This is a genomic window from Bartonella rattimassiliensis 15908, from assembly GCF_000278215.1.
Classification (GTDB): Bacteria; Pseudomonadota; Alphaproteobacteria; order Rhizobiales; family Rhizobiaceae; genus Bartonella; species Bartonella rattimassiliensis.
The window spans coordinates 1-115,343 of sequence record NZ_JH725069.1 but is presented as its reverse complement, the minus strand read 5'-3'; the positions used below and the strand labels follow the sequence as shown (position 1 = coordinate 115,343).

Annotated in this window: 100 protein-coding genes, 3 tRNA genes, 2 other RNA genes and 5 pseudogenes (1 of these 110 running past the window's edge); 85 read left to right on the top strand and 25 right to left on the bottom strand. The window is 37.9% G+C overall.

The annotated features are described in order from the left end of the window. Positions 1–351 carry the final stretch of a DUF475 domain-containing protein gene (locus tag MCY_RS07900; protein ID WP_007347847.1) on the top strand. 699 nt of this gene lie to the left of the window's left edge, so 351 of the gene's 1,050 nt are visible here — the last part of the coding sequence; its start codon lies off the left edge, out of view; the stop codon is at positions 349–351. A gap of 971 nt (positions 352–1,322) precedes the next feature. Here the strand turns inward: MCY_RS07900 and pncA are convergent. Together pncA and MCY_RS07890 are read right to left on the bottom strand one after the other, a co-directional pair. Continuing rightward, positions 1,323–1,931, bottom strand: coding sequence for a bifunctional nicotinamidase/pyrazinamidase (gene pncA, locus MCY_RS07895; RefSeq protein ID WP_007347846.1), 609 nt, complete (start codon positions 1,929–1,931; stop codon positions 1,323–1,325). Between the two features lie 46 nt (positions 1,932–1,977). Next, complete coding sequence (locus MCY_RS07890; protein ID WP_007347845.1) at positions 1,978–2,514, bottom strand: hypothetical protein; 537 nt, start codon at positions 2,512–2,514, stop codon at positions 1,978–1,980. A 162-nt stretch (positions 2,515–2,676) separates the two neighbouring features. Between MCY_RS07890 and ettA the strand changes: the two genes are divergently transcribed. The 24 genes from ettA to ligA all read left to right on the top strand — a co-directional run bounded on the left by ettA (position 2,677) and on the right by ligA (position 35,530). Continuing rightward, on the top strand, positions 2,677–4,326 hold the full coding sequence (gene ettA / locus MCY_RS07885; RefSeq protein WP_007347844.1) for an energy-dependent translational throttle protein EttA: 1,650 nt from the start codon (positions 2,677–2,679) through the stop codon (positions 4,324–4,326). 610 nt (positions 4,327–4,936) lie between these two features. Beyond that, positions 4,937–5,875 (top strand): ArsR family transcriptional regulator, encoded by a 939-nt coding sequence (locus MCY_RS07880; protein ID WP_007347843.1) that lies wholly within the window; start codon positions 4,937–4,939, stop codon positions 5,873–5,875. Positions 5,876–8,300: 2,425 nt separating this feature from the next. Beyond that, positions 8,301–8,678: a hypothetical protein gene (locus tag MCY_RS07870; RefSeq protein WP_019224430.1), complete on the top strand. Its 378-nt coding sequence runs from the start codon at positions 8,301–8,303 to the stop codon at positions 8,676–8,678. A gap of 1,000 nt (positions 8,679–9,678) precedes the next feature. Continuing rightward, a complete protein-coding gene (locus tag MCY_RS07865) occupies positions 9,679–10,188 on the top strand; it encodes a lytic transglycosylase domain-containing protein (RefSeq protein WP_007347840.1) in 510 nt (169 codons plus the stop codon). Between the two features lie 83 nt (positions 10,189–10,271). After that, positions 10,272–10,662, top strand: an RNA gene (rnpB, locus tag MCY_RS08890) — RNase P RNA component class A. Between the two features lie 264 nt (positions 10,663–10,926). Continuing rightward, positions 10,927–11,925, top strand: a complete 999-nt coding sequence (gene rsmH / locus MCY_RS07860) for a 16S rRNA (cytosine(1402)-N(4))-methyltransferase RsmH (protein WP_007347839.1) — start codon at positions 10,927–10,929, stop codon at positions 11,923–11,925. After that, positions 11,922–12,326 carry a cell division protein FtsL gene (gene ftsL, locus MCY_RS07855; protein WP_007347838.1) on the top strand — a complete coding sequence of 135 codons (405 nt, stop codon included), beginning with the start codon at positions 11,922–11,924 and terminating at the stop codon, positions 12,324–12,326. The genes rsmH and ftsL overlap by 4 nt, the downstream gene beginning before the upstream one ends. Then, complete coding sequence (locus MCY_RS07850) at positions 12,326–14,071, top strand: peptidoglycan D,D-transpeptidase FtsI family protein (protein ID WP_007347837.1); 1,746 nt, start codon at positions 12,326–12,328, stop codon at positions 14,069–14,071. The genes ftsL and MCY_RS07850 overlap by 1 nt, the downstream gene beginning before the upstream one ends. Positions 14,072–14,095: 24 nt before the next feature. Further along, positions 14,096–15,547, top strand: a complete 1,452-nt coding sequence (locus tag MCY_RS07845; protein WP_007347836.1) for a UDP-N-acetylmuramoyl-L-alanyl-D-glutamate--2,6-diaminopimelate ligase — start codon at positions 14,096–14,098, stop codon at positions 15,545–15,547. Next, positions 15,544–16,965 carry a UDP-N-acetylmuramoyl-tripeptide--D-alanyl-D-alanine ligase gene (locus MCY_RS07840; protein ID WP_007347835.1) on the top strand — a complete coding sequence of 474 codons (1,422 nt, stop codon included), beginning with the start codon at positions 15,544–15,546 and terminating at the stop codon, positions 16,963–16,965. Before MCY_RS07845 ends, MCY_RS07840 begins: the two co-directional genes overlap by 4 nt. Positions 16,966–16,986: 21 nt before the next feature. Beyond that, positions 16,987–18,057: a phospho-N-acetylmuramoyl-pentapeptide-transferase gene (mraY, locus tag MCY_RS07835; protein ID WP_007347834.1), complete on the top strand. Its 1,071-nt coding sequence runs from the start codon at positions 16,987–16,989 to the stop codon at positions 18,055–18,057. A gap of 4 nt (positions 18,058–18,061) precedes the next feature. Next, entirely contained in the window at positions 18,062–19,456 is a 1,395-nt protein-coding gene (gene murD / locus MCY_RS07830; RefSeq protein ID WP_019224429.1) for a UDP-N-acetylmuramoyl-L-alanine--D-glutamate ligase, read from the top strand. A 143-nt stretch (positions 19,457–19,599) separates the two neighbouring features. Next, positions 19,600–20,754 (top strand): FtsW/RodA/SpoVE family cell cycle protein, encoded by a 1,155-nt coding sequence (locus tag MCY_RS07825; RefSeq protein ID WP_007347832.1) that lies wholly within the window; start codon positions 19,600–19,602, stop codon positions 20,752–20,754. Continuing rightward, positions 20,747–21,883, top strand: coding sequence for an undecaprenyldiphospho-muramoylpentapeptide beta-N-acetylglucosaminyltransferase (gene murG / locus MCY_RS07820; protein WP_007347831.1), 1,137 nt, complete (start codon positions 20,747–20,749; stop codon positions 21,881–21,883). The genes MCY_RS07825 and murG overlap by 8 nt, the downstream gene beginning before the upstream one ends. Then, entirely contained in the window at positions 21,867–23,294 is a 1,428-nt protein-coding gene (murC, locus tag MCY_RS07815; protein WP_007347830.1) for a UDP-N-acetylmuramate--L-alanine ligase, read from the top strand. The genes murG and murC overlap by 17 nt, the downstream gene beginning before the upstream one ends. Further along, entirely contained in the window at positions 23,272–24,249 is a 978-nt protein-coding gene (gene murB / locus MCY_RS07810; RefSeq protein ID WP_007347829.1) for a UDP-N-acetylmuramate dehydrogenase, read from the top strand. Before murC ends, murB begins: the two co-directional genes overlap by 23 nt. 239 nt (positions 24,250–24,488) lie before the next feature. Further along, on the top strand, positions 24,489–25,409 hold the full coding sequence (locus MCY_RS07805) for a D-alanine--D-alanine ligase (protein ID WP_007347828.1): 921 nt from the start codon (positions 24,489–24,491) through the stop codon (positions 25,407–25,409). Then, on the top strand, positions 25,397–26,308 hold the full coding sequence (locus MCY_RS07800; RefSeq protein ID WP_007347827.1) for a cell division protein FtsQ/DivIB: 912 nt from the start codon (positions 25,397–25,399) through the stop codon (positions 26,306–26,308). The genes MCY_RS07805 and MCY_RS07800 overlap by 13 nt, the downstream gene beginning before the upstream one ends. Continuing rightward, the gene (gene ftsA / locus MCY_RS07795; protein WP_007347826.1) at positions 26,305–27,606 is read left to right on the top strand and encodes a cell division protein FtsA; all 1,302 of its coding nucleotides are present in this window, start codon (positions 26,305–26,307) and stop codon (positions 27,604–27,606) included. The genes MCY_RS07800 and ftsA overlap by 4 nt, the downstream gene beginning before the upstream one ends. Before the next feature lie 64 nt (positions 27,607–27,670). Continuing rightward, positions 27,671–29,443 (top strand): cell division protein FtsZ, encoded by a 1,773-nt coding sequence (gene ftsZ, locus MCY_RS07790; RefSeq protein ID WP_007347825.1) that lies wholly within the window; start codon positions 27,671–27,673, stop codon positions 29,441–29,443. Between the two features lie 211 nt (positions 29,444–29,654). Beyond that, on the top strand, positions 29,655–30,539 hold the full coding sequence (gene lpxC, locus MCY_RS07785; RefSeq protein WP_007347824.1) for a UDP-3-O-acyl-N-acetylglucosamine deacetylase: 885 nt from the start codon (positions 29,655–29,657) through the stop codon (positions 30,537–30,539). A 162-nt stretch (positions 30,540–30,701) separates the two neighbouring features. Then, complete coding sequence (locus tag MCY_RS07780) at positions 30,702–31,595, top strand: outer membrane protein assembly factor BamD (RefSeq protein ID WP_007347823.1); 894 nt, start codon at positions 30,702–30,704, stop codon at positions 31,593–31,595. A gap of 6 nt (positions 31,596–31,601) precedes the next feature. Beyond that, positions 31,602–33,263 carry a DNA repair protein RecN gene (gene recN, locus MCY_RS07775; RefSeq protein ID WP_007347822.1) on the top strand — a complete coding sequence of 554 codons (1,662 nt, stop codon included), beginning with the start codon at positions 31,602–31,604 and terminating at the stop codon, positions 33,261–33,263. A gap of 107 nt (positions 33,264–33,370) precedes the next feature. After that, positions 33,371–35,530: an NAD-dependent DNA ligase LigA gene (ligA, locus tag MCY_RS07770; RefSeq protein WP_007347821.1), complete on the top strand. Its 2,160-nt coding sequence runs from the start codon at positions 33,371–33,373 to the stop codon at positions 35,528–35,530. Positions 35,531–35,813: 283 nt separating this feature from the next. Here the strand turns inward: ligA and MCY_RS07765 are convergent, their stop codons facing one another. The 4 genes from MCY_RS07765 to MCY_RS07750 all read right to left on the bottom strand — a co-directional run bounded on the left by MCY_RS07765 (position 35,814) and on the right by MCY_RS07750 (position 40,571). Further along, entirely contained in the window at positions 35,814–36,503 is a 690-nt protein-coding gene (locus tag MCY_RS07765; RefSeq protein WP_007347820.1) for a hypothetical protein, read from the bottom strand. Between the two features lie 745 nt (positions 36,504–37,248). Next, positions 37,249–39,075 carry an aminopeptidase P family protein gene (locus tag MCY_RS07760; protein ID WP_007347818.1) on the bottom strand — a complete coding sequence of 609 codons (1,827 nt, stop codon included), beginning with the start codon at positions 39,073–39,075 and terminating at the stop codon, positions 37,249–37,251. An 18-nt stretch (positions 39,076–39,093) separates the two neighbouring features. Continuing rightward, positions 39,094–39,963 (bottom strand): 50S ribosomal protein L11 methyltransferase, encoded by an 870-nt coding sequence (locus MCY_RS07755; RefSeq protein ID WP_007347817.1) that lies wholly within the window; start codon positions 39,961–39,963, stop codon positions 39,094–39,096. A 26-nt stretch (positions 39,964–39,989) separates the two neighbouring features. After that, the gene (locus tag MCY_RS07750; RefSeq protein WP_007347816.1) at positions 39,990–40,571 is read right to left on the bottom strand and encodes an SCO family protein; all 582 of its coding nucleotides are present in this window, start codon (positions 40,569–40,571) and stop codon (positions 39,990–39,992) included. 539 nt (positions 40,572–41,110) lie between these two features. Between MCY_RS07750 and MCY_RS10105 the strand changes: the two genes are divergently transcribed. Further along, entirely contained in the window at positions 41,111–41,329 is a 219-nt protein-coding gene (locus MCY_RS10105) for an LbetaH domain-containing protein (RefSeq protein ID WP_007347815.1), read from the top strand. Positions 41,330–41,391: 62 nt separating this feature from the next. Here the strand turns inward: MCY_RS10105 and MCY_RS07740 are convergent, their stop codons facing one another. The 5 genes from MCY_RS07740 to ssrA form a co-directional block, all read right to left on the bottom strand. Further along, positions 41,392–43,728, bottom strand: coding sequence for an ATP-dependent helicase (locus MCY_RS07740; protein ID WP_007347814.1), 2,337 nt, complete (start codon positions 43,726–43,728; stop codon positions 41,392–41,394). 112 nt (positions 43,729–43,840) lie between these two features. Then, positions 43,841–44,092 carry a ribbon-helix-helix domain-containing protein gene (locus MCY_RS07735; RefSeq protein ID WP_007347813.1) on the bottom strand — a complete coding sequence of 84 codons (252 nt, stop codon included), beginning with the start codon at positions 44,090–44,092 and terminating at the stop codon, positions 43,841–43,843. Between the two features lie 10 nt (positions 44,093–44,102). After that, positions 44,103–44,285 (bottom strand): DUF4169 family protein, encoded by a 183-nt coding sequence (locus MCY_RS07730; RefSeq protein WP_007347812.1) that lies wholly within the window; start codon positions 44,283–44,285, stop codon positions 44,103–44,105. A gap of 8 nt (positions 44,286–44,293) precedes the next feature. Then, on the bottom strand, positions 44,294–44,839 hold the full coding sequence (locus tag MCY_RS07725) for an SspB family protein (protein ID WP_007347811.1): 546 nt from the start codon (positions 44,837–44,839) through the stop codon (positions 44,294–44,296). 180 nt (positions 44,840–45,019) lie between these two features. Then, positions 45,020–45,376, bottom strand: a transfer-messenger RNA (tmRNA) gene (ssrA, locus tag MCY_RS09215). A 96-nt stretch (positions 45,377–45,472) separates the two neighbouring features. On the opposite strand from ssrA, the gene MCY_RS07720 reads away from it, so the two are divergent. Beyond that, positions 45,473–45,778 carry a DUF2853 family protein gene (locus tag MCY_RS07720; RefSeq protein ID WP_007347810.1) on the top strand — a complete coding sequence of 102 codons (306 nt, stop codon included), beginning with the start codon at positions 45,473–45,475 and terminating at the stop codon, positions 45,776–45,778. Between the two features lie 86 nt (positions 45,779–45,864). Here the strand turns inward: MCY_RS07720 and MCY_RS09505 are convergent. Then, positions 45,865–47,011 (bottom strand): annotated as a pseudogene (locus MCY_RS09505) (MFS transporter); the annotation flags it as partial. Between the two features lie 679 nt (positions 47,012–47,690). Then, complete coding sequence (locus MCY_RS07710; protein WP_007347808.1) at positions 47,691–48,998, bottom strand: MFS family transporter; 1,308 nt, start codon at positions 48,996–48,998, stop codon at positions 47,691–47,693. 218 nt (positions 48,999–49,216) lie between these two features. Between MCY_RS07710 and MCY_RS07705 the strand changes: the two genes are divergently transcribed. The 9 genes from MCY_RS07705 to MCY_RS07665 all read left to right on the top strand — a co-directional run bounded on the left by MCY_RS07705 (position 49,217) and on the right by MCY_RS07665 (position 62,605). After that, positions 49,217–50,011 carry a thymidylate synthase gene (locus MCY_RS07705; protein WP_019224421.1) on the top strand — a complete coding sequence of 265 codons (795 nt, stop codon included), beginning with the start codon at positions 49,217–49,219 and terminating at the stop codon, positions 50,009–50,011. Continuing rightward, entirely contained in the window at positions 50,008–50,517 is a 510-nt protein-coding gene (locus tag MCY_RS07700) for a dihydrofolate reductase (protein ID WP_007347806.1), read from the top strand. Before MCY_RS07705 ends, MCY_RS07700 begins: the two co-directional genes overlap by 4 nt. Positions 50,518–50,638: 121 nt before the next feature. After that, positions 50,639–51,772 (top strand): FtsH protease activity modulator HflK, encoded by a 1,134-nt coding sequence (hflK, locus tag MCY_RS07695; RefSeq protein ID WP_007347805.1) that lies wholly within the window; start codon positions 50,639–50,641, stop codon positions 51,770–51,772. Between the two features lie 2 nt (positions 51,773–51,774). Next, complete coding sequence (gene hflC / locus MCY_RS07690) at positions 51,775–52,710, top strand: protease modulator HflC (protein ID WP_007347804.1); 936 nt, start codon at positions 51,775–51,777, stop codon at positions 52,708–52,710. 163 nt (positions 52,711–52,873) lie between these two features. Then, positions 52,874–54,400, top strand: a complete 1,527-nt coding sequence (locus tag MCY_RS07685; protein ID WP_026088031.1) for a Do family serine endopeptidase — start codon at positions 52,874–52,876, stop codon at positions 54,398–54,400. Positions 54,401–55,363: 963 nt separating this feature from the next. Beyond that, the gene (gene miaA, locus MCY_RS07680) at positions 55,364–56,236 is read left to right on the top strand and encodes a tRNA (adenosine(37)-N6)-dimethylallyltransferase MiaA (RefSeq protein WP_007347802.1); all 873 of its coding nucleotides are present in this window, start codon (positions 55,364–55,366) and stop codon (positions 56,234–56,236) included. Positions 56,237–56,489: 253 nt separating this feature from the next. Next, positions 56,490–58,289: an acetolactate synthase 3 large subunit gene (locus MCY_RS07675; RefSeq protein WP_007347801.1), complete on the top strand. Its 1,800-nt coding sequence runs from the start codon at positions 56,490–56,492 to the stop codon at positions 58,287–58,289. Positions 58,290–60,665: 2,376 nt separating this feature from the next. Continuing rightward, positions 60,666–61,787 carry an ATP-dependent DNA helicase gene (locus tag MCY_RS07670; RefSeq protein ID WP_007347800.1) on the top strand — a complete coding sequence of 374 codons (1,122 nt, stop codon included), beginning with the start codon at positions 60,666–60,668 and terminating at the stop codon, positions 61,785–61,787. A gap of 83 nt (positions 61,788–61,870) precedes the next feature. Next, complete coding sequence (locus MCY_RS07665; protein WP_007347799.1) at positions 61,871–62,605, top strand: pyridoxine 5'-phosphate synthase; 735 nt, start codon at positions 61,871–61,873, stop codon at positions 62,603–62,605. 1,886 nt (positions 62,606–64,491) lie between these two features. Here the strand turns inward: MCY_RS07665 and MCY_RS07660 are convergent. Then, positions 64,492–64,566: transfer RNA gene (locus MCY_RS07660), tRNA-Asn, on the bottom strand. 176 nt (positions 64,567–64,742) lie between these two features. On the opposite strand from MCY_RS07660, the gene MCY_RS07655 reads away from it, so the two are divergent. The 6 genes from MCY_RS07655 (at position 64,743) to MCY_RS09765 (ending at position 72,170) form a co-directional block, all read left to right on the top strand. Next, positions 64,743–64,816, top strand: a tRNA-Cys gene (locus MCY_RS07655). A 241-nt stretch (positions 64,817–65,057) separates the two neighbouring features. After that, on the top strand, positions 65,058–65,732 hold the full coding sequence (locus MCY_RS07650) for a protein-L-isoaspartate O-methyltransferase family protein (protein WP_007347798.1): 675 nt from the start codon (positions 65,058–65,060) through the stop codon (positions 65,730–65,732). A gap of 54 nt (positions 65,733–65,786) precedes the next feature. Further along, on the top strand, positions 65,787–67,070 hold the full coding sequence (locus tag MCY_RS07645) for a TolC family outer membrane protein (RefSeq protein WP_482762597.1): 1,284 nt from the start codon (positions 65,787–65,789) through the stop codon (positions 67,068–67,070). 255 nt (positions 67,071–67,325) lie between these two features. Next, the gene (locus MCY_RS07640; protein WP_007347796.1) at positions 67,326–67,889 is read left to right on the top strand and encodes a DUF2497 domain-containing protein; all 564 of its coding nucleotides are present in this window, start codon (positions 67,326–67,328) and stop codon (positions 67,887–67,889) included. Positions 67,890–68,042: 153 nt separating this feature from the next. Continuing rightward, positions 68,043–70,766 (top strand): valine--tRNA ligase, encoded by a 2,724-nt coding sequence (locus MCY_RS07635; RefSeq protein WP_007347795.1) that lies wholly within the window; start codon positions 68,043–68,045, stop codon positions 70,764–70,766. Between the two features lie 1,164 nt (positions 70,767–71,930). Further along, complete coding sequence (locus tag MCY_RS09765) at positions 71,931–72,170, top strand: hypothetical protein (RefSeq protein WP_007347794.1); 240 nt, start codon at positions 71,931–71,933, stop codon at positions 72,168–72,170. Between the two features lie 8 nt (positions 72,171–72,178). Here MCY_RS09765 and MCY_RS07625 read toward each other — a convergent pair whose 3' ends face one another. The 5 genes from MCY_RS07625 to xth all read right to left on the bottom strand — a co-directional run bounded on the left by MCY_RS07625 (position 72,179) and on the right by xth (position 76,354). After that, positions 72,179–72,925, bottom strand: a complete 747-nt coding sequence (locus MCY_RS07625; RefSeq protein WP_007347793.1) for an amino acid ABC transporter ATP-binding protein — start codon at positions 72,923–72,925, stop codon at positions 72,179–72,181. Positions 72,926–72,935: 10 nt separating this feature from the next. After that, positions 72,936–73,652 carry an amino acid ABC transporter permease gene (locus MCY_RS07620; protein ID WP_007347792.1) on the bottom strand — a complete coding sequence of 239 codons (717 nt, stop codon included), beginning with the start codon at positions 73,650–73,652 and terminating at the stop codon, positions 72,936–72,938. 2 nt (positions 73,653–73,654) lie between these two features. Beyond that, positions 73,655–74,407, bottom strand: a complete 753-nt coding sequence (locus tag MCY_RS07615) for an amino acid ABC transporter permease (RefSeq protein ID WP_007347791.1) — start codon at positions 74,405–74,407, stop codon at positions 73,655–73,657. Between the two features lie 140 nt (positions 74,408–74,547). After that, positions 74,548–75,453 (bottom strand): transporter substrate-binding domain-containing protein, encoded by a 906-nt coding sequence (locus tag MCY_RS07610; RefSeq protein WP_007347790.1) that lies wholly within the window; start codon positions 75,451–75,453, stop codon positions 74,548–74,550. Between the two features lie 118 nt (positions 75,454–75,571). Continuing rightward, entirely contained in the window at positions 75,572–76,354 is a 783-nt protein-coding gene (gene xth / locus MCY_RS07605) for an exodeoxyribonuclease III (RefSeq protein ID WP_026088029.1), read from the bottom strand. Between the two features lie 458 nt (positions 76,355–76,812). On the opposite strand from xth, the gene rpsL reads away from it, so the two are divergent. The 35 genes from rpsL to alaS all read left to right on the top strand — a co-directional run bounded on the left by rpsL (position 76,813) and on the right by alaS (position 102,914). Further along, positions 76,813–77,184, top strand: coding sequence for a 30S ribosomal protein S12 (gene rpsL / locus MCY_RS07600; RefSeq protein ID WP_007347788.1), 372 nt, complete (start codon positions 76,813–76,815; stop codon positions 77,182–77,184). 36 nt (positions 77,185–77,220) lie between these two features. Continuing rightward, positions 77,221–77,691, top strand: a complete 471-nt coding sequence (rpsG, locus tag MCY_RS07595; protein WP_007347787.1) for a 30S ribosomal protein S7 — start codon at positions 77,221–77,223, stop codon at positions 77,689–77,691. Between the two features lie 24 nt (positions 77,692–77,715). Further along, a complete protein-coding gene (fusA, locus tag MCY_RS07590; protein WP_007347786.1) occupies positions 77,716–79,800 on the top strand; it encodes an elongation factor G in 2,085 nt (694 codons plus the stop codon). 63 nt (positions 79,801–79,863) lie between these two features. Continuing rightward, the gene (gene tuf / locus MCY_RS07585) at positions 79,864–81,039 is read left to right on the top strand and encodes an elongation factor Tu (protein ID WP_007347137.1); all 1,176 of its coding nucleotides are present in this window, start codon (positions 79,864–79,866) and stop codon (positions 81,037–81,039) included. Positions 81,040–81,100: 61 nt separating this feature from the next. Then, positions 81,101–81,409 (top strand): 30S ribosomal protein S10, encoded by a 309-nt coding sequence (gene rpsJ / locus MCY_RS07580; protein WP_007347785.1) that lies wholly within the window; start codon positions 81,101–81,103, stop codon positions 81,407–81,409. A gap of 27 nt (positions 81,410–81,436) precedes the next feature. Continuing rightward, positions 81,437–82,174, top strand: coding sequence for a 50S ribosomal protein L3 (rplC, locus tag MCY_RS07575; RefSeq protein WP_007347784.1), 738 nt, complete (start codon positions 81,437–81,439; stop codon positions 82,172–82,174). Positions 82,175–82,176: 2 nt separating this feature from the next. Beyond that, positions 82,177–82,797, top strand: coding sequence for a 50S ribosomal protein L4 (rplD, locus tag MCY_RS07570; protein ID WP_007347783.1), 621 nt, complete (start codon positions 82,177–82,179; stop codon positions 82,795–82,797). Then, positions 82,794–83,087 carry a 50S ribosomal protein L23 gene (locus MCY_RS07565; protein ID WP_007347782.1) on the top strand — a complete coding sequence of 98 codons (294 nt, stop codon included), beginning with the start codon at positions 82,794–82,796 and terminating at the stop codon, positions 83,085–83,087. Before rplD ends, MCY_RS07565 begins: the two co-directional genes overlap by 4 nt. 21 nt (positions 83,088–83,108) lie before the next feature. Further along, on the top strand, positions 83,109–83,942 hold the full coding sequence (gene rplB / locus MCY_RS07560) for a 50S ribosomal protein L2 (RefSeq protein ID WP_007347781.1): 834 nt from the start codon (positions 83,109–83,111) through the stop codon (positions 83,940–83,942). 15 nt (positions 83,943–83,957) lie between these two features. Further along, positions 83,958–84,236 (top strand): 30S ribosomal protein S19, encoded by a 279-nt coding sequence (gene rpsS, locus MCY_RS07555; protein ID WP_004855734.1) that lies wholly within the window; start codon positions 83,958–83,960, stop codon positions 84,234–84,236. Positions 84,237–84,238: 2 nt separating this feature from the next. Beyond that, a complete protein-coding gene (rplV, locus tag MCY_RS07550) occupies positions 84,239–84,628 on the top strand; it encodes a 50S ribosomal protein L22 (RefSeq protein WP_007347780.1) in 390 nt (129 codons plus the stop codon). Continuing rightward, on the top strand, positions 84,628–85,338 hold the full coding sequence (gene rpsC, locus MCY_RS07545; RefSeq protein WP_007347779.1) for a 30S ribosomal protein S3: 711 nt from the start codon (positions 84,628–84,630) through the stop codon (positions 85,336–85,338). The genes rplV and rpsC overlap by 1 nt, the downstream gene beginning before the upstream one ends. A gap of 36 nt (positions 85,339–85,374) precedes the next feature. Beyond that, a complete protein-coding gene (rplP, locus tag MCY_RS07540; RefSeq protein WP_007347778.1) occupies positions 85,375–85,788 on the top strand; it encodes a 50S ribosomal protein L16 in 414 nt (137 codons plus the stop codon). Positions 85,789–85,800: 12 nt separating this feature from the next. Beyond that, positions 85,801–86,001 carry a 50S ribosomal protein L29 gene (gene rpmC / locus MCY_RS07535; RefSeq protein ID WP_007347777.1) on the top strand — a complete coding sequence of 67 codons (201 nt, stop codon included), beginning with the start codon at positions 85,801–85,803 and terminating at the stop codon, positions 85,999–86,001. Between the two features lie 12 nt (positions 86,002–86,013). Continuing rightward, complete coding sequence (gene rpsQ, locus MCY_RS07530) at positions 86,014–86,253, top strand: 30S ribosomal protein S17 (RefSeq protein WP_007347776.1); 240 nt, start codon at positions 86,014–86,016, stop codon at positions 86,251–86,253. Positions 86,254–86,400: 147 nt separating this feature from the next. Then, positions 86,401–86,769 (top strand): 50S ribosomal protein L14, encoded by a 369-nt coding sequence (gene rplN, locus MCY_RS07525; protein WP_007347775.1) that lies wholly within the window; start codon positions 86,401–86,403, stop codon positions 86,767–86,769. Between the two features lie 12 nt (positions 86,770–86,781). After that, positions 86,782–87,096 carry a 50S ribosomal protein L24 gene (gene rplX / locus MCY_RS07520; protein ID WP_007347774.1) on the top strand — a complete coding sequence of 105 codons (315 nt, stop codon included), beginning with the start codon at positions 86,782–86,784 and terminating at the stop codon, positions 87,094–87,096. Then, the gene (gene rplE, locus MCY_RS07515; protein ID WP_007347773.1) at positions 87,089–87,646 is read left to right on the top strand and encodes a 50S ribosomal protein L5; all 558 of its coding nucleotides are present in this window, start codon (positions 87,089–87,091) and stop codon (positions 87,644–87,646) included. The genes rplX and rplE overlap by 8 nt, the downstream gene beginning before the upstream one ends. A 24-nt stretch (positions 87,647–87,670) precedes the next feature. After that, a complete protein-coding gene (gene rpsN / locus MCY_RS07510) occupies positions 87,671–87,976 on the top strand; it encodes a 30S ribosomal protein S14 (RefSeq protein WP_007347772.1) in 306 nt (101 codons plus the stop codon). Positions 87,977–87,990: 14 nt separating this feature from the next. Further along, positions 87,991–88,389, top strand: coding sequence for a 30S ribosomal protein S8 (gene rpsH, locus MCY_RS07505; protein ID WP_007347771.1), 399 nt, complete (start codon positions 87,991–87,993; stop codon positions 88,387–88,389). 38 nt (positions 88,390–88,427) lie between these two features. Beyond that, positions 88,428–88,961: a 50S ribosomal protein L6 gene (gene rplF / locus MCY_RS07500; RefSeq protein WP_007347770.1), complete on the top strand. Its 534-nt coding sequence runs from the start codon at positions 88,428–88,430 to the stop codon at positions 88,959–88,961. Positions 88,962–88,973: 12 nt separating this feature from the next. Continuing rightward, positions 88,974–89,336: a 50S ribosomal protein L18 gene (gene rplR, locus MCY_RS07495; RefSeq protein WP_007347769.1), complete on the top strand. Its 363-nt coding sequence runs from the start codon at positions 88,974–88,976 to the stop codon at positions 89,334–89,336. A 111-nt stretch (positions 89,337–89,447) separates the two neighbouring features. Further along, positions 89,448–89,996 (top strand): 30S ribosomal protein S5, encoded by a 549-nt coding sequence (gene rpsE / locus MCY_RS07490; RefSeq protein WP_007347768.1) that lies wholly within the window; start codon positions 89,448–89,450, stop codon positions 89,994–89,996. A 31-nt stretch (positions 89,997–90,027) separates the two neighbouring features. Then, positions 90,028–90,234, top strand: coding sequence for a 50S ribosomal protein L30 (gene rpmD / locus MCY_RS07485; protein ID WP_007347767.1), 207 nt, complete (start codon positions 90,028–90,030; stop codon positions 90,232–90,234). Positions 90,235–90,254: 20 nt separating this feature from the next. After that, positions 90,255–90,722, top strand: coding sequence for a 50S ribosomal protein L15 (rplO, locus tag MCY_RS07480; RefSeq protein ID WP_007347766.1), 468 nt, complete (start codon positions 90,255–90,257; stop codon positions 90,720–90,722). 162 nt (positions 90,723–90,884) lie between these two features. Continuing rightward, a complete protein-coding gene (gene secY / locus MCY_RS07475; protein ID WP_007347765.1) occupies positions 90,885–92,231 on the top strand; it encodes a preprotein translocase subunit SecY in 1,347 nt (448 codons plus the stop codon). After that, the gene (locus MCY_RS07470; protein ID WP_007347764.1) at positions 92,228–92,806 is read left to right on the top strand and encodes an adenylate kinase; all 579 of its coding nucleotides are present in this window, start codon (positions 92,228–92,230) and stop codon (positions 92,804–92,806) included. The genes secY and MCY_RS07470 overlap by 4 nt, the downstream gene beginning before the upstream one ends. 173 nt (positions 92,807–92,979) lie before the next feature. Then, on the top strand, positions 92,980–93,348 hold the full coding sequence (gene rpsM, locus MCY_RS07465; protein WP_007347763.1) for a 30S ribosomal protein S13: 369 nt from the start codon (positions 92,980–92,982) through the stop codon (positions 93,346–93,348). A 111-nt stretch (positions 93,349–93,459) separates the two neighbouring features. Then, entirely contained in the window at positions 93,460–93,849 is a 390-nt protein-coding gene (gene rpsK, locus MCY_RS07460; protein WP_007347762.1) for a 30S ribosomal protein S11, read from the top strand. 94 nt (positions 93,850–93,943) lie between these two features. Then, positions 93,944–94,957: a DNA-directed RNA polymerase subunit alpha gene (locus MCY_RS07455; protein ID WP_007347761.1), complete on the top strand. Its 1,014-nt coding sequence runs from the start codon at positions 93,944–93,946 to the stop codon at positions 94,955–94,957. Positions 94,958–94,981: 24 nt separating this feature from the next. After that, positions 94,982–95,410, top strand: coding sequence for a 50S ribosomal protein L17 (rplQ, locus tag MCY_RS07450; protein WP_007347760.1), 429 nt, complete (start codon positions 94,982–94,984; stop codon positions 95,408–95,410). A 266-nt stretch (positions 95,411–95,676) separates the two neighbouring features. After that, complete coding sequence (locus MCY_RS07445) at positions 95,677–97,071, top strand: DegQ family serine endoprotease (protein ID WP_007347759.1); 1,395 nt, start codon at positions 95,677–95,679, stop codon at positions 97,069–97,071. A gap of 8 nt (positions 97,072–97,079) precedes the next feature. Then, a complete protein-coding gene (locus MCY_RS07440) occupies positions 97,080–98,399 on the top strand; it encodes a replication-associated recombination protein A (protein WP_007347758.1) in 1,320 nt (439 codons plus the stop codon). Between the two features lie 606 nt (positions 98,400–99,005). Then, on the top strand, positions 99,006–100,049 hold the full coding sequence (recA, locus tag MCY_RS07435) for a recombinase RecA (protein WP_007347757.1): 1,044 nt from the start codon (positions 99,006–99,008) through the stop codon (positions 100,047–100,049). Between the two features lie 198 nt (positions 100,050–100,247). After that, a complete protein-coding gene (alaS, locus tag MCY_RS07430) occupies positions 100,248–102,914 on the top strand; it encodes an alanine--tRNA ligase (RefSeq protein WP_007347756.1) in 2,667 nt (888 codons plus the stop codon). 1,220 nt (positions 102,915–104,134) lie between these two features. Here alaS and MCY_RS07425 read toward each other — a convergent pair. Next, positions 104,135–105,922 carry a glucan ABC transporter ATP-binding protein/ permease gene (locus tag MCY_RS07425; protein WP_007347755.1) on the bottom strand — a complete coding sequence of 596 codons (1,788 nt, stop codon included), beginning with the start codon at positions 105,920–105,922 and terminating at the stop codon, positions 104,135–104,137. 237 nt (positions 105,923–106,159) lie between these two features. Here MCY_RS07425 and MCY_RS07420 point away from each other — a divergent pair, with 237 nt between their 5' ends. After that, positions 106,160–107,143 (top strand): RluA family pseudouridine synthase, encoded by a 984-nt coding sequence (locus tag MCY_RS07420; RefSeq protein ID WP_007347754.1) that lies wholly within the window; start codon positions 106,160–106,162, stop codon positions 107,141–107,143. Positions 107,144–107,514: 371 nt separating this feature from the next. Next, a pseudogene (locus MCY_RS09700) lies at positions 107,515–107,735 on the top strand (Arm DNA-binding domain-containing protein); the annotation flags it as partial. Here the strand turns inward: MCY_RS09700 and MCY_RS07415 are convergent. After that, positions 107,721–108,401, bottom strand: a pseudogene (locus MCY_RS07415) (tyrosine-type recombinase/integrase); the annotation flags it as partial. The pseudogenes MCY_RS09700 and MCY_RS07415 overlap by 15 nt on opposite strands. A 155-nt stretch (positions 108,402–108,556) precedes the next feature. Here MCY_RS07415 and MCY_RS07410 point away from each other — a divergent pair. From MCY_RS07410 to MCY_RS07400, 3 genes and pseudogenes are all read left to right on the top strand, one after another. Further along, positions 108,557–108,950, top strand: a pseudogene (locus MCY_RS07410) (lambda exonuclease family protein); the annotation flags it as partial. A 166-nt stretch (positions 108,951–109,116) separates the two neighbouring features. Next, positions 109,117–109,281, top strand: a complete 165-nt coding sequence (locus MCY_RS10100; protein WP_244427340.1) for a DUF488 domain-containing protein — start codon at positions 109,117–109,119, stop codon at positions 109,279–109,281. 306 nt (positions 109,282–109,587) lie between these two features. After that, positions 109,588–109,791, top strand: a complete 204-nt coding sequence (locus MCY_RS07400; RefSeq protein WP_007347750.1) for a helix-turn-helix transcriptional regulator — start codon at positions 109,588–109,590, stop codon at positions 109,789–109,791. Positions 109,792–109,892: 101 nt separating this feature from the next. Here the strand turns inward: MCY_RS07400 and MCY_RS07395 are convergent. The 4 genes from MCY_RS07395 to MCY_RS07380 form a co-directional block, all read right to left on the bottom strand. Beyond that, positions 109,893–109,965: transfer RNA gene (locus MCY_RS07395), tRNA-Thr, on the bottom strand. Between the two features lie 196 nt (positions 109,966–110,161). Continuing rightward, on the bottom strand, positions 110,162–111,520 hold the full coding sequence (accC, locus tag MCY_RS07390) for an acetyl-CoA carboxylase biotin carboxylase subunit (protein ID WP_007347749.1): 1,359 nt from the start codon (positions 111,518–111,520) through the stop codon (positions 110,162–110,164). Positions 111,521–111,534: 14 nt separating this feature from the next. Continuing rightward, positions 111,535–112,038: an acetyl-CoA carboxylase biotin carboxyl carrier protein gene (gene accB, locus MCY_RS07385; protein WP_007347748.1), complete on the bottom strand. Its 504-nt coding sequence runs from the start codon at positions 112,036–112,038 to the stop codon at positions 111,535–111,537. 257 nt (positions 112,039–112,295) lie between these two features. Then, on the bottom strand, positions 112,296–113,159 hold the full coding sequence (locus MCY_RS07380) for a DsbA family protein (protein ID WP_007347747.1): 864 nt from the start codon (positions 113,157–113,159) through the stop codon (positions 112,296–112,298). Positions 113,160–113,493: 334 nt separating this feature from the next. Here MCY_RS07380 and MCY_RS09200 point away from each other — a divergent pair. From MCY_RS09200 to MCY_RS07370, 3 genes and pseudogenes are all read left to right on the top strand, one after another. After that, a pseudogene (locus tag MCY_RS09200) lies at positions 113,494–113,680 on the top strand (FAD-dependent oxidoreductase); the annotation flags it as partial. 180 nt (positions 113,681–113,860) lie between these two features. Further along, positions 113,861–115,027 (top strand): tyrosine-type recombinase/integrase, encoded by a 1,167-nt coding sequence (locus MCY_RS07375; protein ID WP_007347746.1) that lies wholly within the window; start codon positions 113,861–113,863, stop codon positions 115,025–115,027. A 209-nt stretch (positions 115,028–115,236) separates the two neighbouring features. Then, the coding region (locus tag MCY_RS07370) for a helix-turn-helix transcriptional regulator (protein ID WP_007347745.1) at positions 115,237–115,343 on the top strand (107 nt) is incomplete at its 3' end.

Here is a 115,343-nt window from a genome sequence, read left to right as displayed (position 1 = left end):
TTTCTTTATTTAGAAGTTCTTGATGCTAGTTTTTCTTTCGATGGTGTGGTTAGTGCCTTTGCATTTTCACACAATCTTTTTGTTATCGCAATTGGTCTTGGTATCGGTGCATTTTACGTTCGTTCTATGACGGTTATGTTGGTTGAATCAGGGACATTATTGCATTATCGTTATTTGGAGCACGGTGCTTTTTATGCTATTGTCGTTCTGGCAGTGATTATGTATCTGCAAACAATTATATCTGTTCCTGAAGTGTTAACAGGGCTTGGGGGAGTCTGTATTATTGGAATGGCGTTGTATTCTTCGATTCGTTTTAAGCGTTCTCAATTGGATAAACATGGTGTGTCTTAAGTAATGGAAACTTTATATTTTCTCACGCTTTTGTTTATAGCATGTCTTTGAAGAGAAATATCTTTCATGAAAAAAATGCCATTTTATTGCTTATTTTCATTTTTTTAAGGTGAGTCTATTGCATGAATTCTCCCTATGATAGGGAAGATATAAAGACGCAAAGGTAAAAATTAGTTTCCATCTTTACTATCATTAGTTTAGCTTTATAGCTTTCAAGAGTCTCTCAAACAATGTCTTTAATAATGAAGACTGCGCATTGCTTCACGCTTTTGTTTCTGATGTGGTGTTAATTTGCGTGCTTTTTTTAAAAGATATGTCGCAAAGCTCGTCATACCCATTTCGCAACGGAATCCATGAAGGGTATAATTATAAAGCTATTGAACACTACCATTACCATCTTTACGTTTGTTAAGTTACGAGCTGGCACTCTCACACCATTTGCCAGCTTTGGGGGAGGTAAAGTTCTTGGCACTTAAGAGCATTCATAGGAGGCATTTTTACCCCTTTTTCTTCACGTCAGCCTCGCTTGTGATGTGCAAGTAAGTGATTTTAATTGATTCAATATAACCAGCTTTGGAATGAGAGAATCTTACGATATTCTGGGCTCTCGTTTAACATGTAAAACAATTATTTATTATTATAAATCAATATCTTGAATATGAAGGAATAATGTACAATCTCTTGGACATCTTTTAACTTAAATATGAAGGTGCAGGTTAGCACTATACTTTTTACTTGTTTGCAGTTCTATAAAATTTTTGCATTTAACGGTTCGTAGAAAGCATTTTTGCTGTTTTCTTGAATGATTTTTATTCATATGCTGATCCTCTTTGTGACGCGCAAGAGAATGGTTTTAAAATAGCTTTGAAATGAGAGAACTTTACGATATTTGGGTCTTTCACTTAAATATATAAAAATAATTTATTTCTTATAAATCAGTGTGTTATAATCGTAGATTATAAAAGAATATTTCATGAGACCATTAACAATTCTATACCAGCTTCGTTCATAGTTTTAAGCATGGTGTTTAGTGATCCGTTTACATCAATACCAGCACAGGCATTTAATGAAACGCTGACTTTAAAACCGCATTGTATGGCGTGGAGAGCGGAAAATCCGACACAAAAATCAGTTGCTAAGCCGCACATAATAAGTTTGGTAAAACCGTGTTCTTTGAGATAAACTTGTAAACCTGTTGGTGTTTTTTGATCATTTTCAAAAAAAGCAGAATAGCTATCCATTTTTTGATTATAGCCTTTTCTAAGGATAAGTTGTGCCTTTTCCACTCTAAGAGATGTATGAAATTCTGCTCCTTGTGTTCCTCGTATGCAATGATCAGGCCAAAGTATTTGAGGACCATAGTCAAGATTGATGGTATCATAAGGCTTTTTTGCAGGATAGCAGGACGCAAAGCTGCAATGGTTTTTAGGATGCCAGTCTTGAGTTAAGATAATGTGGTCAAAATGATTTATGAGATTATTGACGGCGGGTAAAATAGCATCGCCTTGTGGTACTGCAAGTGTTCCACCTGGTAAGAAGTCATTTTGAATATCAATGACGATTAAGGCTTTTTTTTCCATAAATATATTTCCTTAGGGGATGAGCTTTTATCGTACTTTTAAAAAGCTATATTTCGTCTTGAAGTTTTGAAATGATTTGTTGGATATTGTTATTATTTTTATAATTATCAAGCCAAAAAAGGGGAATGGATAAGTTTTTACAATTCATTTTATAGTTTTTTACGAATTGTAACCACGTGCCAATGGGAAGTGCACTGTAATCATTTTTTGCTACGTGTTGATGCAAAGCCTTCATGATCATTGGGCTTGGGACGTCAGAGCCCATCAGGCGGCGGTCGTTTTGCAAACGTAATTTAAGCCACATCAAGGCAAGGGGTGAAGTCCACTGTTTTTCGTAACAAAAAATCGAAGAAAAAAGGGAAGGGTTTTGGACTGCGTAATATAAAGCCCATAAAGCAAAAAAGGAAGGTGCATAGAGAATTACTTTTCTTTTTGGTACCATATTACATTGATAAGTTGGTTTAATGCGATACAAATACAACGTGATATCTGGTATAGAAAAGAGAGGTAAGGTTTGATAACATGTTTCAGGGACAGCTAAAAAGATTTGCTTTTTTCTTTTTAAGAGGATATTTTTTTGCATTCAGAACCATACTGGGGCTTGTGAGATTAGAAAAAATGTACCAATATAAAGTGGAAAGCTTTTGATACGATACAAGCGCTCTTTACTGTACAGTTTCAAAAAGCGAAAGCAGTTTTTGCAAAATCCTCATTATTAATATCGCACAATATTAAAGAGAAATTTATGGCACGTCAATTTATCTATCATATGGCTGGGCTCAACAAGGCTTATGGCAATAAAAAAATTTTAGAAAATATTCATTTGTCTTTTTATCCAGATGCAAAGATTGGTATTTTAGGGCCAAATGGTGCAGGTAAATCAACTATTTTACGTATTATGGCTGGGCTAGATAAGGAATATACGGGAGAAGCATGGCTTTCTGAAGGAGCACGCTGTGGCTATTTACCACAAGAGCCTTTGCTTGATGAAAGCAAAGATGTGCGTGGCAATGTAATGGAAGGTGTTGCAGATAAACAGGCAATTCTTGAGCGTTATAACGAATTGATGATGAATTATAGCGAGGAAACGGCGGATGAAAGTGCACGGCTTCAGGATATTATTGATAGTCAGAATCTTTGGGATTTAGATAGTCAAGTGGAAATGGCGATGGCTGCTCTTGGTTGTCCGCCAGCCAATGGTGATGTGACAAAGCTTTCCGGTGGTGAGAAGCGGCGTGTAGCGCTTTGTAAATTGCTGTTGTCAAAGCCTGATTTGTTACTTTTAGATGAACCGACAAACCATTTAGATGCTGAAACGACTGCTTGGCTTGAAAGGCATCTGCGTGAATATCCAGGGGCCGTGCTTTTGATAACTCATGATCGTTATTTTCTTGACAATGTTACCAGTTGGATTTTGGAGTTAGATCGGGGGAGAGGTATTCCTTATGAGGGAAACTATTCTGCTTATTTAGGGGCTAAGGCCAAACGTTTGGCTCAAGAAGGCCGTGAAGAAGCTGCACGTCAACGCGCTTTATCGCGTGAGCAAGAATGGATTGCTTCTAGTCCAAAAGGGCGACAAGTAAAGTCAAAAGCTCGAATTAAAGCTTATGATGCGTTGGTTCAAGCCGCACGTGAACGCCGTCCTGGAGAAGCGCAAATCATTATCCCTATTGGAGAAAGATTAGGGCAGGTTGTCATTGAAGTTGATAACCTCTCTAAAGTGTATGGTGAACGTGTGTTGATTGATTCTCTCTCTTTTAAACTTCCGGCTGGTGGTATTGTTGGCGTTATTGGAGCTAATGGGATGGGAAAGTCTACCTTGTTTAAAATGTTGACTGGACAGGAACAGCCCGATTCAGGTCAAATACGCATCGGTGAGACGGTTCACATGAGTTATGTGGATCAAAGCCGCGATTCCTTAGCGGGTAATAAAACTGTTTGGGAAGAAATTTCTGGTGAAAACGATATTATTAAGTTAGGAAAATACGAGATGAATAGCCGTGCTTATTGCGGGGCTTTTAATTTCAAGGGTGCAGATCAGCAGCAGAAGGTGGCAAATTTATCGGGGGGGCAGCGTAATCGCGTACATCTAGCGAAACTTTTAAAAGAGGGAGGGAATGTGCTTCTTCTTGATGAACCGACAAATGATCTCGATACTGAAACATTGGGAGCGCTAGAAGATGCATTGGAAAATTTTGCTGGTTGTGCGGTTATCATATCGCACGATCGTATGTTTCTTGATCGATTGGCAACGCATATTTTAGCTTTTGAAGGTAATGGTCATGTGGAATGGTTTGAAGGTAATTTCGCTGAATATGAGGCTGATAAAGTTCGCCGTCTTGGTGCAGAGTCCCTTAATCTTAAGCATGTAAATTATAAGCCTCTTACACGCTAGAGTTTCCTATCTTATTGGGACTTGGTTGAAAAAATAGCATATTTGGGTATTTGTTATTTCATAAATTAAAGCGTGTACTCCATGGAAGTTTTTGTTTGTTGAAAAGAGTAGGATATCTTAGGAGACTACAGCGTAAATCTTTATAAGATCATGACATAAATAAGACTATTTTACTTATGAGATATAACTGATTATTATTTGTAAAATTCATATGAAGAGGGGAGTTTTTATAGAAAGTGTAAGGACTATTCTATAAATGTTCTGGCCATTGAGTATTATCATTTTTACTGAATAAAGATGCAAGTTAGAAGCATCATGTTATTGACTTTCTCTCGATGTTTGATCGTTCTTATTTTGAGATGGCCGTAAGAGATGTTTTCATTTATTTATATGATTTTTTATTCAAGTTAGAAATGAATAATTATTATTATAAATCAATATATTAAAATTATAGTAAAAGGCAGTTAGACAAAATTCGTTCTTTTTTATAGTAGCCTATTTTTTTCATATTATGATACAATGGCTGGAACAAAATAAATAAGAATATGCATCTGATGCTTGACTTTTTTTCTTATAAACAAATGTTTATATGAGTACGTAAGGGATAATTATGAAAAAAAATGAAAGTTTAGATGCAATGATTATGCTGCTGAAAGCGGTAGCAGAAGTAAGCCATTTACGTGTTCTTACACTTTTGCATCATGAAGATTTAACAATTCCTGATTTTATTTTTATTCTTGAGCAGTCGCAAGTATGTATAGCGCGATATTTACGTTTATTATACGAAGCACGATTGATTGAGCGTTATCAGAAGGGAGATTGCCTTTATTTTAAGCTTTGTCATGACTTTTGGGGGAAAGATATTGTGATGGGTGTTCTTTCGGCTTTGCCAAAGCATGATATGATATTAGCGCATGATTTAGAACGTTTGAAGGACGTTAAAAAGCAGCGTCAAAAGATGGAAAAGAAGCATTTTTTACAAAATACATCGCAATGGGATGTATTACGATCATCCTATATGGCAGATCATGTTGTGGAAAATGCTTTACTTGAAATCGTTGGCGATAAACCATTTGAGACAATTCTTAATATTGGAAGGGGTGGGGATTCTGTTTTAAAATTATTTTCTGATCTTTATACGCATGCGGTTGAAATCGTGCTTGATAGCAATGTTTTGCACTTGTCTGTGGGAAATATAACTTTTGATTTTGTAATTCTTCATTGGGTTTTACATTTTCTTGAAAATCCTGAAATGTTTCTTCAGGAGATATCAGGTGTTTTGCGTCCTCATGGGCGTTTATTGATTATAGATTTTGGTTATCATAAAGTTGAGTCTTCACATTCTTATCAAGCATCTATGCATTTTGGATTTTCGTCTTTACAAATAGAACAATGGTTTAAAAATGCGGGACTTATTTTAGAACGAACTTCTTGTCTCGATCTTACCCAAAATGAAAATAATGAGGAGGGTATGGTTACACTTTGGCTTGCTCGCGATCCGCGTTTATTGGTTGATGATATCAAAGATAAACAAGTAGAGTTTGCATAAATAGTGTCTGTTGATGTGCTTTATTCTCTGATTTTTTCAAGAAATAACCTAGATATAAAATTTTATTCAATCATTGAAGAGTAGTTATTTTTTATATTATTCCAATAAGAAGATCTAATGCAAAAATGTTTTTGCATTTCCAATCTTCTGTTTCAAAATCCAAACGTACTTTGTTGGTATCTTACAAGAGCAAATTTTTGTGTAAATAATATCGTTTAGAGAAGCAAATATACCTCTCATGTACTTTCTAGGAGCTACTGCAATATAATAATGGGCTGATGGTTCGTATCTTCATGAATGTCAAAAATGGTGGTTTTAATAGATTTTAAGCTATATAGAGAGATGTGGTGAAATGGGGTGAAATGGGGCGAGGTATTTCTTTTTTAACAAATTCCTAGATGAAAAGTATCTGAGAGTTTTTCGTGAGGGGGGAAAAGATGCTAAAGAGAACAAAAAAATAAAAGCGTGAGGCAAAATGCAACTTTTGTTATTTAAAATGCAATGTTCAGAGAATTTTTAAAAGCTGTAAAGCCAAATGAAAAGGGAGTAAAGATGGCCAATGGGTTTTTATCTTTAAGCTTTTATATTTTTTCCCAAATGAATGATGGTTTTCCCTTTTTAAAGATTCTTCAATGGCATAAATATTTGTACTCTAATTGGTCTATAAAAGCTAAAATGATTTGCAGGAGAAAATTCGTTTTAATTTTTATTTTAAATATGCTGATGTATTAAGAACGGGTTATTGATAATAAGTTACAGCAAGAATTTAGCAAATAAGGCCATGAAAATACTTATAGACCAGCCAAATGGATTGGAGAGATATTTTGGATTTTATGAAATATTTTATTCATAATAATTGTAATACATTTGGCTTTATGATTCTGATTTGTACAGGTATTTGTCTAAGTCTTTTACGTTATCTTTATAAAATCAAATTGAGATGGGCTTTGGAGAAGATATGAAAGAAAAATGTATAATTTTGTGTATCTTTATCATTAGAAACAATGAAGGTTATTAAAATTGAATGTGCTTGTTATTTTTTCAAAAGTGATTTTCTTCTTTCTTTTCATATTTGTGCGCTTATCTATGATATGGATTGTGGATGGTATGGCGTAAAATTTACAGAATATCACCATTTTTAGTTTAAGCTGGCGTTATCATTTTTTTATGTTTGTTGTCACTCTCCGCTTTAAAATGATTCATCAGAGGTATTCTACGCCTTTTAATGGTTTCTATTCATATGCCTCGTTTTGCTTGTGATGTGCAAATGAATGTTTTTTATGGATTTGATATAAGGAGATTTGGAATAAGAGGATCTTACACTGTTTAGATTTTTACAGTAAGTTGTAAAATGATGAATTATGATTTGTAATTCAATGAATTATTTACGTTAAAAGAACAAAGTGGAATAATTTTTGAGTATGAAAACTGCCGTGTTTTTATGGGTTAAGTTAAGTGATAGAGATTAAGAGAAAATGCCTGCACTGATCTTTGCTCGTTATATTAAAATGCAGTGGAGTCTTTTGGCTAGTGTAGAATAGTTTATTGTTATTTAGCATGATTATGGGACACGATTCGGAATAAATATTTTCAGAGCTCTTATTTTTTGTAAAATTAAGTTGTTTAAATTTTTCATTGATGTTGTTTGCGTAATGCGTAAGTGGTTTGATAATAGTTTAAAAGATCATTTGCAGAAATTTTTATGAAGATAGATAAGATTCTATTTACCTAAGTTATTGTTTTTATTTTAAGTGACTCATATCCTCCTTTGAGCAGATGTTTTTCTTTTTGTGGTGATCGCTGTTGGATAAGTGATTCTTCTGATTCTGCCTTTCTGGAATTTGCTTTTTATAGGGTGAAGCATACAAATTACCTAGTTTGTTAATTATGATTATCGGAGTGATGAAAAAAATTATTATGGTCGGAAATTTTTATTGAATTTTTTAGAAATAAAATTGCTTCAAATTGGGTCAATTTGAATTTTTTTTGCCTAAATATCACCATTTTTAAACGATTTATAATTCTTTTATGCTTTTTTGCGTATAAGATGATAAGAATTTCTTGTTGTTTAAAGCATTTTGTTCCATAGCAATAATATTGCATCGGCTACCTTAGTGGTTGATGCGGGAAGACAATCGGGGAACCTCCTCCCCCCCCCCCCCGCGTGGATCCCTTAGATTGTCTGGCCTGACTGAGGATTTCCTCAGTCAGGTTTTTTTGTTTTTGTTATAGTTTTGTAAGGTGTTATCAGGAGGGGGTAAAAGATATAAGATCTGCTATTATTGAGCCTGTAGTGGATAGCGGTTATGGATTGGTTAGTGTTCATATTTATTCAAGTGATGAGAATTTTTCTTTATTGAAGTATCGTTAAATGCTATAAAGCGAATCTGTGTTTTTGTTCTGTAATCTTTAGGTAAGAGAGATGATGGGATCTTTCGGACATCGTATTGTTCTTATTTTATTTATGTTTTCTATTTTTGGTGCTGGTCTTTTTGCTTTACGGAGCGGTACTATTTCTCAGTTTCTTCCCGGTCGTTCTTCTTTTTCTTCTCAGCAGATTGATGTAACAGAGGAGGCATTGCTAGAGAGGTTGTCTGTGTCTTTTCCAGATATTATCATGCGCCTTTCTAAGATGAATCCTCAGCAGCAGGAGCTGTTTATTGAAAAGGTTCGTCGTGATGTAGTTTCATTTGCTTGTGAAAATGGTTATGGGAATGAGAAAGCTCAAGAGTTTGGTAAAACCGTTGCTATGGTTCTCTCAAAAGCGGTTTCTCATCCCTCTATTGCGAATGCTTATTTTTAGCCGTTTTTAAAATCGCATTTTTGATTGGGGGGGGGCAAGCTTTTCATGAGTTTTTGAAAGGCGTATTAGGAAGATAATGAATGCGTAAGATAATCAGAAAACTTATTTTACAAAAAGATAAGAAATCAGAGTATAAAGATAACGTTGTAATTTACAAGAACAATAGCGAGTTCATCTAAGGGCATTCGTTAGGCTAACTGCATTATTATTTCTATAACAACAAAAGCAATAAAAAACACTTTAAATCAATATAGTATTTTATAAAAGATTGAAGATAATCTGAGTGTGCTAATTTGCAGAAAAGCGAAAGCAGAATTTTCTGTAATGAAATGGGTTAACGCATTTTATAGGCCGGTTACTTTTTTCGTTTGATATGGGCGGATAGAAAACCCTCAAAGGGTTTGCGCAATATTTTGAATTCATAGAGAATGGAATAGTTTTGGTATATTTGTAAATTTCTTATGCATAATGATGAAGTAGGGTATATGGGATTTACGATCGGTTTTGGTCGGTGATTTATTGGGCATAAAGAGTACTGCAGGTATTTATTGACTAGCGGGAAGCATTAAGAACAGTTTTTATTTTTTGTGAAGCTTTTGCGATATCGAGGGATCTTCGATAAAAGTAGTTATGTCTCCTATGCAGAGCTAATCTCAATCAAAAATTTCATACTGTATATGAAAGACTGTTATATCTATTTAAAGTTCTAATTTTGTAATATAAAAATTGAATATTATAATAGCTACAGCATGAATTAATAGTATATCATATTTGTTTAATATGATATAAGTTTAACTATAGTATCTTTATTTTTTATTTTATGATATAGAGAAATCTATAATTTATGCATAAAGAGATTTTCTTTTACTGCGGGATTTTATCTTGAAATAGTCTTAATATTTCCCTTTTAAAGACGTTCTTTTGCTTTCTTTTTTTGTACAATACATTCGCAAATTATTTGCGGTTAGAATTTGAGAACTTTTGAGTAAAGAGAAAGAAAATGCAATTTTTGAAAATCTTGTTCAATACAGCGTGTGCTGTATTTTTTGTATTTGATATAAGTTGGGCTCATAATGTTTTAAATGCTGCAGAATCAAAAGAAAGTTCAGCGATTGTTGCTTCTCAGATTTCTGCTCGTCCTTATGAGTTTCTTATTCGGAAACTTGCGAATAAGTATAATGTTCCCGTTAATTTAGCACATGCTGTTGTAAAAGTTGAAAGTAATTATAAGGCTGATATAAAGGGTGCTGCTGGCGAAATAGGTTTGATGCAAATTAAACCTTCTACTGCACGAGGGTTAGGTTTTAGTGGTTCTGTACAAGATTTGTACGATCCTGCGATCAATCTTGAATATGGTATGCGTTATTTGGCGCGGGCATATAAACTCAGTGGTGGAAGTACGTGTGGTACAGTTCTTAAATATAACGCAGGCCATGCTGCAACCAAAATGAATTCCGTTTCAGCGAAATATTGCGCGAAAGTAAAAACCTATCTGGCTTCATTAAAATAATAACATTTTTTGAGAGAAGTTTACTATAAAATATTTTAAGATGCTATTTTCATTGCGCAAAAAATGTTTTACAAATTGATACGTCAGTCGGCTGGGCAGCCGCGCTTGTCTAATGCCTAAAGGCGGCAGGTGAGGAAAGTCCGGGCTCCATGGAAAGACGGTGCCGGGTAACACCCGGCGGGGGTGACCCTAGGGAAAGTGCCACAGAAAGTAAACCGCCTATTTTTATAGGTAAGGGTGAAAGGGTGGAGTAAGAGCCCACCGCACATTCAGTAATGAATGTGGCAAGGTAAACCCCACCGGGAGCAAGACCAAATAGAAATGACGTGCAAAATTTAATTTGCAGCCGATTTCCGGGCGAGTCATTCGGGTAGGTTGCACGAGGCGGATGGTAACATCCGTCCTAGATGAATGGTTGCCATGTAAAGCGTAAGCTTTATTATACAGAACCCGGCTTATAGGCCGACTGATATTCCATGATTATAAGCGATATTTTATAAGATCGATTACATATAGACTTTTATGGGTCGGTGTTTTTGAAATGTATACTTGAACCCAAAGTATTTTTAAAAAATTATAACATTTCTTTAAGTATGATGCATTAGGATGTGTATTTGAATAACTGCAGCTCTTTTTTTCATTGTGATTGATATGAAAGTTGAAGGTGGAGTTATTCTGATATCGGTTGCCATGAGAGCGCTGTTGATTTGAAATAGCATAACTTCAAGACGGATTATTTTGACAAAACAGGATCAAAGAGCTGAACGCCATATTCCAGTGCTGTTGCAACCAGTTTTGGCTGGGCTTATGCCATTGGTTGGAGCAAAAGTGATTGATGGTACCTTTGGTGCTGGTGGTTATACGCGCGCTTTGTTAAAGGCAGGCGCACAGGTGATTGCTCTTGATCGTGATCCTTATGCTATTGGTGCGGGGCAATCGCTTGTTGATGAATTTTTTCCACGGCTTCGTTTGATTCATATGGAATTTTCACAGCTCGATCGTGTCGTTGAAGAGAAGGTAGATGCTGTTATTTTGGATATTGGTGTTTCTTCAATGCAGCTTGATGAAGCAGAAAGAGGCTTTTCTTTTCAAAAAGATGGTCCATTAGATATGCGAATGGCTCAGGCTGGTTTTACAGCAAGTGATGTTGTCAATCATTTAAAAGTAAAAGATTTAGCGCGTATTTTTAAGATATTAGGAGAAGAGCGTTATGCGGGGCGAATTGCACAGATGATTGAAAAGCGTCGTGTTATTCAGCCTTTTTTGCGTACAGGTGATTTGGCGTGTGCTATCGAAGCGTTGGTAGGGCGTAGGCCGGGAGATCGTATTCATCCTGCAACACGTATATTTCAAGCTCTTCGTATATATGTGAATGATGAAATTGGTGAATTGGCGCGTGGTTTATTTGCTGCTGAACGCATTTTAAAAACCGGGGGCCGTTTGGGTGTTGTAAGTTTTCATTCTCTTGAAGATCGGATAGTCAAAAGATTTTTTTCGGCTCGTTCTGGAGAATGTATGAGATCACGCTATTTGCCTGAAATAAAAAATGCTCCAGCAACATTTGTTCCTTTGTTTAAAGGTGGGATAACAGCAACTGAAGAGGAATTACAGAAAAATCCTCGTGCACGTTCTGCACGGTTGCGGATTGGTGTACGGACTGAAGCAGAGGCTCTTGCAGCAGATATGAAATTATTTGGTTTAGCAGAGATTGCCAGTTTTGAAGGCAGCAAGAAATGACAGTTTTTCGTACATTTGATATGATTTTAGTGATGATTATGATTTGTATGGCGGGTCTTACTTATAAGGTAAAATATGATGTTCAAAAACGAATGAATGAAGTTCGTCATCTTGAGCATGAAATCGCTGCAGCGAAAAATACGGTGAGTTTGCTTCATGCTGAGTGGGCTGTGATGATAAAGCCTTCACGCATGCAAAAACTTGCGAAACGTTATCAAAAAGAACTTAAGCTAGAGGTTATACAGCCGCGTCAAATTGTGGAGTTTAAAGACATTCCGGGACGCGAACACGATCCAATTAAAGAAATGATTAAACAAAATATCTTGGAAAATAAACAGGATGTTTTGGCAAATAATCGAGCTTTACAAATGAATGGTGTTGTCCAAAAAGGCGCCCAGTGATGAAATCAATTTTTTTATTCTCTCAAAAGAAAAAACGTTTAAAAAGTTCGTTGAATAATCATAATTTTTCTGTTCGTCGTTTATATTCTAGTCGTCTACGTTTGCTTTTTTCGTTGTTCTGCTTTTTAATTTTATATGGCATCATGGGGGTTTGCCTTATTTCTTATGGGTTGGAAGGTGGGCAGATTGAAGAAGCAAAGGGGCCAGGAGCAATTCAATTGATAGCACGACCTAATATTGTTGATCGTAATGGTCGTTTATTGGCAACAGATATTAAAACTTATTCACTTTTTGCTGAGCCACGACGTATTATTGATGTAGATGAAACAATTGAATTGCTTTCAAGCGTTTTGCCTGATCTTAATTGGCAGGAAACTTATAAACGCTTAAAAAGAAAAACAGGTTTTTCTTGGATACAGCGTGGGTTAACACCAATGCAGAAGACGCAAATTATGGCTCTTGGTATTCCAGGAATTGGTTTTCGGACTGAAATTCGTCGTTTTTATCCCGAGGGACCTGTAACTTCCCATATTCTCGGCATGGTGAATGTTGATAATCAGGGCATTGCAGGTATGGAAAAATATATTGATGATGCGGGGTTGAGTGTTTTGCGTGCTGCTGGTCTTGCCATAGAAGAATCATTAAAACAAGTTCAGCTTTCGATTGATGTGCGTGTTCAAGAAATTGTTCATGATGAGCTTATTCAGGCTATGAAGCGTTATAAGGCTATTGCTGCAGGAGCAGTTATTTTAAATATATATACAGGGGAAATTTTGGCTTTAGCATCATTACCAGATTTTGATCCTGGAAATCCTATTGAAGCTTTAAAAAGTGATCGTTTGAATCGGATGACGGCTGGTGCTTTTGAAATGGGATCGATCATTAAAAGTTTTACGACCGCTATGGCACTTGATTCCAATATTTTTCATTTAAACAGTATTATTGATGCTTCAAAGCCAATAAAAGCAAGTAGTGGATATGCTATTCATGACTTTCACGGTAAAAATCGGCCCTTAACATTATGGGAGGTTTTTATTTATTCTTCCAATATTGGTTCTGCTAAAGAAGCATTGGCGATAGGGATTGATAAACATCGTAATTTTTTGCAAAAACTTGGACTCTTGGATCGACTTTCAACAGAGTTGCCTGAAGTTGCCCATCCTATTGTGCCACATCATTGGAAAGATATCCATTCTATGACCATTTCTTTTGGGCATGGTATGGCAACAACCCCCTTGCAAACAGCAGTTGGGGCTGCTGCTTTAATGAATGGTGGTTGGTTAATTTCACCGACATTTTTAAAACGTACAAAAGAACAAACTTTACCCTATGCAAAACAAGTTTTGCAGGCTAAAACAAGTCAAAGTATGCGTTACCTTTATAAATTAAATAGTGATATTGGTTCTGGACGTAATGCAAAAGTGGAAGGTTATCGTGTAGGTGGTAAGACAGGAACAGCTGAGAAAGTTGAAAATGGAAAATATTCTAAAACAAAAAATTTCAATAGTTTTCTTGCTGCTTTTCCTATTGATGATCCTGCTTATATTGTTTTAACAATTATTGATGAACCAAAACCAGAAGAGGGAAAACATTCAGCAACAGCGGGGATGAATGCTGGACCAATGCTCGCTAATATTGTTCGTCGCTCGGCTAGTTTTCTTGGTGTAAAACCTGATTTTAAAAAAGAATATGAACCTTTTTTAAGTAAAAAGAGCCGTCCTCCAAGTTTCGTTAAGCAACGGTAAAATAAATATATAAGGTGCATCGTTATGTTGTTTGGAACAGTTTTTACAGAATGTTTTGAAGATCAAAAGCTTTCTTCAATGGAAATAACAGGAATCAGTGCAGATTCTCGACAAGTCTTGCCGGGCTATGTTTTTGTCGCTATTCAAGGAAAAAAAGGTGATGGAAGACACTATATCAATGATGCAATACAGCGTGGGGCACGAGCAATCGTGACAGATTATAATGCTGTTCTTGAGGATTTACCTGTTCCAATTTTGCGTGTTTCGAATGTTCGTCATAGTTTAGCGTTGGCAGCAGCACGTTTTTACGGTTCTCAGCCTGAAACGGTTGTTGCTGTGACAGGGACAAGTGGTAAAACATCTGTTGTCTCTTTTATTCGGCAAATTTGGACTCATGTTGGATTTTGTGCTGCAAGTATAGGAACGGTTGGTCTTGTTTCCCCTAAACGAAATGTTTATGGATCTCTCACAACACCTGATCCGGTCGTCTTGCACCACCTTCTTTGCGAAATTTCTCATGAAGGTGTGACCCATGCAGCTCTTGAAGCTTCTTCACATGGTCTTGATCAAGGACGACTTGATGGAGTTCATTTAATGGCTGCTGCCTTTACTAATTTAGGGCGTGATCACATGGATTATCACGCGGGGGTAGAAGATTATCTGCGGGCTAAAATGAGGTTGTTTGATACACTTTTGCCTGCATCTGCTCCTGCTTTGATTTTTGCCGATGATGTTTATTCACAAAAGGTTATTGATACTGTTACACAAGCACGGCGCCGTGTTTTGACGATTGGACGTAAGGGGCAATTTATCACTATTAATCGTGTTGAACATCAACGCTCAAAACAGTGTATTGAGTGTCGTTTGGAAAACAATATTTATACATTTGATTTGCCTTTAGCTGGAGATTTTCAGGTGGCTAATGCGCTTATGGCAGCGGGGTTAGCAATTGCAACAGGTGTTGCACCTCATAAGGTTTTTTCTGCTCTTGAAACTTTGAAGGGGGCACCTGGACGGTTAGAGTTCGTTGGAAAAACAGAGAATAATGCTTCTGTGTATATTGATTATGCTCATAAACCAGAGGCTTTGGAGCAGGTTTTACTTTCTGTTCGTCCCTTTACGCAAGGGCGTTTGGTTGTTGTTTTTGGTTGTGGAGGGGATCGTGATCAAGGAAAAAGACCTTTGATGGGAAAAATTGCAGCGGATAAAGCGGATATTGTTATTGTAACGGATGATAATCCGCGCACAGAAATACCAGAAAAAATACGCAAAGATATTTTACAGGTGGTGCCAACAGCAATAGAGATAGCAGATCGTGGTGAGGCTATTTCTTATGCGGTGGAGCTTTTGAAAGCGGGTGATACACTCATCATTGCAGGAAAAGGTCATGAGGATGGCCAAATTATAGGACAGACTACCTATCCTTTTTCAGATCGTTTGAAAGTGATAGAAGCTCTAGAGGATCGCAAGAGATGACAGCTTTATGGGATAAACAAGAACTTGTCACTGCAATTGATGGTGTTGTCATTGGGCATGTGCCAGAAACTTTTTCTGGGATTTCCATTGATAGCCGTACTCTTGTAAAAGGCGATATCTTTTTCTGCATTAAGGGGCATCGTTTTGATGGTCATGATTTTGTTGCGCAAGCTTATGCACGAGGTGCAGGCGTTCTTATCGTTGCGGAACACCGTTTGAAGGATATGGAAAAGATATCGGCTCCACTCATTGTTGTTCCTGATGTTTTGCAAGCTCTAGAAAAACTCGGGAAAGCCGCACGCAAACGTTCAAAAGCTCAGATTATCGCGATAACAGGATCGGTGGGAAAAACAACAACAAAAGAAGCTTTGAAACAAGTCCTTGAAACGGCTGGTAAAGTTCATGCGAATCTTGCTTCTTTAAATAATTGCTGGGGGGTTCCGCTTACTTTGGCGCGGATGCCTATGGAGAGTGATTATGGTATCTTTGAAATTGGCATGAATCATAAAGATGAAATTCGCCCTCTGGTCAAGCTAGTTTGCCCACATGTTGCTCTTATTACCCATATTGGTGCAGGGCATATGGGTTTTTTTAAAGATCTTGAAGCAGTAGCAGAGGCAAAAGCTGAAATTTTTGAAGGATTGGATGAGGAAGGCATTGCTATTTTAAATGCGGATAGTGATTTTTTTTCTTATCTCGTTCAAAAAGCAAAGCTATGCGGTGTAAAAAAGATCTTAAGCTTTGGTGAGGCTGAAAATGCTGATTATCAAGCGCGTGATATACGTCTTTTCACCGATAGTTCTTCTATGATTGTGCGGATTGGACAGCGAGATAGGGAGGTCCAAATTGGTGCTCCCGGGCGCCATATTGTGCAAAATAGTTTAGGGGTGATTGCTGCTTGTGATGCTATGGCTGTTGAGCTAGAGCCTATTTTTCTTTCTTTTAATTATTTTTCTCTTCAAAAGGGACGGGGGATTCGTTATCAATTGTTTTTATCAAATGGCAGTGAATTTCATCTCATTGATGAAAGTTATAATGCTAATCCTGCTTCTATGCGTGCTGCTCTTGAGCTTCTTGCTACAGGACCAGTAGGAGAGGAAGGGCGGCGAATTGCTATTTTAGGGGATATGCTAGAGTTAGGGGTATATAGTGAAAAGCTTCATCGCGATTTAATAGGGCCAATACGTTTGTCGGACGCTAATCCCGTTTTTTTGTTTGGTGAGGCGATGAAATCTTTAGTCAGTGAGTTGTCTGTTTATGTTAAGGTTTATTATGCTGAAAATATTGAGAAAATTTTACCGCTTCTTTTGACAGAAATTTCGCCTGGGGATCTGCTGATGATTAAATCATCTAATAGCCTTTGTTCATCAAATATTGTGACTGCATTGTTGGATCGCTATAAAGCAGTTTCTTCATAGTTTTAAGAGGTTTTTTGTACCATGATGCTATTTTTTTCTTTGTTTAGTGATTGGCTTCCAGGTGTGAATGTTTTCCGTTATATTACTTTTCGCACGATAGCAGCTATGCTGACCTCGGGGCTCATTGTTTTTTTATTTGGACCTAGCATCATTGCTTCTCTTAAATTGCGGCAAGGCAAAGGGCAACCGATTCGTGCTGATGGTCCTCAAACACATTTTAAAAAAGCTGGAACACCTACAATGGGTGGATTAATGATTTTAACCGGCATTGTGGTATCGGCATTGTTGTGGGGTAATTTATCGAATATTTATTTTTGGGTGTCGCTATCGGTTATGCTTTCTTTTGGAGCTATTGGATTTTATGATGATTATCTTAAGGTCACAAAACAAACAGATAAAGGATTTTCTGGGAAAGCGCGGTTAAGCTTAGAGTTTTTGGTCGCGGCAATCGCTGCTTTTGCCATTCTGAAAATTGGCTCATCGGGATTAGCATTGCCTTTTTTGAAAGATTACTTGATTAACTTGGGATGGTTTTTTATTCCTTTTTCTGCTTTTGTTATTGTTGCGACGGGTAATGCAGTAAATTTGACGGATGGACTTGATGGGCTTGCTATTGTTCCTGTGATGGTTGCAGCTTTATCTTTTGCTCTCATTGCTTATCTTTCTGGTAATATGAATTTTGCTGATTATCTCCAAATCCATTACGTATCGGGAGCAGGTGACTTGGCTGTTTTATTGGGAGCCGTTGTTGGGGCAGGTCTTGGTTTTTTGTGGTTTAATGCACCACCTGCAGCTATTTTTATGGGGGATACTGGTTCGTTGGCTCTTGGAGGACTCTTAGGGACTGTTGCGGTTGCTACGAAGCATGAAATTGTTTTGGTTCTTATTGGTGGACTTTTTGTTGTGGAAGCTTTTTCCGTTGTTATTCAGGTTGGTTATTTCAAACTAACAAGAAAACGAGTATTTCTTATGGCGCCGATACACCATCATTTTGAGAAAAAAGGCTGGACTGAAAGCCAAGTGGTGATACGCTTCTGGATTATTTCAATTGTTCTTGCCCTCATTGGTCTTTCAACACTTAAATTGCGGTGATATTTTGATTTCTGTTGCGTGTTATAAAGGACAAAAAGTTGCTCTATTTGGATTAGGGAAGTCTGGATTAGCAGCGGCACAAGCTTTGATCAGTGGTAATGCGGAAGTGGTGGCGTGGGATGACAATCCTATGAGCGTGCAAGCAGCTTTTCAGCAAAATATTCCAACAAGAGATCTTCACGATGAAGATTGGTCAGAATTTGTTGCATTGATTCTTGCTCCTGGCGTTCCTTTAAATTATCCTCAACCGCATTGGGTTATTGAAAAAGCACGTAAAAATAATATAGAAATTATCGGTGATATTGAATTATTTGTTCGGGCGCGACATCATTTTTTACAGCATTATGGTCTTTGTGACCGAGATGTGCCTTTCATTGCGATTACGGGGACGAATGGAAAGTCGACAACAACAGCTTTGCTTGCGCATTTGTTGGAAAAAATGGGTTATGATGTGCAGATGGGGGGAAATATTGGAAAGGCAATATTGACGCTTAAGCCGTTTGTTAAAAAACGTATTTATGTGATTGAATGTTCATCATTTCAAATTGATCTTACGCCCTCTCTTCATCCAACCATTGGACTTTTATTGAATTTAGCACCTGATCATATTGATCGACATGGGAGTTTTTCCTGTTATGTGCAAGCCAAAAGGCGTCTGATTGCTCAGGCTTCTCAGGCTTTTATTTCAGTTGATGATACGGCTTGTCAGATTTTGTATCAACAGTTGCTTCATGAGGGGAAGAAAATTGAAGGAATTTCCAAGGATCATTTTGTTGAAAATGGTTTTTATGCAGATGGGACAAAGCTTTTTTCTGTTCGTCAAGGACAGCGTTATATGCTTGCAGATCTTGCATCTATGGCTGCTTTGCGCGGACGTCATAATGCGCAAAACGCTCTTATGGCATTGGCAACGTTGCAGGCTTTAAAAATCACCGATCTCTCTATGGACAAGCATTTAGAAAGTTATAAAGGGTTGGATCATCGTATGCAGCAAGTGCGTCAAATGGGAGCGGTTTTGTTTATCAATGATAGCAAGGCAACTAACGCAGATGCAACAGCTCCTGCACTGGGCGCTTTTAATGATATTTTTTGGATTGTTGGGGGACAGGCAAAAAAGGGAGGAATTGAGTCTCTTAGAGAATTTTTTCCTAAAATTCGTAAAGCTTATTTGATTGGGAGCGCAGCGCAAGAATTTGCTAACGTTATTGGATCTTCTTTTCCTTTTTCTATGAGCTTAACTTTGGAAAATGCAGTGCGTGAAGCAGCTTTTGACGCAATGAGTTGTAAGGCAAAAGAGGCGGTGGTTCTTTTGTCACCTGCTTGTGCAAGTTATGATCAGTTTAAAAATTATGAAGTGCGAGGCGAAGCATTTGTCTCTTTTGTGATGCAGTTACAATAAAAAAAGCATCAATTATAAAAAAATGTTTTTGCATTAAGACTCCAGAATCTTTTGTTATGTAATTTAGTTTTTAAAGTGTTTTTTGAACAGGATGGGGAATCATCTCACTTTGAGACAATTTATAAAACAGATAGGTGGATATTATGGTTACGCGTGCAGATAGAGACCCAATCGCTAATTGGTGGTGGACGATTGATCGCTCTATCTTTGCAGCTTGTTTAATTTTAATGGGGATTGGTATTATGCTATCTTTTGCTGCTAGTCCTACTATTGCAAAAAAAATCGGCATTGCCGATAGTTTTTATTTTGTTCGGTGGCATATCATTTTTAGCATTGCAGCATTTTTTACGATGGTTACAATTTCTTTTTTTTCACTGCCTAATATTCGTCGTTTATGTGCTTTTTTTCTCATTGTAATACTCGCTCTTATGGTTGCAACCTTATTTTGGGGACCAGAATTAAAGGGAGCACGGCGGTGGATTATGCTCTTTGGTTTTTCTGTACAGGCTTCAGAGTTTATGAAACCAGCTTTTATGGTTATGTCTGCTTGGCTTTTTTCAGAACAGATACGGCGGAGGGGAATTTCGGGTTATATGTTAGCAATTGTACTTTATGTCATTTGTTGTGTGCTTTTGGTTTTGCAACCTGATATTGGACAAACACTTTTAATAAGTGCAACATGGGGTGGTTTGTTTTTTATTGCTGGTATGCCGCTTACCGTTATTTTTCTCTTTCTCATTTTAGGCGTTGTAGGAATTGTTTTTGCTTATCTTTTTTTGCATCATGTGCGCGAGCGTATCAATGGTTTTTTGACAGGTGAAGGAGATACCTTTCAAGTGGATGTAGGACGTGAGGCTATTTTGAATGGTGGTTGGTTTGGGCAAGGTCCCGGAGAGGGAACAGTAAAACGTATCATTCCTGATAGCCATACAGATTTTGTATTTTCCGTTGCTGCTGAAGAATATGGTATTGTTCTTTGTTTGTTAATTATGATGCTTTTTGGCTTTATCGTTATGCGTTCATTGTATATCGCAATGAATACACGTGATTCTTTTATACGTCTTGGTATTACAGGCATAGCAATGATGATTGGTTTTCAATCAGCTATTAATATGGCTGTTAATCTTCACTTAATTCCTCCCAAAGGTATGACGTTGCCTTTTATTTCTTATGGTGGTTCATCGATGCTGGCAATTTCGTTTTCAATGGGCATTTTGCTCAGTTTAACACGTCGTTGGCCAGAAGCACGCCTTTCAGCTTTTTCTTCCTCTTCTGTCTTGGATACGCCTTATGAATGATAAAAAAGTTATTGTTTTGGTGGCGGGTGGTACAGGTGGACATCTTTTTCCTGCTGAAGCGCTTTCTGTTGAATTAAGGCAGCGTGGATATGATGTCCATTTGATAACAGATGAAAGAGCGCGATCTTTTGTACGGAGCTATGATGAAGAACATACACATATTGTTTCATCGGCAACATTTACACGACGCCATCCGTTTGCTTTGGTAAAAACACTTTGGACTTTGTTAAGAGGAATGGGGCAATCGTTGGTGTTATTTTATAAATTACGCCCTGTGCTTGTCGGTGGTTTTGGGGGATATCCAAGCTTCCCTCCTCTTTTTATCGCGGCCTTAACGAGGCGTGTAACATTTATTCATGAACAAAATGCTGTTATGGGGCGTGCCAATCGGGTGTTGGCAATTTTTGTGCGTGCGATCGCTGGTGGTTTGTTATCGCCAAATGGTGCTTATGCTCATAAAACGCTTTTGACAGGGAACCCTGTCCGTGAGGCTGTGCTGAAGGTGGCTGAAATTCCTTATCATTCTTCAGAAGGGGAAATGCCGTTTTATTTTTTGATTTTTGGTGGTAGCCAAGGGGCTTCTGTTTTTTCACAAATTGTTCCAGAAGCTATTGCTTTACTCGATGATAAAAATCGTAAACGTTTGCGAATTATGCAGCAAGTTCGGGGTGATGCTGGAGAGTTGATCAAAATCTATCGTGATATGGGGGTACAAGCAGAGGTTGCTCCTTTCTTTGATGATATGGCTGAACGTATGGCACATGCCCATTTTATTTTGTCGCGCGCAGGGGCATCATCCGTTTGTGAAATAGCAGTAATTGGTAGACCTGCTTTGCTGATTCCTTATCCTTATGCTTTGGATCATGATCAGGTAGAAAATGCCGCTTTGCTTACTCGTGTGGGTGGCGCGCAAATTGTATTAGAAAAAGATTTAAATGCACAAAGGCTTTCTTCTCTTTTAACGCAGGCTTGTTGTGAACCCCATTTATTGGAAAAACAAGCGCTTGCTGCAAAAAAAGTTGGGCAGCCTCATGCAACTCGTTGCCTTGCTGATATGGCTGAATCCTTAATTGCAGGGCGATTGTTGTCAGATATAAAAGAGGAGCTTTTTGATGAAAATGCCGCTTGATATAGGCGTTATCCATTTTATCGGGATCGGGGGGATCGGCATGAGTGGAATTGCAGAGGTTTTTTATAATCTTGGCTATAAAGTTCAAGGGTCAGATCAAGTTGAGAGTGCAAATGTTGAGCGTTTGCGGAGAAAAGGAATTAACATTTATATAGATCATCGTGCTGAAAATTTAGGAAATGCAGAGGTTGTTGTTTTTTCTACTGCCGTTAAAAAAACAAATCCTGAGTATATTGCTGCAAAAGAAAGACATTTGCCACTTGTCAGACGGGCTGAAATGTTAGCAGAGCTCATGCGATTTAGGCGTGCAATTGCGGTGGGTGGTACACATGGTAAAACAACGACTACATCAATGGTTGCAGCACTTCTTGATGCTGGTCGTTTTGATCCGGTGGTGATTAATGGTGGTATTATTAATGCTTATGGTACGAATTCTCGTACAGGAGATGGCGATTGGATGATTGTTGAAGCTGATGAAAGTGATGGTACATTTTTGAAGCTGCCTGCTGATATTGCTGTTGTTACCAATATTGACGCTGAGCATTTGGATCATTATGGAAGTTTTGATGCTGTGCGTGAGGCTTTTCGACAATTCGTGGAAAATGTTCCTTTTTATGGTTTTGCTGTTTTGTGTCTGGATCATCCAGAGGTTCAGTCATTGGCGAGCCGTATTGATGATCGTTGGGTGATCACTTATGGTGCAAATCCACAAGCGGATGTTCGTTTTCTGAATCTTTCAATGGAAGGTCAAAAAACATATTTTGATGTTCTTATTCGTTCACGCAAAACAGGACGAAAGATTGAGTTGAAAAATTTGCTCCTGCCTATGGCAGGACAGCATAATGTTGCTAATGCAACGGCAGCGATAGCCATTGCACATGAACTTGGTATTTCAAATGAATTGATAAAGAAGGGCTTAGCAGGATTTGGCGGAGTAAAACGGCGTTTTACACGAACAGGAAGTTGGCGTGGCATTGAAATATTTGATGATTATGGGCATCATCCTGTTGAAATAAAGGCTGTTTTGCGTGCAGTCCGTGAGAGTGCAAAAGGACGTGTCATTGCAATTGCACAACCCCATCGTTATTCACGTTTGTATCATTTATTTGATGATTTTGCTGCTTGTTTTAATGATGCAGATACAGTACTGATTACACCGGTTTATGCGGCTGGTGAAGAACCTATCGTAGGATTTGGTTCTCAAGAGTTGGTCGAGCATATTAAAATGGCTGGTCATCGTGATGTGCGTTTGATATATAGTCTGGAAGATGTTGCGTCTGTTGTTTCGACATTTGCCCAGGCAGGGGATTATGTTGTTTTTCTTGGTGCTGGCAATATCACACAATGGGCGTGTGCATTGCCTCACCAGTTGTCGGGGCTTGATGGTCATGATGAATTTTCAGCACATTGATGGTGAGGCGCTATTAGCGCAATTGCAACCACTCTTGGATAATATAAGAGGTAAGCTTACACCTAATGTTGAAATGCGTAAGGTGACGTGGTTTCGCACTGGCGGGTTGGCAGAGCTTTTTTATCAGCCTGCTGATGAAGAAGATTTGGCCCTCTTTCTTCATAATTTGCCTGAATTTATTCCTGTAACAATTGTAGGAATCGGTTCTAATCTGCTGGTGCGTGATGGAGGTGTTCCTGGTGTTGTGATTCGTCTTTCACCAAAAAATTTTGGGCATGTGCAACAAGTTTCTCCAAAACGTTTTTTAGTTGGTGCAGGTGCGGCAGATAAACATTTAGCTGCTGCTGCCTTAAAGGCAGAAATTGCAGGTTTTCATTTTTATCATGGTATTCCTGGTGGTCTTGGAGGGGCACTCAAAATGAACGCGGGGGCAAATGGTGTTGAAACCGCAGCACGTGTTGTTGAGGTTTATGCGCTGGATCGTAAAGGAAAACGCCATATTTTGAGTTTGAAAGATATGCATTATTCCTATCGCCATTGTGATATTCCTGAAGGTTTTATCTTTACTGCTGCTTTGTTGGAAGGAAAACCTGGTAATAAAGATGATATTCGTGCTGCTATGAATGAAGTTGCCCTCCATAGGGAAACAGTGCAACCTATTCGTGAAAAGACAGGGGGATCAACTTTCAAAAATCCTGAGAATAGCTCTGCATGGCGCGTGATTGATGAGGCAGGGTGTCGTGGTTTACAAATTGGTGGTGCTCAAATAAGTGAAATGCACTGTAATTTTATGATTAATACAGGGCAAGCAACAGGATATGATCTCGAAACATTGGGAGAAACAGTGCGCGCTCGTGTTTTTGCACATTCAGCCCATTTTTTGCAATGGGAAATAGAGCGTATCGGTCAATTTGAGCGCGGTCGAAGCGTTTCTTTTTTTGATCCATTTCATTGACTTATTGTGCACTAAAAAAATGCAAGTAAAAAATTGAGTCATTTCAAAGAGATAATAAAAAAAATCTATTAAGAATCAATAAATTAACAAAGAATCTCTTGCATCAAGCTTTTGAGTCTGATTCATTATGCAAAGTGCTAGGTTATTGATTCGCAATGATAAACTTTGTTTTTTTCTGTATGTGGTGTTGGTGTGTTCTATATGAACTAAATATAGTATGTAAAAGAGGGTGATTTGTTATGAAAGATAAACATATAGCTGTGTTAATGGGAGGCTTTTCTTCTGAACGGTCTGTAAGTTTATCTTCAGGGGCGGCTTGTGCTGATGTTCTTGAAAAACTGGGGTATCGTGTAAGCCGCGTGGATGTTGATGTTCATATTGCTTCTGTTCTCGAGCAGTTGCAGCCAGATATCGCCTTCAATGCATTGCATGGCCCATTTGGTGAAGATGGTCGCATTCAGGGGATTCTTGAATATTTAAAAATTCCTTATACCCATTCTGGTGTGATGGCATCCGCTTTGGCAATGGATAAAGGGCGTGCAAAAATTATCGTTGCAAGTGTTGGTGTTTGTGTTGCTCCTTCTCGCATCATGAGCCGTTTTGCTGTTGGGCAAGCGCATCCTATGGTTCCCCCTTATGTGATTAAACCTGTGTGTGAAGGATCAAGTTTTGGTGTTGTTATTGTACAGGGACATGAATCTGCGTTACTGCATAATATTAGTGGGGTTGAGTGGGGGTATGCTGATGAGGTGATGGTTGAAAAATATATTCCTGGTCGTGAATTGACTTGTGCTGTTTTGGGGGATGAAGTGCTGGATGTGTGTGAAATTCTTCCCAGTCAGTCTTTTCCATTTTACGATTATGACTCAAAATATAAAACTGGTGGTTCTCTTCACATTTGTCCTGCACAACTTTCACTAAATATTTACCAAAGTGTGCAAAGAATGTCTTTAGCAGCACATCAGGCGATAGGGTGTCGAGGTATTAGCCGTTCTGATTTTCGTTTTGATGAAAAAACAGGAGAATTGGTTTGGCTTGAAATTAATACACAGCCCGGTATGACATCGACGTCTCTTCTTCCTGATATTGCAAAAGCGAGCGGCCGTACTTATGGCGATATTGTTCAGTGGATAGTGGAGGACGCATCATGTATGCGTTGAGTGTTAATAAAACAAATATTCCGATGGAGGTGCTTTTAGTGCCGGTTTTGCCACGTCTTTATCGTCGTTTTCTTCGGTTTATGTTTGAGTTTGTTTTTACCAATATTCATATTCCGCGCCACTTTGGCTCTTTTGCTGTTGTATGGCTTTTCTTTATTACAGCCTTTTATGGGCTGTCATCCAGTGGTCAGATGTCCGTAATTGTAAAAACGATAGTGTCGGATATTGGTTTTGTGGTCGTGAATGTCGATATAAGTGGTAATAAACGCCTGGCAAGGCAGGATATTTTGAAAGTTTTAGAACTTGATGTTGCTCCCTCTATATTCACTTTTGATGTCGAAAGAGCTCGCTCTCTTTTGGAAAAACAAGCTTGGGTTCAATCGGTTAATGTTCAGAAAATTTATCCTAATAGAATGCGCATTTCTATTGCGGAACGTGAACCTTATGCTATTTGGCAACATAATGGCTTGGTAGATATTATTGATAATACAGGTCGTGTCATTGTGCCCTTTAAAGGAGAAAATATTCGGAATTTGCCGCTTGTGGTTGGGCAGGGTGCGCAAAATGCTGCAAAAGTGTTTATTCAAGCGCTGTCAGTTTATCCAGAAGTGTATGATCGTATTCGTGCTTTTGTGCGGGTAGGTGATCGGCGTTGGGATCTTGTTTTGGATAATGGCGTGCGCGTTATGTTGCCTGAAAATGGTGCACTTGAAAGGCTTTCCTCTCTTATTGCATCCGGTACAATGCAAGACCTTTTATCTCGCGATATTCTCAGTGTTGATTTACGTCTTGCTGATCGGATTACTATTTCTTTATCAGATGAAACGTTGGAGCGTTATTATGCTCGTGTAGCAGAAGAAGAGCGTGTTTTAAAAGCGCGAAAGGCAGGAAACCTATGATGTTACTCAGATCACATCATCGGGGAGGGCGAAAAACACGTTTTTTAACGGTTCTTGATGTCGGTTCAAGTAAGATTGTTTGTCTTATTGCTTGTTTGCGTCCTTTGAAGCGTACACACTATTTACATGGTCGTACTCATTCTATGGAAATTCTAGGCTTTGGAGTGCAGCGTTCACGCGGTATTAAATCTGGCGTTATCATGGATATGTTTGCGGCAGAACAATCAATACGCTTGGCTGTTGATGCAGCAGAAAAAATGGCTGGTTTGATTGTGGATTCAGTGATTGTGAACTTTTCCTCAAGTCGATTACAAAGTGCTTTGATTAATGGAATGGTTCATTTGAATGGTCGTGAAGTCACCAAGCGTGATATACGTATGGCCTTTTCAGATGTTTCGCGTAAAGCTTTTGATGCTGAACGTCATGTGATGCATACGATTCCGGTTTCTTATGTATTGGATGGAGATAAAGGAATTTCTGATCCTGTCGGAATGGCAGGGGAAATATTTGGTGTTGATGTGCATGTGGTCACAGCCGAAACAGCTTCTTTGCGTAATTTGGAAACTTGTATTAACCGCGCACATTTGAGTGTTGAAGCAATGGTTGCTACTCCCTTTGCAAGTGGTCTTGCTGTCTTGATGAATGATGAGGCGCATTTAGGTGCTGCATGTATTGACTTTGGTGGTGGAACAACAACATTTTCAGTGTTTTTTGAGGGAAAATTTATTTATGCCGATGCTGTTGCTGTGGGCGGGCATCATGTCACTCTTGATGTTGCGCGTGGATTCTCTATGTCACTTACAGAAGCGGAGCGTTTAAAAGTTGTTTATGGTTCAGCACTTTTAACAAGTGCAGATGAGCGGCAAATGATTAATGTAGCAGAGATTGGGAGTGAACAGCGTGAAACTCAATATCCTCGTGCTGTTCTTGGGCGTATCATTCGTGCGCGTGTTGAAGAAATTTTAGAGATGGTGCGTGATTGTTTAAATCGTTCTGGTTTGGGTCATATCATTGGTAAGCGTGTCATTTTGACTGGAGGTGCAAGCCAGTTAACAGGATTGCCAGAAATGGCACGTACTCTATTAGGAAGAAATGTTCGTATCGGGCGGCCTTTAGGTATTTCGAGGCTTCCTGCTCTTGCAAAAGGAGCGGCGTTTACATCTGCTGTTGGGTTGTTAATTTATCCGCAATTAGTGGGTTTTGAAGAAAAAACAATGCAAATAGCAGGAAATCATTTATCGATGGGCACGCGTGGGTATTTTCAGCGTGTTGGTCAGTGGTTGCGTGAGAGTTTTTAGTTAGGTCTAGTTAGATAAAATTTCATCGCTTTGGCTTGCGGTGTCTTATGAGAAGGAAAAGAAAATGACGATTAATCTGCATCGGCCAGATATCGCGGAATTGAAGCCACGCATTACCGTTTTTGGTGTTGGAGGTGGTGGCGGGAATGCCGTGAATAATATGATTAATGCTGGCCTTCAGGGAGTTGACTTTGTTGTTGCAAATACGGATGCACAAGCTTTGGCTATGTCAAAGGCTGAACGTGTTATCCAGCTTGGTGCAGCTGTGACAGAAGGTTTGGGAGCTGGTGCTTTACCGGAAGTTGGACAAGCAGCTGCAGAGGAATGTATTGATGAAATTATCGATCATCTTGCAGACTCCCATATGGTCTTTATTACTGCTGGTATGGGTGGAGGAACAGGAACAGGAGCGGCTCCCGTTGTGGCTCGCGCGGCGCGTGAAAAAGGTATTTTAACCGTTGGTGTTGTGACAAAGCCATTTCAGTTTGAAGGAGCACGTCGTATGAAAACGGCAGAGGCTGGTATTGAAGAGCTGCAAAAGTCCGTTGATACATTGATTGTTATTCCCAATCAAAATCTTTTCCGCATTGCAAATGATAAGACAACGTTTGCTGATGCTTTTGCTATGGCTGACCAAGTGCTTTACTCTGGTGTTGCTTCCATTACGGATTTGATGATTAAAGAGGGCTTAATTAACCTTGATTTTGCTGATGTTCGTTCTGTTATGCATGAGATGGGGCGGGCCATGATGGGAACTGGTGAGGCATCTGGTGAAGGGCGTGCTTTGGCTGCTGCTGAAGCTGCTATTGCGAACCCATTGTTGGATGATACCTCTATGCGTGGGGCGCGTGGTTTACTGATTTCTATTACCGGTGGTCGTGATATGACTCTCTTTGAAGTTGATGAAGCTGCTAATCGTATTCGTGAAGAAGTGGATGCTGATGCGAATGTGATCTTTGGGGCCATTGATGATGAGTCATTAGAAGGGGTTATTCGTGTTTCTGTGGTTGCTACAGGTATTGATCGCGAGGTTAATGATATGGTTCAATCCTCTCATCCTCAGTTTCAAAGGCCTACCTCTTCAGTGCGTAAAAGTGATCCTGGAACGTCACACAGTTCTTTTCATGTTCAGTCATCACCCTTGCGTTCTGAGTCGATGGTAGAAGTAATCGAATCGCTTGATGTAGAAAAGGGTAAACCAGCAGGAGAACCGTTCCGTCCTAAAAGTCAAATTTTTGCACAACCTGCAGAAGCAATTGCAACACGAAGTACAGCTAAAGCTGTTGCTTTTGGTTCAAATATTGGGCAGGAGCAGATATCAAATGTGCCACGTATGCAAGGAAATCGTAGTTCTCAACAGGCTGTGGTGGCGCCCGTGAGCATGGGAGCAACAGCGCATGTTCTTGATGAAATGACAGGGGTGGTGAAGCAAAAAGAAAAGCAAGCACAGCAAAAGCAAGTACAACAAGTGCAAACACGTCCACCAATGCGTATGCCTGAGTTAAAGGATTTTCCTCCTGTTGCTCATGGACAAACTCAAAGAATCTCCGCGACCGATCAAGGGCCTCGTAATCTTTGGCAGCGTTTGAAACAGAGTTTGACACATCGTGAAGAAATAGAACCAGAAGCAAGGCTGGAGCCTGCTGTGAAATCGTCTCAGCAGCAAGATTCTCGTGTTTACAATAAAAATTCTCAGACACTTTCTCAAGATGCTTCTGTTTATATTTCACGTCGTTCTGGTGAGTTGCATCCTCAGGTGCCGCAAGAGCAGCGTACTTTTATTAGTGAAGAAGATCAGTTGGAAATACCAGCATTTTTACGTCGTCAGGCAAATTAATTGATAAAAAATGAGGAAAAGTAAAAAATATTATCTCTTTGATAATGTATAAAAAATTATACAGTAAAATATATTGCTGTTTGGGGGAAGGTAATTTGTTTTTAAAAGCCCGCTTGATAATTAAGCGGGTTTTTTATTATTTGCTATGAATATTATTTTTATGATTTTATAAATTTTATCAAAATATGTAAAAAAAATTCAATAAAATGATATGATGAATTTGATGCCAAAATATCAGTATACTCTAAAAAAAGCAGTAACATTTAAGGGTATAGGGGTTCACAGTGGCTGTTTGTCAGTGGTAAAGGTCTGTCCAGCAGATATTGGGTGTGGTATTATTTTTAAGCGTTGTGGATTAGATGGAACAGAGAAAATATTTCAAGCCCATGCGTCGCAAACGGGGGAAACTCAGTTATCAACCGTGCTTGGAGATGGTGATGTAAGAGTTGAAACAATTGAACATTTGATGGCAGCAATTGCTGCTTATAATTTGGATAATCTTGTTATTGAAGTATCACAGAATGAAATCCCTATTTTAGATGGTTCAGCGTGGCTATATTGCCAAGCTTTTGAAAATGTTGGCATTGTACAGCAGAATGCATACCGTTCCTATTTCATTATAAAAAAGCCGTTGCGGGTTGAGGGAGATCATGGTGTTGCAGAGTTTTTGCCATTTGATGGACGTCGTTTTGATGTAACGATCTCTTTTTCTTCTTCTGCTATTGGTAAGCAACATTTCAGTTTTGATCTTACCACACAAAAATTTCGAGATGATTTGTCTCGTGCGCGCACTTTTGGTTTTATCAAAGACGTGGAAAAATTACGGCTTTCTGGGAAAGCGAGAGGCGCTTCTTTGGAAAATTCTCTTGTGATTGGCCTTAACGACAAAGTTTTAAATCCTGCTGGTCCTTATTGGGAGAATGAATGTGTTCGACACAAGATGCTTGATGCGATTGGGGATACTGCTTTGCTTGGGGCGCCTTTTATTGGATTATTTCGTTCTTATTGTAGTGGACATAAAATTAATGCCCAATTGGTGAAAGCTGTTTTGGAAGACGAATCATATTACGAAAAAAGATTTTTAGAAGAAGAATAAAAGAAAATTGACAAGATTTTTTAAATCGTTGATTTGATTTTTAAGGGGATGATTGACCTAAACTGCTAAATTGTTTATGTGCATTTTAAGTGATATGGTATAAAAACTTTAATGAATTGTTTTTACTACAAGGTGATACTCTCTCTGGAGGCTGGAAAAACTATGAAAAAATCTTATGTGTGCATTGGAAATATTAGATATCGAAAATGGAACATTGTACGCAGGATATTGGGGGTAGTACTTTTGGGAAGTACCTGTATGTTAGCAGGATGCCTCTTTAAGGAGAAAAATACCCTTGACCCATCTGCTTATGTGTTGAAAATAGATCCACCAGATGTTTTATATAATCAGGCGCTTGCTAGTCTTGAGAGTGGGCGGCTTGCAGATGCATCAAAGAAGTTTTTGAAAATTGAAAAACAGTATGCGTATACAGATTGGGGACGTAAATCTTTAGTCATGGGTGCTTTTACAAATTATCGGCTTGGAAAATATGATGATTCAATTAGTATGGCTCAACGCTATATTACTCTTTATCCTGGTTCGACTGACTCTGCTTATGCGTATTATATTATTGGTCTTTCTTCTTTCCGTCGGATTCCTGATGTGACGCGTGATCAACGTGACACGAAGCGCGCTATTGCTGCTATGCAACTCCTTATAGAGCGCTATCCAGATTCTGAATATATCAAAGATGCTAAGGATAAAATACGTTTTGGGCGTGAACAGCTGGCGGGTAAAGAAATGCAAATTGGTCGTTATTATGAAGAGGGACGGCGCTATCTTGCAGCAAGTAGACGGTTTCGGACTGTGGTGGAAGAGTATTCTGATACAAATCAAATTGAAGAAGCGCTTTTCCGCTTAACAGAAGTTAATCTTGCTCTTGGCTTGATGGCAGAAGCACAAACGGCCGCAGCTATTTTAGGACGTAATTATCCAAAAAGTGAGTGGTATAAATTTTCTTATGATTTATTACAAAAGAATAAAATATCGCCACAGGAGCATAAATCTTCTTGGATCTCACATGCTTTAGGTGATGATAAGAATAGGGCGCGTTGATTCTCTATGCTGGTACAGCTTTCGATTCATAATATTGTTTTGATCGAAACGCTCGATATTCATTTTACAGCGGGGTTGACAGTTTTAACTGGAGAAACAGGCGCCGGGAAGTCTATACTCCTTGATGCTTTATCGCTTGCTTTGGGAGGACGAGGTGATGCTTCACTTGTGCGTCATGGTGCTGATCGTGGGCAGGTTACGGCTGTTTTTGATGTTCCTATTTCACATCCTGCACGTCAACTTATTCGCGAAAATGGTCTTGATGATGAGGGCGATATTATTTTACGACGTGTACAAGCAAGTGATGGACGTAGCCGTGTCTTTATTAATGATCAGGTTTCTAGTGTTGCATTGATGCGGAGTGTTGGCCGTCTGCTGGTCGAAATCCATGGACAACATGATGATCGTGCGCTTGTTGATGTTGCTACACATCGCCAATTATTAGATGCGTTTGGTGGGCTTGAGGTAGAAGTAGAAAATTTGCGCCAGTGTTATCATACATGGCGTGAATTTGAAGAGCGTTTGCAACAGCAGCGTCTTAAAGTAGAGAGCACTGTACGTGAGGTTGATTATCTTCGTGCATGTGTAGAGGAGCTTGAAAAACTTGATTTTCAAGTTGGTGAAGAGGTTGCTCTTTCTTGTCGTCGTGCCGATATGCTTAAATTAGAAAAAATAGCGACCGATATTAAAGAAGCCGATGATCTTTTAATGGGACAAAAATCGCCTATCCCTATGCTTTCTAATTTGGTGAGGCGTTTGGAGCGGAAAATTCCTGAAGCACAAGAGCTTATTGCACCAGTAGTAAAATCTATTGATGAGGCATTGCATGCACTTGCAACAGCACAAGAAGGTATTGAGGCGGCAATACGAGCATTGGAATTTGAACCTGATGAATTGGAAAGGATAGAAGAGCGTCTTTTTGCTCTTCGAGATTTTTCTCGTAAATATCAAGTTTCTGCCGATGAATTGGTTCAGTTACGTGATAAAATGGAGGCTGAACTGGCTGATTTTGAAGAGGCTCAGATCATATTAACACGTTTTGAAGATGAGGCAAAACAAGCACAAAAAAACTATGATTTGTTAGCACAAGCTTTGTCAATAAAACGTCAAGAAGTTGCGCAGCACTTGTCTGAAAGTGTGATGGCTGAATTGCCGGCACTGAAATTAGAGAGAGCGCAATTTATTATTGAAATGCAAAGTGATGCTGAAAGGCGCAGTGCAGAGGGATATGATCGTATTGAATATTGGGTTCAAACAAATCCTGGAACACGTGCGGGACCCATGCTTAGTGTAGCTTCTGGTGGTGAATTATCTCGTTTTTTGTTGGCATTAAAAGTTGTTTTATCCGATCGAGGATCCGCTCCAACACTGATTTTTGATGAAGTTGATACAGGCGTTGGGGGTGCTGTTGCAGCGGCTATTGGGCAACGGTTGCAACGTTTATCAGAACATATTCAGGTTTTTGCAATTACGCATGCACCGCAAGTTGCATCCAAAGCACATAGTCATTTTCTTATTTCGAAAATTGAGAGTCATGATAAAGGGCGCTTTGTGACGGCTATTCATAAAATAGAAGAGCAGGAACGTGCAGAAGAAATTGCTCGTATGTTGGCAGGAGAACAAATTACTGAAGAAGCACGTGCAGCAGCTCAAAAGCTTTTAGCATAAAGGTAATAGATCAGCAATAAAAATACTGGAAATATTTATTGTGATTCACTTTTATGACAAAACTTGAAAATCCTTAGGGTAGTAGCTCGTAGTTTGGAATAGATTTTATGAACAAAGATGCAGTTAAAAATCTTACAGCTGTTGAAGCACAAAGTGAATTAGAGTGGTTGGCAAAAGAAATTGCACGTCATGATGTGCTTTATAATCGTGATGATCAACCTGAGATTTCTGATGCAGAATATGATGCTTTACGCCGGCGTAATGCAGAACTTGAAGCTCTCTTTCCAGAGCTTATTCGTTTGGATTCTCCTTCACATAAAATTGGAGCACCGGTTTCTGAAAAATTTGAAAAATCTGTTCATGCGCAACCTATGCTTTCACTTGATAATGCATTTAGCTTTGAAGATGTGACTGAATTTGTTGAGCGTATTCGTCGTTTTTTACGGCTTCCAGAAACACAAGTGTTGGAAATAACAGCGGAGCCAAAAATTGATGGTTTATCGTTGTCTTTGCGTTACGAAAAGGGGCGACTTGTGCGTGCGGCAACGCGTGGTGATGGAACTGTTGGTGAAAATGTGACGGAAAATGCCCGAACAATTGCTGATATTCCACAAGTTTTGAAAGGTAACTTTCCTGAGATAATCGAGGTTCGCGGTGAAGTTTATATGGGGCGGGAAGATTTTCAAGCTCTTAATAGAAGACAACAAAAGAAGGGAAAATTAACCTTTGCTAATCCTCGAAATGCAGCAGCTGGTGCGCTTCGTCAGCTTGATTCACGGATAACTGCCAGCAGAAAGCTTCAGTTTTTTGCTTATGCTTGTGGTGAGGTGAGTGAAATATTTGCAGAAAGTCAAGTAGAGATGATGAAAAAGCTAAAGAAATATGGCTTTTTTATCAATCCATTAACAAAACTTTTTAAGACACTAGAAGAAATTATTTCCTATTATCGTGATATAGAAGAACGCCGTTATTCTTTAAGCTATGATATTGATGGAATTGTTTATAAGGTTAATGATTTGATGCTCCAAAAGCGTTTGGGGTTTGTTTCTCGTTCGCCGCGTTGGGCAATAGCGCATAAATTTCCAGCAGAAAAAGCGATGACGCTTTTGGAAGATATTGATGTTCAAGTCGGTCGAACGGGAGCTCTGACGCCTGTTGCACGTCTTACACCTATTACTGTTGGTGGGGTGGTAGTGACTAATGCTAGTTTGCATAATGAGGATTATATTAAGGGAATTGGCTATAAAGGAGAACCCATTCGTGAAGGTCGCGATATTCGTGTAGGAGATACTGTGATTGTGCAACGTGCTGGCGATGTAATTCCTCAAGTTATTGATGTTATTGTTGAAAAGCGTCCAAAAGATGCTGCTATTTTTATTTTTCCTCATTTGTGTCCAGCTTGTGGGAGTCATGCTGTTCGTGAAGATGGAGAAACAGTGCGTCGCTGTACTGGGGGGCTTATTTGTCCTGCTCAGGCGATTGAGCGTATTCGTCATTTTGTTGCGCGAAATGCCTTTGATATTGAGGGCTTGGGTAAAAAACAGGTAGAGTTTTTTTTCCATACTCAAGATGAGGCACTTTGGATTCATACACCAGCTGATATTTTTACTTTACAACGGCGCCAAGAAAAATCTTTGATACGTTTGGAAAATATGGAAGGGTTTGGTACTGTTTCAGTTCGGAAATTGTACGATGCCATTAATGCACGCCGCGAAATTCCTTTAAGCCGTTTTTTGTTTGCATTGGGAATTCGGCATGTTGGTGAGGTGAATGCGCGGCGTCTTGCACGAGCTTATCAAACTTATACAGCTTTTGAAAGAGCAGCTTTGGAAGCACTTATGCCATGTGAGAAGGAAAATAAAGAAGGCAATGAAGCTTGGTTGGAGCTTATCAATATTGAAGGAATTGGACCACAGGTAGGCAGCGCAATTGTTGATTTTTATAAAGAAGCGCATAACCATGAGGTTTTGTCTGTTTTGCTTGAAGAAGTGACACCTCTTGATGAGGCGCCTATCATGATAGCTTCTTCACCAATAGCGGAGAAGATTATTGTCTTTACAGGAACTTTGACGCGTATGTCGCGCGATGAAGCAAAAGCATTGGCAGAGCGATTAGGAGCTAAAACATCTGGTTCACTTTCTAAAAAAACAGATCTTTTGGTTGCAGGGGTTGGAGCCGGATCAAAATTGACTAAAGCTGAAAAATTAGGTGTTGAGGTTATCGATGAAGAGGCTTGGATACGCTTGATTGAGGGATATAATGCTTAAAGATGGGGCTTCTTCAAGAACAAACATACACTCGTGGTTCTCATGATTCATCGGGTGTAATTTGCTGATATTAAAAGTTAATGTGTGATTCTTCAGGAATCTCATCATTATTTTTTAGTGTTATAAAATATCATTCTTCAGGATGGTGATATAACGAAGGTTTTCATATAAAATAAGAGATATGATTGTTTAGTTGTTTATTATTGATGTGTTTAGTTCATAAAAGACTATTGATAATTATATATAACAAATAGCGATAAAGTTGCGGCTATATCTCATGATTTTATCTATACTGATCAGGCATCATTATATGGTATACATGACCAATTTCATTACAAAATTTTGGATATTCTCTAAGGCGTCTAGCACCGTAATTTTTTTCCTTATTACTTTTATCTCTCTCCAATTTCTCAGCACGGGAAATCTCATTTATTAAAGCTAGTATTTGGTATGAGAAAATTTCATAATCAAACAGCATTTGAGCGTACTTAAGCATTGGATCTTTAGAGTTTATAACTAAATTTTTTGCCCAAATGAAATCGTTTTCTTTCCAATTATAGTTAGAACGTAGCACCTGTACGTAAGTAGATAGAGATAGCGCTGGAAATCTCTCATTATAAATATTCTGCAATAAGTCCGCAAGACATGCGCACCAAACAATTTTTGCATGAATGTGTTTTATATTTTCAGGGACAAGTACTATTAGATCTCTATTAATAACATGATATACGCCATATTCCTTCGATTCTACATATACTTTTGCAATTTCTAAACGTTTATTGTATAGATCATAGTGATATTGCTCATTCACATACTGTTCATAAAGTTTATCGTATTCTTCTGAAGTGATTACTTGACTTTTAGAAAATGCAGAAATAGGAACCGGTTTAAATCCAGAAGTTTCTTTCAGTACAAAAGTTCCAATATAATATCCGCATAATAATATTAAGGAACAAAATAAGATGATACGCATTGTAATAACTATTTAATTGCTAAAATGACGGATAAGGGAACAGTATAAAATTATAAATATTACTTCCAAAATAAATAATGGCAGAAGTAGTGATATATGTTCTGCATTTTTGCAAATCCCCTAATTTCTATGTCATTTTTACCACTTCCTTTAGGTAAAAATACGTTTTGCGTAAAATACACTCCTATATCTGCTCGTTTGATAGAGCGATAAATGGAGACTATTCATATTATCACGCAATCGTTTTTTAGGAGATACAACTCAGGAAATAACACTGTCCTGCTGAATATTGAAAATAAAGTAAAGTCCTTTAACATAATATAATTATTATCATACTCCCCTTAAATTTTAATAAGTTAACCCTCTTTTCATAGCTGATTCTATTTAATTGTATCAATACGTGTTATTAAGGATTCTCTGTTATTGGAAATGGTTCAAAAATTTAAAGAAGATATAGATTATTATTGCAAAGCGATATGCAGAAATTTTGAATCTAAATTAAAAAGGTCACAATTGAGAATAAAAATACCATAATTAAGGCAATTATAGTTGACAAGATAAGCATGACGACGTGTAAGCGTATTCCATGCTATTCTATCTAGGTTAGTGTTTGCCGTATTAGCGAAAAACTTGAAGCATCTTTTAGAAATATTTTTTATATTTCCTGACGTAGATACATATTTTTCCCTTAAAAAGAGAAGTTTTTGTGTTTTGTAGAAAGAGTAAAAGTTATACGGTGATTGATTTAAATAGGCATAGTTGCTTCTTTTACCCATTTTTTATCTTCTTCATTAAGGTAAGGTGCACTCATTTGATAAACACGTGTATGGTAATCATTGAGCCATTGCCGTTCGTCTTGTGTCAAAAGTTCTGGAAGGATTAACTGTCGATCAATGGGGCAATGTGTGAGTGTTTCGAACGAGAGCATTTCTATATCTCCACCATCAATTTTTTGTGCTGGCTTCACAATCATCAAATTTTCAAGACGGATACCAAAAGCGCTTTCGCGGTAATATCCTGGTTCGTTTGAAAGAATCATACCAGGGATGAGTTCTTGGTATCCTTTGCGAGAAATATTTTGTGGACCTTCATGAACAGAGAGATAAGATCCAACCCCATGCCCTGTACCATGAGCATAATCAAAACCAGCCTTCCATAATGCAATGCGCGCTAGAACATCAATATCTTGTCCGCGTGTACCTTTTGGAAATCTTGCGGTTGAAAGTGCAATCATGCCTTTGAGAACAAGAGTAAAACAGCGTTTTTCTTCTTGCGCAATATTCCCAATTGCTATTGTGCGTGTGACGTCTGTTGTGCCATCACGATATTGTCCTCCTGAATCAACAAGGTAAAGTTCACCGGCATTCAAGTATTTATTTGTTTGTGTCGTTACACGATAATGAACAATAGCACCATTTTCCCCTGCTGCTGAGATTGTATCAAAAGACAGATCTTCAAGTTGTTCGCCCATTTCTTTTGCTGTCATTATGCGAAATTCTTCCAATTTTTGAGCAGCAGAAATTTCATTTATTGTTCCTAGTATTTGTTTATCTAACCAAGAAAAAAAACGGATTAAGGCGACACCGTCGCGCAGATGTGCTTTACGTGCGCCATTGAGTTCTGTGTCATTCTTAATGGCACGAGGTAGAGCCGCGGGATCAGTAAGTGCAATGAAAGAGCTGTTTTCTTCTTCAATAACAATTCGTAACTTTTCGCATGTGTGTTGTGGATCTAAGGCAAAAGATGCTCCTTTTTGCACATATTCTTTGATTGTGGGAATAAGCTGTTTTGGTTCATATAATCTTGCATAACGTTCTAGATATTGTTTTTGTTCTTCACCAAGTTTTCTGTTGTCAATGAATAAGGCTGGTGTTTCTTGGAGGGGAATGAGAGCAAAACAAAGGGAAAAAGGCGTATTGGAAACATCTTTGCCCCGTATATTGAATGTCCATGCAATAGAGGAGGGATCTGTAAAAATAAAGGCATCTGCATTGGCTTCTTGTATATCTTTGCAAATCAATGTGAGTTTTTCATCCGGATCGCATCCAGCATATTTGAATGGATGAATTGATAAGATGGATTGTGGTAATTGTGGTTGATTATGCCAAAGAAGATCAATGGGATTGGATTGAATTGCTATAAGTTTTCCACCTGCTTTAATTTCTAATGCGTTTCTCAATGTATCGGTAGCAGCAATGGTGTGAAGCCAGGGGTCAAAGCCAATAGAAAGTTTTTTTCCATTTGTTTCAAGCCATTGTGAAGGAGGACAGGTGATTAGATCTTCATAATCGAAAATATGCGAATTAGTTTGTTGGCGAACTTGAAGCTTATAGCGTCCATCTGTAAAGATAATGGCTTTGTTTTTTAAAATGAGTGCGATACCAGCTGAGCCAGTAAAACCTGTTAACCAGCTAAGACGTTGCGCATGAGGGGGAATATATTCTCCTTGATGTTCATCAGCATGTGGAACAAGAAAGCCATCGAGTCCAAGATTATCAAGTTCTTTATGAAGGGAGGCAATGCGTTCTAGAGCATGGGCTGGGTTTGTTGTTGTTTCAAAAGATTGATACATCACAACATCCTTTCCTTATTATTTTAGATGTATTGTAACCCATCCTTGACGGTGGTATGTTTCAATAGGTTTCAGCTTTTGTTTTACATAGGCTTTTAGAATATCGGCATGTTGTTCTTCAAGGATTCCAGAGAGTATGAGTGATCCGCCTTTTTGAAGCGCTTTTACCATCTCTTGGGAAAGTTCGATAAGAGGATTGGCAAGAATATTGGCAACAATAAGATCAAAGGGCGCACGTGAAGCAATTTGCTCGTGGGAAAAGCCTGTTGCTGTGACAGCTGTGATATATTCTTTTACGCCATTGAGTTGTATATTATGTTGTGTGACTTGAATAGCAATTGGATCAATGTCCGAGGCAAGTATGGTAATAGGTTTGAGCATTGCGATGCCAATGGCGAGAACCCCACTACCCGTACCAAGATCAAGCGCATTTTGTGGATTTTCATTTTCCATTACTTTGGCAATCATTTCTAAACAACCGGCTGTTGTTCCATGATGCCCTGTGCCGAAAGCTTGATTTGCTTCAATTTCAATAGGGAGAACATTTGTTGGGATAGCATTTCGGTTGTGACTTCCATGAAGGAAAAAGGGACCGGCATGTACAGGTTTTAGTCCCTCTAGACTTTTTTGTACCCAATCAATATTGGGTAAAACTTCTATATTAATTTTATCAGAATCTATAGAAAGAACGTTTGCGAAACGTTTTATTACGTTTTTTTGATTGTCTTGATCAACATAAAGTGAAAGTTCATATATAGAATTCTTTTCATCTATCTCTGCAAGAGCAAGGGGGTATCCTTCTTCGTCAAAAGCTGTTTCTAGCAGGGTATAAAACTGTTCTGCTTCACTTTTAAAAGCACTATAAAAGAGGCGAATTTGTTGCGACATACGCTTCTTTCTTTTGATCAATTTTTTTAGTTTGAGATGAGTTTTTTTAGCCGTTCAATGGCGATTTCATCTTTTAATTCGCTATCGTTTTCTTTCGTATCATAGGGGATAACACCTGCTAATTTTCCGCCTTTTTTGAGTAAAAAAATTGCTGCCGTATGATTATAAGTATAGTTTCCATTTTCCCCAGGAATTTTTTCAGCAACGATGTTGAAAGAATTGACCATTTTATGAACTTTTTCAGGATCGCCACTAATGCCAACAATTTTATTCGTAAAATTACTAAGATATTCATGAAGCATTTCTGGAGTATCACGTTCAGGATCAACAGTCACAAACCATTTTCCTAATTTATCAGCTTTAGGTCCAAGAGCTGTAAGCCATTGATCAAGATTGATCAGTGTGTTAGGACAGCTTTCAGGGCACATGGTGAAGCCGAAAAAAATTATTGAAGGCTTGCTTCGAATATCAGCTTCGGTAATAATTTCCCCATTTGAATTGATGAGAGTAAAGTTTTCACCTAAAGGCTTATTGATAAGTGTATCATAAATAAAAACGCCTGTAAGGAATACAACCGTTAGCCCTAAAATACGAATTACATTTTTCATAGCTTGTCTCTTTAAAAGTGTTAGAAAATTCTAGCATTGGCTGTTTTTTTTTGCAATATTTGTTTTGCAGTTAATTTTATTGGTTTGGTTAATATATTTTTCATAGCTATTTATGAAAGAATTGATGGAAAGTAATTGAATATTAGGAATGATCTTCGATTTTATGAAAGTAAACACGTATCCATCCGATGTGCGGACGCATGGTTGTAAATTGGGATGCTGTGTAGAGATTAATGAGTGGGTGATTTTGTGTGATATAAGGGGGGGGATTTTGCTTATTTAGAACGGAACAGTGAGATTTATTGAGAGCGATATCGGTTGTTTTTATTCTATTGCATTTCATGTATAGGTGAGGGCGTTAGAGCATCCCGTGGAGCGCATTTCAGCGCATGAAATAATTCATTGTTCAAATGAATATTTTCGTTATAAAGCACTAGATCATTCTTTGCATGAAAGATGTTGTATAAAACGTGTTCTTATTGGGCATGGTGTGTGGATTGGATATGGGGCGGTTATTATGCTTGGGGTGGCAGTTGGACATGGGGCAATTAATTGGAGCAAGTGCTGTAGTAACAAAATATGTTATGCCTTATACGATCGCTGTTGGTGTTCTTGCTAAATGGTTGTGGATGCATTTTCCCAGTACTATGATAGAATGTCTTTTAGATATGGCTTGGTGGGATCGATTGCTTGATAAAATTTATAACACGTTGCTTGATATGCAAAATTCACCCATCAAAGCCTTTGTTTGCAAATGAAAATGATATTCATAATCAAATAAACTGGCTTTTTGAAAAAACTGATTGTGGTTTGCTTTTTGTTAAGCTTTGTTTACAAAATTGTCCAAGACACGCTTTTCTCCGGCTTTTTCAAACATGATTGTTAATTTATGATCGTCTATTGCTGTAATATGACCATAACCAAATTTTATGTGAAAAATTCGGTCATTGACAGAAAAATCTGATTGTGCATGAGTGATTGATTGAGCGATAATTTTTCCTTCAATATTCTTATTTTTTTGTGCATGCCTTTGGTTTGGTGTTGCATAGTTATGATAAAAGGAATCCTGATGTTGAAAGGAAGATTTTCCATAACTGCCATAAGATGTTTCTATGGCTACGGCTTCTATATGTTTTGCTGGTAATTCATCTAGAAAACGGGAGGGAGAAGCAGATTGCCAAAGTCCGTGTACTCTGCGGTTGGATACAAACCATATATGCAGATATTTTTTTGCTCTTGTGAGTCCTACATAAGCGAGGCGTCGTTCTTCTTCTAATCCTGAACGTCCTCCTTCGTCTAATGAGCGTTGATGAGGAAAGAGTCCCTCTTCCCAACCTGGAAGAAAAACTGTTTCAAATTCAAGTCCTTTGGCTGAATGAAGGGTCATAATATTGACGGCATCCATATTTTCATTATTTTCCGTTTCCATGACGAGTGCAACATGTTCCAAAAAGCTTTGAAGATTTTCAAATTGTTCCATGGAACGAATCATTTCTTTAAGATTTTCTAGTCGTGTAGAAGCTTCTGGTGCGCGATCTTCTAACCACATGGCTGTATAACCAGAATCATCAAGGATGATTTCGGCAAGCTCTCTATGGGGAGTATCTTGAAGCATATTCTGCCAGCGTCGAAAGTTTTCAATGAGGCTTCGTAAAGCACTCCGTGTCTTAGGCTTTAGCTCATCTGTTTCAATGATGTCAGCAGCAGCAGAAAAGAGAGAAACAGCACGTGCACGTGCACTTTCATAAAGAATGCGCAGAGTTGCATCTCCTATGCCACGTTTGGGTGTATTAATAATACGTTCAAAAGCCAAATCATCAGCTGGTTGGATAACAACGCGTAAATAAGCCATGGCATCACGTATTTCCATTCGCTCATAAAAACGAGGACCTCCGATGACGCGGTAGTTAAGGCCAAGTGTTACAAAGCGATCTTCAAATTCACGCATTTGAAATGATGCCCGTACCAATATAGCCATATGATTTAATGCATGACCGGTTTGTTGTGCGCGTTCGATTTCTTCTCCGATTGCTCGTGCTTCTTCTGCCGAATCCCATGCTGAATGAATTTTTACTTTTTCTTCGTCACTTTTTATTTGAGCAGAAAAAAGAACTTTTCCCAGTCTCTCTTCATTATGAGCAATGAGATGGGAGGCGGCTTTAAGAATATGAGATGTTGAACGATAATTGCATTCTAGACGAATAATTTGAGCAGAAGGAAAATCTTTTTCAAAACGTAAGATGTTTTCAATTTTTGCACCACGCCATCTATAAATGGATTGATCATCATCACCTACACAACAAAGATTAACATGTTGACCTGGAGGATGTTGTGCCAAAAGACGAAGCCAAAGATATTGTGCTGTATTTGTATCTTGATATTCATCGACAAGAATATAGCGAAATTGAGAATGATATTCGCGAAGAATATCTGGATTATATTGGAAAATGGAGATAGAGTGAAGCAAAAGATCGCCAAAATCACAAGCATTAAGATCTTTTAATCGATTTTGGTAACTGCGATAAAGTTCCCGTCCCATGCCGTTGCCAAAGGAGTGAGCATCACTTTTTGAAATATGTTCGGGTGAAAGTCCTTGATTTTTCCAAGAATCAATCATCATGGCAAGGTTTCGTGCGGGCCAACGCTTATCATCTAATCCTTCAGCTTGAATAAGCTGTTTTAAGAGTCGAAGGACATCATCACTATCGAGAATTGTAAAATTTCTTTTTAAATCAACAAGCTCTGCGTGACGGCGTAAAATTTTAGCACCGATAGAATGAAAAGTTCCAAGCCAAGGCATTCCTTCAACAACTTCACCAATAAGTTCACCAATACGTATTTTCATTTCACGTGCTGCTTTGTTGGTGAAAGTGACAGAAAGTATTTGCTGAGGAGAGGCAAGTCCAGAGCGTAAAATGTGAGAAATACGGGTTGTTAAAACGCGTGTTTTTCCAGTACCTGCACCAGCAAGAACTAAAAGAGGTCCTTCGGTATTCATAACAGCTTGTTGCTGTTCTGGATTTAGCTGTTCTAAATAGTCAGCTTTATATGACTTTTGTTCTTTTAGTGTATGGGAAAAAAAAACAGAGCTCTTCTCATCATGGGCTGTGGCGGAATCTTCTTCAAAGAAAGGGATATGGTCAGAAAAATTACTCATTATACCTTTTTTTTAATCTTTTTTTCATTGAAGTTCTAGCTTAAAAAGCTTTTCTTTTAAAAGCCATAACAGTTTTGATTGAACGAGAGATAGGCTAAAGTAAAAGCAAATATTAAAAACGTTGAGTGAGAATATTTTGAAGTGCATACACGCGTAATGAGGATGAAAGATTGACTCCTTGTGGTCTTTTGCTATCAATATCGGTGATAATAAAGGCTAAAGATTGTTCTTTTTTGCGGGCTATATCTTTTAGAATATCTAAAAATGGTGGTTCTAAAGAGATGCTTGTTGCGTGTCCATCAATGCGGACAGATATCTTTTGTGGAATAACTCTTGACCAATCAATAGGATTATTGTCGTGCATTTCTTCCCCCTTATTCATCGTTTTGTAAACGATTTTGCTCAAGAAATTTTTGCGTTTTTAAAAATTTTTGTTGCTCAAAAAGTTTTTCAGTTTTTGTTCGTCCAAAACGATACCGATTTTGCTCAGCTCGAAGAGCTTTTTCTGAAAGCTTTTTTCGTTTTCGAAATTGGCGAAGATTAATCAATTCAGTCATGAGTAAGTTTATTTTTTCCGAAAAGAATCTAAAGAGACAACATCAGCACTTTGCTTTGTATCGTTATTCGAAGACCCTTTATTTGTACTGAGGTTTTGTTCTTTTGTAAGCGTATTTTCTTTTTTTTGTTTATTGGATAGAGTAATGGGCGTAGATGAGTTACTTTCTAAATTTTCACTTTCTCCAGAGGTAAGATTTGAGGGGAGATCAAATGCTGCTTCAAATGCTGCTACAGGATCATAAAAGACTTGGATGGATGTAAAAGGAATCACAAGCTTTTCAGTTATTTCCTTGAAAGAGAGGGTTACTTCGAAGGCAGTTTCTGAAACACTGAGATCTCTAAACTGATGTTGCAAGACGATAGTCATTTGCTCGGGATAGCGATTTTTTAGCCGAGGAGACATTTTAACGCCTGGGCTATTCGTTAAAAAAGTTATAAAAAAATGATGATTTCCTGGAAGACCGGCTTTGGCAACTTCCAATAAAACTTTACGGATAACTCCACGAAGCGCATCCTGAACGAGAATATCGTAACGGATTTGATCTTTAACCATTGAAGCTTATTCCTTTATATTTCACGTAGCAGAATGGGTCGTATTGATATTGTGTAATAGAATGCATTTCAAAATGAGCAGTATTTTATGATGATATACCTCAATGAATCGAAAAAACACAAAATTCTATTACAGATAATGTCTGATAATGTCTGAAAGATCAATCAATAACATTAAAAAAGTGAAGGCTTCTGTTGCCAGGTGCCTTCGAACCCCGCTTAAACCTGCGACGGTTTAAGAGTCAATTTGAAACATTCACACCACCTTACGCGGCGAGACGTGCTTCCGCATAGTTGTCATTTGCAACTATTCATTTAGTCCGATAACGGTGGTACAATACCGAGTAAAAGAGCGATCTTTACACCTTTGTCGATCCTGTTTCGCCCCCACCAAAATATAATTTTGATGGTTTATATTTTGGTGGAGGCGCCGGGTACCGCCCCCGGGTCCAATAGGTTTATTTCATCGTCCATTTATTACCATAGCTGGTAAGCCAGCCTTCTAAATATAGATGAAGAATAGTCTTAAGAAAAGGGGGGTTGTTAATATTTTTAGTCCTCTAATTATTTATGGAGCTATGTGACGCGGTTGTAAAGTATAGACCGTTCATTTTTGGAGAGGAGATGATGCAAAATGACAAGTAATTTAACAGATATTAAATTATATGACTCAAACCCCGATGAAGCAGCAGTAGAGAGACTTAGTCGTCGTTTAGCTTTGGTGATGAAGAAGCAGGATGCAGCGCTTGTTGCTACATCGGATCCAAAAGAGTTAGAGCGTGTTGAAAAATGGGTTCAAGATGTTTTAGAAACAGATGAGCAAAATACTAAAATGGCTGTTGCAAAAGTTGCAGAGATGATGTCTGGAGAGCGTAGAAAAAGTCGTTTGACTTTTTATTATTTAGTTGCTAAACAGCTTAATGCACTCCATAAAATTTAAACAATATTAAATTTGTGATAATGATAAAAAAGCCTGATTTATTGGGCTTTTTCGTTTATAGAGGGGGGGTAATGTTTTTCATCATCTTAGAGGTATCTTCCTTTGCGCATATTTGGGACGCAGAGAAGCGCAATGAATGCCGTGATAATCACGATGATCATGGAAAAATAAAAGAGTGATTCATACCTATATTTTTTAAATCTAAGTGCAATGTATTCAGCAGAACCACCTAATAAAGCGTTACCAATAGCATGAGAAATTCTAAACTGAATGTGCGTATGGAAGAGAGAAACAGGGCTGATTTTGCTACATCGTAGATAAATGTATACATGCTCATAATTAAGAGCAAGCCAATGATGACGAATAAGGCAATCCATATACTATGGATGTTATCAGATTTTTTGGAGTTTAGGAAATGTAAAGATAGTAGAGAGTATACTCCAAATGATGAGGAAAGTTTTTGTCCTAATTTTATCGACGATGATACCTGCTGCGGGTTGAAATAGGATGAAAATAAACAGGGCAGTTGTCATAATTGTTGTTGCGGTATGTTTATTAAAGCCGGTGGTTGTGACCAGATATTTCTGCATATAGGTCGTAAAGGTGTAAAATGTGAATGATCATTCTGATGCAAAGCAAGCAATTACAACAACGGCTTTTGTATGTTTGGTGAGAAGTTCTCTTAGACTACCAACATGTTGTTTAGAACGGCTTTTTAGAGGTTGTTGTTTCGTGGAGCAAACTATGCAGATAAATTGAAACGATTGCTCAAAACCATTAATGACAATAGGTATACGCTATTCCCACGTTTTTAACTGATCTTCCGTAAGGTAAATGGCTAAAATAAATATTATAAAATTTGCGATAAGTTGACCTGAGATTGTTGTTGCATATCGAAAAGAAGTAAAGAAAAGAGTCCACGACGATTTTTAGGCTCAACTTCATTCATATAAGTGGCTACTCTATACCATATTCATTACCAACGGAAAGTTCTTAAAACAGACGGACCAAAAGGAGAAGAAATGCTGCTGTTATTTCCAAGGTTTTGTAAGTGTGAATTGTGGTAACGAGAAAAGAGCTATCACACATCATAAAGACAAAAATAAGCATTGAGCGTTTACGTCCATAGCGAGCAGCAATAAAGCCAAAGAGCCATTCTCCAATTGGACGTATCAGAAAGCTAATAATAAAGATTCCTGCTGTTTTTAACAATTGTGTAATGATATCTTCATCTTCTGAGCGTGTTTATAAAGATAGGATACTCTTTAGTTTATATATTTGATATTATTGTATATTACATATGAGGTTTATCTGTGAGTCAAAATACTTTTTATGAACCATCTTAAATGTTAAGGAGGAAGGCAACATTAAGAGCTCATCAAATACTATCATGGTAACAGTTTGCACTTTAGATTAAGCATAAAGATGGTAATGCACAATGTTTATACTTTACGGAATTTTTACGTTATGTCATTCACGGGCATTGTTGTGAAATGGATTTGATGTATTGAGAAATATCTTAGAAAAAGTGAGAGAATTCATATCATGAGAGTGTTTTTTGTTTTGTATAAGGGGTCCATTGAAGAATGTATTAAATAAAGAATGAAGTAGTCTGTAATTTTCTATTATTGATAAAATTTCTTGAAAGATAATCGTTTTGCTTCTATTTCGATGAGGAATGGAAGTACTAAAGTGAATCAAAAGTTTTCTATTTTCAGTACACCAGATTCAGCAAAAGAAGCATTTATTATATAATAATTTAAAGCCGTTTAATTTTTATAAACGGTATATGCAGGAGAGAAAATTTTTTCTTTAAAGTGTTTGAGGAAATAAAAAGAATTGTTGCTTTAAAACTCTATAGGGTGAATATAAAAAAGCCCAGTATTCTGGGCTTTTTTGTTAATATCAAAAGTTAATGAATATCGTCTCCTTGTAAATATCCCTTTTTACGAGCATCTGGCATTAAGAGAATTGCGATGAAAGCAATGATCATTATGCCGATTATGTAAAAATGGAACAGAGATTCATATCCATGTTTTTTAAATTGAAGTGCTACAGTTTCAGCAGAGCCGCCGAAGAGTGCATTTGCGATAGCATAAGAAAGCCCAACTCCCATAGCGCGTACTGAAGCAGGAAACATTTCTGCTTTTACGATACCAGAAATAGATGTATAAAAACTCAAAATACACAGCATTCCAATAATGATTAAGAGTGCAATCCAAGTGTTATCGGTACTACCAATGATTCTGAGTCCTGGAACGATAAAGATGATGGAGAGGGTACTCCAAATAAGCAGTGGAGTTTTTGTGCCAATTTTATCTGCTAGAGAACCAAAGAGGGGTTGAAGTAACATAAAAACAAATAGTGCAGCAGTCATTATTGTATTGGCAGTGGGTTTATCAAATTGGGTCGTCGTGATCAGATATTTTTGCATATAGGTGGTGCTGGTATAAAATATAAGTGATCCTCCAGCCGTAAAACCTATAACCAAAAAGAATGCTTTTCCATGATTACGTAGAAGCTCTTTAAGATTACCAGTATGTTGTTGAGAGCGGCTCTCTTTTGTGGTTGTTTCATGCAGAGAACGACGCAAATAAATTGCCACAATTGCGCCACATCCACCAATCACAAAAGGAATACGCCATCCCCATGCCTTTAACTGATTTTCTGTGAGATAGAGGGCAAGAATAAACATAACCAGACTTGCAAGAAGTTGACCACCAATAAGTGTAGCGTATTGGAAGGAGCTAAAAAAACCACGACGTTTTTTAAGAGCAATTTCACTCATATAAGTTGCTGTGGTGCCATATTCACCACCAACGGAAAGTCCTTGAATCATACGAAGTAAAACGAGTAAAACTGCTGCTGTCGTTCCAATTGTTTCATAGGTAGGAAGGAGGGCAATAAGGAAAGAACCGCTACACATCATAAAAACAGAAATCAGTAAAGAGCGTTTACGTCCATAACGATCCGCAATAAAACCAAAAAGCCAGCCACCAATTGGACGCATAAGAAAGCCAATAAAAAAGGCAATGGAAGATTTTAAAAGTTCGGTAACAACATCTCCATCAGAAGGAAAAAACTGTGAGGAAAAATAAATAGATGTAAAAGAATAAACATAAAAATCATACCATTCCACCAGATTACCTGATGCACTCGATATGATCGAAAGAACACGTTTTCTTGTATCATGTGGTGCTAAAGATTCTTGTTTTTCCATAGTTAATCCCTTTTTTACGTTCATCCATCTTTATTCATTATTCCTCTATGTTCTTTTCTTAAGAAGCTGTCTATAGTATTTTATCTTTTGTATCAAAATTTTAATCAGATCATGATAATTTCTTGTGTAATATGTTTACGGAAAAAGATTTGAGTTATATTTATATAGCTTTACAGTTTTTATTTTCTATAATTAGAAGAATCAGACATAATGGCCATATGAAATCGTATTTGACTCTTTTATCCCATGTTTTAAACCAAGGTATTGATCGTACAGATCGAACGGGCGTTGGAACTCGGTCTATTTTCGGGTATCAGATGCGCTTTGATTTACAAATGGGATTTCCATTGTTGACAACAAAGAAATTGCATTTACGTTCAATTATTTATGAACTTTTGTGGTTTCTTAGAGGTGAAACAAATATCGCGTGGTTGAAGGAGCATAATGTATCGATTTGGGATGAATGGGCTGATGAAGAAGGAGATCTTGGTCCTATTTATGGTTATCAATGGCGTTCTTGGCCTGCTCCTGATGGACGTCATATCGATCAGATTGAAAATCTTTTAACGATGATTAAGAAAACGCCAAATTCTCGTCGCTTGATTGTAGCAGCTTGGAATCCTGCATTAATAGAGGAAATGGCTTTGCCTCCTTGCCATTGTTTTTTCCAATTTTACATTGCTGAGGGTAAATTATCCTGTCAGCTTTATCAGCGTTCGGCAGATATTTTTTTAGGTGTTCCATTCAATATTGCGTCCTACGCATTGTTAACGATGATGGTTGCGCAAGTAAGTGGCCTTAAAGCAGGTGAGTTTATTCATACTCTAGGGGATGCTCACCTTTATTCTAATCATTTTGAACAGGCAAAATGTCAATTGTCACGTATACCAAATTCTTTGCCATATATGCGCATAAATCCGACAGTAAAAGATCTTTTTTCTTTTCAATTTAAGGATTTTGAATTGCTTAATTATGAAGCACATCCCCATATTAAAGCGCCGGTAGCGATATGACGATTTCCATTTGTTTAATTGCTGCTGTTGCAGAAAATGGTGTTATCGGTCGTGAAGGTGCTATGCCTTGGTATTTATCAACAGATTTGAAACGCTTTAAAGCTTTGACGTTGGGTAAGCCTATTATTATGGGGCGGAAAACTTGGGATTCTCTTGGAAAACCTTTACCAGGGCGTACAAATATCGTCATTACACGTAATTATACCTTCAAGGTTGAAGAGGCTATTGTTGCTCACTCTTTGCCGGAGGCTTGTTCTCTTGCAACAAGCATTGCTTCCCAAAATGATGTAGAGGAAATTTTTATTATTGGTGGTGGTGAAATTTTTCAGCAAGGATTGCATATGGCTGATAAAATATTCCTTACAGAAGTTTTAACTTCTATGAAAGGTGATAGTTTTTTTCCTGTTTTTGATAAAGAAAAATGGACTATTGTGCAAACACAAGATATTCCAAAAGGGGATAAAGATAATCATCAAACACGTTTTGTTGTTTATGAGCGGAAATGATTTTTTGTGATATTTAAAGTGTAAGAGTTTATCAGTTGCATAGTAGCGAGATAAAGAAACCCTATAAGATTTAAATGAATGGTTAATATTTGATGAATGGTAATGAGTTAAAGAGGTGGTAATGCCCTGGACAAATCAAAATGGTGGTGGCCCTTGGAGTGGCGATAAAAATAAAAACAGTGGTGACAAAAAAACATCTCCTAAGAATCTTTTTGGTTCTGGGGGGGAAAATGGTCCCAATCTTGATGATATTTTGCGTAAAGGGCAGCAACAATTTAAACAATTTAGTAGAGAGGGATTTTTTGTTTTGTTCCTTCTGCTTGTTGTGTGTTTTTTTCTCTATCAGTCACTTTATATTGTCCAACAAAATGAGCAAGCAGTAGAATTGCGTTTCGGTGTGCCTAAGGAGGAAGTTATCGGTGATGGGTTGCATTTTCACTTTTGGCCAATTGAGACCTATATGAAGGTGCCTTTGACTGAAAAAACAATCGCGATTGGTGGGCAACCTGGACAAAGACAGCAAAGTGAAGGTTTAATGCTGTCTAGTGATCAAAATATTGTTAATGTCAATTTTTCTGTTTACTATCGCATTTCACATCCAGGACAATTTTTATTTAATGTGAATGATCAAGAAGGAACGGTTCGTCAGGTTGCTGAAAGTGCAATGCGAGAGGTCATTGGTTCAAGACCTGTTGATGATGTTTTACGCGATAAAAAAGAAGAAGTTGCTAACGATGTGAGAAAGATTACCCAGTTGACTGTCGATAAATATCAGCTCGGTGTCGAAATAAGTCGTGTATCGATCAGTGAAGCTGCTCCTCCGACTAAGGTTGCTGCTGCGTTTAATTCTGTTCAGCAGGCAGAACAAGAACGCGGGAGAATGATTGAAGAAGGAAATCGTGTGCGTTTTACGAAAATTGGTTTAGCAAATGGTGAAGCTTCCCGTACACGGGAAATCGCAAAAGGTGAAAAAGCACAAATGGTTGAAGAGGCAACAGGTCGTGCTGAACGTTTTCAAGCTATAGCACGTGAGGCTGCTATTTCCCCAGAGGCTGCACGTTATCGCCTTTATATGGAGACGATGGGGCGTATCTTCTCTTCACCAAATAAATTGCTTCTCGATCAAATTAATTCTCCAATGGTGCCGTATCTTCCTTTGAACGAATTGCTGCATAACAATTTATCAGAAAAAGTAAAAAAACCATCAGCACGTTCTACATCGTTCTTGGATTCTCATATTTCTGGAGGTCGCTAATAATGCAGCAGTCTCGTTTTTTGTTTATTTTTAGTAGCCTAACGGTTCTTTTAATCATTTTATGGACGTCACTTTTTATTGTTTATCCTCGTCAACAAGTGGCAATTAAGCGTTTTGGACAAATCGTTAAGGTAGAGTCTAACCCTGGAATTTATGTGAAAATGCCCTTTGTGGATAAGATGATTGTAGTGGATAATCGGTTGTTGCGTTACGATGTTCCTACGCAATCTGTGCAAGTTAGTGGTGGTGCTTATTATGAGGTGGATGCGTTCTTTATTTATCGTATTACGGATCCAAAAATGTTTTTACAACGTATTGCATCAGGGCGTCCACAAATTGCAGCACGTGAAAATCTTGCTCCCCGTTTTATTGATGCTTTGCGCGCTGTTTATGGTAAGCGAGAATTTAAAGCAGCCTTATCAGATGAGCGAGGTGCGATGATGGCTGAGGTGCAACGGCAATTTTCGATAGATGCAGGTTCCCTGGGTATTACTATTGTTGATGTACGTATTCGAAAAACTGATTTAACCGATGCTGTTTCAGAAGATGTTTATCGACAAATGGCTGCTGAACGGGAAGCTGCTGCAGAAAATATTCGGGCGCGTGGGCAACAAGAACGAGATCGTATCGTAGCAGAAGCAAATCGTGAATATGAAGAGATTGTGGCAGCTGCAAAGCGTGATGCTGAAATTACTCGGGGTGAAGGACAGGCTGAAAGCATTCGTATTTTATTGAATGCACGGGAAGCTAATCCATCTTTTTATGACTTTTGGTTAGCAATGGAACAGTATAAGAATTTAGAAAAAATGCCGATGGTCATTTCGCCAAATGAAGATTTCTTTTTCTATTTTCGAAATTCCTTGCAAGCAAAGGAAAAACTTTCATCAACAATGAGTCCTAGTTTGAGCAAAACTGATTCAAAATCCGCTGGGGAATAGATGAAACCGATATATTGAGGATACTATTTCGTATAAGGAGTATGTTCTATAGCTGCTTATTTTTATGATGAATGTAAGAATATGCTAAGTCATACTGATTTTGTATAATAATTTATATAATAAATTGAGTAAGGCTTTTTACGGCTTTGATTAAATGCATGTCATGGATAGAAGTGTCGTGAGTAAAAATACGTTTTTAAAGTCTTTTATTACAAAAGTTGTTTTTTGTGGGATTTTTTTTCTATCAGGATCAGCGAGTTTTTCTTGGGGTGCAGAAACAAGTAAGGTACTGCTTTCTATTCCTGATTTAGCTTCTGAGCTTTTGGAGACTGTTGTAAATATTTCTACGGCACAGACTGTTGAAGGAACAGAACAGGATGAAAATGCTTCCGTACCCGTTATCCCAAAAAATTCATTGTTGGAGGAATATTTTAGCGACTTTTTTACACCAAAAGATGGTCAGAAAGATGGCCAATTCCAAAAGGTGCGTTCTTTGGGATCTGGTTTTGTAATTGATGCACAAAAAGGGATTATTGTTACAAATTATCATGTTATCGTTGATGCTGATGATATTGAAGTTAATTTTACGGATGGTACAAAATTAAAGGCAAAGCTTCTTGGTAAGGATAGCAAAACTGATTTGGCATTGCTTCAAGTTGATGCAGGAAATAAAAAATTGAAAGCTGTGCGTTTTGGTGACTCAAAAAAGGCGCGTATTGGTGATTGGGTGATGGCTATTGGTAACCCTTATGGTTTTGGTGGGAGTGTGACGGTTGGCATTATTTCTGCACGTAACCGTGATCTTAATGCTGGTCCCTATGATAATTTTATTCAAACAGATGCAGCGATTAATCGGGGCAATTCTGGTGGTCCGTTATTTGATAGAAATGGTGAAGTTATTGGCATTAATACAGCAATTGTTTCACCTTCTGGAGGATCTATAGGTATTGGGTTTGCTATTCCATCAGATATGGCTCTTTCTGTTATTAATCAATTGCGTGATTTTGGAGAAATAAGGCGTGGTTGGTTAGCTATTCGTATTCAGCCAGTGACAGAGGATATTGCAAAAAGTTTAAAACTGAATAATGCTGTAGGAGCATTGGTGGCTGGTAAAATAGAGCATACGGAAGAAAATAATGTCGATAATAGCCAGTTGCAAACTGGAGATGTTATTCTTTCTTTTGGGAATTCTAAAATTAAGCATGCGCGTGATTTGCCGCGTTTAGTTGCAGAGAGCTCAGAAGGAAAGGTGATGGAAGTTACTATTTTACGAAATGGGCAAGAAAAAACAGTACAAGTGAAGCTTGGACGTTTGATTGAAACAGATGCAAATGAAGATACAGAAGAAGGTGTTGATAATAAAAAAAACAATGATCTGTCGAAAAACATGACAATGCAATTTGTGGGAATGACCTTATCTGAACTCACAGAGGATTTGCGGCATCGTTATTCAATTTCAGATAAGCTTCAAGGATTGGTGGTGACATCTGTTACACAAAATAGTGCAGCGGATAAAAAGCGTATTCGCGTTGGTGAAGTGATTGTTGATATCAATCAAAGTTCTGTCACAACAATTGATGAGGTTAAAAAACGTATTCATAAATTACGTGAAGCTGGACGCAAAAATGCTCTATTTATCGTAGCGCGTCCAGATGGAGAGTTACGATTCGTAACGATCCTAATGGATTGATGTTTGAAAATTAGATTTTTATTTTTTATCAGGCTTAATATATGGGTATTTTGCAATTCAGGCATGTAATCTCTAATATTTAGGATCATTTCACAATAGAATATGGATTGTGTAACATAAAATCCATTGGAAACTATTGTATTTTTACGCTGAATAAAAAGAAAAGTTGGCACCGCTATAGTATTGGCACTGTACAGTATTTGCCATTTCTCAATCTTGCCAACAGCTTAGGCTTTTAAATGCTGTATAAGAGATATTTGTACACCTTTCTTCAGTCGATTTTCCTCTTTGTTTTTGATGTGCAAATCAATGGTATTGATATGATATTTTATGAGAAGGAAAAAATAAAGAAATCATAGGAAATTGGTGACTCTCAATTAAATTGCAAAATGCCATTATAATAATGTGTTACCCAATGGGATTTTCAACATCGTGCTATAGACAACGTTTTTTTACTTCAGTTTGAAAAAGTCATCCTGAAAAAAGAATCATATTATCCCTCAATAAGTTATATATTTATACCTTTCTTAGTGATGAATGAAAAAACAGTGATAAAAACAAGAGCATGAAGAAGATAATTTCTGATGATCTTATTATAAATCAGAGTAACATGCTGTTTTTATAGAAAAAATAAAGATATTTGATTTTATAAGTTAAACTCAGTATTATTTTCATAAATAATGACAAAGAGTGTTTTTTAATGGCTTAACGGACAGAATTATTATAGCTGTGGGTATTGTCAAATTATGATAGCAAAAAATGTTTTGAATACTCTTTGATGTTGTTATTAAATTTATTTTTTCTTTTTTATAATTTTCATAGGATTTTCTTTGTCTTAAAAAGAAATTTTTTTCATATTTTTGTTTAAAGTTTTTACTTTATGATGATGGAGAGAAAATAAAGGAGCTTTGCAGCCAGTCATGCATGTTGCAATAAGTTGCTGATTGGTAGGAATTGCTATTCATGACACAGAGAACTATTACATTGATAGCAGGGCCCACAGCAAGTGGGAAATCAGAACTTGCTTTGCAAATGGCTCAAGAAAGAAATGCTCTCATTATTAACACTGATTCAATGCAGGTTTATGACGTTTTAAATATTTTAACGGCACGGCCGATGGAGATTGATACCGTAATTGTTCCACATTATCTTTATGGTCATGTGAGCCCTACTTTGAATTATTCGGTAGGACAATGGTTGTGTGATGTTGAGCAATTATTGGCCACGTTTCCTTTGAGATCAGTTATTTTTGTGGGGGGAACGGGGCTTTATTTTCGTGCTCTTTTGGAGGGGATTTCTGAAATCCCTCATGTTCCAGATGTTGTGCGCAAGAAATGGCGTTTGCTGCTTAATAAAGAGGGATCTGAAAGTCTTTATCGCCACTTGTTACAGATTGATGCTGTTGTTGCTGAAAAGATTTCTTCGCAAGATGGACAGCGTATTGTCCGTGCTTTGGAAGTTTATGATGCAACCGGTGAGAAGCTCAGTTGGTGGCAGAAGCAAAAAACAACGCCTCTCATTACGTCGAATTTTGCAGAAAAAATTCTTCTCATGCCACCTCGTTCTCTGCTTTATGAACGCATTCATAAACGTTTGGATTCTATGATTGAAAGAGGTGCTTTAGAAGAGGTGGTGGCCATGAAGAATCTTATGCTTTCTTCTTCTTTACCAGCGATGAAGGCCATTGGTATACCTGAATTTATAGCTTATTTGGATGGATATAGAAGCTTCGAAAATGCTCTTGAAGCGGTAAAAACACAAACGAGGAGATATGCAAAAAGACAAATGACATGGTTTCGTCATCAATTTGATGAGGAATGGATGCTTACTTCTTGATGAAAAAAACTGGAGTTTCGCAGAAAAGTTGTGCAAGATAATTCGTAAAGAAGGAATTTTTTATTGACGAATGATATCATTAGAATTAAAAATCCCTCTGTAAGGGGTATAAGGAGTGTTTTTATATATTTTATGTATTGGAATAATGGGGGGTAATCATACAATATACGTTGTGTAATAGGCTCCTTCGGGGCCTTTTTTTGTGGGCTCTGTTAGTTTTTTTATTGTCTTATTAAATAGGTAAGTGGGGAAAATGAGAAATAATCCAAGCCAGCAAGAGAGTACAGATGGAAAAATAATGTCAGGAGCTGAAATAGTGGTTCAGGCTCTTATAGATCAAGGGGTTAAACATATTTTTGGTTATCCTGGTGGGGCAGTTTTACCTATTTTTGATGTTCTTTATCATCAAAATATACTCCAACATATTTTAGTACGCCATGAACAAGCAGCAGGGCATGCGGCTGAAGGTTACGCGCGCAGTACTGGAAAAGTAGGGGTTATGCTTGTAACTTCTGGTCCAGGTGCAACAAATGCTGTTACACCTTTGCAAGATGCCCTCATGGATTCTATACCTCTTGTTTGTTTTTCTGGTCAGGTACCGACAACGATAATTGGAACAAATGGCTTTCAAGAAGCTGATACGGTTGGTATTACAAAACCTTGTACGAAGCGTAATTGGCTGGTTAAAAATGTCAATGATCTTGCGGAAATTATTCATGAAGCTTTTTCTCTTGCTCAATTAGGGCGTCCAGGACCGGTGTTGATTGATATTCCTAAGGATGTTCAATTTGCTTCAGGATTTTATAGAGCACCTCAAGTTCAGGAGTCTTTGCCATCTTCTCTATCGTTGAAAGGGAATACTAAGGCTATTGGATCTGCTGTTTCTCTTTTAGTTGAGGCAAAACGTCCTGTTATTTATTCTGGTGGCGGAGTTATTTCATCGGGGATGGAAGCTATACAGCTTTTGCGTAATTTAGTGCAATTAGGAGATTTTCCGATTACTTCAACACTCATGGGGCTTGGTGCTTATCCTGCTTCTGGCAAAAATTGGCTGGGAATGCTGGGAATGCATGGAACCTATGAGGCTAATATGGCTATGCATGATTGTGATGTCATGCTAGCTATTGGAGCAAGATTTGATGACCGTATTACGGGACGCCTTGATGTATTTGCACCTCATGCGCGTATTATTCATATTGATATTGATCCTTCTTCAATTAATAAAATCGTAAAAGCAGAAGTTCCAATTATTGGTGATGTGGCACATATTTTGGCAGATATAATGCAACATTTGCATATGCATCAAGCAAAGTTCGATAAAGAAAGTCGTAAAACATGGTGGACACAAATTAATCATTGGAAAGCGCGTAATTCATTAGCATATATGAAAAAAAAAGATGTTATTATGCCACAATATGCTCTTGAACGGCTGTATGCTCTTACCAAAGATGTTCACGCTTATATTACAACGGATGTTGGACAGCATCAGATGTGGGCAGCGCAGTATTATCATTTTGATGAACCAAAACATTGGATGACTTCTGGTGGTCTTGGAACTATGGGGTATGGTCTTCCTGCGGCTATAGGTGTTCAAATAGCACATCCTGATGCGCTTGTTTTGTGTATTTCTGGTGATGCTTCCATTCAGATGAATATTCAAGAACTTGCAACAGCAATTCAGCATGATACAGCAGTGAAAATTTTTATTTTGAATAATCAGTATATGGGAATGGTCCGCCAGTGGCAGCAATTGCTGCATGGTAATCGTCTTTCTCATTCTTATACGGAATCTATGCCTGACTTTGTGAAATTAGCAAAAGCTTATGGAGCCGTAGGGATTCATTGTTCAAAACCAGATGAACTTGATGATAAAATTCAGAAAATGATTGATTGTGATAAGCCTGTTCTTTTCGATTGTCGTGTTTATCATTTGGAAAATTGTTTTCCCATGATCCCATCGGGATGCGCTCATAATGAGATGTTGTTACCTGATGAAGCAAGCGAAGAATCTATTGCAAATGCTATTTCTTCTGAGGGGAAATTTCTTGTATAAAATGAATATATTAACTAAATCGTGAAGGGATTTTACGATCGTTACTGCTTTTCAATTGTCCTTCTATCCCTCATTTGAGGAGATATTTTTTATCGTTTTTAGAGACTATTTTTATTTCGTTGTATTGGAAAAAAGACTGTTTATAGTGGTATAAGGCATATAAAACCTTACACATATGATTTTTAAAAAGATGGCGTGATGGATATTCCTAAAGCAAGGTTTAGCTGTAAAATTTAAGATTTATTTGTAGAGTTTATGAAAGGATAAGCCTACATCACCATATTGTTTGCTAGCTCTCAATGTTGTGATAGGTTTGCACACAGGTTATTTATAAGAAACATTTTTATTCCTTGTTTTAATAGTTTTTTTACAACAATTTTGCTTGTGATATATAAAGAAATAACTTTAATTAATACGATATAACCTTTTGATTTATTATTAATAAATATATTATCTATTAGTTTAGGCACATAAAGCAGTTAGAAAGAGAAAGCTGTTTAAGGGGATTTAGATTGTTGTAGGATCGGTGGCATTAAAAATCTTTGTCTGTTCAGGCAGGGAGGAAGTTAAAATTTTTGCTTGCAATGACATATTGTTCATTATTTAGTCTAAGGTGTTTTGCGTTATAGAGATTAGGACTCAAGTTTGTTGCATATTTTTTAGTTTAAATTAGAAGAAAGATATATTTATTTGAAATTTATGTTTTTTCTGTTTTTTAATGAGTGATTTTATCCGTCTTTTTTTATTGATCTAAACTATACCCCAAAGCCTATATATAGAAGAATTGCAGTTTGTTCAGATCTATTTATAGCTGTGAACAGCCTGTTGTTGATAAATATTTTCAACGTTTTTTCTATTTCAATTGGAAAACAATATTTTTTTGAGAACTACTCTTTTGATTCATAAGGTTAGATTATTTTTTTAAAGTTTCTATGTAATTCTTTCTTTAAGAACTATCGAAGATTTTTAGAAAAGTTTTGAGTGTTTTCTTATATTTTTATGGCTTTATTTTATGTTAAGCTATGACATGTTTCTTTTTGATTTCTTTATATAAAATAGATCTCTATGGATTTACGCTTTTTTATAAAAATAAGGGGTAATTTGTTTTTTTCTAGAAACTACGATGAGGGATGCGAGGTTTAAGCATACACGTTTTACATTTTTGAAAGCAAAGTTTCATTGATGTATATTTTAAAAAATTCATAATTTGTTTAGTTTGAGAGCTATTTTTGAAATTCTGATACCGATTTTAGATATAAGATAAAACGCATTTATGGGCTGTGTTCCGCTAGGACGTGATGTGATTATTTTCTTTTCAATCCACTAAGATATAGTTTGTCTGTTGTTGATTTGTTGAAAGGATTGAAGAGAAAAAGAAAGGGTTTATGGGATACTTCCTGGAGTAGGTGGATTTTATTGAGATTGTTTATTCGATTTGTTGTTTTTGTTAAAAAATATTCTTTATCTTTTTGATATATTTGGTTTATTTTTTGCGGTGGTTGGCTTGATTTTTATGTGTAAGTGAGGTGATTTTTCCGTGAAATCTATATAGCGTGTAAAATTGTACTCTTTGGTATCTAAAGATAAATTTTGAGTGAAGAATTTTTATTTACTTCAGGTTTTGTTTTTTAATCATTTTTAAAATGCTAATTGTATGTAATGTAATAGAAGCATCTGTATTAAGCTGGATATTCATGTTTACTGTAAAATAGGATATTTTGCCTTATTGATTGCGAGTCTTCATGCAGAACAGAACGCCATGGAGTTACAATTTACGTGCTGTTTTATAGAAATATCTCTTAATGCACTAAGTCCTCTTCGTAATGATGTCTGTGAATAGTGTAACGTAAAAGCCTCGTAAACTACAACAATTATAACATTGTAGATTACCGTCTTTATCTTATGAAGGAGCAATCTGGCACTATCACACACTTTTGTTGGCTCCTTTTGTTCTAAATCTTGGCACTTGAGATGGTTCATAAGAGGCACTTTTATCATTGTATTATATTACCTATACGCAAGCTCCGCTTGTGACGGGTAAGAGAATAGTTTTATTGATTCAATATGAAACGGGTTTGAAATGAAAGAATCTTACGATATGAAGGTTTCTTATTCAACATGCAAAACAATAAATTATCATTTTAAATCAATATATTATCTAATATATAATAGTTTTTTTCAAAAGAAGTGATACATATTTTATGTGGAGTTAAAAGTTAGATTATTGAAATGTTTCTTATGAAACTTATTGATAATGCTTGGTAATTGCACTGTGAAAGTTATTAGATGCTATGAACCGAAATTTTGAACGACAATGTTTGTGATCGTATTTTTTTTAAGCTTGCTCTTTTTATGCGAATCTTATCTTGATAAATAATGCAGTTTTCGCCGGAACAGGATAATGCATTGAAGGCTGTTGCCGCGTGGTTGAAAGAAGGGCGTTCTCCTCTTTTTCGTCTTTTTGGCTATGCGGGAACGGGCAAGACAACGCTTGCACGCTATTTCGCAGAGACAGTTGATGGTTCTGTTCAGTTTGCTGCTTTTACAGGTAAGGCGGCGCAGGTTTTGCGTTCTAAAGGTGCAAGCAACGCTTGTACTATTCATTCTCTGATTTATTGTCCGCGTGGGGAAGAAGAAGTCTCCGATGAAATCACAGGAAAAAAATCTATTGCTCCAACATTTACATTGAATCGAAGAAGTGCTGCTGCACAAGCTAAACTCATTATTGTGGATGAGTGCTCGATGGTTGATGAACAGTTGGCGCGTGATTTAATGAGTTTTCGGACACCAATTCTTGTTCTTGGTGATCCAGATCAATTGCCTCCTATATCAGGGGGAGGCTTTTTTTCTAATGGAGAACCAGATTTTCTTCTTTCAGAAATTCATCGACAAGCGCGGGATAACCCAATTATACGGCTTGCTATGGACGTGCGTGAAGGACGTGAGATTGCTTATGGCGACTACGGAAAAGCGCGCGTTGTTACACGTAAAGAGGTTAATCAACAATTGGTTTTGGATGCTGATCAGGTATTGGTAGGGATTAATCGTACTCGCCATCTTTATAATCAGCGTTTGCGTGTGTTAAAGGGATTTACAGCAGATTATCCGCAAGCGGGAGATAAGCTTGTATGTTTGCGAAATGATCCTCCTAAAGGTTTGTTGAATGGCTCTTTATGGAAGGTGATGACTTCACAAAAAGAGACAGTTAAACCAAGCATTAACCTTCTTGTGAAACCAGAAGACAGTGAGCGCGGGATAGCAAAAATTAAAGTTTTAAAAGCAGTGTTTGAAAATCCTGATCAAGAAATTTCATGGCAATTAAGAAAGCGATATGATGATTTTGATTACGGCTATGCGTTAACTGTTCATAAAGCGCAAGGTTCTCAATGGAATAACGTCATTTTGTTTGATGAAAGTTTTGCATTTCGTGATATGTATGCGCGCTGGCTTTATACGGGAATTACGCGTGCAGCAGAGAATTTAACGATTGTTCGATAGAAAAATATGTATATCATCTGAATTTCAGATGGAAGATGCCATTTTTCTATCTTATTACAGACTATAGAAAAATGGAAATGGGTATGACGGTAAAACTTTCGGTTAATCTTAATGCTGTTGCTGTTTTGCGCAATCGACGTAATCTTCCATGGCCAAGTATCAAACATATTGGGCATATAGCGCTTGCCGCTGGGGCGGCAGGTTTAACGGTTCATCCGCGCCCCGATGAAAGGCATATTCGTTTTGCGGATTTGTTAGATATATACTGTTTAATAAAGAACACTTTTCCTACTGCTGAATTTAATATTGAAGGTTATCCAAGTGATCGGTTTTTAGATATAGCTGAAAACTATGCGGATCAGATTACTCTTGTTCCTGATGATCCAGATCAGTCAACGTCTGATCATGGTTGGAATTTTGCTCATGATGCAGAGTTTTTAGCACCTGTTATTCAGCGTTTGAGAAAAAGAAAGATTCGTGTATCGCTTTTTGCAAATCCTACGGTTGATGGTCTTGATATTGCTAAAGCAATGGGGGCTGATCGTGTGGAATTTTACACTGGACTTTATGGTGGTGCATTTCAGGACAAAACAAAACAAGAGCAAGAGTTAAATAAACTTATTTTAGCAGCAAAAAGGGCTAAAGAGTTACGGTTAGGTATGAATGCTGGGCATGATCTGACAGTTATGAATCTTCCGGTTCTTATCAAGAATATTCCTTGGCTTGATGAAGTTTCTATTGGCCATGGGCTTATTGCTGATGCATTAGAGTATGGAATGCATGATACTGTTCAACGTTTTATCCGGTTATTATCGTAACCTTTTGCTTTCCATAAAATAGGAAAAGGAATTTTTATAAAGCTTTTCTAGTTTATCTAAAAAACAATTTTATATATGTTCAAGCACTCTTCGCATGCATTATAAGTATGTTATTGCCGTTTTGTTTATTGGTGGCTTTTTATTGTTGTCTTTTTTAGTGGATGAGATGCTTTTTTATTCTTACCATCCCTTATGAGGAGATTTTGCCAAATCCTCTTAACTATAATTTTTTGCGAAGGAATATAAGGTTTTAAAAGTGTTTTTTTTATAAAGGCTTGTCGTAGAATTTTTAATGAGTCAGTGCAAAAACTTGCCTTGAGCTTAATTCAAGGTATTTAAAAGATATCTTTCGATATATTTGAGCTCATTTGACAGCGTTGACTTGTGAATAGTATAATGAAAATCATTCATGGATGATATAAGATATATTCACATGTAATTTTGCCAGTAAAACAATATTTAATTCCAGGGGGGCGGCATATTTGAAACAAAGATTGAGATGCTTAAGTGTTTTACAGGCTATATTAGTTTTTGTATGAGGAATAAGTGTATTGTGTATCGTTGTTTGCATAATTTCTGGAGTGGGAATACAACCTATTTAGGGAGAACGTGAAGATACAAAGATGAAAGTTAGTTTTCATTTTGACCATCTCCCTTTAATTCGGCTTATGGATTTAAACAGCAAGTAAAATAAAATAGTTATGTCTAATATAAAGTATTCATGGCAATGTTTTTTTAAAAGTGAAGCTTGATGCGTTGTTTCATGCTTTTGTGTCTGGCGTTTTTTCGTGGGATTCATGTTGTACAAGACAGGATGCCATTGTGTTGCACATTGGTATGATTTTTAAAAAGAGATATATCTGCTCGTCATACTCATTTCGCGATGCTGCCTATAAAGAATTAACGATAAAGTCCCTCCATGATAATATAAAATTTATAGATTCTCCCTATTTTTTATGGATAATACAAAGATCAAGTTGTTACTATCACACTCGTTTATTCAGATCTTGAGTGGTGCGACGTCTTTGAGTTTGCAAAATCCCTTAAACTTGAGATGGTTTATGAGAGGCATTTTTACCCCTTTTTGTTGTGTTTTGCCTCCTTGCTAACCCCACTTTTGATGTGCAAGAAAGTAATTTTTGTTGATTCAACATAGTTAGGTTTAAAATAATAGAAGCTTACAATATTTGTGGTTGTGATTGAATATATAAAATGATAGATTATGATTTATAAATCAATATCTTGCATTTTTATGAAAGTAATCTATAATGATTTATGCGTCTTTAAATAAGGTGTTTGATCTTATCAAAAACAACAGCATGATCTTTTAAGAAATTTGACAATGTTTTGCACATTAAAAACAGCGGTTTTTAAAAAATTAGGATTTTTATCGTGAAAAAGCAGTTAACGAAAGCCTGAGAATTTATGTTAGAATCACTTGTGAGTTTTTCTAATAGGATTTTTTAAATGTTTACGCCATTTGGAAAAGCTTTACGTAATTTCGTATTGATCACTCAGAACGTTTTTTAGACGTAGAGATTGGTAAAAAGTCTGTTCTGATTGGATAAGGGGAAAGATCATGAAATTCTACACTTTAAATTAAGAGACAGCAGCTCATTTAAGAAGATAAATCGATACCGACTGGCAAGAGCTTCATCCTTAAATTTTCTGATCTGTTGAGTTATGAAATGATTGGTATATTTGTTAAAAATTTGAAGTGTTTTTCATAAGAAAACTTAGTAGAATTTAAAAAATCACTAAAAAAAATTAATAAAGAAATACATTTGAGAAAAGAGAGTACTAGAATCCTATTCCCTTAACTTTATCATCCCTCATAGGAAAAACACTAAAAAAAACCAATAAGCTATTCTTAATAAAAAAAGAAGTGGCTCCCCGGGCCGGATTCGAACCAGCGACCAACCGGTTAACAGCCGGTTGCTCTACCGCTGAGCTACCGGGGAATAACACCTAATTATTTAACTAAAGAGGCTATAGCAAAGCAATACTGATTTGCAAAGAGTAAAATTACTTTTTTTTAAAAAATATGATAAATAAGAGGAAAAAAGACTGGAGAAGATATCTACACCTTGACGGATGCAGTGCCTTCGCTTATTGAGACTTTTATAATTGTTGACGAGGCCTCGTGGCGGAATGGTTACGCAGAGGACTGCAAATCCTTGTATCCCGGTTCGATTCCGGGCGAGGCCTCCAGCCGATTTTAAATAAAACGGCCTTTAGGGAACTTTTAGGGGAGATGAGGTATAGAAAAATAGATCGTTTCCCTTTATAATTGTAAAGACATTTTTTATATGAGAAATCGTGCAGTTAGAATCTGTAGAATCTGATTGTTGACTGTAGCATCCTTTTTTGTGACATCCATAATTTAAGAGGTTTTTGTTCTATATTGTCGCTGTTTTGTTTGTTTTTTGTAGGTTAGGAGAAAATAGTCGTTATGGTTGCAGATTTTGCTGAGCTTCGTCGCAAAATGGTTGATAATCAAATTCGTACAGTTGATGTAACGGATTTATCAGTTCTTGAAGCGTTTTTAACGGTGTCTCGTGAAAATTTTGTATCCGAAGATATAAAAGCATTAAGCTATCTTGATACTGATATTGTTCTGTGTCCAGTGCAAGATGAAATCCCTACACGCTATTTGATGAAGCCTGCATCTCTAGCGAAATTACTACAACTTGCTGCTATAAAATCATCAGATATTGTTTTAGATATTGGTGCAAATAGTGGTTATTGTGCGGCTTTGCTTTCAAAACTTGCAGGGTTTGTGATTGCATTGGAAAGTAATCAAGCTCTTTTTGAATGTGCTCTTGAAGCTTTAAAACGTCATCAATGTGATAATGTGGTTGTGATTCATGGTCCATTAGAGCAGGGATATGCCGTTGAGGGACCTTATGATGTGATTTTTTTTGAGGGATCTGTTGATTTTATTCCACAAGCTATCTTTGATCAAATGAGAGACAGTGGACGCCTTGTTGTGGTTGAAGGATATGGAAATGCTGCTGTTGCACAAATCTATATAAAAGAAGATGGAATCATTTCGGTACGTCGTGCTTTTAATCTCGCTGTGAAGCCTCTTCCTTGTTTTTTAAAAAGATCTGGTTTCGTATTTTAGTGCTTGTTTATTTGATCGATAAAGGATAGTTTTACAATTTATTTGGGGTGTATTGTGTTTAAAGTAAACAAGAAGTTTCAGGTATGTTTATTACTGGTGTTGAGTATTTTATTATCAAAGACTACTTGTGCTGAAACATTGATGGATGCCTTTTCTAAGGCTTATAAACACAATGCTAAATTGAACAGTGAACGTGCGGCTGTGCGTATATCCAGTGATGATGTTGTCATTGCACGGTCAGGGCTATTACCACAAATTGAAGGGATTGGGAGCTATGGGCGGAATAAATCTTTTACAGGCCCTTATATCACTTCTGGATCTATAGGTGTGAGATTAAATCAAAGGTTATTTGACGGTTTCATCACACAAAATATCTTTTCTTCAGCTCAAGTTAAATTGCAAGCTCAACGGGAATATCTTCGAAATGCTGAGCAAAATACGTTTTTGGAAACGGCAATAGCTTATGCTAATGTCTATCAAGCACGTCGTGTTGCTGATCTTCGGAGAGAAAATTTAGCAGCTCTTGAAGAGCAAGTTCGTTCCGATCAAGCAAAATTTGATGTGGGTGAGGGAGGACGTGTTGATCTTGCTCAAGCCCAAGCAGCACGTTCTGTGGCAGTTTCAGAGTTGAGTCTAGCTCATGCTGATGTAAAGGCAGCAGAGGCAGTGTATCGACAAGTTATTGGTTCTGATCCTGAAAAGTTAAAACATCCACCTGTCGCTAAAGATTTTCCTGCCAACCTTGATATAGCTTATCAGATGAGTGCTGTGATGCATCCAGCGATCCTTTATGCCAAATATTTAGTCGATGTGTGTATGTATAATGTAAAGGTGAAAGAAGGGGCATTGCTTCCTAAAATTGATTTTTCTGCGACGGCGTCTTATAATCGAATTTATAGTGGTATTGGAGAAGATGGAGTCTCTAAATCAATAGGGGTATCAGTGAGTGTTCCGATCTTTGAAGGAGGGCGTACGTCTGCACAGGTTCGCCAATCGAGGGAACAACTCGGACAGGCGCAGCTTCAGCTCGATTTGGCGTATAGTAATACGAGACAAGCACTTACTTCAGCTTGGTTTCAATTGGAGAGCGCACGCGCATCTGTTATTGCTTACCGTGAAAGTGTGCGTGCTGCTGAAATTGCTCTTAAAGGGCGTGTTCAAGAAAATCGTGTAGGACAAGCAACGACATTGGATGTTTTAAATTCTCGTACTCAATTGATTAATGCTCAGATTGCGCTTACAATGGCAGAGCGGAACGCTGTTGTGGCAAGCTATAGTGTGCAATCATCTATTGGTAAATTGACGGCACGTTATTTAGGTTTAAAAACAGTGCAATAGAATCCGATAATGCATAAAAATAGTTCTTTAATCTTAAATTATTTTAGTTTTTAAAAGATAAGTAAATCAATAGTTGGATATGTTGAAAAATAAAGCGGTGATATATTATTTTTAAATGCAGAAAATTGTGTGTAGCGCCCTCTTTATGACAAGCATATTTGAAAATATCATGAAAGGTGTGTTGATCTTATGATTCTTTTGCATACACTGAAAATATGATTCTGTTTGTTGTGCGTCTTTGAGAGGTTGTAAAGTATGGTACAGAGTTCAAGCGTGTTACGTGAGCCAAGTATGGATGAAATTTTAACATCTATTCGTGAAATAATCGAAGAAAATGCGGTTCAATCTGATCACTTTTTTAATGAAAATGTTGCAATAAATACTTCCGAAGATCGTTCAGAAGTTGCATCCGGAGATGCTTATGATACAACCTTATCGGTTGATGATGCTATGAAAGCTTTAGCTGATCGTATTGGTCTTTCTTCTGAAAATAAAGGGGAAAAAATAATACAAGAGAAAGAGAGTACAGAGGCGGAAAATAATACAGTTATGGATGTGCAAAAGATGAAGCTTTCTTCTGAAGAACGGAATTCTGTTTATAAAGCAAAAGAATATGAAGATGATATAAGAAAATTGCAGTCAGAAGGAGGAGGAGCTGGTCGAGTGGAATTATCTGCATATTGTATCTCTTCTGCAGAGAAAATTGCAAAAGATGTGCTACGTCCGGCTATAGCAGAGTGGTTACAGTCTAAATTGCCTATTTTACTAGAAGATATTTTACGTGAAGAGATTGTGAAGGCAATTAAAAAATCATCTTGATTATTTCCTTGGCATTATTTTTTATGTTTTTTATTTGATAAAAACTTTGTTTGCAGTTTTACCGATTTCCTAATGAGTCAGATGTCGGGATTTTGATTAGATTTTTATCATATTTATATATTGTGTTTTTTAGCGCCATTATGGATGGATGGAATGTTAGAAAAAAACTATGATGCTGCTTCCATAGAGCAACGGGTTGCAAAGAGATGGGAGACTCGTGGCGCTTTTAAAGCCGGAGTGGATTCTAAAAGTGGTGCAGAGCCTTTTTGCGTTATGCTTCCACCTCCTAATGTTACAGGCTCACTTCATATGGGGCATGCGCTTAATACGACAATTCAAGATATAATGGTTAGATTTCAGCGGATGCGTGGTAGAAATGTGTTGTGGCAGCCTGGTATGGATCATGCTGGGATTGCTACACAAATGGTTGTAGAGCGTCAGCTTGCAGAACGTCAAGAGCCAACACGTCAAGAAATGGGAAGAGAGAAGTTTATTGAGCGTGTTTGGGAATGGCGTTATGAAACTGGAGGCGTTATTGCAAACCAGTTGCGTCGCCTTGGCGTTTCATGTGATTGGTCGCGTGAACGGTTTACAATGGATGAAGGGTTATCGCAGGCTGTTCATGAAGTTTTTGTTACGCTTTATAAACAAGGGTTGATATATAGGGATAAGCGCCTCGTCAATTGGGATCCTAAATTGTTAACGGCTATTTCGGATCTTGAGGTTGAGCAAAAAGAAGTTCAAGGACATTTGTGGTACTTTAGATATCCACTTGAGGGGAAAAATTTCGATCCAAATGATGCTACAACTTTTATAACGGTGGCGACAACACGACCAGAAACAATGCTTGGTGATACAGGAATTGCTGTTAATCCCGAAGATGGACGTTATAAAAATCTTATAGATAAAAATGCTCTTTTGCCGCTTGTTGGTCGTAGGTTATTAATTGTTAGTGATAGCCATGCTGATCCTGAAGCTGGAAGTGGTGCTGTCAAAATTACGCCGGCTCATGACTTTAATGACTTTGAAGTGGGGCAGCGTAATCATTTACGCTTGATCAATATTTTTACCCCAAAAGCTGAGATTTATCTCCGTGAGAATGAAGCGTTTTTTGATGGTTTGACTTTATCAGATGAATTAAAAATGTTAGTAGAAAATCTCGATAGATCTGATCGTTTTGTTGCGCGCCAGAAGATTGTTTCTTTGATGAAAGAACGCGGATATTTAGCTTCTGTTGATGATTATTCCCATATGGTTCCTCATGGGGATCGCAGTGGAGTCCCTATCGAACCTTTTTTAACAGATCAATGGTATGTTCATGCTGCTGAATTAGCAAAGCCAGCAATAGAAGCTGTTCAACGAGGAAAAACACAGTTTGTTCCTGATAGCTGGAAAAAAACCTACTTCAATTGGATGCAAAATATTCAACCTTGGTGCATTTCTCGCCAATTATGGTGGGGACATCAGATTCCTGCTTGGTACGGTCCTGATGGAACGGTTTTTGTGGAAAAAAGCGAAAAAGAGGCTTTAGATTCGGCTTTTGCTCACTATGGGAAAGTTGTTGAGTTAATCCGTGATCAAGACGTTTTAGATACTTGGTTTTCATCAGCTCTTTGGCCTTTTTCAACATTAGGATGGCCAGATAAAACGACTGAGTTATCTACTTTTTATCCAACATCTTTATCCGTGACAGGATTTGATATTATTTTTTTCTGGGTTGCTCGTATGATGATGATGGGGCTTCACTTTATGGGTGATGTTCCTTTCCCAACGGTTTATGTGCACGCTCTTGTACGGGATCAAAAGGGTGCAAAAATGTCAAAATCAAAGGGAAATATTATTGATCCCTTAGAGCTTATTGATCAGTATAGTGCTGATGCATTACGTTTTACTTTGGCTATTATGGCAGCGCAAGGTCGTGATGTGAAACTCGATACTTCCCGTATTGCTGGTTATCGGAATTTTGCTACGAAATTGTGGAATGCTACCCGATTTGCACAGATGAATGGTGTGAAGCATGATCCAACCTTTAAACCAGAACAAGCAAAATTAGCGCTTAATCGTTGGATTTTAACGGAGTTATCTAAAACGATTTCAGCAGTGACAACTGGTATTGAACACTATAAATTTAATGAGTCTGCTGCCACACTTTATCGTTTCATTTGGAATACACTATGTGACTGGTATTTGGAACTTCTCAAGCCACTCTTTCAGGGTGAAGATGAAGATGCTAAAAATGAGGCTCAAGCTTGTACTGCTTGGGTTTTAGATGAAGTTTATAAGCTTCTGCATCCTTTTATGCCTCATTTGACAGAGGAGTTGTGGTCTCTTACAGAAACGCAAGCAATCAAGCGTAAGGATATGCTTGCATTGACTAAATGGCCAGAGGGAACATTTACAGATGAAGAGGCTGCTGCTGATATTAATTGGCTTATTGATGTTGTTATTGGGATTCGGTCTGTGCGTTTTGAAATGAATATTCCAGCGGTTACACAAGCACCTCTTGTTGTTGTTGAAGGAGGGGAAATAACGCGAGAGCGTGTGCAACGTTATGATACGCTTCTTAAAAGGTTAGCGCGTATTGAAGTCATTTATTTCTCTGATAAAGTTCCGGAAGTGTCAGCACAAATAATTTTGGGAGAGGCTGTTTTTTGTTTGCCATTAGGAGAGTTGATTGATTTGGAAGCTGAACGTGTCCGTTTGAGAAAAGATGTAACTAAAATTGAACAAGATATTGAAAAAATATCACTTAAGTTAAATAATCCAAAATTTATCGCAAATGCAAGAGCAGAAATTATTGAGAGCGAACGGAATAGGGTTGTGGAGTTACGTGCTGCGCAGAAGAAAATATATATTGCTTTAGAGAGGTTAGGTTGATGCCAACTTTTTGTTTTTTTGATGCATGATTTCACGCTATTATGGTTTGGTAGAGGTTTCCTTTAAAGAAAACTTTTCTTTTGTCAGTTTTTCATGAACGTAATTATAAAATATTTCTTGAGGTCCATCTTTGTGTTTGTCCTATTATTTTGTGAAATATCATCATTGAGGGTAGTGCTATAAGGGATATGACATTACACATGTGGTATTTTTTTTTTATGTATTGCGGTAAGTGTTTTGAGGGAGGGGGCGTGTGTAAAACTTATAAAGTAGCTTCATGTAAAATGATATCAGGTAGAATCCATTTGATAAAAATCAATATTATTTATAGATTAATGGTAGTGAGAAACTTTTTTTTTAAGGTGGTGCCGAAAGTCGTGAAGTTATAAGTTAACTATCATTATTATATTTATCTGTCTTTTCGGATTGTTTTGATATCTAAACGCTTACCATGCGTCATGTATTTTCTTGGCTCTCAAACTTGCTATTCAATGTACACGTTATTTTATTGAATGATTCTTACTCTTTCGTATAAATTTTTAAGGTAAATAAATTCTAGAATATTAAATGGTGTGTTATAAAATATAGATTGGTGATTTATATTAAAAAAATCAATTTGTTGTATATGAAATGGATGTTTAACTTTATTGAACATTTTGGATAGTGTTGATTTATTTGTCTTTTATTTTTGAAATGTGGCGTGTCTGCTTATAAAAATGGGCAGATAAATCAGGTTATTTCAGCGCTATGTTGTGCTGTTAAGAGTGGCCATGTTGGTAAGAATTGGAAATAGGGCTATATCTATGCAAAGGGTGGTGATGATATCTCTAAAGATGATTACAAGACATATCATTCTTTTGCATAGATCGTTGAAAAAAATGCTAATCTTGATTCAGAAAATGAAAGTTATGTTTCTAATGCATTGGCTAAACTTAGGGTGTATATAAAAATATCCCTCAATTACCTGTAATTCTAATCCTTTTTTGCTACTCATCTTTTTGTATACAGGTTGCAGTGAACTACAAAAGTTCTAAAGCTGAATATCATTTAGAAAAAATATTTTTAAAGGGAGAGGAAAGGGAGTAGGATCCTACACAGGCAGCACGATGGTTTTAATTTTTAGTAAGAAAAGAAATCCTTTCGCCATAAGGGATTCTTGGAAACATGTTGCTTCAAGAAGGGAAAATTATCTGCGGGACAGCAATATTAACTGCAGCCTATAAAAAAGCTAACATCAAAGACAGAAACTGGATTCATTCGTTGCAAGAGCGAGCTCTTGCTCTTTATAATGAATTTGAGAGATGTACAGGAAATTTACTCATTTCTAATGTTTTTTACATTCTCCCATCTGTTAAACTTTGTTTTCTTATGTCCAAGTTTATAGAAGAGATAATTTTTTTATGATATAATGGCTAATGACTTAGAATTTTAGATAAAAATTCTTGTGTTCTTAGTGCTCTCGCTTGTGGATCAGAGAAGAATTCTTTAGATGAACAGTCTTCAAGAATTGTTCCTTGATCTATGAAAATAACACGTTTTGAAACTTTTTGTGCAAAACCCATTTCGTGTGTTACACAAATCATCGTCATACCTTCTTCTGCTAAATTGATCATGACATCGAGTACTTCACCTACCATTTCAGGATCTAGAGCAGAGGTTGGTTCATCAAAAAGCATAACAAGTGGATCCATGGTTAAAGCACGCGCAATAGCAACACGTTGCTGTTGCCCTCCAGAAAGTTGACCAGGATATTTATCTTTATGTTCAATGAGTCCAACGCGTTCAAGATACAATAAACCACGTTCAAGTGCTTCTTTTTTGCTTCGTTTTAGAACTTTGATTTGTGCAATTATCAAATTTTCTGTGACAGATAAATGTGGGAAAAGCTCGAAATGTTGAAATACCATTCCCACCTGACTCCGTAATTTAGGCAAATTCGTTTGTTTTGAATGAACTGGTATTCCATTAACCCAAATTTCACCTTTTTGAAAAGGGACGAGAGCGTTAATGGTTTTAATGAGTGTTGACTTTCCTGATCCTGATGGTCCACAAACGACGACGACTTCTCCTTTATTAATATTGGTTGTACAATTTTTAAGAACTTGAATTTCGCCATACCAGTTAGAAACATTTTTTATTTCGATCATATGAGTAGACATTTTTTTCTCGTTAGCGAATGATAGATACTTTTTTTTGTAAATACAAAACGATTTGTGATAGTGTAAAACAGATAACAAAATAGAAAATAGCTGCCAAGATATAAGCTTCTTGCTTTACGCCAAAATTATTAGCAGCAATATCAAAACCATTCAAAAGGCTATGGCCACTGATGGCATAAACAAGGGTTGTGTCCTGAAAAAGAATAATGACTTGTGTTAAAAAGACTGGAAGCATATCTCTAAAGGCTTGAGGAAGAATGACAATGTACATACTTTGCCAATAGGTCATTCCAAGAGCTTGTCCCGCGTATTTTTGTCCTTGCGGAACTGAATTTATACCAGCACGCATAATTTCAGCAAAATAAGCAGTTTCAAATGCAGTAAAGGTAATGAGTGCTGATTTATTGGCGCCGATAGATGTACCCGTTAAAAAAGGTAGGAGCACGAAAAACCATAAGATAACCATCACAAGTGGTATTGAACGCATAGCTGTTATGTAAATGATTGCAAACCAAGAAAGAAGTTTTATAGAAGAAAGGCGGATCATGGCTAAAAGAGTGCCGAAAACAAATCCTAATACTGTTGCAACAAGAGTTAGAAAAACGCTAAAGAGTAAACCTGATAAAATGTAAGAACGAAATACATCAAAGGTAAAAAAGGAAAAATCAAAGTCAGAAAAATTGAAAGGGAAATAAAGTCCAAACTGAGAACTTATGAAATTCATCATATTCAATTTACCTTTGTTTGAGAGCTAGGAATTTTGATCATTTTCTCAATAACTGTCATTACAACAAATACGATTAAAGCTATAAGAATATAAAGAATCGTAACAAGCAAATAGTTTTCGTAAACATGACTTATCTCTTCAATTGCTTGGTATTGAAATTGCATGAGCTCATTTATTGAAACGGCGAATGCTATAGATGAGTTTTTTACAATCCCCATTGCTTCTGAAGTAAGCGGGGGCATAATTGTGCGTATAGCATACGGAAGTACAATATAACGATAACTTTGATAAGTTGTAAATCCCATTGCCATAGCAGCATAGCGTTGTCCAGAAGGAATAGCTTCAATTCCTGAACGAATCTGTTCTGCAATGCGTGCAGATGTAAAGAATCCCAACGCACATGTTATTAAGAGAATAGGGGAAAATTTCATCGCTGGTGGATAAATTTTAGGAACAACAAAATACCATAAAAATACCTGTACAAGGAGGGGAATGTTACGCATAATCTCTACCCAGATAGTCCCGATAATGCGAAATATACAATTAGTGACGGATGTTTTAGGTAAAGTGCGCATTGTTCCTATAATAATACCGCACAATACCGCTAATAGAAGTGAAGTAATGGACAATATAACCGTATTTTTTAAGCCATCAAGAAGTGTGTCTAAATAGGTATGACTCACGCCGAAAGTACCTAAGCATCCTGTTACCAGTGTTTGAGTCAGATCATCCCTACAAAGGAAAGAAAAGTCCATTCATTAATACTCCTTCAAATTGGTCATTCACAAATAGGACAATGAGTCAAGCGTATCTGCATAGGCGGAATTTATTAAAAAGTGAACTAAAATATAAACCACACTCAATTTTAAAAGAGTGTGGTTTTTCTTTTCAAATTCTATAAATCTTTTTCTTTATAGCTTTCCCGAGGCCTATTGTTTGGATGATCCCAAGCATATTTTGTTTTTTGTGATAAGGGAAGGTTCATAACAGTATTAGCAGGAGGAATCGGTTTCATAAACCACTTATTATAAAGATTTTCAAGTGATTCGTCTTTAATCTGACGTAGGATGCTATCGTTAATGGCTTGTTCAAAGTTTTTGTCATGTAATCTAAGCATGCAAGCGATGGGTTCAACTGATAGTACGGTGTCAAGAATGACATAATCAGATGGATTTTTTGATTTTGCAATATGTCCAGCAAGAATTGAAGCATCCATAACAAATGCATCGGCACGACCAGATTCGAGTAATAAGAAACTATCTCCGTGATCTTTTCCTTTGACGACTTTAAAATGAATGTTTTTTGCACGTTTGTTTTTACGAATAAGTTGAACAGATGTTGTCCCGGTGGTCGTTGCAACTGTTTTTCCATTTAAATCGTCAAGAGATTGAATATTAGAGTTTTTCTTTACAGCAATCCGAACTTCTTCAACGTATGTTGTATAAGCAAATGCTGCTTCTTTATTGCGAGAAAGATCATTTGTTGTTGAGCCGCACTCAAAATCATAGGTTTTATTTTTTAAGAGAGGAATTCTATTTTGAGAAGTGATGGGAAGATAATGAATTTTAATTGGTTTACCAATTTTTTTTGAAATATCATCAATGATGCGTTCTGCCATTTCTGTATGAAAACCTACATATTTATTATTACCAAGGACGTAGGCTAACCCCGATGATTCACGGACACCTAAAGTAATTTCCCCTGTTTGTTTTATTTTTTCAAGGGTATCATGTTCAGCATGTGCGACAGTTGTGAGGCCAATGGCTGTTGCCGTAATAAATATTAACAATGATTTCTTCATTTTATATCCTCCATTCATTTATTTTAGTTGTCTAAGATATAATGTTTGCATGGTATAGCACAGTTATTATTCTGAGTGGATTTTTTTATTGTTTAATGAAATGAGAGCTATACTTTACTTAATTGATATTAAGGTGGATCCAAACAGGAACGTGGTCAGATGGTTTTTGATATCCTCTTAATTCTGTTTGAGTATGAGCGCAAATAAGGTGATCAACAGCTTCTGGTGATAAAAGTAAATGATCAATACGAATCCCATTATTTTTAAGCCATGCCCCAGCTTGGAAATCCCAAAAACTGAAGGAGGGAGTATCGGTGACATTTCGGATAGCGTCGTAAAGGCCTAAATAAAGAATACGCTGGAATGTTTTTCTCGTTTGTTGAAGAAATAAGGCATCTTGATACCATTCTTGAGGATTTTTTGCATCTAATGGAGTGGGGATGACATTATAGTCACCCGCTAGAATAAGAGGTTCTTCATACGCGAGCAATAATTTTGCATGTGCATATAACCTTTCCATCCATTCTATCTTATAGGAGTATTTTTCACTCTTAATAGGGTTCCCATTTGGCAAATAGAGAGATGCAACACGAATAACACCCTTGTTTGTTGAATAAACGGCTTCGATGTAACGTGTTTGTTCATCATTATTGTTGCCTGGTAATCGACGGATCACTTCATCCGGTGTTTTTTTAGAAAGAATTGCAACGCCATTAAAACTTTTTTGTCCGTGTGTTTCTATATGGTAGCCTAAACTTTCAATCGCATCACGTGGAAAATTTTCATCAATACTTTTAATTTCCTGTAGACAGACTATGTCAGGCTGGTTTTGCTTTAGCCATTGATATAATGTTTCATGTCGTGCTTTTATTCCGGCAATATTCCACGTTGCTATTTTCATGGCGCTCATCATTAAATATCACATGTACAATTTAATTTGCTGCTTTTTTTATTTATAGAGGGCTGTTACTATGGTAAATTGATTTATCAAGAATACTGGTAAAAGCAAATTTAAAGTTTTAAAATTTAATTTATTTTCATTTTTAAAAACTTTCTGCTGTTTAGTTCTTGACGAATGTACGTGTTCTCGCTATTAGAAGCAAGCATAACCGATGTGGAAGTGATCAGTTGTTTTGGATATGCTCCAAAAATCATCCAAGCGGCTGTTAAGAAGATTAAAAGCAAATTCTAGTGCAAAAGGCTATGGCCTTCTCTGCTTTTGGTTGGGTGAGCTGTTTTTGCAGGTGTGCCCGGTTTTATATGTAAACTCAGATATCTATTCTGATTCTATCAGGGTGGATAAAATAGAAGAGCCCGATTGGGTGAAACAAATGTAGATCTAATAAAGAGGAAGGTTGTATGCCTACCGTAAACCAATTGATTCGCAAGCCGCGTGTAACGCCAGTTAAACGTAATAAGGTTCCTGCTCTTCAGTCGAATCCGCAGAAGCGTGGTGTTTGTACACGTGTTTATACAACGACACCGAAAAAACCTAATTCTGCTCTTCGTAAAGTTGCTAAAATCCGTTTGACAAATGGATTTGAGGTGATTGGTTATATTCCGGGGGAGGGACATAATCTTCAAGAGCACTCTGTTGTGATGATCCGTGGTGGTCGTGTGAAGGATTTGCCAGGGGTTCGTTATCACGTTATTCGTGGTTTGCTTGATACACAAGGTGTCAAGAATCGCAAGCAGCGTCGTTCAAAGTATGGCGCGAAGCGTCCAAAATAATGAAGCGTTCAAAAATAATATTGAGAGACAAAGCTAATGTCCCGTCGTCATAGAGCAGAAAAGCGTGAAATTAATCCAGATCCTAAATTTGGTGATTTGGTCATTATGAAATTTATGAATGCCATTATGTTTGATGGTAAAAAGTCAGTTGCAGAGCGTATAGTTTATGGTGCACTTGATTCTGTAGAGAGAAAAATGAAAACGGATCCTGTGGCTCTATTTCATCGGGCTTTAGGGAATGTTGCACCTCATATTGAGGTTCGTTCACGCCGTGTTGGTGGTGCTACTTATCAAGTTCCGATTGATGTTCGTCCTGATCGTCGACAGGCGCTTGCTATTCGTTGGTTGATTACTGCGGCACGTGGTAGAAATGAAACAACGATGATCGAGCGCTTATCTGGTGAATTGGTTGATGCGGCTAATAATCGCGGTTCTGCCGTGAAGAAACGTGAGGATGTTCATCGTATGGCTGAAGCTAATCGTGCGTTTTCTCATTATCGCTGGTAGATGTTTTGAACTAAGGCAAATATAATGGCTCGCGAATATAAAATTGAAGATTATCGTAATTTTGGTATTATGGCGCACATTGATGCCGGTAAGACTACTATGACTGAGCGTATTTTGTTTTATACCGGTAAGAACCATAAAGTTGGTGAGACTCATGATGGTGCTTCCACGATGGACTGGATGGAGCAGGAGCAGGAGCGTGGCATTACGATTACATCTGCTGCGACAACGACCTTTTGGAAGGGGCGTGATGGTCGGAAGCGCCGTTTTAATATTATTGATACGCCGGGGCATGTTGATTTTACGATTGAGGTTGAGCGCTCTTTGCGCGTTCTTGATGGTGCAATAGCGTTGCTGGATGCGAATGCCGGTGTGGAACCTCAGACGGAGACTGTTTGGCGGCAGGCTGAGAAATATCGTGTGCCCCGTATGGTGTTTGTTAATAAAATGGATAAAATAGGTGCTGATTTTTATCGTAGTGTAGAAATGGTTGGTTCTCGGTTGGGGGCTAAAGCGCTTGTTTTGCAGTTGCCAATTGGCGCTGAAAATGATTTTGAAGGTGTTGTTGACCTTGTTGAAATGAAAGCTTTGAAGTGGGATGGTTCTATTGGTGCCTCAGCGGTGGAGAGCGAAATTCCCTCTGATTTAAAGGAAAAGGCTGAGGAATATCGCGAAAAATTAATTGAGATGGCTGTGGAGGTTGATGAGGCTGCTACGGAGGCTTATTTAGAAGGTGTTATGCCAACTAATGAGCAACTTGTTTCTCTCATTCGGCGAGGGACAGTGGGGGTTCAGTTTCACCCTGTTTTTTGTGGCACAGCTTTTAAAAATAAGGGGATTCAGCCACTTTTGGATGCTGTGATTTCTTATCTTCCTTCTCCTGTTGATGTCCCTGCAATTAGTGGTATCGATGTGAAGACTGAATCTGAAACGACGCGTGAATCTTCTGATGACGCTCCGCTAGCTATGCTTGCTTTTAAAATTATGAATGATCCTTTTGTTGGATCGTTGACTTTCTGTCGTATTTACTCTGGTAAAGTTCAAAAAGGCATTTCTCTTGAAAATACTGTAAAGAAGAAGAGAGAGCGGTTGGGGCGTATGCTTCAAATGCATTCGAATTCTCGTGAGGATATTGAAGAAGCATTTGCTGGTGATATTGTTGCTCTGGCAGGACTTAAGGAGACGACAACAGGTGATACTCTTTGCGATCCTTTGAAGCCTGTTATTTTGGAGCGGATGGAATTTCCAGAACCTGTTATTGAGATTGCAATTGAGCCAAAAACAAAAGCAGATCAGGAGAAAATGGGAATTGCTCTTAATCGTTTAGCAGCTGAAGATCCTTCATTTCGTGTTAAATCGGATGTGGAGTCAGGTCAAACTATTATCGCTGGAATGGGTGAACTTCATCTTGATATTATTGTTGATCGTATGCGGCGTGAATTTAAGGTTGAGGCGAATGTTGGTCAACCTCAAGTCGCTTATCGCGAGTCAATTACTAAAGTTGCGGAAATTGATTATACGCATAAGAAACAATCGGGCGGCGCCGGTCAATTTGCTCGTGTAAAAATTATTTTCGAGCCTCATGATGGTGATGATTTTGTTTTTGAGTCGAAGATTGTTGGTGGTGCTGTTCCTAAAGAATATATTCCAGGTGTCCAAAAGGGAATTGAAAGTGTTATGGGGGCGGGGCCTCTTGCGGGATTCCCTATGCTTGGTGTAAAAGCGACGTTAATTGATGGTGGTTATCACGATGTTGATTCTTCCGTCTTAGCTTTTGAAATTGCTGCTCGTGCAGCTTTTCGTGATGGAGCGAAGAAGGCTGGAGCACAGCTTCTTGAGCCAATCATGAAAGTGGAAGTTGTCACGCCAGATGATTATGTTGGTGATGTTATCGGTGATCTCAATTCTCGTCGAGGGCAGATTTCAGGAACTGAGGCACGCGGTATTGTAACGGTTGTAAATGCTATGGTTCCTTTGGCGAATATGTTTGGTTATGTGAATACCCTTCGCTCTATGAGTCAGGGGCGTGCGCAGTATACAATGCAATTTGATCATTACGAGCCTGTGCCTTCAGCTGTTGCTTTAGAAATTCAAAAGGAATACGCGTAATTTCAGGTTGTGTAATTAATTTTTAATTTAGTCCTTGACTTGGATAGAAAATGGAGAGCTCAAATGGCGAAGAGCAAATTTGAACGTACAAAACCGCATGTTAACATTGGTACGATTGGTCACGTTGATCATGGGAAGACCTCGTTGACAGCGGCGATTACGAAGTTTTTTGGTGAGTTTAAAGCATATGATCAAATTGATGCTGCACCGGAAGAGCGCGCCCGTGGAATTACTATTTCTACAGCACACGTTGAGTATGAAACGGAAAAGCGTCACTATGCGCACGTTGATTGTCCAGGTCACGCTGATTATGTGAAGAACATGATCACAGGGGCTGCGCAGATGGATGGTGCGATTTTGGTTGTTTCTGCGGCTGATGGTCCTATGCCTCAAACACGCGAGCATATTTTGCTTGCGCGTCAGGTTGGTGTTCCAGCGATTGTTGTTTTTCTGAATAAAGTTGATCAGGTTGATGATGCAGAACTTTTGGAGCTTGTAGAGCTTGAGGTTCGGGAACTTTTATCCAAATATGATTTTCCAGGTGATGATATACCAATAGTTAAGGGTTCTGCGTTGGCGGCGCTTGAGGATAAGGATAAAAGCATTGGTGAAGATGCGGTTCGTCTTTTACTGAGTGAAGTTGATAATTATATTCCGACCCCTGAGCGACCTGTTGATCAGCCATTTTTGATGCCGATAGAAGATGTTTTTTCGATTTCAGGTCGTGGAACTGTTGTTACCGGTCGTGTTGAGCGTGGTGTTATTAAGGTTGGTGAAGAAATTGAGATTATTGGTATTCGTCCAACTTCCAAAACGACGGTTACAGGTGTTGAAATGTTCCGCAAACTTTTAGATCAAGGTCAAGCGGGTGACAATATTGGGGCGCTTCTTCGTGGTGTTGATCGTGAAGGGGTTGAGCGTGGTCAGGTATTGGCTAAACCAGGTTCCGTTACACCTCACACTCGCTTTAAAGCAGAGGCTTATATTTTGACGAAAGATGAGGGTGGGCGTCATACTCCATTTTTCACGAATTATCGTCCCCAGTTTTATTTCCGTACTACGGATGTGACAGGGATTGTTACGCTTCCGGAAGGAACGGAAATGGTTATGCCGGGAGATAATGTTGCGATGGATGTGTCTTTGATTGTTCCGATAGCGATGGAAGAGAAACTTCGTTTTGCTATTCGTGAAGGTGGTCGTACCGTTGGTGCTGGTATCGTCTCTAAAATCATTGAATAAATAATGCTTGTTGGGTGTCTTGATTACTGAAGGCACTTTGTGTAACAGGGAAATAAAGAGCATGAACAATCAAAATATTCGCATTCGTTTGAAAGCGTTTGATCATCGGATTCTTGATACATCGACGCGTGAAATTGTGTCGACTGCTAAGCGTACTGGTGCAAATGTCCGTGGCCCTATTCCGCTTCCAACGCGGATTGAGAAATTTACGGTCAATCGTGGACCGCATATTGATAAGAAGAGTCGTGAGCAGTTTGAAATGCGTACACATAAGCGTCTTCTTGATATTGTTGATCCAACACCACAAACAGTGGATGCGCTTATGAAGCTCGATCTTTCTGCTGGTGTGGATGTAGAAATTAAGCTCTGAGGTTTGAAGACAGAAGGAACAGACCCGATGCGTTCAGGTGTAATAGCACAGAAGTTGGGCATGACCCGTATTTATAATGATGCTGGTGAACATGTGCCAGTGACCGTACTCCGTTTGGAGAATTGTCAAGTCGTTGCTCAGCGTACAGTCGAGAAGAATGGTTATACTGCTGTTCAATTAGGTGTAGGTTTTGCTAAAGTTAAGAATACTTCACAAGCTCTTCGTGGCCATTTTGCTAAGGCTTCTGTTGAACCTAAAGCTAAAATAGCGGAGTTTCGTGTTAGTCCCGATAATCTTCTTGATGTCGGTACTGAGATTACGGTGGAACATTTTGTTCCAGGACAAAGAGTTGATGTGACGGGTACTAGTATTGGTAAGGGGTTTGCTGGTGTTATGAAACGGCACAACTTTGGTGGGCATCGTGCTTCCCATGGTAACTCGATCACACATCGTGCTCATGGTTCTACGGGACAGTGTCAAGATCCTGGTAAAGTTTTTAAAGGTAAAAAAATGGCTGGCCATATGGGGCAAGTGCGGGTAACAACACAGAATATTGAGGTTATTGCTACCGATGTTGAGCGTGGTTTAATTTTAGTACGTGGTTCTGTTTCTGGCTCTAAAGGTTCTTGGATTTTGGTGCGGGATGCTGTAAAGAAGCGTCTTCCTGATAATGCTCCGAGACCTGCTGGTATCCGCCGTCTTGTGAAAGAGAAAACGGAAATGGTTACGCCGAGAACGGAAACCTCTGAAGTTGAGGGAGCCTAATAATGGATCTTGTAATTAAAACTCTTTATGGTAATGAAGCTGGTAAATTGAAGGTTTCTGAAGCTATTTTTGATCTTGTTCCACGTGAAGATATTTTACAACGTGTTGTTCGTTGGCAGCTTGCGCGTCGTCAGCAGGGAAGTCATCAATCCCAGGGGCGGTCTGATGTGTCTCGAACAGGGGCGAAAATGTTTAAACAAAAAGGAACTGGGCGTGCTCGGCACTCATCTGCACGTGCACCACAGTTTAGAGGTGGAGGTAAAGCACATGGGCCGGTGGTCCGCAGCCATGCGCATGATCTTCCTAAAAAGATTCGTTCTCTTGGGTTGCGTCTTGCTTTATCGGCAAAATTAAAAGCAAAAGATTTGATTATTGTGGATGAGTTAGTTGTTAAGGATGCTAAAACAAAAGTGCTTGTTTCTCATTTTTCTAAGCTTGGATTGAATAATGCTCTCTTGATTGGTGGTAAAGAGATTGATATTAATTTTTTTCGTGCAGCATCTAATATTCCTAATATCGATATTTTGCCTATTCAGGGAATTAATGTTTATGATATTTTGCGTCGCAGCAAGCTTGTTTTGTCTAAAGCAGCTGTTGAGGCTCTTGAGGAGCGTTTTAAATGACATATCTTCGCCATTATGATATAATTATTAGTCCAGTTATTACAGAAAAGTCGACTATGATTTCTGAATATAATCAAGTTGCTTTTAATGTCGCACCGAAAGCAACGAAGTCTGAGATTAAGGCTGCTATTGAAGCGCTTTTTAACGTAAAAGTTAAAGCGGTTAACACGATAGTTCGTAAGGGTAAACTGAAGCGTTTCAAAGGTATTGTTGGTCGACAAAGTGATGTCAAAAAAGCGATCGTAACTCTGACCAGTGGTCAAAGTATCGACGTTTCGACAGGTCTTTAAAGAGGCTCGGAGATAGGAATAATGGCACTTAAGCAATTTAATCCAACGACACCTGGGCAGCGTCAGCTTGTTATTGTAGAGCGTTCTTGTCTTTATAAGGGAAAGCCTGTGAAGATGCTAACTGAGGGGTTGTCTTCAAGGGGTGGACGTAATAATCGCGGTCGTGTTACTGCTCGTTTTCAAGGTGGTGGCCATAAACGTAGTTATCGTTTTGTCGATTTTAAGCGTCTTAAGCGTGATGTTTCAGCGAAAGTTGAGCGTTTGGAATATGATCCCAATCGTACTGCTTTTATTGCTTTGATTCGCTATGAGGATGGGCAATTGAGTTATATCCTTGCGCCACAGCGTCTTGGTGTTGGTGATTCTGTTATCGCTGGTTTGAATGTTGATATTAAGCCAGGTAATGCTATGCCTCTTGGTAATATGCCGGTGGGCACAATTATTCATAATGTTGAAATGAGGCCAGGAAAGGGGGGGCAGATTGCACGTTCAGCAGGTACTTATGCGCAGTTGGTTGGACGAGATCATGGTATGGCTATTCTTCGTTTAAATTCTGGTGAACAGCGTTTGGTGCCTAGCAGCTGTTTTGCAACTGTTGGTGCTGTTTCAAATCCTGATCATGGGAATATTAATGATGGTAAGGCGGGACGGTCACGTTGGCGTGGTAAACGTCCGCATGTTCGTGGCGTTGCTATGAATCCTGTTGATCATCCGCATGGTGGTGGTGAAGGTCGCACATCAGGGGGACGTCATCCGGTTTCTCCTTGGGGTAAACCTACGAAAGGTAAGCGTACGCGCTCCAATAAAGCTACGGATAAGTTTATTATGCGTACGCGTCATCAACGCAAGAAATGAGAAAGGTAGTCTAAAGTGGTTCGTTCAGTTTGGAAAGGTCCGTTTGTTGACGGCTATCTTCTTGGTAAAGCAGAAAAGGTACGTGCAAGTGGGCGCAATGAAGTTATAAAAATATGGAGTCGTCGCTCTACTATTTTGCCGCAGTTCGTCGGTTTAACTTTTGGTGTTTACAACGGTAATAAGCATATTCCTGTTTCTGTTTCTGAAGAGATGGTTGGGCATAAGTTTGGTGAGTTTGCTCCTACCCGGACTTATTATGGTCATGGTGCCGATAAAAAAGCGAAGAGGAAGTAGGAATGGGAAAAGCTAAAATTCCGCGCCAGCTTAAAGAGAATGAAGCAAAAGCTGTTACACGGACAATTCGTGTTAGTCCGCGAAAGCTTAATTTAGTTGCTGCGATGATTCGTGGTAAAAGAGTTAATGTGGCACTTGCTGATTTGATGTTTTCACGCAAGCGTATTGCTGGTACTGTGAAAAAAACGCTTGAATCAGCGATTGCGAATGCAGAAAATAACCACGATCTTGATATTGATTCGCTTATTGTAGCAGAGGCTTATGTTGGTAAGTCGATAGTGATGAAACGTTTTCATGTTCGTGGTCGAGGGCGTGCTAGTAAAATTGAACGTCCATTTTCACATCTTACTGTTATTGTTCGTGAAGTTATCGAAAAAGTGGAGGCCGCATAATGGGTCAGAAGATCAATCCAATAGGGCTTCGTCTTGGTGTTAATCGTACCTGGGATTCTCGCTGGTATGCTGATAGTGGTGAATATGGTCGTCTTCTTCATGAAGATTTAAAAATTCGTTCGTATGTACTTGAAGAGCTTAAGCAGGCGGCTATTTCTAAGGTTGTTATTGAGCGTCCTCATAAAAAATGTCGTGTTACGATTCATTCTGCGCGTCCTGGTTTGATTATTGGTAAAAAGGGTGCTGATATTGAAAAGCTTCGTCGTAAACTTTCAGAAATGACGAATGCTGAAACTTCATTGAATATTGTGGAGATTCGTAAACCGGAGATTGATGCTACAATTATTGCGCAATCAATTGCTCAGCAATTAGAGCGTCGTGTTGCTTTTCGTCGTGCAATGAAGCGTGCTGTTCAGTCTGCTATGCGTCTTGGTGCGGAAGGTATTCGTATTAACTGTTCTGGTCGTCTTGGTGGTGCTGAAATTGCTCGTATGGAATGGTATCGTGAAGGTCGTGTTCCACTTCATACTTTGCGCTCTGATGTTGACTACGGTACAGCAGAAGCTAAAACCGCTTATGGTATTTGTGGTATTAAAGTTTGGGTCTTTAAAGGTGAGATTCTTGAGCATGATCCGATGGCTTCAGAGCGTCGTGCTACGGAAGTCGATCAGTCTGGTTCTTCAGCGAGTCGTCGTCGTGAAAATGCTTAGTTTTTGAGATTGAACTAAAATTTGGAGTAGAGAACAATGTTGCAGCCAAAGCGCACAAAGTTCCGTAAACAGTTCAAGGGCCGTATTCACGGTGCTGCGAAGGGTGGTACGGATTTGAATTTCGGTGCTTACGGTTTAAAGGCTGTTGAGCCGGAGCGGGTTACTGCTCGTCAAATTGAAGCGGCACGTCGTGCAATTACACGTTACATGAAACGTTCTGGTCGTGTGTGGATTCGTGTTTTTCCGGATCTTCCAGTTACATCTAAACCGACTGAAGTTCGTATGGGTAAAGGTAAGGGAAGTGTTGATTATTGGGCTGCACGTGTTGCTCCTGGGCGCATCATGTTTGAGCTTGATGGAGTCTCTGAGGATATTGCGCGTGAAGCACTGAGATTAGGTGCTGCAAAGTTACCTATAAAAACACGTTTCATCCAGCGTATTGCAGAGTAAAGAGGTTTAGCGATGAAGTCCACGGAATTACGGGCGCAAACGCTCGATCAAATGAAAGATGAATTGGCTAAGTTGAAGAAGGAGCAATTTAATTTGCGCTTTCAAAAAGCAACAGGTCAATTAGAAAAGACTGCACGCGTTAAGCAAGTTCGTCGCGATATTGCGCGTGTAAAAACTTTTCTTCATCAGAGATTAAGTGAAAGTAAGGTTTAAGGAAATTAAGAGATGCCTAAACGCATTTTGCAGGGTGTTGTTATTAGCGACAAAAGCGATAAGACTGTTGTTGTTAAAGTTGAGCGTCGTTATTCTCATCCGCTTCTTAAGAAGACTGTTCGGCAGTCTAAAAATTATAAAGCGCATGACGAAAACAACCAATTTAGAATTGGAGATCAAGTTTCTATTCAGGAATCTAGACCAATTTCGAGAGATAAATGTTGGATTGTTCTAAAGGATAATGTAGCGTAATTAGTTTAAGTTTATTGTTTTAAAATTTAGCAGTGGTTTTTTCTTATTGATGGATTTGAAAACAGTAGCTTTATCGTTATTTGGCAGGCAAATCCGGATGTGTTAAGGGCATGATCGGATATAAATATTAAGAAAAGGTGGCCAGTCATGATTCAGATGCAAACAAACCTCGACGTTGCTGATAATTCTGGTGCTCGTCGTGTCATGTGCATCAAGGTGTTAGGCGGTTCAAAGCGAAAATATGCTTCGGTCGGTGACATTATTGTTGTTTCGGTAAAAGATGCTATTCCTCGTGGCCGTGTTAAAAAGGGTGATGTTATGAAAGCTGTTGTAGTTCGTACCGCTAAGGATATTCGTCGTTCAGATGGTAGTGTCATTCGTTTTGATAGTAATGCTGCAGTTTTAGTAGATAATAAAAAAGAGCCTATTGGAACTCGTATCTTTGGGCCTGTTCCTCGTGAATTGCGTGGTCGGAATCATATGAAAATTATCTCTCTCGCTCCTGAAGTGCTATAAGGGGTAGATGTTATGCAGAAGATTCGAAAAGGTGATAAGGTTGTTGTTTTATCTGGTAAGGATAAAGGATGTAGTGGTGAAGTAATTAAAGTTAATCCAAAAGAAAATAAGGCGTTTGTTCGTGGGATTAATATGATTAAACGTCATCAACGTCAAACGCAGAAGCAAGAAGCTGGAATTATTTCTAAGGAGTCTCCGATTCATCTGTCTAATTTGGCGATTGCTGATCCTAAAGATGGTAAACCTACACGTGTGGGCTTTCGTATGAATGCAGATGGTAATAAAGTGCGTTTTGCCAAGCGTTCGGGAGAGTTGATTAATGGCTGAGGAAAGACAAATGCCGCGTATGAAGGCGCATTATTTTGAGGTGATTCGTAAAACACTTCAAGAAAAGTTCAATTACAAAAATATGATGCAAATTCCACGGATTGATAAAATTGTGGTAAATATGGGGATAGGTGAGGCGACTGCTGATTCGAAGAAGCCTTCTCTTGCTGCTGACGATTTAGGGCTAATAACAGGCCAAAAGGCCGTTGTTACACGTGCGCGTAATTCTATTGCAACTTTTAAGGTTCGTGAGGGAATGCCTCTTGGGGCTAAAGTTACGTTGCGTAAAGATCGTATGTTTGAGTTTTTAGATCGTCTTGTTACGATTGCTCTTCCGCGCGTTCGTGATTTTCGTGGTTTAAATCCCAAAAGCTTTGATGGTCGTGGCAATTTTGCTATGGGTATTAAAGAGCACATTGTGTTTCCAGAAGTCAACTATGATAAAGTTGATCAAATTTGGGGCATGGATATCATCGTTTGTACGACAGCAAAAACGGATGATGAAGCTCGTGAGCTATTACGTGCTTTTAATTTTCCTTTTCGTTCGTAACGGCAAATGTAGAGAGGTAAAATTATGGCCAAAGTAAGTGCCGTCGAAAAAAACAAACGTCGTGAGGTGATGGTAAAGCGTTATGCTGCACGTCGTGCACGTTTGAAAGCAATAGTGATGGATCAAAAGCTTTCTCTTGAGGAGCGTTTTAAAGCTTCTGTTCAATTGGCGAAATTGCCGCGTAATTCTGCAAAAGTTCGTGTTCGTAATCGCTGTGAGGTTTCAGGTCGTCCGCGAGCTTATTATCGTAAGTTAAAGATGTCGCGAATTGCATTGCGGGAACTTGGTTCTGTAGGCCATATCCCTGGTATTGTAAAGTCTAGTTGGTAAGAGGAGATTATTTAATGTCTATATCAGATCCTCTTGGTGATATGTTAACACGTATGCGTAATGCTCTTGATCGTAAAAAAAGCACAGTGATTACTCCAGCTTCAAAGCTTCGTGCTCATGTTCTTGATGTTCTTCAGTCGGAAGGTTATATTCGTGGATATAATCAAGTTGATTTAGGTAATGGGAAAGCTGAAATTGAAATCGAATTGAAGTATTTTGAAAGTTTGGCTGCTATTCGTGAAATTTCGCGTGTATCAAAGCCAGGTCGTCGTGTATATGTTTCTGCTAAGTCACTTCCGCAGGTCGCAAATGGTTTGGGTATTTCGATTTTATCGACCCCTAAAGGTGTTATGGCGGATCATGAGGCGCGTGAACAGAATGTTGGTGGAGAACTCCTTTGTCGTGTTTTCTAATAATGTCAGGAAAACGGAAGAAAAAGTAGGTTAGAATAATGTCTCGTATTGGAAAGAAGCCCATTTCAATTCCTTCTGGGGTGACTGCTACTGTTGAGGGGCAGCTGATTAAAGCAAAAGGTCCAAAAGGTGAATTAAGTTACATCGTTAATGATGAAGTCTTGGTTAAATTTGAGGAAAATATTATATCAGTTATGCCGCGGGATCAATCGAAAGATGCGCGTTCTAAATGGGGGATGTCACGCTCAATGATTGAAAATATTTTTTGTGGTGTGAAAGATGGTTTTGAAAAGAGGTTGGAGATCAATGGAGTTGGTTATCGTGCTGCTTTACAGGGTAAGGATGTCCATCTTTCTTTAGGTTTTTCGCATGATGTGGTTTATAAGGTTCCATCGGGTGTTACTGTAACTGTTCCTAAGCCAACAGAGATTGTTGTTTCTGGAATTGATAAACAGCAAGTTGGGCAAGTTGCAGCAGAAATTCGCGAGTATCGTAGACCTGAGCCTTATAAGGGTAAAGGTGTTAAACATGCGGATGAACGTATCTGCCGTAAAGAAGGTAAAAAGAAGTAAGGATTTTGTAGTATGATTTCATCTAAGGACATTATCCGACGTCGTGCAAGACGTGTTCGTCGTAGAATTAAAATGGTTTCTAAAGATCGTCCTCGACTTAGTGTTTATCGTTCAAATCAGAACATTTATGCTCAAGTTATCGATGATTTACGGGGGTGTACACTTGTTTCAGCCTCTACTCTTGAAAGTGATTTGAAGAAATCTTTAAAGAGTGGTGCTGATAAAGAAGCTGCTTTCGCCGTTGGTAGGTTAATTGCTGAGCGTGCGAAGCAAGCTGGTGTTAATGAAGTAGTTTTTGATCGTGGGGCCTATGTGTATCATGGTCGAATTAAAGCTTTGGCTGAAGCAGCTCGTGAAGGTGGTTTGAATTTCTAGAGTTTCTTATTTATGGATGAGGTAGGAGAGTTTAGAGTATTTCGTTTAAGTTCTTCCGGTTTGATGAGGGACTTTCTTATCGTGCTTCCGGAAAAGAAAAAGGAATGAGGAATGGCACAAAAAGAACGTGGTGAGAGAGAAGAACGCGATAATGAATTTGTCGATAGGCTTGTTCATATTAATCGTGTTGCTAAAGTTGTAAAGGGTGGTAGGCGTTTTGGTTTTGCTGCTCTCGTTGTTGTTGGAGATCAAAAAGGGCGCGTGGGGTTTGGTCATGGTAAGGCTCGTGAAGTTCCAGAAGCTGTTCGTAAAGCAACGGAATCTGCAAAGCGTGGAATGATTTATGTTCCACTTCGGTCTGGGCGTACATTGCATCATGATCTTGAAGGTCATCACGGGGCAGGGCGAGTTTTGCTACGTTCAGCTTCTGCTGGTACTGGTATTATTGCTGGGGGGCCAATGCGTGCTATTTTTGAAGCTCTTGGTATGCAGGATGTAGTTGCAAAATCATTAGGATCGTCGAATCCTTATAATATGGTTCGTGCAACATTTGATGCATTGAAAAATCAAATGCATCCTAGAGATATTGCTGCTCAGCGTGGTATAAAATATTCAACTTTACAGGCGCGTCGTCGCCATTTAGTTGATGTAGAAGGGTAGTTTCTGAGATTATCAGAAAAGGAATTAGGAAATGGTTCAAAAAAGATCTCAGAGTAGTAAAACTGTAACGGTAGAGCAAATTGGAAGTCCTATTCGAAATTCACAGATTCAGCGCGCAACCTTAAAGGGGCTTGGACTAAATAAGATGCGTCGGAGGCGTGTTTTAAAAGATACACTTTCTGTACGGGGTATGATTGCTCGGGTTCGGCATCTTGTTCGCGTTATAGATGAAGATTAAGGGTTGCAGGAGTATTAGATATGAAACTCAATGAACTGCGTGATTGCAAAGGTGCAACAAGAAATCGTAAACGTGTTGGACGTGGTATCGGTTCGGGTACTGGTAAGACTGGTGGTCGTGGTGTAAAAGGGCAAAGTTCTCGTTCTGGTGTTTCTCTTAATGGTTTTGAAGGTGGGCAAATGCCTATCTATCGGCGTTTACCAAAGCGTGGATTTAGAAATTTCTTTGCTAAAAACTATAATGAGGTTTCCCTGGGACGTGTTCAGTTGGCGGTTGATGCAGGTAAGTTGAATATTGAGAAACCTGTTGATATGATTGCTTTGAAAGAGGCTGGGATTATTCGTCGTGAAAAAGATGGTGTTCGTCTTCTTTCTGACGGTGATTTGAAAGATAAGATTATATTTTATGTTTCTGGCGCTTCACAGGCTGCTCGTGTTAAGATTGAAAAGGTGGGCGGTCAGATTATTTTTCCTGACGTCGTTCGGTGATTTTTTTGATATGAGTAGAGATCTCAAGATGGATTGCATCTATTCTGCAAGATTTTTTGTGTGGAATTGTTTAATTTCCGCGCTTATTTATGTATCAAGATATGGATTTTATGGTTATACTTCTGTGATTTAAAGAGCTGGAGTGTGAAGTGGAGACGTTTTATGGTATCAGCAGCAGAGCAGTTTGCTTCCAATATAAACTTCGGTACCTTTTCGCGTGCAACTGAATTAAAGAAACGTATCTGGTTTACTCTAGGGGCGCTTCTTGTCTATCGTTTTGGCACTTATATCTCTCTTCCAGGTATTAATATTGATGCTTTGCGGCAAACATTTGAGCATCACGCATCGGGTGTCTTAGGACTCTTTAATATGTTTGCTGGAGGCGCTGTTGGGCGTATGGCGATTTTTGCTTTGGGTATTATGCCTTATATATCGGCATCTATTATTGTACAATTGCTGACATCCGTTATTCCTTCTTTGGAGACTCTTAAAAAAGAGGGTGAGGTAGGTCGTAAGATTATTAATCAATATACGCGTTATGTGACAGTCGTGTTGGCAATTCTACAAGCTTTTGGTATTGCGGTTGCGCTTGAAAGTGGTATAGGAACAGGGCTTCAAATTGTTTTAGAACCAGGACTTATGTTTCGTATCTCTGCTGTTATTACACTTGTTGGCGGGACTATGTTTTTAATGTGGCTTGGCGAACAAATTACATCACGTGGTATTGGTAATGGGGTTTCTCTCATCATTTTTACAGGGATTGTAGCCAATTTTCCTTCTACTTTTGCTCAGCTTTTGACAGCTCATAGTCAGGCTGACTTATCAACTTTTCTTTTAATGGGAATTGTTCTTATCGCTGTTTTGGTTATCGGACTTATCGTCTTTATAGAGCGTGCGCAACGGCGGATTCTTATTCAGTACCCAAAACGTCAGGTCGGTAATCAAATGTTTCAAGGTGATATGTCTCATCTTCCTTTAAAGTTGAATACTGCTGGTGTTATTCCACCTATTTTTGCATCATCTTTATTGCTATTACCCGCCACTATTAATAATTTTTCTGATAAAATGCCACAATGGATTCAGATGATTTCTTATGCACTTGGTCATGGACAACCGCTTTATATGATTATTTATGCATTTTTAATGGCATTTTTTTGTTTTTTTTATACGGCTATTGTATTTAATCCAAATGATACTGCAGATCAGTTGAAAAAGCATTCTGGTTTTATTCCAGGAATTCGTCCAGGTGAGCGTACAGCCCAATATATTGATTACGTTTTGACGCGCATTACTGTTGTAGGTGCTATTTACATTATCTCGGTTTGTTTATTACCTGAATTTATGATATCTGCGTTACAGGTTCCTTTTTATCTTGGAGGGACGTCCTTGTTGATTGTTGTTACTGTTACACTTGATACAGTTGCTCAAATTCAGGGACATCTTGTTGCCCACCAATATGAAGGATTGATAAAAAAATCAAAACTTCGTGGAGGTAGAAGGAGTCGATGAGGGTTATTCTTTTAGGTCCTCCTGGAGCAGGGAAAGGTACCCAAGCTAAACTGTTAACTGAGGAATATGATATTCCTCATTTATCAACGGGGGATATATTGCGTGAGGTTGTTGCCAAGGAAACAGAAATTGGTAAGAAAGCTAAAGCGATTATAAGTTCCGGTGCTTTAGTTCCTGATAGTATTGTTAACCAAATCGTATCAGATCGAATTGATGAAGCTGATTGTATAAACGGTTTTGTGTTGGATGGATATCCGCGAACTGTGGGGCAGGCTGAAGCATTGCAACAGATACTGGAGTCAAAAAATATAAAGCTTGATGCTGTTATTGAGTTGTCTGTTGATGAAGACGCGTTGATTGAACGTATGAAAAGGCGTGTTCAAGAAACAATAGCGGTGGGTGGACAGGTTCGTTTGGATGATAACCCAATTGCTTTTGCAAAAAGATTAGTAGAATATCGTGAAAAAACAGCTCCCTTATCAAAGTTTTATTCAGAGAGGGGGATGTTGAAGGTTGTTGATGGAATGATTGGTATTGCTGAAGTGACACGTATGATTAAAGGTTTTCTTTCATGAGATTTTTTAGAAGTAAATGAAAAGAGTTGACTTTTGAAATGAAATCTATCACAAATGAAAATAATTTATTTCAGTGAAATGAGAGGATTCGGAAGAATTTTATTCTGAGTCTGTTTTTTCTATAAGGTACGTCAGGTATTTTAAATTTGTCAATATAACTAAGGAGAATAGACGTGGCTCGTATTGCTGGCGTCAATATCCCGGCAAACAAGCGTGTAATTATCGCGCTTCAATATATTCACGGGATTGGACCAAAATTTGCTCAAGAAATTATTGAAAAGGTTGCTATTCCCAGCGGACGCCGAGTGCATGAGCTTTCAGATGCTGAGGTGTTGCAGATTCGTGAAGCGATAGATCAGGGATATCAAGTTGAAGGTGATCTTCGTCGTGAAATCGCTATGAATGTTAAGCGCTTGATGGACCTTGGTTGTTATCGTGGACTGCGTCATCGTCGGTCTTTGCCTGTTCGCGGACAGCGTACACATACGAATGCTCGTACGCGTAAGGGACCTGCTAAAGCAATTGCCGGTAAGAAGAAGTAAGAGCCTTTGCAAGGCTTTTTATATATTTTTCTTGTTTGATTTGTTGGACAAGAATTAGAAAGGTGGAGCTGCTGATATTACGGCAGTGATGAGATCGTTGAAAGGAAAATTATGGCCAAAGAAGCCACACGTGTTCGTCGTCGCGAACGTAAAAATATTTCATCAGGTGTTGTGCATATTAATTCAACATTTAATAACACAATGATTACTATTACCGATGCTCAGGGAAATGCAATTGCTTGGTCATCTGCAGGTGCTCAGGGGTTCAAAGGGGCGCGTAAATCTACACCTTTTGCTGCTCAAGTTGCTGCAGAGGATTGTGCGAGGAAAGCGCAAGAGCATGGTATGCGTTCTTTGGAAGTTGAGGTTTGTGGTCCTGGATCAGGGCGTGAATCTGCTTTACGCGCGTTGCAATCTGTTGGTTTTGTTATTACTTCTATTCGCGATGTAACACCAATTCCTCATAATGGATGTCGTCCACGGAAAAGACGACGTGTTTAATTGGGTGTTGTTTTTTGTTGTCGGAGACTTCTCTGATGTTCACATTGGTCGTTACGATTGAATGGTAACGGAACTAAAGAACGGGAATAAAAATATGATCCAGAAAAACTGGCAGGAACTTATTAAGCCCAATAAGGTCGAGTCGTGTACGCATGATAATCCGAATGTTACGAGTGTGATTGCTGAGCCTTTGGAGCGGGGGTTTGGTCTAACATTAGGAAATGCGCTTCGTCGCGTGTTGTTATCTTCGCTTCGTGGTGCAGCTATTACCGCTGTGCAGATTGACGGTGTATTACATGAATTTTCATCAATTCCAGGTGTGCGTGAGGATGTTACGGATATTATCCTAAATGTAAAGGAAATTGCGCTTCGTATGGAAGAAGAAGGACCTAAACGTGTTGTTGTTTATAAAGAGGGTCCTGGTGTCGTGAAGGCGGGAGATATCAATACCGTTGGCGATATGGAAATTCTAAATCCAGATCATGTTATTTGCACTCTTGATGAAGATGCTGAAATTCGTATGGAATTCATTGTCAATACTGGCAAGGGATATGTTCCATCAGATCGTAATTGTGTTGATGATGCACGTATTGGACTTATTCCAATTGATAGTCTTTATTCGCCAATTCGTAAAGTGTCTTATAAAGTGGAAAATACACGTGAAGGGCAAGTTCTGGATTATGATAAATTAACATTAACAATCGAAACTAATGGTGCTGTTAATGGAGAAGATGCTGTTGCTTTTGCAGCACGTATTCTTCAAGATCAATTATCGTTATTTATTAATTTTGAAGAACCTCAGAAGGAACCTGTTGAAGAAGCTGATTCTGAGCTCTCTTTTAATCCTGCTCTTCTCAAAAAAGTGGATGAATTAGAACTTTCAGTTCGTTCGGCAAATTGTCTTAAAAATGATAATATTGTGTATATTGGTGATCTTATTCAAAAAACGGAAACTGAAATGCTTCGGACACCGAACTTTGGTCGCAAGTCGTTGAATGAGATTAAAGAAGTATTGGCATGTATGGGGTTACATCTTGGAATGGAAATTCCTGCATGGCCGCCTGAAAACATTGATGATCTTGCTAAACGCTATGAAGATCAGTATTAAAATTAAAATTTAAGGAGAGGGCTTATGCGCCATAATAAGTCAGGCCGCAAGTTGAATCGGACTGCCAGCCACCGTAAAGCGATGTTTGCAAATATGGCAATCTCGTTGATCGAGCATGAGCAGATTGTGACAACGCTTCCAAAGGCTAAAGAAATTCGTCCTATTGTTGAAAAACTCGTTACTCTTGGAAAGCGTGGTGGTTTGCATGCACGTCGACAGGCAATTGCGGCACTTCGTGATACAGCGAAGGTTGCAAAATTATTTGATACGCTTGCGCCACGTTATGCATCACGCAACGGTGGGTATTTGCGTATTATGAAAGCTGGATTTCGTACCGGCGATAATGCGCCTATGGCCGTTATAGAATTTGTTGATCGTGATGTTGAAGCGAAGGGGGCCGTGGATCGTGCTCGTATGGAAGTTTCTGAGAATGAAAAGAAAACTTCTTCGTAAGTTTTTTTATTCTATTGGGTTTTAAAAGGCCGCCTTGCCTTGGGCGGTTTTTTTGTGAGGACTTTTAAGTTTGTTGTACTTGAGAAATAGATGCAGAGCAAAAATTATAGGAGATTGAATTATATGATTTTTATAATATTTATGGTGTGAATAGGTTGTTTTTATTCTCTATTATGAAATATTAATAGGATCTTTAATTTAGATGGATGACTTTTTCATTCTATTAATCTTCAACAGAATGTGCTGATTGTATTAAGGAGTAGATTATGAGGTATGTTTTGGGGGTGTATTTTTTTTTGGCAATTATGATTCAGATATCGTTTGATCGTACATATGCTCATGTTCCTCAAACACAAAAAGAAATCACTCTTTCATTTGCTCCTTTAGTTAAAAAGACGGTTCCATCTGTTGTTAATATTTATGCGGCTCGACAAATTAGAGCGCGGTCGCCTTTTGAGGGGGATCCATTTTTTGAACAATTTTTTGGTCGTTTGCAAAATAATTTTCCTGTTCGTAAGCAGTCGTCTTTAGGGTCAGGGGTAATTGTTGATGAACGTGGTTTGATTGTTACAAATTACCACGTCATTAAAGATGCAAGCGAAATTAAAGTTGCTTTTGCTGATGGGCGAGAATTTGAGAGCAAGGTTGTACTCAAAGATGAAGCAACGGATATGGCTGTTCTTAAAGTTGATGCAAAAAATGCTCAATTTCCTGTTCTTCCTTTGGGAAATTCTGATGCTGTTGAGGTTGGGGATCTTGTGCTTGCTATTGGTAATCCTTTTGGTGTTGGTCAAACGGTTACAAGTGGTATTGTTTCAGCACAAGCGCGTACACGTGTTGGGATTTCTGATTTTGACTTTTTTATTCAAACAGATGCTGCTATTAATCCAGGAAACTCTGGTGGAGCTTTAATTGATATGAAAGGTCAGTTAATCGGGATTAATACGGCTATTTATTCGCGTTCAGGTGGTTCTGTTGGAATTGGTTTTGCTATTCCAGTTAATCTTGTAAAAGTGATGCTTGATACTGTTAAACGTGGTGGAAAATATTTTGTGCCACCTTATATTGGGGCATCTTTTCAAAATGTTACTTCTGATATTGCTGGTGGTTTAGGATTGGAACGTCCTTATGGTGCTCTTGTTATTGAAATTATCAAAGATAGTCCTGCTGAAAAAGCTGGTTTGAAAGTGGGCGATGTTATTTTGAGTGTGCAGGGGATGCGCGTTGATAGTCCAGATAGTCTTGGATATCGTTTGATGATTGCGGGCATTGGGCATAGTCTTGATTTAGAATATTTACGAAATGGAAAAACTTTAAAAACACAGATAACAGTTTTATCGATATCGGAAACTGCATTTTTAAAATCTGAAAAAATTACGGGTGAAAGTCCTCTTGCTGGTGCTGAAGTGTTAGATTTAACACCGCAAAATAGTCGACGTTTTCATCTTCCTATATCTGCAAAAGGTGTTGTGATTACCAATATTGATGAAATGAGCAATGCTGCTGGAATTTTTCGCTCAGGAGACATTCTACGTGTTGTAAATGGTCATAAAATTCAAACAGTTCATCAGTTAAAAAAAATTCTTATGCAAGCTCGTTCGCGTACTTGGCAATTGGAATATGAACGTGATGGTATGTATATTCGCCAATTTATTCGTTGAGGTTTTTTTTGAAGAAAGATTTTTTTACTTCGTCGTTTGATTTTCAAGTTAATAAAAATCAACCACTTGCCGAAAGAATGCGCCCTTGTTGTCTCAATGATGTTGTGGGACAGAAGCATTTGATTGGAGAGGATGGTTTGCTTTCACGTATGGTGGCAGCTGGTTCAATTGGATCAATGATTTTTTGGGGACCTCCAGGGACGGGAAAAACCACAGTTGCACGTTTGTTAGCACTTGAAACAAATTTCGCTTTTGAGCAGGTTTCTGCTATTTTTACAGGCGTTTCTGAACTTAAAAAAATTTTTGAAATTGCACAGAAGCGTTTTATGTCTGGGAATAAAACGCTTCTTTTTGTCGATGAGATTCATCGGTTTAATCGTGCACAGCAGGATAGTTTTCTTCCTGTTATAGAAGATGGTACTGTAGTACTTATAGGGGCAACAACAGAAAATCCTTCTTTTGAACTAAATGCTGCTCTTCTTTCGCGTGCACGTGTTTTGACATTTTCTTCCCATGATCATGAAAATTTGGATATGCTTTTGAAGCGTGCTGAAAAAGTAGAGGGAAAGTGTCTTCCCTTGGATAATAAGGCTAGAAACGTTTTGATAGAGATGTCTGATGGTGATGCACGGGTGGCATTGACATTGGCAGAAGATGTTTTGTCTATTGCACCGTCAGGGGAAATTATTGATGTTGGTGCTTTGCAAAAAATTGTTCAACGTCGTGCCCCCGTTTATGATAAAGGACGAGATGGACATTATAATCTCATTTCAGCATTGCATAAATCTGTTCGTGGATCTGATCCTGATGCGGCGCTTTATTATTTAGCACGTATGTTGGATGCTGGTGAGGATCCTCTCTATATTGGGCGAAGATTGGTTCGTATGGCTGTTGAAGACGTTGGTTTGGCGGATCCTCAAGCTCTTGTCATTTGTAATGCGGCAAAAGATGCTTACGATTATTTAGGATCACCAGAAGGAGAATTGGCTTTGGTACAGGCATGTCTTTATGTTGCAACTGCACCAAAGTCAAATGCAACATATCTCGCGTATAAAGCAGCACTGCGTTGTGCCCGCAAAAATGGCTCTTTGCCGCCTCCTAAACATATTCTTAATGCTCCTACGAAATTTATGAAGGAGGAGGGGTATGGAGAGGGGTATTATTATGACCATGATGAACCAGATGCTTTTTCAGGACAAGAGTATTTTCCTGAAAAACTAGGGCATCAGAGCTATTATAAACCAGTTGAACGTGGTTTTGAGCGTGAAATTGTGAAACGTCTTGAATGGTGGAAACAATTGCGCCAAAAACGTAAAAGTCAAAAATAAAATAAGTTGGAATACGTTTTTTATTGATTTTAGATTTATTTTTTATCTCTTATGTCATTGTAAGAACAATTTAGCTTATTTGTTAAATATTTATTTTATTGCTCGTAGAGCCGATTTTTTTTATTGGTATCCTTAAGGTGCATATCTTTTGATGGTGACGAAGTTAAAAAATATTTCTTTCAACTCTTAAAATACTTTGTTTTGTAGTATCAAATTGAATGCAATAGGGTGTGGTTTTTATTGATGATGCGTTTTTGTATGATTAAAAGCAAAAAAGTTTTTCTCTTTTAAGTACTTAACAAAAAGGATAAGCTAGAAGGGATATAGAACATTGTGTTGAAATTTAAATTGTTTCTTTTCTAGAGAGATATAAATGTGTTACTTTGTTTTCTTATAGAAGTATTATTTTAATTTGGGATTTCTTTTATATCATAAGACGAGCAATGACAATTTTTTGATTGTGATGGTCATGGTATGTTATGGATATAATCTGGGAATAGAAATGGAAATAGTCTGTGAAAATTTAAACTCAAGGCTTTAGTTAAATTAAAAGTACAGTGTACACTCTAAGTGTTAGATTATTATGAATCGGTCAAGGATATAATCGTGGATAAAACAAAAGCTCTCAATGCTGCTCTTTCTCAAATTGAACGTTCTTTTGGTAAAGGCTCCATTATGCGTCTTGGGCAGAAAGAGCAGGTTGTTGAAATTGAAACAGTTCCAACAGGGTCGTTATCCTTGGATATTGCTTTAGGGATTGGTGGATTACCGAAGGGGCGGATTGTTGAGATTTATGGACCAGAGAGTTCTGGGAAGACAACATTGGCTCTCCATGCTATTGCTGAGGCACAGAAAAGTGGTGGGGTTTGTGCTTTTATTGATGCAGAGCATGCGCTTGATCCTATTTATGCACGCAAGCTTGGTGTTGATTTAGAGAACTTATTCATTTCTCAACCCGATACTGGTGAACAGGCATTGGAAATTACAGAGACGCTGGTTCGTTCTGGTGCGGTTGATGTGCTTGTTGTGGATTCTGTTGCAGCCTTAACGCCGCGAGCAGAAATTGATGGTGAAATGGGAGATGCTTTACCAGGATTACAAGCACGATTGATGAGTAAAGCTTTGCGAAAGCTTACGGCTTCTATTTTTCGTTCTAACTGTATGGTGATTTTTATTAATCAAATTCGTATGAAAATTGGTGTGATGTTTGGTTCGCCTGAAACAACGACAGGGGGAAATGCTTTAAAGTTTTATGCTTCTGTTCGTTTAGATATTCGCCGCATTGGGTCTATTAAGGATCGGGATATGATTGTTGGCAATCAAACGCGTGTTAAAGTGGTGAAGAATAAGTTGGCTCCTCCCTTCAAACAAGTTGAATTTGATATTATTTATGGGGAGGGTATTTCCAAGTTAGGTGAGTTGATTGATTTGGGAGTGAAAGTTGGTATTGTGGAAAAATCTGGCTCGTGGTTCTCTTATAACTCTCAACGTTTGGGACAGGGACGCGAGAATGTGAAGCAGTTTTTACGTGAACATGCAGAAATAGCGACTGAGATTGAAACAGCTTTACGTCAAAATGCTGGTTTGATTGCAATTGAATTATTAGAAAATTCTGGGTCAGAAAATATAGAAAGCGATGAAGTCATTTGATGGAGCGTTTTTCTATTTGTAATTTTTTCATTGAAGATTTTTTCTGTTTTTATTTGGTTGAATTTTAAATATACAGTGATTTTTTCTTAATTTTTTTGAATAAATATTCCATTTTTTGATTAAATTGGCTCCATGTGTGGCAGAGAGGATATTTAATGAGGGGGGGATGGTTTTGTGCTGTATTGAGCAGGTGTCAATATGAATAGTGTTAATAGCATCCGGTTAGCATTTTTGGATTATTTTCATCGTAATGGGCATGAAGTTCTTTCTTCTAGCCCACTTGTTCCACGTAATGATCCTACGCTTATGTTTACAAACGCAGGAATGGTGCAGTTTAAAAATATTTTTACCGGACTTGAACAACCTTCTTATAAAAAGGCAACAACAGCACAAAAATGTGTTCGTGCGGGTGGAAAGCATAATGATCTTGATAATGTTGGTTATACAGCGCGCCATCATACATTTTTTGAAATGTTAGGTAATTTTTCTTTCGGTGATTATTTTAAAGAAGAAGCCATTTTTTTATCATGGGATCTTTTAACAAAGGAATTTTGCCTGCCAAAAGATAAATTATTGGTGACAGTTTATCATAATGATGATGTTTCTGCTGAATTATGGCGTAAAATCTCAGGTCTTCCTGATGAAAAAATCATTCGTATTGCAACAGCTGATAATTTTTGGGCTATGAGCGATACAGGTCCTTGTGGTCCTTGTTCGGAAGTTTTTTATGATCATGGTGATGAAATCTGGGGTGGGCCCCCTGGAAGTATAGAAGAAGATGGTGATCGCTTTATTGAGATTTGGAATCTTGTTTTTATGCAATATGAGCAGATTTCCAAGGAAGAACGTGTTGATTTGCCTCACCCTTCTATTGATACAGGTATGGGGTTAGAGCGCATTGCTGCAGTTTTACAGGGCGTTCATGATAATTATGATATTGATCTTTTTCGTGCATTAATTAAAGCATCAGAAGAAATTACAGGAATTGAGGCAACTGGCGATTTTATGGCAAGCCATCGTGTCATTGCTGATCATCTTCGCTCGTGCGCATTTTTGATTGCTGATGGTGTTCTTCCTTCCAATGAAGGAAGAGGATATGTTTTACGTCGTATTATGCGTCGTGCTATGCGTCATGCGCATCTTCTTGGTGCTAAAGAGCCCTTGATATGGCGTCTTTTGCCTGCTTTAATTCGTGAAATGGGACATGCTTATCCTGAATTGGTGCGTGCTGAATCTTTGATTTCAGAAATTTTAAATTTAGAAGAAATACGTTTTCGTAACACGCTTGAACGAGGACTTGGTTTGTTAAATGAAGCCAGTAGCCTTCTTAAAGAAGGAGATCATTTAAATGGTGAAGTTGCTTTCAAGCTTTATGATACCTATGGTTTTCCACTTGATTTGACGCAGGATGTGCTTCGGCGTCGTGGAATATCTGTTGATATTGATAGCTTTGATAAAGCGATGAAACGCCAGAAAGAGGAAGCTCGTGCTCATTGGTCTGGTTCTGGTGAAGCTGTGATGGAGACAATTTGGTTTTCTGTTCGTGATAAAGTAGGGGCGACAGAATTTTTGGGTTATGAAACAGAGAAAGCTGAAGGCATTATTACAGCTCTTGTGTGTGATGGTAAAGTTGTTGATGATATTGCTTCAGGGCAGAAAGCCATCCTTGTGGTGAATCAGACCCCTTTTTATGGTGAATCTGGGGGGCAAGTTGGTGATAGCGGTATCATTTCTGCTGAAGGTTTTATTTTTGAGGTGTATGATACTCAAAAAAAAGGTGATGGTGTTGTTATTCATCTTGGAGAAGTGAAATCTGGCCAAGCAAAGACGCTTGATTGTGTTGAGTTAACCGTGGATATTGTGCGTCGTAAAAAAATTCGTGCAAATCATTCTGCTACTCATTTGTTACACGAGGCTTTACGCCAAATATTGGGATCTCATGTTACTCAAAAGGGGTCCTTTGTATCGCCAGATCGGTTGCGTTTCGATTTTTCTCATCCAAAATCAGTTTCTTTGGAAGAATTGAAAAAAATAGAAGATCTAGTAAATGAGATTGTTTTGCAAAATAGTAGAGTTACAACAAGACTTATGGCTGTAGATGATGCAATTTCTGAAGGAGCAATGGCATTATTTGGTGAAAAATATGCTGATGAGGTCCGCGTTGTTTCTATGGGGAAAATACTTGGACAGGAAGGATTAAAAAAACGTTGGTCTATTGAGCTTTGTGGAGGGACACATGTGGAAAGAACAGGCGATATTGGTTTGATTCATATTATTTCTGAAAGTTCTGTTTCAGCTGGAGTGCGCCGTATTGAAGCTTTAACAGGAGCAGCAGCGCGTCTTTATCTTTGTTGCCAAGATAAGCGTATTCATGAAATTGCTGATCTTTTAAAAATTTCTTCCTTGGATGTAGAAGAACGGGTGAAAGTTTTGCTTGATGATCGTCGTAAACTTGAAAAAGAGTTGAATGATGTACGTAAGAAAATGGCGTTGAGTGGGGGAATAACAAAAAGTAGTCAAGATGATATTACTATTATCAATGGATTTTCTTTTATCGGGCGTATTGTCAAAAGTATTTTACCAAGAGATCTTAAGGTACTCGTTGATTCTGGAAAAAAACAAATTGGATCTGGAGTGATTGCTTTTATTAGTGTTTCGGAGGATGGAAAAGGGAGTGCTGTTGTTGGCGTTACGGATGATTTAACGGGTAAGTTAAATGCTGTTGATCTTGTTCGTATTCTTTCAGCAGTACTTGGTGGTCAAGGTGGAGGGGGCCGTCCTGATATGGCGCAGGCCGGTGGGCCTGAGGGAAATAAGGCTGATGAGGCATTTGCAGCATTAAAAGATTTTCTGGAAAGAACTTAAAAAGTAAAATCTTTTCTTATCAGTGTTTTTTTATATTTTTATGTTGGGTAATTTGTAATTATCATGAGTATCTGTCTGGTGTATTGCTGAAATAAGGATACAATATTATTGACGGATAATACAAGAATGCAAAGATAAAAACAGTATTTTTTCATTTAGTCTTATGTTTTTCAAGAGATGTGAGAGGCATTTTTTTAATAAGAGAGTTTATACAGCATTTCATGCTTTGCTTTATTGTATTTTATGAAGTGTAGGAGCCATTTTGCTGTTTTGACAAGTTTGTTTTAAAGAAATATCTTTATCCTATTTTATGAAAAGTATAATACAAGGTTTATTGTATGTGAGTATCTTTACGCTTGTAAAATTACAAGCTGTTATTATTCTATTAGTTTTTTAATGATTAAAATTCTTTGTATTGAAAAGACTTATAAGAGGGTTGTTGTCTTGCTTTCATTTGTCTTATTATGTACAAACAGAAAGTTTTTTAATTGATCATTAAAGGTTTTGAAGAGAATATTTTTTTCTATTGGTAAAGTTTTATACAAGTTATAAAGTGATGAATTATCAATATAAATTAGAACGATATTGCATAAATCTAATTTATTATGATATTATCGCCTCAATATATTGCGTTGTAATGGCAATTTATCGTTTTATAGCTTGAATAAGAGCTCCAAGATTCGGAGGATTTTCTCATTTTAAATCTGTGTATGTTAAATCAACCAAAATCATTTATGCATACCATTGTAAAAAATAGGTTAAGGGTATTGAGAAATGTTTCTTTTAAAAAGTATCTGATGGATGTGTAACACAAAGACGTTTTGTTCTTTGCGTGAGATTTATTCCACTAAAAGAACATGCTAAACAAAAGCGTGAAGCAGTGCGTAATATTCATTATTTAAAAGATATTGCTTTAGATCGTTTTGAAAGGCGGAATCTGTGTTAAAAGGAGATGGTAAAACTGGAAACTTTTTAGCTTTGTATTTTATTAAGATTAGATTGTATATTTGTTAATATACAAAGATCTGCGCAATATTTTTATTCCAATCTAGTAAAGTTGCAACAGCAGAAAAAGTTCTAAATTGTTTTGATATTTATTCAAACCTCTCACATCAAAATGGATTGTAGCATTCTTAGGAATCTTTTTACTGGTATCAACAAAGGGCTCTTGTTGTCGTGAAGAGGTGTTTTTTGTATGAGATTTGTGAAGAGTATCATTTTTACGATGCTATGGCTTCATGTAAGGGGATGATGTTTTCATTTTCTCCTTCTTTTTTTGGTGGAGTGATTGTTAAACCGCTTGCTTTTAAAAATTGAGAAAAACGGCCTCCTTTATCGATCAATTCTTGAAAGTTTCCTTTTTCAATTAAGTAACCATGTTCTAGAAAGAGTATCGCATCAGCATTACGGACTGTTGAGAGGCGATGTGCTATAATGAAAGTGGTACGCTTATGGTTTATGCCATCAAGAGCATTTTTGACACGTGCTTCTGTTTCAACATCAAGAGCGCTTGTTGCTTCATCTAGAATGAGAATGGGGGCGTTTTTTAAAATAGCGCGCGCAATTGCTAATCGTTGTTTTTCTCCACCTGATAATTGAGATCCGCGTTCGCCCACCATTGTGTTATAACAATCAGCTTTTCTTACAATAAAATCATGAGCTTCTGCTATTTTTGCGGCTTTATAAAGTTCTTCGTTTGTTGCATTTTCTTTTCCTATTGAGATATTGTCATGAATACTACGGTTGAAAAGACCCGTATCTTGAAAAACTGTTGCTAGAGATTTGCGTAAAGATTCACGATTGATCGAGCGGATATTTATTCCGTCGATAGAGATATGCCCAAAGGTAGGGTCGTATACGCGCTGCAATAGATTGATTAATGTTGTCTTTCCAGCCCCTGTTGGTCCTACAATCGCAACAGTTTCTCCTGCTTTAATTTCAAAGGAAATGTCAAAAACACCTTGAGAAGAATTGGGAAATTTATAGGTAACGTGATGGAATTGTATGGCGCCCTTAACATTTTTAAGGGAAGGGAGATTTTGGGGCTCGTTGATATGAAAGGTTGAGTCTTCCATTTCAAAAAATTCTTGCAATTTTGCTTGTGAAGATATCGCACAATTAATAAAATTGCTCATTTGGTCTAGACGACTAATCATGAGCTGCGCAAATCCAACAAATGCAACAACTTCACCTACCCGTAATTGATCTTTTGCAACAAAAAAAGCTCCAAGGAGTAGAACACAAACGATTGAAATCGTTGAAGCCATTCGATTTAAGCCACTGGCAAGAGCCCACCAATTGAGAACAGGATTTTGTACTTTAAGCAGAGCATTTATATGCTGCTCTAGTATAGAAGTTTCTTCTTTTATACGATTATAACTTTGTACAATAGAAACATTAGAGATTGAATCACTGACATGTTTAAAAAGATTGTGATGATAGCATTCTACAGAAGCTTGTCCATCTTTTGTTTTTTGCATCACTAAACGTGCAATTAATACATAGATGATGGCGAGAACAACCAAAACTATTGAAAGACGCCAATTCATGTGAAAGGCTATGGGGATGAGGGTCAATAAGGCAACAAACGTTGAGAGATGTTGGCGCATAAAATCAAGCCATATGGTTGACATAGAGTCTATAGCGCGCAAAAGTGTATGGAGTGTATTAGACGTTCCTCGTTGTTGATGCCAAATTAAAGGCATAGCAATGATACGTTCGAAAGATTTTGTTAAAACCATTAAGCGACATTTATGTGTTAAGCGGTCAGCACTGCGTGCAACAAGGACATAAGCAATAATATGTGAAAGTCCAAAACAAACCCAAATGGCAAGAGTAGGGATGATTTCTGATTTTTCTGTAATAGAATTAATAACGCGTCCAAATAAAATAGGTTCTGCAATAGTGATAATGGCTAATATAACATTAGCGGTACAGATTAAAAGGGATGCATTTTTTTCTCTGTTTAGGTAAATGAGAACACGTGCATAGGTTTTGAGTAAGGACACCGTTAATTATCTCCATCTGCTGTTACGCGTAAAGGTTGTTGATTTTTATAAGCTAAATTTTTAGCTAATAAAATTTGCATGTTAAGAAAATAAAATTTTGGATACGAACTGTAATATGGTGTGATAAGGCCAACTAAAATATGAATTTTTGTGTTTATGAAAGCGCAAATATAGAGCAGTAGAATTTATTAGGCAAAAAATATTGGGTGGGAAAAATTATCAGGTAAAGGAATTTTCATGGCAGGCATTGAAATAAAAAAAGTTGAGGTAGATGAAAATGGAATGCGTTTAGATCGCTGGTTTAAAGTACATTATCCAGGACTTAGGTTTGGAGCCTTGCAAAAACTATTGCGTTCTGGTCAGATCCGGGTTGATGGTGGACGTGTTAAAGCTGATGCACGTCTTGTTATGGGGCAGTTTGTTCGTATTCCACCTCTACCCATTGATAGCAAGGAAAGTCTTCCAATAACGGATAAAACATTTCGTGGGCAGGATGATGAAACCGTTTTGAAAAAAATGCTGCTTTATGAAGATCCAAAGGTCTTTGTTTTTAACAAACCAGCAGGTCTTGCTGTACAAGGAGGTTCTGGTTTAATGCGTCATATGGATAGTATGCTTGAGGTGTGGCGCAATAAAAAAGGTGAAAAGCCACGTTTGGTTCATCGCCTTGATCGTGAGACGTCAGGTGTGCTTGTTGTTGCGCGTTCAAGGGGAGTTGCTCAAGCCTTAACAGCTGCTTTTAGAGCGCGGGAAACGAAAAAGACTTATTGGGCGTTGGTTCGGGGTGTTCCTAAAAAAAAGCAGGATAAAATTTCAACGTGGATGGTTAAGGAAATAACTACACAAGGTGATAAAATGCATGTTTGTGAACATGGAGAGCCAGATTCACATCATGCGGTTTCTTACTATCGTATCTTAGATACGCGAGGGCGAACTCTTTCGTGGCTTGAAATGGAACCCTATACGGGGAGAACACATCAGCTTCGTGTGCATGCCGCTCATATGGATCATCCTATCATTGGTGATACAAAGTATTTTTTTTCTGATAGTAATTGGACATTACCAGGAGGCATTCAAAACCGCCTTCATCTTCATGCGCGTCGTATTCGTATCCCTCATCCTTCAGGAGGAATATTGGATATTGTTGCACCTTTACCACCTCATATGGTTCAAAGTTTTAATCTTTTATCTTTTAATGAGAAGGATGCTGAAACAGAGTAAAATAACTTCAATTTGTTCTTTTTGATTTGTGCAAATTTTTTCTATAAATTTAATAAGATGGATAGAGCACTATTGGAAGAGAGCTTTTGATAGTTAATCGCTAGAAGAGAGCTGTGTTTTTGAGTGATGAATTTTTAAATATCATAAGTTTTCTTTCTACAGTTTTTTATTTATATGGATTGTATTGTTTTTCTATATAATATATTGATTTATAATGATAATATAGCGTTGCTCATATTGAATGAGAGTCACGAATAACGTAGGATTCTCTTATTTTAAATCTGTTTATCTTAAATCAATCAAAACCACTTCTTTGCACGTCATAAGTGGGGCTGGAGTATGGGTAAAATTTGTATAAGAAAGGACTAAAAATGGCTCTTATGAACCGTCTTAATGCAAGATCTGTCGCAACATTGGGGGCTGGTAAATATAATGATGATGCCGGCTTGCTTCTTCATAAGCATAAAGATAGGGGTGCTCAATGGATTTTACGGTATACCCTTCATAGACGTCGTCGCGAAATGGGATTGGGGGCGTTGCGAAACGTTTCTTTAAAAAAGCCCGTGAATTGGCAAATCAATGGCGTTCTGTCTCCTATTTGGCAGACAAAAGCCGGCGCATCTCTCCAATCTATGGTTGATCTATTAGTGGTTTTATGACGTTGTTTACCTAAGAGAGCACGTGTTTTTTCTACAGTTTGTAAATCAACATTCAACCCTAATACAGCGGCATGTTTGAGACAAAGATTGAGACGAATGAGAACTCTACGAGCTGTTCCAGCTTTTGTATGCCAAATAGGAGCAAGAACATTGCGTATTTCTGTTTGCTTAATTTTAGAAACGGGCAGACAACCTAATTTGGGTAAAATGTGAAGTTTTAAGGGTAAAAACCAACTTCCATTCTTACCATCATTTTTTAATTCAGCTTTACAGTTTTTAAAAGCATCTAAAGCAATATCTTTTAAATAATGGAGATTACGCATCGCTTCACGTTTTTGTTTATTGTGTTCTTTAATGGGGTCACGTTCCTTATGCAAAACAGAACGTCATTTTGTTGCAGTTTCACGAGCTTGTTTTTAAAGAGACATCTCTCAAGGCACTCAAGCCCATTTCGCGACGGTGCCCGTGAAGGGTATAACGGTAAATCCATTGAGCACCTCCATCTTTACGCTTATGAAGAAGCAAGCTGGCACCATCATTAATTTGTCTGCTCCCAATGTTGCGACAGATTTTGCATTAAGACGGTTCATAAGAGCCATTTTTATTCTTTTCTTATATAAATTTGATCCACACACTAATCCTGCTTGTAACGTGCAAACGAATGATTTTGATTGATTCAAGATAAATAGATTTGAAATGAAAGAATCTTACGTTATTCGGGACTCTCATTCAACATACAAAGAAGTGAATTATCATTATAAATCAATATTTTGTACCAGCTATGCAATGGGGCATTGAACATGAAGAAGATGCCTTGATGAAAGAATATGCATTCATTTATGATACAGAGGTCATTTCATGTGGTTTCATCCAACATCCCAAAATAGAAATGGCTGGTACAAGTCCTGATGGATTTGTTGATGATGACGGTTTAGTTGAAGTTAAATGCCCGCAAGCAAATACCCATTTACGCTTTTTTATCGATAACCAGATTAAGCCTGAATATAGCGCACAAATGCAATTTCAAATGGCTTGTACTGGACGTAAATGGTGTGATTTCATTAGCTATAATCCGCATTTTGTAGGTAAATCGCTTCTTAGAGGAAATAGAGCAAGAGATGGAAAAGATCTCGACGAAAGCTGCATGAAGTTATGGGAGTGCTTTTTCCTCCCAGCACTCCCGCCCTTTCGTACAAGGAAATTAAACGTGCCTGACATCAAACATATTATCCTACCGTCTGCTAAAGATGAAAAATTTTGTTTTTTACCATTGGCTATGAGGGGAAATCTCTCGAAAATTATCTTAATTATCTCATGGAAAATAATATCAAGATTTTATGTGATGTTCGTAAAAATCCAATAAGCCGCGAACGTGGTTTTTCAAAAGGACCATTAGAGAAAGCTTTAAGCAATATTGATATTGAATATATATATATATGCCCGAACTTGGAATTGCTTCTGAAAAACGATGAAATTTAAAAACCCCATAAGATTATGAACGTCTTTTTGAAAAATATCAAAGTACAACACTTAGGAACAATTCTCATGCAATAGGAAAATTATACGAACTTTTTTAAATAAAAGACGTGTTGCAATTACTTGCTTTGAAACTGATGTGTGTATGTGCCATCGGGGCTAAAGTAGCTTTGGTTCTTACACAACTAAAAGGTTGTTGGGAATATGAAATTAAACACATCTAACAAATAAATTTGCAAATTTTAAATACAGAGGAGTCTCTTATCAGCCCACTTATTTACATAACATGAAAAAGAGAAAGGTAATGAGATGATATTTGATGATGGCGATAGATATGTAACAATCCGTGAATGTGCACAGCTTTTTAGTGTATCCACAACAACGATTCGCAATTGGGTGCTTCAAGGGAAATTTCCTCAGTCCTACAAGCTAGGGAGAGCAGTAAGATGGAGAAAAAAAGAGATTCTAGCTTTTACTCCAAAGAAAAATACGGAGCAAATAGCAACAAATTAAGTAAAATTGTATAAACCACAAGAGGTGGTCTAAAAGGTGATCCGGAAATTACTGTTTAAAGGAAAAATATATGTATCTTAATAACTTAAATAAAAAAACGGTGCCCCCAGAGAGACTCGAACTCCCGACCCCCTGATTACAAATCAGGTGCTCTACCAACTGAGCTATAAGGGCATAACTGCGTAAAGATTAGCATAAACTCACAAAAAGGAAAATAAAAAATTATCAATTTTTGTGCATATTAAAAGAAAAATATAGAACAAATAATCAGCTCATTTCTTTTTTACCACTTTTTACCGCAACATTGGAATGATCCTTATATTAATGTCTTAGAGAATCTTTGATAAGAATTTACTGTTTCACTATTGAATTACGATTCTGAAGACATTGATTGGTGAGCAAGATATTTTTCTAGCCAGTGAATATTATAATTACCATCAGAAACATCTTGATTATTAATAAGATCGCGAAAGAGGGGAAGTGTAGTTTTTATCCCATCGACGACAAATTCATCTAAAGCACGCCGTAAACGCATCATACATTCTAAACGGGTACGTCCATGAACAATCAGCTTTCCAATCATGCTATCATAATAAGGAGGAATCCGATAACCTGAATAAGCACCTGAATCAACACGAATTCCTAATCCTCCAGGAGGATGGAAATGTGTAATGATGCCAGGTGATGGTGTAAAATTAATAGGATCTTCTGCATTAATTCGGCATTCAATAGCATGACCAGAAAAACAGACATCATTTTGTGTTACTGAAAGCTTGCAGCCTGATGCAATACGAATTTGTTCATGGACTAAATCTATACCTGTAATTTCTTCAGTTACAGGATGTTCAACTTGTAAACGTGTATTCATTTCAATGAAATAAAATTCACCATTTTCATAAAGAAATTCAATAGTACCTGCTCCACGGTATCCAAGTTGGGCACAAGCATTGGCAACAATATTGCCAATTTTTGTCCGCTCAGTTTCATTAAGTGCAGGTGACGTAGCTTCTTCCCATACTTTTTGATGGCGTCGTTGAAGCGAACAATCACGTTCTCCTAAATGAATAGCATTTCCCGCACCATCTCCTATGATTTGAATTTCGATATGACGAGGTTTTTCCAAATACTTCTCTATATAAACAGCATCATCACCAAAAGCTGCTTTCGCTTCTGAACGAGTTGTTTTGAGAGCTATAGAAAATTCCTGTTCAGAATGAACGACTTTCATACCACGCCCACCACCACCGGCAGAAGCTTTAATAATAACTGGATAACCAATTTCACGAGCAGTGCGTAAAGCATCTGCTTCTTCAGTGACAGCACCATCTGAACCAGGAACGACAGGAATACCAAGTTTTTTGGCGGTTTTTTTTGCTTCGATTTTATCACCCATAATTCGAATATGAGCAGCTGTTGGACCGATGAATATAATATCATGAGCTTCTAGAACATCTGCAAACTTTGCATTTTCAGAAAGAAAGCCATAACCTGGATGAACAGCATCAGCTCCAGTTATTTCACAAGCAGCAATAATTTGCTGGACACTTAAATAAGAAACACGAGCGGGGGGAGGGCCAATACAAACACTTTCGTCAGCAAGACGAACGTGCATTGCATCTGCATCAGCAGTAGAATGAACAGCTACAGTCTTTATGCCAAGTTCTTTGCATGCACGTAAAACGCGAAGAGCAATTTCTCCCCGATTAGCAATGAGGATTTTTCGAATCATGGTTGCTCCTCGCTTTATTCAACAATAATAAGTGGTTCACCAAATTCAACAGGTTGTCCATCTTTGACAAGAACAGTGGTAACTTTGCCTGAGCGTGGTGATGAAATTTGATTCATTGTTTTCATAGCTTCAATAATAAGTAATGTTTCCCCTTCAGAAACATTTTGCCCTACCTCTACAAAAGGTTGGGCGCCTGGTGAAGGTGCGAGATAAGCTGTTCCAACCATTGGAGAGGTTATTGTGTTTTTTGATTTATCTTCTTGGCTAGATTGTATAGAAGTCTCAGCGGTTGGAACTGAAGAAGAAGTTGTTACAGAAAAAGTAGGAGTAGGAACAGGAGCATAGATTGTTTGCTCAGAAGAAGTTGAGGTATTTTGGCGTGAAACACAAATACGAAGTTCTCCGTGCTCAACTTCAATATTTGTTAAATTTGTATCATTTAAAATTTCAGCAAGATCACGAACGACTCTCGTATCAATTGAGGTATGTTTTGCCGAATCAATTTTTTCTATTGCCATTTTATTTCTAACTCCTTGATCAATGAAGATCGTATTATCTCATTTCATGACCGAATATCTTTAGATTAGGAATGATATTTTTTGAGATTTAAAGATTCTCTTTCCTTTAAGTCATATACTTTGCTACTTTGCAATTTCGAACTCGTATCTGCTTTATACAAAATTACTTTTATAAGCTTGTTGTCAAAAAAGAGAAAGCATAAAATTATTTCACTTACAGTATTCTTTCTAAAACGGATCAGGTATAAAATAGTCATTTACTGTACATTATCTATTGCTTGTTTTAGAATATCTTGTTTAACTGCGCCGATGAATATTTTATTACCAATGATGTAAGAAGGTGTCCCTGTAATATGAAGTGTCGAGGCAATTTGAATATTTTCTTTAAAAGCGTTTTTCAGATTAGGATCTTTTAGTGCATTACGGAGTTTTTTTTCATCTGCTCCTAATGAAACAGCTATTTTAATAGCTTTAGCTTCATTTGCGCGACCTTGATACATTAAAAGCGTTTTGTGAAATTGAGGATATTTTTCTGGAAATTGTTTTCGAAAGACATGGGCAATGGCATGTGCCGCCATAGAATCGGATCCTAAAACTGGTAAATCCTTGATAATAACCCGTAGATCTGGGTATTCTTTTATCAGGTTCTCTATATATGAATAGGAGCTTTTACAAAAGCTACAATTGTAATCAAAAAAATCAACAAGTACTTTTTTGCCATTTGGATTCCCCAAAACAGCATCATGAGGAGAATGAAAAATCTCCTTTTCCAATAAATGAATAGCTGAGGCTTGTCTTTGGTTTTCGTATTCATTTTGTTTTTCTAGCTTGTCTTGAAGGATAAGCTGCATTTCAATCATAATTTCAGGATGAGTAAGAAGATACTCTCTCACAATTTGTTGAATAAGATGAGAATCAATATGGGGCGTTATTTTTTCTTTAAGCTTAGATAAAAAGTTAGAATCTTCCAGAAGTTGTATTTTAAGCTTTCCTAAGTTTAAATGATTGATTGTTTTTTGGTTTAATGTTGCGTTTGATAAAGAAGGTAAAAAGATTAAAATACTCAGCATAACAGGAGCTACAATTTTTGAAACAAATGTTATTTGCGGTTTATGAGCCATCTGTATCCCTTCATATTTTCTATTGCGGCATTGAGTGAACGATATCAAAAGCATTCTCTATGTGCAATAAATCATTGAATTATAGTATATATTCACCAATAAAAGGCAATTTTTCTCTAAAAAGAATTCATATGAAACACATTTGCAAGAATTATGTTTTCTAAAGGATAAAAAAATTATCTCTTTATTTATCAAATGTTATTTTGAGCTATAAGGGTATCAAAAAGCTTTTTGTGTGTATTTATTTTGGAAAAAAGCACGTTGATTAATACAATGCAGAGCACTTGTATTGTTTTTTACTGTTGCTTTATTGAGTACCGTGAAACAAAATTAAATAATGAAAAGTGAGATTATGAAAACCACAATGCATTATGAACTGTTTATCATTGGGGGGGGGAATAAACGGGTGTGGATTGGCAAGAGATGCAGCTAGGTGCGGGTTTAAAGTGGGATTAGCTGAAATGAATGATCTTGCATTAGGAACTTCAAGTGCATCAACAAAGCTTATTCATAGTGGTCTTAGTTAGATAACACATTGATTTATAATGATAATATATCGTTATTCATATTGAATGAGAGTCCCGAATAACCTAAGATTCTCTCATTTCAAATCTCTTTATGTTGCATCAATCAAAACCACTCACTTGCACGTCAAAAGCGGGATGAGTGTGTGGATAAATTTATATAAGAAAGGACTAAAAATGGCTCTTATGAACCGTCTTAATGCAAGATCTGTCGCAACATTGGGGGCTGGCAAATATAATGATAGCGCCGGCTTGTTACTTCATAAGCGTAAAGATGGAGGTGCTCAATGGATTTTACGGTATACCCTTCACGGACGCCGTCGTGAAATGGGTTTGGGAGCGTTGCGAGATGTCTCTTTAAAAAAAGCCCGTGAATTGGCAACTGGGTGGCATTCGGTTTTACGAGAAGGTCGTGACCCTATTAAAGAACGTAATAAACAAAAGCGTGAGGCAATAAGCAATCTTCATTATTTAAAAGATATTGCTTTAGATGCTTTTGAAAGTCGGCAAGCTGAATTAAAAGGGGATGGCAAAGACGGAATCTGGTTTGCACCTTTAAAACTGCATATTCTTCCCAAATTAGGCTGTTTACCCGTTTCAGAGATTACACAAACTGAGATACGCAACACTATTGCCCCTATCTGGCATACAAAAGCTGCAACAGCAGAGAAAGCATTGATACGTCTTAATCTTTGTCTTAAACATGCGGCTGCATTAGGATTGGATGTTGATTTACAGGCAACCGAAAAAGCACGCGCGCTCTTAGGCAAACAACGCCATAAAACGCAAAATTTTCCAGCTATGGATTGGAGAAAGGTTCCGACTTTTTATAAAACGCTTTGCGAAACAACAAACCCCACACAACTGGCTTTGCGTTTGCTTATTCTGACAGGGGTTCGTACAAATCCTATACGCCATATTCATAAAGATCAAATTGATGGGGATATATGGACTATTCCTGCTGAAAATATGAAAGGAAAGCGTGATGCTACAACAGAATTTCGCGTCCCTTTATCAACAGAAGCATTAGACATTTTAAAACAAGCGCGTTTACTTTCTCGCAATGATTTCTTTTTTTCTGCTAAAGGTCACGGTCCCCTTGCTGCACGCTGTATGGCTCAATATATGCAACAGACTGGACTTAAAGCCTGCCCCCATGGATTTCGCTCTAGTTTACGCAATTGGCTTGCTGAAACAACCGATGCCCCCTATGAGGTCGCTGAAACCATTTTAGCTCATACGGTCGGCGGCAAAGTAGAGCGTGCCTATCGTCGGACTGACTATCTAGAACAGCGCCGTGTCTATATGGATAAATGGGCCGCTTATGTCACTGGTCAATCTTAAGATATGGGGTGCATAACCCCATGATCTGTGGATAACTTTCTCTCTCTTCTCTCTCATTCGCTCTCAATGAGACGCATAATTTATCACATCACAAATTATATGATAATATATTGTTTTCTATAAATAAAATACCTTCAAAAATGAACCAAAATGTGCTTAATAAATAGGCATGATTTGGTTCTATTTTTTGAGAATGAAAGGATTTTAAAATGACCGAAAATGATATTCTTTTAACTGACCGTGAAAGTGCAAAATTGCTTCATATGAGTGTCTCAACTTTCCGCCGTCATGTTACCAATGGCTCTCTCCCAAAACC

Excerpts from the sequence above, each read along its gene's own strand:
- MCY_RS07625 (WP_007347793.1), bottom strand. The coding sequence starts at position 72,925 with ATGTCTACTCATATGATCGAAATAAAAAATGTTTCTAACTGGTATGGC.
- lpxC (WP_007347824.1), top strand. The coding sequence starts at position 29,655 with ATGATGAATTTGATGCCAAAATATCAGTATACTCTAAAAAAAGCAGTA.
- rplE (WP_007347773.1), top strand. The coding sequence starts at position 87,089 with ATGGCTGAGGAAAGACAAATGCCGCGTATGAAGGCGCATTATTTTGAG.
- rpsL (WP_007347788.1), top strand. The coding sequence starts at position 76,813 with ATGCCTACCGTAAACCAATTGATTCGCAAGCCGCGTGTAACGCCAGTT.
- MCY_RS07740 (WP_007347814.1), bottom strand. The coding sequence starts at position 43,728 with ATGAGTAATTTTTCTGACCATATCCCTTTCTTTGAAGAAGATTCCGCC.
- MCY_RS07880 (WP_007347843.1), top strand. The coding sequence starts at position 4,937 with ATGAAAAAAAATGAAAGTTTAGATGCAATGATTATGCTGCTGAAAGCG.
- MCY_RS07685 (WP_026088031.1), top strand. The coding sequence starts at position 52,874 with ATGGATAGAAGTGTCGTGAGTAAAAATACGTTTTTAAAGTCTTTTATT.
- rplX (WP_007347774.1), top strand. The coding sequence starts at position 86,782 with ATGCAGAAGATTCGAAAAGGTGATAAGGTTGTTGTTTTATCTGGTAAG.
- MCY_RS07665 (WP_007347799.1), top strand. The coding sequence starts at position 61,871 with ATGACGGTAAAACTTTCGGTTAATCTTAATGCTGTTGCTGTTTTGCGC.
- accC (WP_007347749.1), bottom strand. The coding sequence starts at position 111,520 with ATGATTCGAAAAATCCTCATTGCTAATCGGGGAGAAATTGCTCTTCGC.
- MCY_RS07380 (WP_007347747.1), bottom strand. The coding sequence starts at position 113,159 with ATGGCTCATAAACCGCAAATAACATTTGTTTCAAAAATTGTAGCTCCT.
- MCY_RS07750 (WP_007347816.1), bottom strand. The coding sequence starts at position 40,571 with ATGAAAAATGTAATTCGTATTTTAGGGCTAACGGTTGTATTCCTTACA.
- ftsZ (WP_007347825.1), top strand. The coding sequence starts at position 27,671 with ATGACGATTAATCTGCATCGGCCAGATATCGCGGAATTGAAGCCACGC.
- MCY_RS07870 (WP_019224430.1), top strand. The coding sequence starts at position 8,301 with ATGGGATCTTTCGGACATCGTATTGTTCTTATTTTATTTATGTTTTCT.
- rplD (WP_007347783.1), top strand. The coding sequence starts at position 82,177 with ATGGATCTTGTAATTAAAACTCTTTATGGTAATGAAGCTGGTAAATTG.
- rplN (WP_007347775.1), top strand. The coding sequence starts at position 86,401 with ATGATTCAGATGCAAACAAACCTCGACGTTGCTGATAATTCTGGTGCT.
- MCY_RS07400 (WP_007347750.1), top strand. The coding sequence starts at position 109,588 with ATGATATTTGATGATGGCGATAGATATGTAACAATCCGTGAATGTGCA.
- rpsH (WP_007347771.1), top strand. The coding sequence starts at position 87,991 with ATGTCTATATCAGATCCTCTTGGTGATATGTTAACACGTATGCGTAAT.
- rpsC (WP_007347779.1), top strand. The coding sequence starts at position 84,628 with ATGGGTCAGAAGATCAATCCAATAGGGCTTCGTCTTGGTGTTAATCGT.
- MCY_RS10105 (WP_007347815.1), top strand. The coding sequence starts at position 41,111 with ATGGGGCAATTAATTGGAGCAAGTGCTGTAGTAACAAAATATGTTATG.
- MCY_RS07755 (WP_007347817.1), bottom strand. The coding sequence starts at position 39,963 with ATGTCGCAACAAATTCGCCTCTTTTATAGTGCTTTTAAAAGTGAAGCA.
- MCY_RS07845 (WP_007347836.1), top strand. The coding sequence starts at position 14,096 with ATGTTGTTTGGAACAGTTTTTACAGAATGTTTTGAAGATCAAAAGCTT.
- MCY_RS07455 (WP_007347761.1), top strand. The coding sequence starts at position 93,944 with ATGATCCAGAAAAACTGGCAGGAACTTATTAAGCCCAATAAGGTCGAG.
- pncA (WP_007347846.1), bottom strand. The coding sequence starts at position 1,931 with ATGGAAAAAAAAGCCTTAATCGTCATTGATATTCAAAATGACTTCTTA.
- MCY_RS07670 (WP_007347800.1), top strand. The coding sequence starts at position 60,666 with ATGCAGTTTTCGCCGGAACAGGATAATGCATTGAAGGCTGTTGCCGCG.
- xth (WP_026088029.1), bottom strand. The coding sequence starts at position 76,354 with ATGAAAATAGCAACGTGGAATATTGCCGGAATAAAAGCACGACATGAA.
- mraY (WP_007347834.1), top strand. The coding sequence starts at position 16,987 with ATGATGCTATTTTTTTCTTTGTTTAGTGATTGGCTTCCAGGTGTGAAT.
- rplC (WP_007347784.1), top strand. The coding sequence starts at position 81,437 with ATGCGTTCAGGTGTAATAGCACAGAAGTTGGGCATGACCCGTATTTAT.
- rplP (WP_007347778.1), top strand. The coding sequence starts at position 85,375 with ATGTTGCAGCCAAAGCGCACAAAGTTCCGTAAACAGTTCAAGGGCCGT.
- murC (WP_007347830.1), top strand. The coding sequence starts at position 21,867 with ATGAAAATGCCGCTTGATATAGGCGTTATCCATTTTATCGGGATCGGG.
- alaS (WP_007347756.1), top strand. The coding sequence starts at position 100,248 with ATGAATAGTGTTAATAGCATCCGGTTAGCATTTTTGGATTATTTTCAT.
- rplB (WP_007347781.1), top strand. The coding sequence starts at position 83,109 with ATGGCACTTAAGCAATTTAATCCAACGACACCTGGGCAGCGTCAGCTT.
- MCY_RS07635 (WP_007347795.1), top strand. The coding sequence starts at position 68,043 with ATGTTAGAAAAAAACTATGATGCTGCTTCCATAGAGCAACGGGTTGCA.
- MCY_RS07730 (WP_007347812.1), bottom strand. The coding sequence starts at position 44,285 with ATGACTGAATTGATTAATCTTCGCCAATTTCGAAAACGAAAAAAGCTT.
- MCY_RS09765 (WP_007347794.1), top strand. The coding sequence starts at position 71,931 with ATGTTGCTTCAAGAAGGGAAAATTATCTGCGGGACAGCAATATTAACT.
- accB (WP_007347748.1), bottom strand. The coding sequence starts at position 112,038 with ATGGCAATAGAAAAAATTGATTCGGCAAAACATACCTCAATTGATACG.
- MCY_RS07375 (WP_007347746.1), top strand. The coding sequence starts at position 113,861 with ATGGCTCTTATGAACCGTCTTAATGCAAGATCTGTCGCAACATTGGGG.
- MCY_RS07780 (WP_007347823.1), top strand. The coding sequence starts at position 30,702 with ATGAAAAAATCTTATGTGTGCATTGGAAATATTAGATATCGAAAATGG.
- secY (WP_007347765.1), top strand. The coding sequence starts at position 90,885 with ATGGTATCAGCAGCAGAGCAGTTTGCTTCCAATATAAACTTCGGTACC.
- hflC (WP_007347804.1), top strand. The coding sequence starts at position 51,775 with ATGCAGCAGTCTCGTTTTTTGTTTATTTTTAGTAGCCTAACGGTTCTT.
- MCY_RS07805 (WP_007347828.1), top strand. The coding sequence starts at position 24,489 with ATGAAAGATAAACATATAGCTGTGTTAATGGGAGGCTTTTCTTCTGAA.
- MCY_RS07565 (WP_007347782.1), top strand. The coding sequence starts at position 82,794 with ATGACATATCTTCGCCATTATGATATAATTATTAGTCCAGTTATTACA.
- MCY_RS07610 (WP_007347790.1), bottom strand. The coding sequence starts at position 75,453 with ATGAAGAAATCATTGTTAATATTTATTACGGCAACAGCCATTGGCCTC.
- ftsA (WP_007347826.1), top strand. The coding sequence starts at position 26,305 with ATGATGTTACTCAGATCACATCATCGGGGAGGGCGAAAAACACGTTTT.
- rpsK (WP_007347762.1), top strand. The coding sequence starts at position 93,460 with ATGGCCAAAGAAGCCACACGTGTTCGTCGTCGCGAACGTAAAAATATT.
- ligA (WP_007347821.1), top strand. The coding sequence starts at position 33,371 with ATGAACAAAGATGCAGTTAAAAATCTTACAGCTGTTGAAGCACAAAGT.
- MCY_RS10100 (WP_244427340.1), top strand. The coding sequence starts at position 109,117 with ATGGAAAATAATATCAAGATTTTATGTGATGTTCGTAAAAATCCAATA.
- MCY_RS07725 (WP_007347811.1), bottom strand. The coding sequence starts at position 44,839 with ATGGTTAAAGATCAAATCCGTTACGATATTCTCGTTCAGGATGCGCTT.
- rpsE (WP_007347768.1), top strand. The coding sequence starts at position 89,448 with ATGGCACAAAAAGAACGTGGTGAGAGAGAAGAACGCGATAATGAATTT.
- MCY_RS07445 (WP_007347759.1), top strand. The coding sequence starts at position 95,677 with ATGAGGTATGTTTTGGGGGTGTATTTTTTTTTGGCAATTATGATTCAG.
- miaA (WP_007347802.1), top strand. The coding sequence starts at position 55,364 with ATGACACAGAGAACTATTACATTGATAGCAGGGCCCACAGCAAGTGGG.
- MCY_RS07705 (WP_019224421.1), top strand. The coding sequence starts at position 49,217 with ATGAAATCGTATTTGACTCTTTTATCCCATGTTTTAAACCAAGGTATT.
- MCY_RS07650 (WP_007347798.1), top strand. The coding sequence starts at position 65,058 with ATGGTTGCAGATTTTGCTGAGCTTCGTCGCAAAATGGTTGATAATCAA.
- tuf (WP_007347137.1), top strand. The coding sequence starts at position 79,864 with ATGGCGAAGAGCAAATTTGAACGTACAAAACCGCATGTTAACATTGGT.
- MCY_RS07840 (WP_007347835.1), top strand. The coding sequence starts at position 15,544 with ATGACAGCTTTATGGGATAAACAAGAACTTGTCACTGCAATTGATGGT.
- MCY_RS07420 (WP_007347754.1), top strand. The coding sequence starts at position 106,160 with ATGGCAGGCATTGAAATAAAAAAAGTTGAGGTAGATGAAAATGGAATG.
- ettA (WP_007347844.1), top strand. The coding sequence starts at position 2,677 with ATGGCACGTCAATTTATCTATCATATGGCTGGGCTCAACAAGGCTTAT.
- MCY_RS07675 (WP_007347801.1), top strand. The coding sequence starts at position 56,490 with ATGAGAAATAATCCAAGCCAGCAAGAGAGTACAGATGGAAAAATAATG.
- MCY_RS07620 (WP_007347792.1), bottom strand. The coding sequence starts at position 73,652 with ATGATGAATTTCATAAGTTCTCAGTTTGGACTTTATTTCCCTTTCAAT.
- MCY_RS07850 (WP_007347837.1), top strand. The coding sequence starts at position 12,326 with ATGAAATCAATTTTTTTATTCTCTCAAAAGAAAAAACGTTTAAAAAGT.
- rplQ (WP_007347760.1), top strand. The coding sequence starts at position 94,982 with ATGCGCCATAATAAGTCAGGCCGCAAGTTGAATCGGACTGCCAGCCAC.
- MCY_RS07640 (WP_007347796.1), top strand. The coding sequence starts at position 67,326 with ATGGTACAGAGTTCAAGCGTGTTACGTGAGCCAAGTATGGATGAAATT.
- rpsG (WP_007347787.1), top strand. The coding sequence starts at position 77,221 with ATGTCCCGTCGTCATAGAGCAGAAAAGCGTGAAATTAATCCAGATCCT.
- rplV (WP_007347780.1), top strand. The coding sequence starts at position 84,239 with ATGGGAAAAGCTAAAATTCCGCGCCAGCTTAAAGAGAATGAAGCAAAA.
- MCY_RS07720 (WP_007347810.1), top strand. The coding sequence starts at position 45,473 with ATGACAAGTAATTTAACAGATATTAAATTATATGACTCAAACCCCGAT.
- rplO (WP_007347766.1), top strand. The coding sequence starts at position 90,255 with ATGAAACTCAATGAACTGCGTGATTGCAAAGGTGCAACAAGAAATCGT.
- MCY_RS07825 (WP_007347832.1), top strand. The coding sequence starts at position 19,600 with ATGGTTACGCGTGCAGATAGAGACCCAATCGCTAATTGGTGGTGGACG.
- rpsN (WP_007347772.1), top strand. The coding sequence starts at position 87,671 with ATGGCCAAAGTAAGTGCCGTCGAAAAAAACAAACGTCGTGAGGTGATG.
- rpmC (WP_007347777.1), top strand. The coding sequence starts at position 85,801 with ATGAAGTCCACGGAATTACGGGCGCAAACGCTCGATCAAATGAAAGAT.
- MCY_RS07890 (WP_007347845.1), bottom strand. The coding sequence starts at position 2,514 with ATGCAAAAAAATATCCTCTTAAAAAGAAAAAAGCAAATCTTTTTAGCT.
- recN (WP_007347822.1), top strand. The coding sequence starts at position 31,602 with ATGCTGGTACAGCTTTCGATTCATAATATTGTTTTGATCGAAACGCTC.
- rpmD (WP_007347767.1), top strand. The coding sequence starts at position 90,028 with ATGGTTCAAAAAAGATCTCAGAGTAGTAAAACTGTAACGGTAGAGCAA.
- MCY_RS07765 (WP_007347820.1), bottom strand. The coding sequence starts at position 36,503 with ATGCGTATCATCTTATTTTGTTCCTTAATATTATTATGCGGATATTAT.
- hflK (WP_007347805.1), top strand. The coding sequence starts at position 50,639 with ATGCCCTGGACAAATCAAAATGGTGGTGGCCCTTGGAGTGGCGATAAA.
- MCY_RS07700 (WP_007347806.1), top strand. The coding sequence starts at position 50,008 with ATGACGATTTCCATTTGTTTAATTGCTGCTGTTGCAGAAAATGGTGTT.
- MCY_RS07615 (WP_007347791.1), bottom strand. The coding sequence starts at position 74,407 with ATGGACTTTTCTTTCCTTTGTAGGGATGATCTGACTCAAACACTGGTA.
- rpsJ (WP_007347785.1), top strand. The coding sequence starts at position 81,101 with ATGAACAATCAAAATATTCGCATTCGTTTGAAAGCGTTTGATCATCGG.
- rplR (WP_007347769.1), top strand. The coding sequence starts at position 88,974 with ATGATTTCATCTAAGGACATTATCCGACGTCGTGCAAGACGTGTTCGT.
- MCY_RS07800 (WP_007347827.1), top strand. The coding sequence starts at position 25,397 with ATGTATGCGTTGAGTGTTAATAAAACAAATATTCCGATGGAGGTGCTT.
- MCY_RS07760 (WP_007347818.1), bottom strand. The coding sequence starts at position 39,075 with ATGTATCAATCTTTTGAAACAACAACAAACCCAGCCCATGCTCTAGAA.
- MCY_RS07710 (WP_007347808.1), bottom strand. The coding sequence starts at position 48,998 with ATGGAAAAACAAGAATCTTTAGCACCACATGATACAAGAAAACGTGTT.
- MCY_RS07735 (WP_007347813.1), bottom strand. The coding sequence starts at position 44,092 with ATGCACGACAATAATCCTATTGATTGGTCAAGAGTTATTCCACAAAAG.
- MCY_RS07470 (WP_007347764.1), top strand. The coding sequence starts at position 92,228 with ATGAGGGTTATTCTTTTAGGTCCTCCTGGAGCAGGGAAAGGTACCCAA.
- rplF (WP_007347770.1), top strand. The coding sequence starts at position 88,428 with ATGTCTCGTATTGGAAAGAAGCCCATTTCAATTCCTTCTGGGGTGACT.
- fusA (WP_007347786.1), top strand. The coding sequence starts at position 77,716 with ATGGCTCGCGAATATAAAATTGAAGATTATCGTAATTTTGGTATTATG.
- murG (WP_007347831.1), top strand. The coding sequence starts at position 20,747 with ATGAATGATAAAAAAGTTATTGTTTTGGTGGCGGGTGGTACAGGTGGA.
- MCY_RS07865 (WP_007347840.1), top strand. The coding sequence starts at position 9,679 with ATGCAATTTTTGAAAATCTTGTTCAATACAGCGTGTGCTGTATTTTTT.
- ftsL (WP_007347838.1), top strand. The coding sequence starts at position 11,922 with ATGACAGTTTTTCGTACATTTGATATGATTTTAGTGATGATTATGATT.
- rpsQ (WP_007347776.1), top strand. The coding sequence starts at position 86,014 with ATGCCTAAACGCATTTTGCAGGGTGTTGTTATTAGCGACAAAAGCGAT.
- murB (WP_007347829.1), top strand. The coding sequence starts at position 23,272 with ATGATGAATTTTCAGCACATTGATGGTGAGGCGCTATTAGCGCAATTG.